This window comes from Streptomyces sp. R11 (genome assembly GCF_041051905.1).
Taxonomy (GTDB): Bacteria; Actinomycetota; Actinomycetes; order Streptomycetales; family Streptomycetaceae; genus Streptomyces.
In genome coordinates, this window is the sequence record NZ_CP163432.1 from 3,819,356 (window position 1) to 3,934,066 (window position 114,711).

A 114,711-nucleotide genomic window follows, 5' to 3' on the forward strand; every position below is an offset into this window, starting at 1 on the left:
GAGCTCTGCATGGGCATCTTCGACAAGTTCAAGAACCGTCACGCGCAGGACAAGACCAGGGACATGTCCGACACCGCGGAACGGAAGGCGAACGAGAAGACGGGCAACAAGTACGAGAGCCAGGTCGACGACGCGCAGCAACGGATGGAGCGCGGAACGGGCATGGATCGCGACCGGCCGCCCGAGCAGCCATAGGCAGCCGTAGGGCTTGAGGCCCACGGAGGCCCACGCGACCGTAGGGCAGGGCGCCGACGCCGGGGCACAGGCACACCTCAGCGCACCTGTCGGCGCCCGAGCCACAGGCTCTCAGCGCACCACCTCAGACCCAGAGGCCGTCCGCGGGACCCAACTCCCGCGGGCGGCTTCACGGTTGTCGGGTTGCGTCCAGGCCCCCTGCCCCTCGGCTCCCGCTCCCCCAGCGGGCTCCCCGGAACTCCTCAGACCCTGCCGATCCCCAACGTAGTCTCCGACGGCAGCAGGCCGGAGGACAGCACGGCCACCCAGAACTCCCCCAGCAGCTCCACGAGGCGGTCGATCTCGTCCTGAGTAAGTGACTGCCAAGGTCCGGCGGCAAGTTGGTCGGTGTGCTCCTCGACGGTGCGGCGGAGTTCGCGGCCCGCCTCCGTGGCCGTACCGTCGGCGTCGATCAGACCCCGGGCGGTAAGGCGTTCCCGGGCTGACGTCCATTGCGCCGGGGTCCAGCCGCGACTCTCGAAGCGCTCGACCGACGCGGCACCTATCGCGGCGAAGGACACCAGGGACTCGACCGGGTCGAGGCCGGCCACCATCAGGGCAGCTATGTGGCCGTCACCTCGGTGCTCGCGCAGGATTGTCGCCGCGTGCCAGAGCTGGAGGTGCGGGGCCCGCGGCCACTCCAGGGCGGCATGGGCCGCGGCGAGCGGGCGGCCCGCGATGTCCGCCGCCTCGGCAACCCGGCGGGCGAGGGCTGCGGCTTCCGCCATCTCGGGGCTGTCCGTCCGGTCGCCGAGTATCGCGCGGTAGGCCCGGTCGATCCCCCGCACCCGCGCCTGAAGCAGCGCCTCGGCACTCGCGATCTTCCACGCGGGGTCGATGTGCTCGGCGACCATGCGAGGGCTGAAGCTGTAGAACGCGGACGCGACCCGTTCCGCACCGATCGCCCCCAACGGCGCTGCACGGTAAGGGAAGTAGCTCGGCCAGCGCTCCTCGGTGTCGTAACCGAGCGCCGCGGCCTCCTCGAAGACTGCCGGCGCGTAGTACAGCACCGCGTGAAGAGGCTCCAGCAGGTGCCAGAGCTGACGTACGCGATCCAGCCCCAGCTGCCCCTCGTGCTTGACCATGACGCAATCCCCCGTTCGAAGTTCCGGATCCCCAACCCAGTGCAACTTGACACTGACAAGATTGCCGGACGCGCCAGAACTTGTCAATGCCTAGATTGTGCGTACGCTGCTGCCCATGCCCCCCGCACCGCAGCCACCCCGTTCCCAGCAGCCGCCGCCCCGCGGCGCTCATGCCCCCCGCCGCCCCTACCACCACGGCGACCTGCGCCGCGCCATCCTCACCGCCGCGCTGGATGTCATCGCCGCCGACGGCCCCTCCGCACTGAGCCTGCGTGACCTCGCCCGGCGCGCCGGTGTCTCGCACGCCGCACCGGCCCACCACTTCAAGGACCGCACCGGACTGCTCACGGCGATCGCCGCAGAGGGATTCGGTCTGCTCGCGGGCACGCTCAACGAGGCCGCGGATTTGAAGGACGCCGGCGTGCGCTACGTCCGCTTCGCACGCGAGCACCCCGCACACTTCCAGGTGATGTTCACACCCGAGCTACTGCGCACCGACGACCTGGAACTGACCACGGCGCGCACCCTGGCCGGCGACGCGCTGCGCGGCGCCGTCTCCGCCGTACGGCCCGAGAGCCTCGGCATCGACGCCCGCCTGGCCGGCGTCGCCGCCTGGTCCCTGGCGCACGGCTTCGCCACGCTGCTCCTCGGCCACAACCTGGACGGCCCGGTCGGCGACAAGGACCCCGAGGAGGTGTTCCGGACACTGGCGGCGATGATGTTCCGGACCGGACCCTGAGACATGGCTTGACCTCAAGTCCACTTGAGGTCTCAGAGTGGTCGGCATGACCACTGAAACCGCAGACGACAACTCCCTGCAGCCCGCCGGTAGCGAGGCCGCCCGGATCGGCGAGACCGAGTCCGTCCGGAACGCCGACATCAAGGCTGTCGAAGAGGCGGACCTCAAGGCCATCGCACGGGTCGTCGCCACCGTCGAGCGCACCCAGCGCGCCAAGGACGCCGAAGGCTTCCTCGCGCTCTTCCACTCCGACGCCCTGTGGACGACCGCCCACGGCAAGGTCCTCATCGGCTTCGACGCCATCGCCGAGTTCACCCGCGCCGTGCTGCCCGCTGCCACCTGGGACGGCGAGGTCACCTACGAGGTGGCGCACGCGCAGTTCCTGCGGCCCGACGTGGCGGCCGTCAAGGTCCGCCAGGTGTACCACTCACCGAGCGGCGACACGGAGGGCGCCCCGCTGTACGTCATGACCAAGCAGGGCGACGGCCGGTGGCTGCTGCACGCCTGCCAGAACACCGAGGTGCGGGTCGACTAGGGCCCGCCCGCGCCGGCCGCCCGCCCGCCCGTCCACGGCCCCGGGATCGCCCGCTCGCGATCCCGGCACCGCCCCGCTCACGACCCCAGAATCGACGCCAGGAACTCCCCGACCCACCCCAGCAGCTCCCGTCCGACCAGCGGCTTCCCGCCCACCTTGGCGGTCTTCGGGCGCGGGACCAGCAGTTGGTTCACCGCCGGCTTGATGACGGTGCCGGGGTAAAGGCGCTTGACCCTGAGCTCCTGGGACTCGCGCAACTCCACGGGGGCGAAGCGGATGTTGTTGCCCTGCAGGACGATCTCGCCGACGCCGCACGCGCGGGCCAGCATGCGCAGGCCTGCCACGAGGAGGAGGTTCTCGACGGGCTCGGGCAACTTGCCGTAGCGGTCGACGAGTTCCTCGCGTACGGACTTGACGTCCTCCTCCGTGTTGGCGGAGGCGATGGCGCGGTAGGCCTGCAGGCGGAGGCGTTCGCCGGGTGCGTAGTCGTGGGGGACGTGGGCGTCGACGGGGAGCTCGATCTTGACCTCGAGCGGGGGCTCCTCCTCGATGCCGCCTTCCAGGGACGCCCGGTAGTCCGCGACGGCCTCGCCGACCATGCGGACGTACAGGTCGAAGCCGACTCCGGCGATGTGCCCGGACTGCTCGCCGCCGAGGAGGTTGCCCGCGCCTCGGATCTCCAGGTCCTTCATCGCCACGTACATGCCCGCGCCCATCTCCGTGTGCTGGGCGATGGTGGCGAGGCGCTCGTGGGCGGTCTCGGTCAGCGGCTTCTCCGGCGGGTACAGGAAGTACGCGTACCCGCGTTCGCGCCCGCGTCCGACGCGGCCGCGCAGCTGGTGCAGCTGGGAGAGGCCGAAGTTGTCGCCGCGCTCCACGATCAGGGTGTTGGCGTTGGAGATGTCGATTCCGGACTCGACGATCGTCGTCGAGACGAGCACGTCGAACTTCTTCTCCCAGAAGTCGACGACGACCTGCTCCAGCGCCTGCTCCGACATCTGGCCGTGCGCCGTCGCGATGCGTGCCTCCGGGACGATCTCGCGCAGGCGCGCGGCCGCCCGGTCGATCGACTCGACCCGGTTGTGGATGTAGAAGACCTGGCCCTCGCGCAGCAGTTCACGGCGGATCGCGGCGCCGATCTGCTTCTCCTCGTACGGGCCGACGAAGGTCAGGACCGGGTGCCGCTCCTCGGGCGGGGTCGTGATGGTCGACATCTCCCGGATGCCGGTGACCGCCATCTCCAGGGTCCTCGGAATCGGGGTCGCGGACATCGTCAGGACGTCGACGTTCGCGCGCAGCTTCTTCAGCTGCTCCTTGTGCTCGACGCCGAAGCGCTGCTCCTCGTCGACGATGACCAGGCCCAGGTCCTTGAACTTGGTCTCCGACGAGAACAGCCGGTGCGTGCCGATCACGATGTCCACCGAGCCTTCGCGCAGGCCCTCCAGGACCGCCTTCGCCTCGGTGTCGCTCTGGAAGCGGGACAGGGCCCGGGTGTTCACCGGGAACTGCGAGTAACGCTCGGAGAACGTCCCGAAGTGCTGCTGCACCAGCAGGGTCGTGGGCACCAGTACGGCCACCTGCTTGCCGTCCTGGACCGCCTTGAAGGCGGCGCGGACCGCGATCTCCGTCTTGCCGTAGCCGACGTCGCCGCAGATCAGGCGGTCCATCGGGACCGACTTCTCCATGTCCTCCTTGACCTCTGCGATGGTCGTCAGCTGGTCGGGAGTCTCGGCGTACGGGAAGGCGTCCTCCAGCTCGCGCTGCCAGGGGGTGTCCGAGCCGAAGGCGTGCCCGGGGGCCGCCATGCGCGCGCTGTACAGCTTGATCAGGTCGGCCGCGATCTCCTTGACGGCCTTCTTGGCCCGCGCCTTGGTCTTCGTCCAGTCGGCGCCGCCCAGGCGGTGCAGGGTGGGGGCCTCGCCACCGACGTACTTGGTGATCTGCTCCAGCTGGTCGGTGGGGATGTAGAGCCGGTCGCCGGGCTGGCCGCGCTTGGCGGGGGCGTACTCCACGACGAGGTACTCGCGCGTGGCGCCCTGTACGGTCCGCTGCACCATCTCGATGTAGCGGCCGACGCCGTGCTGCTCGTGGACGATGTAGTCGCCCGCCTCCAGGGTCAGCGGGTCGATCGTCTTGCGGCGGCGGGCGGGCATGCGGGCGCCGTCCTTGCCGGCCGCCTTCTGCCCGGACAGGTCGGTCTCGGTCAGGACGGCCAGCCGGAGCGCCGGGTCCACGAAGCCGTAGTCGATCGAGCCGCAGGCGACATGGACGACCGACGGGGAGATCTCCCCGAGGTCGGACTCCAGGCGGGCCGCCACGCCCTCGCCGCCGAGCACCTCGACCGTGCGGGCCGCGGGGCCGTGCGCCTCGGTCACGAAGACCGTGCGCCAGCCGTCGGCGAGCCAGCCCTTGGTGTCGGCGAGGGCCTTCGCGGTGTCGCCGCGGTACGACTCGGGCGCGTGCATGCCCAGCTTGAGGGTGTCCGCGTCGAGCGTCTCGTCAGCGGCGAACGGCGACACCGACCACCACATCATCTCCAGCTCGCGCGCCCGGTCCCGGACGTCCGCGATGGACCAGAGGGAGGCCGCGCCGACGTCGATGGGCGCCTCGCCGCCGCCGGCCGTGGCGGCCCAGGAGGCATGCAGGAACTCCTGCGAGGTCGCCACGAGATCGGCGGCACGCGTGCGCACCCGCTCCGGGTCGCACACGACGGCCATGGCGCCCTTGGGCAGGACGTCGAGCAGCAGCTCCATGTCGTCGACGAGGACGGGGGCGAGGGACTCCATGCCCTCGACCGCGATGCCCTCGGCGATCTTGCCGAGCAGTTCGCCGAGCTCCGGGTGCTGTTCGGCGAGGGCACGCGCGCGTGCGCGTACGTCGTCGGTGAGGAGGAGCTCGCGGCAGGGCGGGGCCCACAGGCCGTGCTCGGCGACTTCGAGGGAGCGCTGGTCGGCGACCTTGAAGTAGCGGATCTCCTCGATGTCGTCGCCCCAGAACTCGATGCGCAGGGGGTGTTCCTCGGTGGGCGGGAAGACATCCAGGATGCCGCCTCGTACGGCGAACTCGCCCCGCTTCTCGACGAGCTCCACGCGCGCGTACGCGGCGGCCGCGAGGGCCTCCACGACGGCGTTCAGGTCGGCGGTCCGGCCGGTTCTCAGGGCCACCGGTTCCAGGTCGCCGAGGCCCGCGACCTGCGGCTGGAGGACGGAGCGTACGGGCGCCACCACCACGGAGACCGGGCCCGTCTCGGGGTCGTCGGTGCTGGGGTGGGCGAGGCGGCGCAGGACCGCGAGGCGGCGGCCGACGGTGTCGCTGCGGGGGCTGAGGCGCTCGTGCGGGAGGGTCTCCCAGGACGGGTACTCCACGACGCCCTCCTGGGGGAGGAGGGAGCGCAGGGCTGCCGCGAGGTCCTCGGCCTCCCGGCCCGTCGCCGTCACCGCGAGGACCGGGCGGTCCGTCTCACGGGCGAGGGCGGCGATCGCGAACGGACGGGCCGCCGGGGGGCCGACCAGGTCGACGTGCATGCGGTTGCCGTCTGCGGCCGCCGTGATCGCTTCCGCGAGGGCGGTGTCCTTGACTACGGCGTCGAGCAGACCGTGCAGGCTCATGGAGGGGGGCTTTCCGTCCTGGGTGGGCAACACGAAGGGCCCGACACGTGTTGCGGGCCGGGGGCTTCCAGCGTACGTCGCTGCGCGGGCGGGCGCCGGGGCTGTGGATAACGTCCGTTCTCCGGTCGCCGGCGTTGACGTGACGTCGTGAAGGGGCTTCGCCCCTTCGACCCCGCCGGGGCCGCCGCCCCGGACCCCGCTTCGGCCCTGGACGGGCCTCGTCCTCAAACGCCGGACGGGCTGGATCGTGCGGACCGGCGCCTCGCACGTCCGACCGGCCGGAGCGCGCGGACCGGCGCCATGAAGCGACCGACTCGCACGGGTGGGCGAATACCCGAACGCCCGCACCACGTAGGGTCCCTCCATGCCCACCCCCGCCACCTCCCCGACCCGGGACACGTCCTCGGACCCCCACATACCGGCGCCCGGCCCGCGCGAGCCCGGGCACGCGCAGCCCGGTCCCGGGCGGCGTGATCCCTGGGTGCTCGCTGTCGTGCTGTTCGTCGGGTATGCGGTCGTCTCGGTCGGTCGTTACCGGCATCTGGGGCAGCGGTCGTGGGATCTGGGGATATTCGAGCAGGTCATCCGGTCGTACGCGCATCTTCAGGCGCCCGTCGCCGATCTGAAGGGGCCGGGGTTCAACATCCTGGGGGATCACTTCAGCCCGGTGACGGTGCTGCTGGCGCCGGTGTACCGGGTCTTCCCCTCGTCGGTGACGCTGCTCGTCGCGCAGGCGGCGCTGTTCGCGCTGTCCGCCGTGCCCGTCACGCGCGCCGCGGCCCGGCTGCTCGGGCGGCGGCGGGGGCTCGCGATCGGTATCGCGTACGGGCTGTCGTGGGGGCTTCAGCAGGCCGTCGACTTCGACTTCCACGAGATCTGCTTCGCCGTCCCTCTCATCGCCTTCAGCCTCGAGGCGCTTCTCGGGCAGCGCTGGCGCGCCGCTCTGCTGTGGGCGGTTCCGCTCGTCCTCGTGAAGGAGGACCTGGGGTTCACCGTCACCGCCATCGCCCTGGTCGTCGCCTGGCGGACACGCCACCTCTCGCCGCGCGCGTTCCGGTACGCCCTCGGCGTCGCCGTGTTCGGCGTGGTGGCCGTCGCTCTCACGCTGCTCGTGGTCATACCGAGCTTCAACTCCGCCGGCACCTACGACTACTGGAACAAGGTGAGCGAGTCCGGCGGCGGCGGACCCCTCGACGGCCTCGACACCAAGCTCCGCACGCTGTGCTGGCTGCTCATCCCCACCACCGGGCTGCTCGCGCTGCGCTCCCCGATCCTGCTCATCGCCCTGCCCACCATCGGCTGGCGTTTCGTCTCCTCCTACTCGCAGTACTGGGGCACCGACTGGCACTACAGCGCCGTCCTCATGCCCGTCGTCAGCCTCGCGCTCGTCGACGCCCTCGACACCGCCCGGCACAGCACGCGCGCGTGGCTGCGGTCGTACGTCCAGCACCTGCCGGCCGCCGTCGCCGCGGCCTCGGTCGCGCTGACGACCTCGCTGCCGCTGTCCGCGCTGGCCGAGGGGGAGATCTATCGCAAGCCCGCGCGCGTGAGCGCCATCGAGCGGCTGCTGGGCACGGTTCCGGACGGCGCCTCCGTCGAGGCGAACATCGCCCCGATCAGCCGGCTCACCTCACGCTGCCGCGTCTTCTGGGTCACCAACACGCAGGGCATCGAGCCGGACTTCATCGCCCTCGACAACTCCCGCAAGCGCTACCGCGATGTCGAGGCCTACGCCCGCACCCTGCACCCCGACGCCCGGTACACGATCAAGGGCACCGCGTACGGAGTCGTGCTCCTGGAACGCCGGACGGGATAGCGGACGGAGCATCAGGGGGCGCCCCCGCACACGTCCGGGCCCGGTCCGAAGGTGTCGCCCTCGGACCGGGCCCGTCCCCCGCAACCCCCGTGTGCGGTGGCTATTCGGTCGCGATCGCGTTGAGTACGTTCATCCGGCCCGCCCGGAACGCCGGCACCAGGGCCGCGAACAGGCCCACGAAGGCCGAGCCGATGAAGACCCCGATGATCGTCGGCCACGGGATGTCGAGGACGTTCAGGCCCTCCAGGGCGAGCAGCCGCTGGGCCGTCGCGCCCCAGCCCATGCCGAGCCCGAGGCCCAGCAGGGCGCCGAACAGGGCGATCACCACGGATTCCATGCGGATCATGCGGCGCAGCTGGCGGCGGGAGAGGCCGATGGCGCGCATCAGGCCGATCTCGCGGGTGCGTTCCACCACCGACAGGGCCAGGGTGTTCACCACGCCCAGGACCGCGACGATGATCGCCAGGGCGAGCAGGCCGTAGACCATGTTCAGCAGCTGGCCCATCTGGTCCTTCAGCTCCTCCTTGTAGTCGGTCTGGTCGCGGACCTGGTACTGCGGGTAGTCGTGCAGCGACTTCTTCAGGGCCGCGTACGCCGCTTCCTCCTGGCCCTCCTTCGCCTTGCCGAACATGATCTGGCTCTGCGGGATCCGGTCGGCGGGGAGGTACTTCTGCACGGTCTCCATGCTGATGTAGCGCGCGCCCTGGTCGAACGCGGTGTCGTCCTTCGTGATCGCCGCGACCTTCAGCTTCGCCGTCTCGCCGCCCTTGAAGGCGACCGTGATGGTGTCGCCGACCCGCACGCCGTGCTTCTTGGCGTAGTCGGAGCCGACCGACATGGCGTCCTTGCCGTAGGCGGCGGACAGGGTGCCCGCCGTGGTCGCACGGCGCAGGTCCTCGGCGTACGTCGGGTCGGCGGCCGTGAGCCCGGAGTCGTCGGTCTTGCCGTCCGGCGAGGTCAGGGTGGCGTCGATCTCCTTGTTGCGGGTGACGTGGGCGAGGCCCGGCGTCTGCTGCATGGCCTTCTCGGCCTGCGCCACGATCAGCCCCTGCTGCGGCATGACGATGAAGTCCGCGCCCACCGACTTGTCCAACTCGCTCGTGGCCGAGGCGACCATCGAGGAGCCGACCACCGACAGACAGGCGACCAGCGCGAGGCCGATCATCAGGGCGGCGCCCGTGGCACCGGTACGGCGCGGGTTGCGCAGGGCGTTGCGCTCGGCCAGGCGGCCGACGGGGCCGAAGGCGCGCAGCAGCACCGCGCTGATCACGCGGACCACGACGCCCGCGAGGAGCGGGCCGATGACCACGAAGCCGATCAGGGACAGCACCACGCCGCCGCCCAGCATCAGCGCGCCGTCGCCGGCCTTGTCGGCGGTGGCGGCCGCGTAGAGGGCGAAGACACCGGCGCCCGTCAGGACCAGCCCGACCAGGCCGCGGATCCAGCCCGCCTTGCCGTCGGCCGGTGTGCCGGCGTCGCGCAGGGCGGCCATCGGGGAGACCTTGCCGGCGCGGCGGGCCGGGAGGTAGGCGGCCAGCACCGTCACCACGACGCCGAGGATCAGACCGACCAGGGGGGTCGTGACCTTGACCGTGAGGTCGTCGGTGGAGAGGTTCATGCCGGCCATCGACATGAGCTTCATCAGGCCGACCGCGATGCCGACGCCGGCGCCCACGCCGAGGACGGAGCCGACGAAGCCCAGCAGCAGCGCCTCCACCAGGACGGACCGGTTGACCTGCCGGCGGGAGGAGCCGATCGCCCGCATCAGGCCGATCTCGCGGGTGCGCTGGGCGACCAGCATCGAGAAGGTGTTGATGATCAGGAAGATGCCGACGAGGAACGCGATCCCGGCGAAGCCGAGCATGGCGTACTTGATGACGTCCATGAACGCGCTGACGTCCTTGCGGTTCTCGTCGGCGGTCTCCTTGGCCGTCTGGATCTTGTACGTGCCGTCCAGCGACTGTGCGACGTTCTGCTTGAGCTGTGCGTCGCTCACGCCGTCCGCCGCGGTGACGGAGACCTGCGTGAAGCGGCCGGTGGCGCCGAGCAGGGTGCGCTGGGCGGTCTCGGTGTCGAAGTAGACGACGGCCGCGCCCGGGTTGGTGACCTTCCAGGAGGCGATGCCGACGATCCGCGCGCGGATGTCGCCGGTGGCGGCGATGGTGCGCAACTCGTCGCCCAGCTCGAGGTCGTGCTTGTCGGCGGTGTCCGCGTCGACCATGACCTCGGTGGGCCCGCGCGGGGCGTGCCCGGAGGTGATCTCCATGGACTTCTTGTCGTTCTCGGTCCAGTTGCCGGCGAAGGTGGGCGCGCCGGTGGAGGAACCCATGTTCTTGTTCTCGGAGTTGACGACGGTCACGCTCATAGAGGCGACCGCGCCCTCCGCCTTCTTGACGCCGTCGACGGCCGCGACCTGTTCGACGGCCGAGGCGGGCAGCGAGACGGGCTTGCCCGTGCCGCCGCCGTCGTCCTCGTCCTCGGCGTCCTTGGGGCTGACGGTGACGTCGGAGGACGTGACGGCGAAGAGCTTGTCGAAGGTCGTGTTCATCGTGTCGGTGAACACGAGCGTGCCGCACACGAAGGCGACCGACAGGAGCACCGCCACGGCCGAGAGGGCCATGCGCCCCTTGTGCGCGAAGAAGTTGCGCATCGAGGTCTTCAGGACGGTCATGACGTACGTCCCCGGGCGTCGAAGTCCTTCATGCGGTCCAGGACGGCCTCGGCGGTCGGCTTGTGCATCTCGTCGACGATGCGCCCGTCCGCGAGGTACAGCACCCGGTCCGCGTACGAGGCGGCGACGGGGTCGTGCGTGACCATCACGATGGTCTGCCCGAGCTCGGTGACGGACCGCCGCAGGAAGCCGAGCACTTCGGCGCCCGCGCGCGAGTCGAGGTTTCCGGTGGGCTCGTCACCGAAGATGATCTCCGGCCGCGCGGCGAGCGCACGGGCGACGGCGACACGCTGCTGCTGGCCGCCGGAGAGCTGGGTGGGCCGGTGCTTGAGCCGGTCGGAGAGCCCCACGGTGTCGACGACACGCCCCAGCCAGGCCCGGTCGGGCTTGCGGCCGGCGATGTCCATGGGCAGCGTGATGTTCTCGATGGCGTTGAGCGTCGGCAGCAGGTTGAACGCCTGGAAGATGAAGCCGATCCGGTCCCGGCGCAGCTGCGTGAGCTTCTTGTCCTTGAGCCCGGTGATCTCGGTCTCGTCGAGGTAGATCTGGCCGCTGGTGACGGTGTCGAGCCCGGCGAGGCAGTGCATCAGGGTGGACTTGCCGGACCCGGAGGGGCCCATGATCGCGGTGAACTGGCCACGCGCGATGTCCACGTCGACGTGGTCGAGAGCGACGACCCGGGTCTCCCCCGAGCCGTACGCCTTGACGACCTGCCGCGCCCGCGCGGCAACGGCCGTACGCCCTCCAGTACCCCCGTGCCTGGGAATGGTCACAGCCGATGTCACGGTATGTCTCCTATGTCTTGCGACGGTCGGTCATTGCTACGACCGTCAGTCTCGTGGTGGGAGAGGGGCCGGCGCGCTGGTGCCCAGCCCCCTCTTGTGCGGGGGAAAACCCCACCCCCGCCGGTTCGGTGAGCCGCCCCCCAGCGGCGTAAAGCCAGGTTAAGGACGGACACCGGGGCGTCTCGTCCTCCGCCGGTACGAACCCTCCCCGACCCCTGGTACGGAGGTACCCCTAGGGGCACTCCACCCTTCGATGGAGAGCGTCTCGGGGTCGTCTCCTCCCTCGGACCCACTGAGGCTCCACCCTCCCGCCGCGTGAGGGTCAAGTGGGAAGCTGTTCGGCGGCAGATAGGTGCAAGGGGAAAGCAACAGGAGAGGACCCCGGTGGGCAGTACGAGACCCGCTATACGCGAGACCGCACAGCGCACCGGAACAGCGAAGCGGGGAGCCGTGGTCGCGGCCCTGATGCTCGCGATGGCACTGGCGGCACTCGACGCCACCATCGTCTCCACCGCCGTACCGCAGATCGTCGGCGACCTCGGCGGCTTCTCCGTCTTCTCCTGGCTGTTCTCCGGCTATCTCCTGGCCGTGACGGTGACCCTCCCGGTCTACGGCAAGCTCTCCGACACCTTCGGCCGCAAGCCGGTGCTGATCGCGGGCGCGGCGCTGTTCCTGCTGGGGTCGCTGCTGTGCGCGGTGGCCTGGAACATGGGGGCGCTGATCGCGTTCCGGATCGTGCAGGGGCTGGGCGGCGGGGCCCTGCAGGGGACGGTGCAGACGCTGGCCGCCGACCTGTACCCGCTCAAGGAACGCCCGAAGATCCAGTCCAAGCTGTCGACGGTGTGGGCGGTCTCGGCCGTGGCCGGGCCCGGGGTGGGCGGGGTCCTGGCGGCGTACGCGGACTGGCGCTGGATCTTCCTGATCAACCTGCCCATCGGGGCGGTGGCGTTGTGGCTGATCGTGCGGTACCTGCACGAGCCGCAGCGCGCCAAGGACGCGAGTGCGGACACGACGGCCACGCGCGCGCGTGTCGACTGGGCGGGCGCGCTGGCGGTGTTCGCGTGCGGGGGCGTGCTGCTGACGGCGCTGGTGCAGGGCGGGGTGGCGTGGCCGTGGCTGTCGGTACCGTCGATCGCCTTGTTCGCCACGGGACTTGCGCTCGCGGCGGTCGTGGTGATCGTGGAGCGCCGGGCGGCCGACCCGATCATCCCCGGGTGGGTGTGGCGGCGCCGGACGATCGCGGCGGTGAACCTGGCGCTGGGCGCCCTGGGGCTGTTGATGGTGGCGCCGGCGGTGTTCCTGCCGACGTACGCCCAGTCGGTGCTCGGTCTGGCGCCGGTGGCGGCCGGATTCGTGCTGTCCGTGTGGACGTTGAGCTGGCCGGTGTCGGCGGCGCTGAGCCAGCATGTGTATCGCAGGATCGGCTTTCGCAACACGGCGATGCTGGGCATCGGGACGGCGTCGCTGGTCCTGCTGGCGTTTCCGTTCCTGCCGTATCCCGGGCAGGCGTGGCAGCCGACGCTGCTGATGCTGTTGCTGGGGGCGGCGCTGGGGTTGTTCCAACTGCCGCTGATCGTGGGCGTGCAGTCGACGGTGGGCTGGTCGGAGCGGGGTACGGCGACGGCGTCGGTGCTGTTCTGCCGCCAGACAGGGCAGACGCTGGGCGCTGCGATCTTCGGCGCGGTCGCCAACGGGGTGCTGGCGTCGCGGCTCGGCGGGGCGAGCGACCTGGACTCGGTGACACGGGCCCTGGATTCCGGCAGCGCGGCCCCGGAGGCCACCAGGCGGGCCATCGCCGACGCGGTGCACGCCGTGTATCTGGGGGCGTCCGGTGCGGCGGCGCTGGCGTTTTTGGTGCTGTTGCTGCTGGCACCGAGACGGTTCCCGGTCCTCAACGAGGACGACTCACGGAAGACGGACGTGGACCTCGGGGTTGGCCGGTGACGGCCCGTCGAGGACGGGCTGCGGGACGCCCTTCAGGTGCAGGTCGAAGAACGCGGCGACGTACGCGCGCGTGAGGGCCAGTGAACGCCCGTAGGGCAGCGGCGCGGTGTCCGGGATGCCGAGGAGTTCCCCGAGCAGAGGCGCGTCGGTGAACGAGCCGTGGTCGGTTCCGTCGAAGGTGAGCCAGCGCTTCCAGCCGTCGAGCTCGGCCCAGGTCTCGTCCCATGTCGTGTCGCGCGGGGGCCTGTTCGCGGCCCCGATCATCAGGAAGGGCCGGCCGTCGAGTCCGCCGGCGGGCACCGGGGAGAAGAAGGTGCCGTCCATGTTCACGCCGGCCCGCACGCGCGCGTCGGCGGCCATCGTCGCGGCGGCGGCGTTGCCGCCGATGGAGTGCCCGGCCATGCCGATCCGCTTCGCGTCGATCACGCGCGCGTGCCGCCACGCGGGGTGCCGCCCCGTCAGCCGGTCGAGCACGAAGGAGACGTCCTCGGCACGGCTCCGAGCAACGGCCGAACCGCCGATCGAGGAGAACTCGTCGCAGATGGCGCAGGGCAGCGTCCGCCCGTCGGGGAGGGTCGTACCGGCGTTCTCGTACGGGTGGTCGACCAGCGCGACGACGTATCCGCGGCTGGCGAGGTCCTCGGCGAGACCGGTCAGGGTCGCGCGCGGCAACGTGAACCCGGGCGAGAGCACGAGGAGCGGGAACCGGCCGTGCGCCGGACGGGCCTCCATGTGCGCCCAGGTGCGTACGCCGCTGATCTCCTCCGGCGGAACCGTGGTGTCCGGGACCCTCGACTCCAGCAGCAGACGGGCCTCTTCGGTGGTCATGTAGGGGGCCGTCGCTCCGCCCGTGCCGGGGCGGGCGGGGTAGTACATGGACACCATGAGCTGACGGGCACCGGCGGACGGCACCCAGGGGTCCGGTCGGTCGTGGTCGACGAGGTGGAGGGTGTTGCGGCCGACGGCATGCGGGCCGGTCGGACGCGGGAGTCGGGCCGACGCGGCGGGGGTGGCGGAGACCGCGGAGTCGGTGAGGGCAGAGCCAGCGGACACGGGCGCGGCAGAGGCGGGCCCCGCGGCGTCGGCGGACACGGTCAGGGCGGGCCCGAGCGCGAGGACGGCGGACGCGGCGACCGCTAAGAAGCGTGATCGGTTCATGCAAACGACGCTAGGCCGCGGCCCCTGACCGGGCATCGACCCGGAGTCCCCTCCTCCGGACGCCCGGTGGTACCGCGGACGGACACATACCCTGGCCGTCATGCTGACGTTGGAACGCCTGCGAGCCGACCACGCGCCCGCCCTTCTCGCCTTCGAGGCGGAGAACCGGGAGTACTTCGCGCGTACGATCCCGGACCGCGGCGACGCGTACTTCGAAGCCGCCGGGTTCGCCGCCAGACACCAGGCCCTGCTGGCCGAACAGGACGCCGGAATCTGCCACTTCCATGTCGTACTGGACGACGAGGGCCAAATCGTCGGACGGGTCAACCTGATGGACGTCGAGGACGGCTGCGCCGAACTCGGGTACCGCGTCGGTGAGCGGGCGGCCGGCAAGGGCGTCGCCACGGCGGCGGTGGCACAGTTGTGCCGGATGGCCGCGACGACGTACGGACTGAAGTCCCTGGTCGCCATCACCACCCTGGACAACCTCGCCTCCCGGACCGTCCTGGAGAGGAATGCCTTCACCGTGGTGGAGGGCATCACCATCGACGGACGGCCCGGGGTCCGTTACCGGCTCTCGCCCGACGCACTGGTTCACCTGAAGTAGCGCGGCCGTCGCCTGCTGTAGCCCATAGCCGACTCAAAAGTCTGAGTTAACGGCGGTAACACTCCAGGTCAGACACGGTTCGGTGAAGGAAGTGCGTACCGACCACTCAGTTTGACGAAACCCTCGCGTTCGGACGTACTCCGAAGTAACGTGCGTGGCTCGCCCGCCCCCCACACTCCCTGCGGTCCGCCGCACCGGACCCGAGTCACGCAAGGAGCACGGGATGTCCTCCCCGTACGACCCATACGCCGGCTACCCCTGGCAACCCCCCGACCCGCCAGCACCCCCGCCCCCACACCACCGAACCCCCGATCACCCACCCCTCGGGCACCACCGTGACCTGCGGATCCTGCGCACCGCCTACCGCTGGCAGCGGCGCGTGGCGACGCTCACCGCGCTCGGCTACTTCACCCTCTTCCTGATCCTGTCCGCGTTCGCGCCCGGGTTCATGTCGAGCACGGTCACCGACGGCCTGCCCGCGGGCCTGCTGCTCGCACTGCTCCAACTGCCGGTCACCTGGCTGGCGATATGGCTGTACGAGCACACCGCCCGGCGTTACGTCGACCCGCTCGCGGACCGCATCCGCAAGGAGGCCGCGGTGGACGCCAAGCGGGAGGCGGGCAGGCAGGGCACGGGGCAGAGGGAGACGTGGCGATGACGGAGTTCAGCGATAACGCGCAGGCGATGTCGCTGGTCGCCTTCTGTGCGGTGGCCACCGTCACGCTGCTGTTGTGCGTGATGACGGGCCCGGACCGGGACGACCTCGACGAGTTCTACACGGGCTACAGCTCCCTGTCCCCGATGCGCAACGGCCTGGCGATCGGCGGCGACTACATCAGCGCGGCCACCGTGCTCGGGACCACCGGTGTGGTCGCGCTGTGCGGTTACGACGGGATCGTGCTGGCCCTGAGCACCGCCCTGTCGCTGATGCTGCTGATGTTCCTGCTGGCCGAACCCCTGCGCAACGCGGGTCGGTTCACCATGGGCGACGCGCTCGCGCGCCGGATGCCGGGGCGGGGCGTACGGATCGCGGCCTGCGCGGTGACGCTGGCCGCGCTGGTGCCGCTGATGCTCGTGCAGCTGGCCGGGACCGGGCAGCTGCTGGCGTTCATCCTCGGATTCTCGAGCGACACACTGAAGACGGGGTGCATCGTCGGCCTGGGCGTGCTGATGATCAGCTACGCGGCGATCGGCGGGATGAAGGGCACCGCGCTCATCCAGATCCTGAAGCTGGTGATGCTGCTCGGATCGGGCGCCGTGGTCGCCGTACTGGTGCTGGACCGGTTCGACTGGGACCCGGGCGCCCTGTTCAACGCGGCGGCGGACCGCAGCGGGGTCGGCTCGGCGTTCCTGGAGTCGGGTCTGCAGTTCGCGGGTGGTCCGCATCCCCGGCTCGACATGATCAGCTCCCAGCTCGCGGTCGTCCTCGGCGGTGCGGTCCTGCCGCACATCACCATGCGCATGTACACCGCGTCGGGCGCTCGTCAGGTGCGCCGCTCCATGTCGTGGGCGGTGTCGAGCGTGGCGCTGTTCGTGCTGGTGATCACGGTGGTCGGCTTCGGCGCGACGGCACTGATCGGGCGCGAGGTGATCGCCGGGGCGGACCCGCAGGGCAACACGGCGTATCTGCTGGGCTCCAGGGCCGCGTTCGGCGCCGAGGTATCCACCGCGGAGACGCTGCTGTTCACGGCGGTCACCACGGCCATCTTCCTGACCGTGCTCGCCTCGGTCGCCGGCATGATCCTCGCCTGCGCCAACTCCCTCGCCCACGACGTGTTCGCCACCCGGCTGCGGGAGCTGTCCGGCCGCCGCGAGATGATGGTGGCGCGGCTGGCGGCGCTGGCGGTGGGCGTCCCGGCGATCGTGCTGGCGACGATGGTCCAGCACCGCAGCCTTCAGCCGCTGGTGACGCTGTCCTTCACGCTGGGCGCCTCGGCGATCGCCCCGGCCCTGGTCTACAGCCTCTTCTGGCGCCGGTACACGCGGACCGGTCTGCTGTGGACGCTGATCGGCGGCTCGCTGGTCGTGCTGGTGATGATGCCGGGGACCAATCTGGTCTCCGGGTCGCCGGTCTCAGCCTTCCCTGAAGCCGACTTCAACTGGTTCCCGTTCACGACGCCCGGGCTCGTGTCGATTCCGGCCGGGTTCCTCCTCGGCTGGCTGGGGACGGTCGTGTCGGGGCGGAACAAGTCGGAGGAACAGCGACGGCAGTACGAGGCCGTCGAGGGGTGGATTCTGGCGGGGGCGGTACGCAGGGGGAACTGAGCCTGCCTCACGGGGCCGGGGTCGGGGTCCGTTGCGGATCCCGGCCCCCCTTCACTCCAGGGCCGCCTGCCGCTCCAGCGTCGAGAGGCTGTTGCGCATCTGGTCCATCTGCATGCGCACCTCGTCCCACGTCTCCCCGTGCTCGCGCAGCACCTGCTCGGTGTCCCGGGCGATCTCCTCCGCCCGCTTCCGAGCCTGCTCGACCACCTCCTCCGCACGCGCCTGCGCCTCCTCCTGCAGGGTTTTCGCCGTGGTCTCCGCGTCCGCGAGCTCCTGGCGCGCCTCGGCCAACGCGGCCTCGGCCCGCGCCACCCCCTCCGCCTCCGCCGCCTCCACCGCGGCCAGCCCCTTCTCGGCCTCCCGCTCGGCCTCCTCCTCCCGCTCGGCATGTTCCTTGGCCTGCTGGGCGAGCAACACCTTGGTGCGCTGGCGCGCCTCGCGCATCGGGCCGAGCGCCTCCCCGCGCTCCTCCTTCACCTCACGCCGGGCGGCGATACGGATCTCGCCCGCCTCACTGCGCGCGACGAGCAACCGCTGACGGGCGTACTCCTCGGCCTCGGCGCTCACGGCGTCGGCGTGCGCCTGTGCCGCGTCACGCACCTCGTCCGCGTACGTCTGAGCCTCCTCCATCAGCCGCTTCGCCTCCTTGTGCGCGCCCTCCCGCACGGCGGCGGCCTCCTCCTGCACCATCTCGAACAGCCGCCACGCCCGATGCCCGAGTTCCTCGTACGTCTGCGGGTCGAGTTCCTCCACCACCTCGCGCAGCCGCTCCGCCTCCGCCTCCATCTCCCTGGCGAGCACGGTGAGCCGGGCGGCCCGCTCCCAGGCGGCGTCACGGTCGCGAAACAGGTCATCGATGTAGGCGTCGACCTGTTCGGGACGGTAGCCACGCCCTCGTACGACCACGAAGTCGTAGAGCGGGACCGGTGCGCTGCTCATCCTTGACCCCTCTCCGCCGAACGGATGCGAAATGATGATTTAGCGCACATCTTGATGTATCGGACGGAAGCGTTCATAACGCGACACTCCGCGCAGGAGGCACGGCACGGTGGGCACAGAGGCACAAAGGCGCGGCGAGTAGCGCATACGCAAAGGGCCGGCCCCGGTCGCACAACCGGGAGCCGGCCCTTTCACAACCCGCACGCCGCCGTCAGCGGCAGTCGGGTGACATCACCTCACATCGAGCGGACGCACGGCGTCACAACAGCCCGTCCCACATCTGCTCCAGCAGCACCGACCACCAGCTCTCCGGCGACCCGAGCGCAGCCGGGTCGAGCGAGGCGAGCTGGGCCTGGAAGTCGACGGTCCAACGGCCCGCCTGCTCCTGGTTCAGGCCGAAGCGAAGGCGCCACATCCGGCCCAGCAGCGCCAGGCAGCGCTGGAACTCGGGCAGGCCCGTGTTCACGAACTGCGGCGGTACGGGCGCGCCGCCCGGGCCCGCCTCCACGGGCACGGCGACGATGTTCGCCGTCCCGTACTGGACACAGATCGCCTTGCCGAAGTCGCTGCCCATCACCAGGTACGACCCCGCGTCCGACGCCGGCTGCACCCCGCGCTCCTGCGCCAGCTCCGCCAGCGTCGGAACGGGCCGTCCCGGCTGGGCCTGCGCCCAGAAGAACGGACCCATGTCCATCGGCAGACCACCGACCACCAGGCAGTGCGCCACGACCGGCGGCACGCCCTGCCGGGACACGGCGGCCTGCTCGAACCGGAAGAGCCCCGGCCCGAACGCCCCCGCCAGCTCCTGCGCCACACCCTCCGGCGGAATCGGCGGCACCGGCTGCACCGGCTGCACCGGGACACGCACCGGCGCCGGCCGGGCGGGCCCGTCGGCCACCTGGTGCAACTCTCCCTGATGGGCGATCAGCTGCTGCATGCCCTGCTGCCGGCTCGCGTGATCCGTGCCGTACGGCGCGATCGACGTGATCCGCGCCTGCGGCCACTGCTCCCGGATCATCCGCGCGCAGTACGCGCCCGGCAGCTCACACGACTCCAGCTCGGTGTGCAGCTCCAGCACCTGGTCCGGGGGCACGTTCATGCCCCGCAGCTCGTGGAAGATCTGCCACTCCGGATGCGGTGTACCCGGCGCCGAACGCCGGATCAGCTGCTGCTCCGAACCGTCCTGCGCGCGGTAGCGGAGAACGGCCTGGTAGCCGGGGCCCACGGTCGGCTGACCGGCGGGCGGCTGCGGGTAGCCGTACGCAGGGGGCTGACCCGGACCTGACTGGCCGGGCGGGGGGATGGCGCCGGGCGGCATCGGGGGCTGGGGGGCGCCGGGCGGAGTGCCCATGGCGCCGGGCGGCATGCCCGGAGCTCCGGGCGGGGCTCCGGGAGCGCCGGGCGGAGTGCCGAGTGCGCCCGGCGGAACACCAGGAGCTCCGGGTGGCCTACCCGGGGCGCCCGGCGGCATGCCTGGAGCGCCGGGCGGCTGCGGCGCGCCGGGCGCCGACGGCGGAGGCGGCACACCGGGTCCGCCCACCGAGGGTGCGGCGAGCACCGTCTCCGCGTGGTGAACACCATCGCGAGCGCCGCCGGGGGCACCCGGAGCACCGGGCGCGCCAGGGGCACCCGGAGGCTGCGGCGCACCAGGCATACCCGGAGCGCCCGGAGCACCGGGCGGGTTCGGGATGCCGGGCGAGTTCGGCGCACCGGGCATACCCGGAGCGCCGGGAGCACCAGGCGGGTTGGGAAGACCGGACGGATTCGGCGCACCTGGCGCCCCAGGGGGTCCAGGCGGCTGCGAGGCGCCGCCCATCTGGCTCGGGTCGGCCAGCACGGTCGCGGCATGGTGCACACCGCCCGGGGGCGTACCGCCGGGCGTACCGGGCGGGTTGGGGGTGCCCGGAGGCTGCGGCGCGCCGGGTGCCCCGGGCGCACCCGGGGTGCCCGGCGGCTGCGGAATGCCGGGCCCGTCGGGGCCGAGCGACGACACCAGCTGCGTCGGAACGTACCCGCCCCCCGGCGTACCCGGAGCGCCCGGTGTCCCCGGAGCCCCGGGCGGAGGCGGCGGCGTGGCCCCACCCCGCGCACGAGGAGGCGCCGCCTTACTGGTCGCGGCATCGGCGATGTCCCCGGCGTTGGGCGCAAGCGACCGCCCGGGCGCCTCCGGAGCCTGCGGCGCACCCTGCGGGTAGCCGTAGGAAGGGGCAGGCGGCGGCGTGGCACCCGCTCCAGGGACACCCGGCGCGGGCGTACCCGGCGCACCCGGCCCCTGCGGATAGCCGTACGAAGGCGCACCCGGCGGCGGAGGCGGCGTACCCGGCCCGCCCGCACCCTGCGGATACCCGTACGAAGGAGGCGTCCCCGGCGGCGAAGGCGGCGCGCCCGGCGCGTCGGAACCGTCCAGCGCCGGCGAGACCGCGGTCTTCGGAAGCTGGCTGCCGCCCGACATCAGCGCCGTCTTGGCGTCCGGCGGCGTGGCGTCGTCACCGCTCAGCGGCGGCGCGAACACCGTCTCCGGCAACGGCACCGACCGGTCCTCACCGGGATCGGCGTTGGTGTCCGTACCGGCCCAGGGAGTCGCCCCTTCAGGCACCCCGGGCTCCCGCGGCGGAGGAGTCGACGCCGACGCGGCACCCACCGGCACCCCGCCCTGCGTCTCGGGCAGCGACCCGGCACCCGACGTACCAACGCCCGCACCGGTGTCGAAGTCCGAAACCGAGGCCGAGCCCGAACCGGAACCCGAGCCCCCGTCCCGCCGGTCCGGAACCCCTATCCGGTCCGCCGCCTCCTGCAACCACTCCGGCGGAGTCAGCAGGAACGACGTCTGGTTCAGATCCACCCGCGCCGGAGCCGCCGGCGCCGGTTGCGCAGCCGCGTCCCCACGGCCGTACTCCTCCTCGTACCGGCGAATCACCTCACCCACCGGCAGCGCGGGCCACAACGTGGCCTCCCCGCTGTCCCGGGCGATCACCAGCCGCTGCGCGCCCCCGTCAGAACGCGGACCGTCCGCGCGGTCCTCGGCCCACACCACGAACCCGAGCCCGAACTCCCGTACCCGCACCTCACGGTGCTGGTACGCCGGCACCTCACCGTTGATCCACTCTTCCGCACGCTCCTGCGCCTGTGCGAACGTCACCATCGCGAAGCTCACTCCCCCACAGCCGCGGCAGCAACGGGCACCGCACGCGCGAACCCGCCGTCCACCATCAGATTCGCCACCGTCTCCAACTCCGGCGGAGAACCCGCCAGCCGGGACAGAAACGCGTCGAAGTCCTCACCGCAGGGCATCAACAGCCGCTCCACACGCTCCGCCGGCGGCCACGAGGGATCGACGTCCCGCGCGTCGTCGTACGCGCAGAACCACACCGAACCCAGCCGGTCGCCCTTCACCTTCACGGCCAGCAACCCGCCCTGCACGAACCCGACACCCAGGTAGTCCTTGGTCAGATGGTCGCGCAGACACTTGTTGACATAGACCAGGTCATTGACCGCGGCCTCGTCCCGCACCGTGAACAGCGGCTGGTCGACCAGCAGACCCAACTCGGCGTCCAACGCCGTCCCCACCGGCGCACATCCGCCCGCGGCCTTCAGGAACGATCGATACGCCCCCGGCAACCGGTACCCGAGATCCTCCTCGACCCCCAGTGCCTGCGCCTCCGTCACCGCCACACCCGACTTCGGCAGCCGGAAGTGCGCCGGCCGCGTCTCCTGCAACGGCCGTGTCCCCCGCTTGTCGTGGTCCACCGCCGACGTCGCGATACCGCCGTGATGCCGCAGCAACGCCTTCACCTCGACCGGAACCAGCTCCAGCCGCCGCGAACCCACCACGTGATGCCACGTCCAGCCGTGCGGCGTCGCCACCGCCGGCACCGTGTCCCACAACGCGTGCCCCGACGCCGCCAGCGCCGCGTTCGCCGACACATAGTCCGTCAGCCGCAACTCGTCGACCCCGAAGCCCTCCGGCGGCTCCGCGATCTCCACCGCCGCGCGCGCATACGGCGAGAAGTCGGGGTGTCCACGCTCGTCCACCCGTACTCCTCTCGGGTGACGCGACGCGCGAACCGGATCCGGGAAATGCACGACCTGCCCGGCGTAGGCCGCGTTCGGCGGCGCGGCGTGTCCCCCGGCCTGGCGGCCGGGAGGTGCCCCCAGCCCGAGCCGACCTGTCGTCATGGCGGTTGCCCCCTGCGGCGCTCAGATACGGTCCGCCATGACCACTCTCGGTCACAACGCCCCGTATCAACTGTCTCGTCCCCGTCCACGCGTCACTGCATGGAAAGCGGTGCCGACAGCCTATGCGGTACGACGACACCGGTCACCGGCGCCGGTTGTGACCCCCTCCGCTTCCGTGACCAGCCGTCACCCTGCCGTGACAGCCCGCCCAAACCCGGGCGTGTCGCGACGCCCCAGCTTCCGCACCCGCCACGCCATTTGGCACTCTGTGACGTCCGAGAGCATGCCCGGGGGATGCTCGGGAGGGGATGAGAACATGAACGCGACGCAGACAGGCCAACCCGCCGCCAGGTCCGGCGACCCCCGCATCGGCTGGAGCGCCACCGAAAACCCCCACGCGCCCGCCCTCCGCCACCGCCGCGACGGCATACTCCCCACCGTCGCCGCCGCCCTCTCCGTCCGCGGCGAAACCCTCACCGGCACCGCGGCCCGCGGCGACCAGCCCCCCGCACTGCACCACCTCGTCCAGGACTTCCTCGACACCCTCACCAGCGGCCAACGCGACCGCTTCACGGGCCGCTGCGCCGAGACGATCCTGATCTCACGCCACATCGCCGCGGCCGACGCCACCCGCAGCAAACGCGCCGCCCGCAAACCCATGACCAACGGCGAAGCACGCAAAGCCCTCAAACAGGCCAAACTCACCGCCCGCCGCATCCGCGAGGACGGCGACCCCCTGCACGGCAGCTTCGCCACCCCCTGCCGCGCCTGCACCGCCCTCAGCGCCCACTTCGGCGTCCGCATCGTCGATCCGGCAGCGGCAGACGGCTGACCTCACCCCGCCACAGACTGCCGACCCACCCCCCACCACACTCACCCCGCACGTCCCATAGGCACCGACGAACGAAGGGCAGATGCACACCGACCGCACCTCCACCACCCGCTTCCCCGTCCCCGTCGACGCCGCGCTACGCGCCGCCGGCTGGCAACCCGGACGCTGGGACATCAAGCAAGCGGAGATCTGGGCCGACACCCTGCGCGAACACGCCTCACCCGCAGGCCACCGCCACGCCGTCTTTCCCGCCGCGGTGGAAGCCTGGGCCGAATTCGGCGGCCTGCACCTCGCGCCCACCGGCCCCGGCCGCCAGGTCGCCCCCGCAACCCTGCACTTCGACCCGCTCCACGGCCTCCACATGGCCCGAACCCTCGGCGACCTCGGCCGCGCCCTCGACACCGAGGTCTGCCCCCTCGGCGCCGAAACCGACACCGATGCCCTCCTCGCCATCGACACCGAAGGCCGCATCTACGCCCTCGACCACACCGGCGACTGGTACCTCGGCCCCGACATCGACCAGGCCCTCGCCGGCCTCGTCGCCGGCATAGAACCGGCACGGCTCACAGCGGGCTGACACACGGCCGCACCGGCACCACCGGCCCAGCGACCGTGGACCGCGGCTACGCCGCCGGAATCACCGCCGACACCCGGAAACCCCCGGCATCCGTCGGCCCCGACACAAACACCCCGCCGAGCGCCACGACCCGCTCCTTCATCCCCACCAGGCCGTTACCCCCCGACGGCAGCCGCGCCAGCGACGCCGACGACAGCTCCGGCGGCGGCTCGTTCTCCACCTGCATCGCGATCTCCGACACCCGATGCGCGAGCCGTACATGCGTCTTCGCGCCCGCCGCGTGCTTGTGGACGTTCGTCAACGCCTCCTGCACCACCCGGAACGCCGTCTGCTCGATCTCCGGCGCATACGGCCGCGAGTCCCCCTCCACGGACAGATCCACCACCATCCCCGCCGCGGCCGACTGCCCGATCAGCTCGTCCAACTCCGACAGGCAGGGCCCCTCGGCGCCGACGTCGTCCCCGCCGACACCACGCCCCCGATCGGCCGCCGCAGCGGCAGCGGCCCCCACAGCCGCAAGCGGTACGGCAGCCCCCCGAGGCCGCTCCGCATCCGACGGCTGCCGCACGGCACCCCCACTGCGCAGCACCCCGAGCATCTCCCGCAACTCGGTCAACGCCTGCCGCCCCATGTCTCCCACGAGTGCGGCGTTCTTCACGGCCTTCTCGGGATCCTTCCGCGCCACGGCCTGGAGCGCCGCCGCGTGCACCACCATCAGGCTCACCCGATGCGCGACCACGTCATGCATCTCCCGCGCGATCCGCGTCCGCTCCTCGTTCCGCGCCCACTCGGCACGCTCCTCCGCGCGCTCAGCGAGCAACTGAAGCTCCCGCTCGAGACTGTCCGCCCGCTCCCGCAAGCTCTCCATCAGCCGCCGCCGGGCGCCCACATACAGCCCGAGCAGCAGCGGAGGCGCCGTCACACCGAGAGCCGTGGTGACCGACGCGAACGGAATCACCCAGTCCCCGAAGGTCAGATTCCCCCGCGCCACGTCCTGCCGCACCCACACGAACGTCACGATCAACATCCCGACGAACGACATCCCCGCGAGCGACGCGATGATCCGCCGCGGCAGCTCGGACGCGGCGAGGGTATAGAGGCCTACGACGCCCAGCAGGATGCCCATCTGGGCGGGCATGACGGCGATCGACACGAGCACGACTGCTATCGGCCACCGGCGCCGCACCAGGAGCACCGACCCGGCCAGAACCCCGAACACCACCCCCGCGGCCACCGGAATCCCGGCATCCCGCGCGAACCGAACCCCCTCCGCTCCGCACTCCAGCGCGGACACGACGGCCAGACTCACGTCCAGCACGGCACTGCGCAACCTGCCCCACCACCACGGCCCCGCCCCCGGTGGCGGTTCCCCGGCCTGCTCTTCCCCCGTCGTGGTCATGCCTCCAGCCTACGGGCGGGCAACCGTGGTTTTCCGGCGACTTTTGGGGACTGGGCCACACCACACTCCGTGACCGGGCGTAAGCGAAACAACCCGATATCCCTCGAACTGCGAAGCCGGCCGCAGACGCCGCCCCGACAGCGCCGGCGATCGCCGTGCCGACCTGTACCGTCGCGTGGAAGGCGCCCGGTACGGCATAGTGTTGGGTGCCGACTCGGCGACCTGACCAAGCGTCCGGTCCAGTCGAGTCAATTCCCCCGTGGTGTAATTGGCAGCACTGTGGCTTTTGGTGCCATCTGTCCGGGTTCGAGTCCTGGCGGGGGAGCACATGCTCGGTTCGGGCCCTGACTGTGACAGCTCAGTCAGGGCCCGCTCCCATGTCCCCCACGAAACACCCCGGTATCCTGCGGATGTCACCCCACCCCCTCCACAGCCGAAGGGCATCCCGTGAGCGCCATTCGCCCGGCAGCCGTCGTCGTTCTCGCAGCGGGTGAGGGCACCCGTATGAAGTCGGCCACACCGAAGGTCCTGCACGAGCTCTGCGGACGCAGCCTCGTGGGTCATGTGCTCGCCGCCGCGCGTGAGTTGCAGCCCGAGAACCTGGTCGTGGTCGTGGGGCACGCCCGCGAGAAGGTCTCCGCGCACCTCGGTGAGATCGACCCCGGCGTACGCACCGCCGTGCAGGCGGAGCAGAACGGCACCGGGCACGCCGTACGGATGGCCCTGGAGGAGCTCGGCGGGGCCGTCGACGGGACCGTGGTGGTCGTCTGCGGCGACACTCCCTTGCTGACCGGCGAGACCCTGACCCACCTCGCCGCAACCCACTCCGCCGACAGCAACGCCGTGACGGTGCTGACCGCCGAGGTCCCGGACGCGACCGGGTACGGGCGGATCGTGCGCGACGGCGCCTCGGGTGCCGTGACGGCCATCGTGGAGCACAAGGACGCGAGTGAGTCGCAGCGGGCGATCCGGGAGATCAACTCGGGTGTGTTCGCCTTCGACGGGCAGCTGCTGGCCGACGCCCTCGGGAAGGTCCGCACGGACAACTCGCAGGGCGAGGAGTACCTGACCGACGTGCTCGGGATTCTGCGCGAGGCCGGTCACCGGGTCGGCGCCTCCGTGGCCGGCGATCACCGCGAGATCGCCGGGATCAACAACCGGGTGCAGCTGTCCGAGGCCCGCCGGATCCTCAACGACCGGCTGCTGGCCGACGCGATGCTCGCCGGCGTCACCGTGGTCGACCCTGCGACGACCTGGGTCGATGTGACCGTCACGTTCGAGCAGGATGCCGTCGTCCTGCCGGGTACGCAGCTGCAGGGCTCCACCCATCTCGGCGAGGGCGCGGAGGTCGGCCCCAACAGCCGGCTGAAGGACACGCGTGTCGATGCGGGTGCCCGTGTGGACAACACGGTGGCCGAGGGTGCGCATGTGGGCGCGAACGCGACGGTGGGGCCGTTTGCGTACTTGCGGCCGGGGACGCGGCTGGGCGCGAAGGGCAAGATCGGCACGTACGTCGAGACGAAGAACGCCTCGATCGGTGAGGGGACGAAGGTGCCTCACCTCTCTTACGTCGGTGACGCGACCATCGGCGAGTACACGAACATCGGTGCCGCGAGTGTCTTCGTGAACTACGACGGACAGGACAAACACCACACGACGGTCGGCTCGCACTGCCGTACCGGCTCGGACAACATGTTTGTGGCGCCTGTCACGGTCGGGGACGGTGCCTATACGGCGGCCGGGTCCGTGATCACGAAGGACGTGCCGCCCGGTTCGCTGGCTGTGGCCCGCGGTCAGCAGCGGAATATCGAGGGTTGGGTGGCCCGCAAGCGTCCGGGCAGTGCGGCCGCGAAGGCGGCTGAGGCGGCGTCTCGCCAGGAGGACGGAGAGGGCTGACCGGAAACGGCTGCGTCAAACACGGCGTACCGTGATAAGTGCACACCCGCACCCCACCAGCTGAGACGGCCTCCACCATGCCCAGCCGAGGTCGCTCTACAGGCAGCTGAGACACCTCTGAGGAGACAGTGCTGTGACCGGGATCAAGACGACCGGCGAGAAGAAGTTGATGTTCTTCTCCGGCCGCGCCCACCCCGAGCTTGCCGAGGAGGTCGCCCAGCAGCTGGGTGTCGGGGTTGTCCCGACGAAGGCCTTCGACTTCGCGAACGGTGAGATCTACGTTCGCTATCAGGAGTCGGCGCGTGGTGCGGACTGCTTTGTGATCCAGAGCCACACGGCTCCGATCAATCAGTGGATCATGGAGCAGCTGATCATGATCGACGCACTGAAGCGTGCGTCGGCGCGCTCCATCACCGTGATTGTGCCGTTCTACGGTTATGCACGTCAGGACAAGAAGCACCGTGGGCGTGAACCGATTTCGGCGCGTCTGATCGCGGATCTGATGAAGACGGCGGGTGCGGACCGCCTCCTGACCGTGGATCTGCACACGGACCAGATCCAGGGCTTCTTCGACGGCCCTGTCGACCACCTCTTCGCCCTGCCGCTTCTCGCGGACTACGTGGGCCGGAAGGTGGACCGGGAGAAGCTGACGGTCGTGTCTCCCGACGCGGGGCGTGTGCGGGTGGCCGACCGGTGGTGCGACCGGCTGGGTGCGCCGCTCGCGATCGTGCACAAGCGTCGCGACAAGGACGTGGCGAACCAGGTGACCGTCCACGAGGTCGTGGGTGAGGTCAAGGGCCGGGTGTGCGTGCTGGTCGACGACATGATCGACACCGGTGGGACGATCTGTGCCGCGGCCGACGCGCTGTTCGCGCACGGCGCCGAGGACGTCATCGTGACGGCGACGCACGGTGTGCTGTCGGGTCCGGCGGCGGACCGGCTGAAGAACTCCCGGGTGAGCGAGTTCGTGTTCACGAACACGCTGCCGACGCCGGGTGAGCTGAGCCGTGATCTGGACAAGCTGACGGTGCTGTCGATCGCGCCGACGATTGCCAGTGCGGTGCGTGAGGTGTTCGAGGACGGCTCGGTGACGAGTCTGTTCGACGAGCAGTAAAGATCCTTTTGGGAACGGCCTCCCGGTCCGAGTAGACTGCTTCAGTTGCTCGGCGAGGGAGGCCGTACCTGTTCGCGCAGGTGTCGGCGATCCGTTATCGACGCGCTCTTCGTAGCAGGCCGTTCGTGGCCGGGTGACCACGTCCGTCTCTAGTTCTACGAGGAGTGATCATGTCCGAGGTCAAGATCTCTGCCGCGACCCGCACCGAGTTCGGTAAGGGTGCCGCCCGTCGTATCCGTCGTGACGCGAAGGTTCCGGGTGTCCTGTACGGCCACGGCACCGACCCGCTGCACCTGACCCTCCCGGGTCACGACCTGCTGCTCGCCCTGCGTACGCCGAACGTCCTGATCGCTCTGGACATCGACGGCAAGACCAACGAGCTGGCGATCCCGAAGGCTGTTCAGCGTGACCCGCTGAAGGGCTTCCTGGAGCACGTCGACCTGCTGCTGGTGAAGCGCGGCGAGAAGGTCACCGTCGAGGTCCCCGTCCACGCCGAGGGCGAGCTGGCCCCGGGTGGCAACCTGCTGGAGCACGTGCTGAACGCGCTGCCGGTCGAGGCCGAGGCCACGCACATCCCCGAGGCCGTCACCGTGTCCGTGGAGGGCCTGGAGGCCGGCGCCTCCATCCTGGCGAAGGACATCAAGCTGCCCAAGGGCACCACGCTGGCCGTCGAGGAGGACGCTGTCGTCCTTCAGGTCCTGGCCGCACAGGCCGAGGAGGCCCCGGAGGGCGAAGAGGCCGCCGAGGGCGAGGAAGTCGCCGAGGCCTGATCCTCAGCTCTGGCAGAGGCGTGATCCTCGGCTCTGTCATCGGTTCGTCAGCCGCTGTTCCCGATGGGGGCAGCGGCTGGCGCGTATCAAGGAGACATGGACGTGACGACCGACCCGAGCGCCCCTTGGCTGATCGCCGGCCTCGGCAATCCCGGACCGGAGTACGCCAGGAACCGGCACAACGTCGGGTTCATGGTGGTGGATCTGCTGGCCGAGCGGATCGGCGGGAAGTTCAAGCGGGCCGGCCGGGCTCAGGCACAGGTCGTCGAGGGACGGATCGGGCCGCCGGGGCCGTTGAACCGGCGGGTGATCGTGGCGAAGCCGATGTCGTACATGAATCTCTCCGGCGGTCCGCTGAACGCTCTTCGGGATTTCTACAAGGTGCCGGTGGGCAATATCGTCGCGGTTCATGACGAGTTGGACATCGACTTCGGCACGCTGCGGTTGAAGCTGGGCGGCGGGGACAACGGGCACAACGGGCTCAAGTCGATGACCAAGGCGATGGGTTCGGAGTACCACCGGGTGCGGTTCGGTATCGGGCGGCCGCCGGGGCGCATGCCGGTCGCGGACTTCGTGCTGAAGGATTTCTCGGCGGCGGAGCGCAAGGAGCTGGACTACTTCGTGGACCGGGCGTCGGATGCGGTGGAGGCTCTGGTGATCGAGGGGCTGGAGCGAGCGCAAAGCACGTACAACTCCTGACTTGTCCGCCCACCCGAACGGGCCCAGGTTGACCGGCAGTAGGGGCATGGCCAAGGATCGCGGCCATGCCTTCTGCCGTTGTCTCCAGTCAGGGCGCTTTCACCGCGCTGCGGTTCGGACGGCTCGCGGCGATGGGTACGGTCGCGGTGCTGATCCTGATCGCGGGTGTGTGGGCGTCGTGGGGCAGCGCGCAGCATGTGATGCTCACGAAGGGCCGGGAGAGCGGCACGATCGAGGTGACCCGGTGTGGTGCGGACTCCTGCACCGGGCCGTACACGCCGATCTCGGCGGGGTCGCAGCCGCGCAGGTCGGTCGTCATCGAGAAGAACGTGGCCGTGCGCAAGGGGCAGACGTACACGGTCGTGATCAAGCCGAGTGGTGACACCGTCGTGCGGTCCGGGCCCGCGGGGATCCTGTACTCCTGGGTGCCGCTGGGCGGCGCGCTGCTGCTGGCCTCGGTCGTCGTCGCGGGCGGGCTGCGGCGCACGCGCCTGGCGTGGGCGATGGCGGGGTCGGGGGTCGCGCTGCTTACGGCGGCGTTCGTGACGGTCTGAGGTGTGTGCCGTTCTCCATGTCTGTGGAGGATCTGAGTGTTGTCTGTCCGTGATTGACCAGAGGTCAGCGCGGGCTGGATGCTGAGCCGCCCCCTCCACATCTTCCCGTTCCTTCTCGAAGATGGACTACTGCCTCATGCGTACCCTCAACCGCGTCGGTGCCCTGTCCGCCGTCGCCGCGGCCGCCTTGCTGTCCGCTCCGGCCGCCGCCCACGCCACAGCTCCCGGCGACAACGGGACCGTCAAGATCCATGACGCCTCCACTGGCGAGGAACTGCGCAAGAACGAGCCGCACGTGTGCGAGTTCTACGTGGACGCCTTCGGTTTCGACAGCGTCCAGCAGGTCTCCTGGCACATCGAGGCCTGGGCCCCGACGGCCGCCGTCAAGGGCGAGACCGTGAAGTCAGGTGCGATCACCCTGGACGGCGAGGGTCATGGCCGGACCGGCGACATGACGCTGCCCGACGGGCACTACAAGCTGTTCTGGAACTTCGAGGGCGAGAAGGGGTCCGCCAAGCACAAGGTGTTCTGGACGGACTGCGAGGACGAGGAGCAGGGCGGCGGCAGCACGCCCACGCCGTCCGCCCCGTCGTCCACCGCACCGTCCGGCACCGAGTCCGATCCCGGCACCCCGGGCGACTCGACCGAACCGGCTGCCGCCCCGTCGTCGTCCCCGTCTCCGCAGGGCGGCGCCGAGGGCGACCTCGCCGAGACCGGGAACGGCGCGCCGGTGGGCCTGCTGTCCGCGGCCGCCGCGGCGCTGCTGGGTGCGGGCGGGTACATGGTGTTCCGGCGTCGCAGGGCCTGACCGCCACGGCGGTGAAACGAACGGTGCCCCCGTGCTCGTACGAAGCACGGGGGCACTGTCATGTGCGGGGGCGCTCAGCCGGTGTTGCGCAGGCCTGCCGCCACGCCGTTGACGGTGAGCAGCAGGGCGCGGGCGAGGAGCGGGTCGGGCTCGGCGCCGGCGGCCGCCGCGTCGCGCTGGCGCTTGAGCAGGGTGACCTGGAGGTAGGAGATCGGGTCCAGGTAGGCGTCGCGGATGGTGAAGGTCTGCTTGAGGACCGGGGCGGCGTCGAGGAGTTCCTTCTCGCCGGTGATCTTCAGGACCTCGGCGACGGTGAGTTCGTGCTCGGCGCGGATGGTGTCGAAGACGTGCTTGAGGTCGTCCGGCACGAGGGTGTCGACGTAGTGGGCGGCGATCCGCAGGTCGGTCTTGGCGAGGGTCATCTCCACGTTGGAGATGAAGTTGCGGAAGAAGTGCCACTGCTCGTGCATCTCGTCGAGCACGGTGTCCAGGCCCGCCTCGCGCAGCGCCTTCAGGCCGGAGCCGACACCGAACCAGCCGGGCACGATCTGCCGGGACTGGGTCCAGCCGAAGACCCACGGGATGGCGCGCAGTCCGTCGAGCGAGACGCCCGAGCCGGGGCGGCGGGAGGGCCGCGAGCCGAGGTGCAGGTCGGCGAGCTGGTCCACCGGCGTCGACGCGAGGAAGTAGGACGGCAGGTCCGGGTCCTCGACGAGCTTGCGGTAGGCGGCGTGGGCCGCGTCGCTCGCCACGTCCATGGCGGCGTCCCAGCGGGCGAGAGCCTCGTCGGACTGGCGCGGCGCGGTGTGCAGGGCGGAGGCCTGCAGGGTGGCCGCGACGGTCAGTTCCAGGTTCTCCCGGGCCAGTGACGGCACCAGGTACTTGTCGCTGATCACCTCGCCCTGCTCGGTGACCTTGATCTCGCCTTCGAGGGTGCCCCAGGGCTGGGCGAGGATCGCGTCGTGGGAAGGGCCGCCGCCGCGGCCGACGGTGCCGCCGCGGCCGTGGAAGAGGCGCAGGCGGACGCCGTAGCGGTGGGCGACGTCACGCAGGCGGCGCTGGGCGCGGTGGATCTCCCACTGCGAGGTGGTGATGCCGCCGAACTTGGAGGAGTCGGAGTAGCCGAGCATGACCTCCTGGACGTCGCCGCGCAGGGCGACGAGGCGCCGGTACGACGGGTCGGAGAGCATGTCCTCCAGGATCGTGTCGGCCGCCTTGAGCTCGTCCGTGGTCTCCAGGAGCGGCACGATGCCGATCTTGGCCCAGCCCGCGTGCAGGTCGATCAGGCCGGCCTCGCGGGCGAGCACGCTCGCCGCGAAGACGTCGTCGGCGCCCTGGCACATGGAGATGATGTACGACTCGATGACCTCGGGTCCGAAGACCTCGAGGGCCCGCTTGACGGTCTGGAACACGCCGAGGGTCTTCTCGCCCGCCGCGTCCACGGGTGCCGGGGTGGGGGCGAGGGGGCGGCGCGAGCGCAGTTCCTTGGCCAGCAGCTTGGCGCGGTAGTCGCGGGGCATGTCGGCGTAGCGCCAGGACTCCTCGCCGAGGCGGTCGAAGAGCTGGCCGAGGGCGTGGTGGTGGGCGTCGGCGTGTTCGCGTACGTCCATGGTGGCGAGCTGGAGGCCGAACGCGGACAGGGTGCGGATGGTCCGGTTCATGCGGCCCTCGGCGAAGAGGCCGCCGCGGTTCTCCCTGAGCGAGGTCTGGATCAGCTTCAGGTCGTGCAGGAGCTCGCCGGTGCCGAGGTAGTCGCGGCCGGCCTCGTGCGGGATGCCCTTGGCGAGGCGCTGCTTGGTGTTCTCCAGCTTCTGCCGGATGCAGGTGGCCTTGAGCCGGTAGGGCTCCTCGGCGTTGAGGCGCTTGTAGCGGGGGCTGATCTCGGGGAGGTTCTCCAGGTCGGTCTGGAGGGAGGTCAGCAGGTCCTCGGTGGCGCCGGTGTAGCGGATGGAGTTCGACAGGAAGCCGCGCAGCTCGTCGATCATCTCCAGGGCGTCGTTGATGCCGTGCTCGTGCTGGAGGATGAGGACGTCCCAGGTCACCTGGGGGGTGACGTTGGGGTTGCCGTCGCGGTCGCCGCCGATCCAGGTGCCGAAGGTGAGGGGGCGCGTGGCGTCGGGGAGCTTGTGGCCGACGCGCTCCAGCTCCGCGGTGAGGTCCTCCAGGACATCGCCGACGGCGCCGGCGTGCAGCTCGTCGAGGTAGTAGATGGCGTTGCGGGCCTCGTCGGCGGGCTCGGGGCGCACGACGCGCAGCTCGTCCGTCTGCCAAACGAGGTCGATGTTCTCGGCCAGTCGGGTGTCGTGCCGGCGCCGGTCCCCTTCGAGCACGGGGGTCTCCAGGAGCGCGGCGACACGCCGGAGCTTGTTGAGGACGGAGCGGCGGGCGGCCTCGGTGGGGTGCGCGGTGAAGACGGGGCGCACGTTGAGGTGCTGGATGGTCTGGCGCAGGTGCTCGGGGTCGGCGTCCTTGAGGCGGTCGGCCGTACGGGCGAGGAGGCCGCCCTCGGCGGCGCGGCGGGCACGCAGCTCACGGCCGCGGTGGACCTGCTCGGTGACGTTGGCCAGGTGGAAGTAGGTGGAGAAGGCGCGGACCAGCTTGGCCGCGGTGTCCAGCTCCGTGCCACGCAGCAGTTCGGCGGCGGCCTCGCCGTCCTCGCGGGTGAGGCGGCGGACCTTTTCGACGAGGTCGAGGAGCTCGGGGCCTTCCTGCCGGACGAGGCTCTCCCCCAGGAGGTCACCCAGTCGGCGGATGTCGGCACGCAGCTCACTGCTGGTCGTCGTGGTCTGGTCGTCGGCACTGCTCACAGGTGCGGCTCCTTGCAGTGTTGAAGCTCGTCCGGGAGGGAACTCGGCGCCCGGGGGCCGCGCGGCGGGGGCCGCATACGGCTCCTGGCATCCGGGAAGAATTCAGAGCGGACCGCGCTGTCCGACCGACTCCAAGGATAGGTGTCCATGAGGACGCGCAGACTGTCGGGCTCTTGCCGCCGGGCGACGCACTGCCATACTTACGACGCCGTAGGTTACGTAGCCGTAGGGACCGATGTAACGGAACCTGGGAACAGTTCCTGCGACCCCGGCACCTGCCACAACCCTCGACCCCACAGGGGACGCCCATGACCACGAGCTCCGATGTGATCGAAGACGCCCCGAAGGCGAACGACGACACCACTCCCTCTGCCACGCTCGGCGGTGAGAAGAAGGGATCGCTCGAGCAGTTCGCGCTCCTCCTCTTCATCGTCGTCCCGTTCCTGGCGCTCGCCGCCGCGGTGCCGCTGGCCTGGGGCTGGGGCGTGAGCTGGCTCGACCTCGGTCTGCTGGTCTTCTTCTACTTCTTCGCCTGCCACGGCGTCACGATCGGCTACCACCGCTACTTCACCCACGGCTCCTTCAAGGCGAAGCGCCCACTGCGCATCGCTCTCGCCATCGCCGGCTCGATGGCGGTGGAGGGCCCGCTGGTCCGCTGGGTCGCGGACCACCGCAAGCACCACAAGTTCTCCGACGCGGAGGGTGACCCGCACTCCCCGTGGCGTTACGGCGAGACCGTCCCGGCTCTGATGAAGGGCCTGTGGTGGGCGCACATCGGCTGGATGTTCGACGAGGAGCGCACATCTCAGGAGAAGTACGCGCCGGATCTGATCAAGGACACGGCGATCCGGACGATCTCCCGTCAGTTCATCTACTGGACGATTCTGTCGCTGGCACTGCCCGCCCTGATCGGCGGTCTGGTGACGATGTCCTGGTGGGGCGCGTTCACGGGCTTCTTCTGGGGCTCGCTCGTGCGGGTGGCGCTGCTGCACCACGTGACGTGGTCGATCAACTCGATCTGCCACGCGGTGGGCAAGCGCCCGTTCAAGTCGCGTGACATGTCCGGCAACGTGTGGTGGCTGGCGGTCCTGTCCTGCGGTGAGTCCTGGCACAACCTGCACCACGCGGACCCGACGTCGGCGCGGCACGGTGTGGAGCGCGGGCAGATCGACTCCTCGGCGCGAATCATCCGCTGGTGCGAGCAGCTCGGCCTGGCCTACGACGTGCGCTGGCCGTCACGCTCGCGTATCGATTCGCGCCGGAACACCGGGGAAGGCGGCTCCCGGCGCCGGAAGGAACCCGTAAAGGCGGCATGATTGACGCCGTGGCGACCGACTCCGGCAATAACCCCGGCAATGAGAAGCAGCGGCGGACGCGCCGTACCCGGATGACCGGTGCGGAGCGCCGCCAGCAGCTGCTGGAGATCGGTCGGACCCTGTTCGCCGCGAAGGGCTTCGAGGGCACGTCGGTGGAGGAGATCGCGGCGAAGGCCGGGGTGTCCAAGCCGGTGGTGTACGAGCACTTCGGCGGCAAGGAGGGGCTGTACGCGGTGGTGGTGGACCGCGAGATGCGGCGGCTGCTGGACATGGTGACCAGCTCGCTGACGGCCGGGCACCCGCGTGAGCTGTGCGAGCAGGCGGCGTTCGCTCTCCTGGACTACATCGAGGAGTACACGGACGGCTTCCGCATCCTGGTCCGTGACTCGCCCATCCCCCAGTCGACGGGTTCGTTCGCGTCGCTGATCTCTGACATCGCGACCCAGGTGGAGGACATCCTGGGCCGCGAGTTCAAGAACCGCGGCTTCGACTCCAAGCTGGCCCCGCTGTATGCGCAGGCCCTGGTCGGGATGGTCGCCCTGACCGGCCAGTGGTGGCTGGACGTCCGCCGCCCGAAGAAGGCGGAGGTGGCCGCCCACCTGGTGAATCTGGCGTGGCACGGACTGGACGGGCTGGAGCCGAAGCCGCGGCTGATTGGGCACCGCAAGAGCTGACAGCTCCACGGAGCCGGCGCGCTGAGCGCTCGGACGCGCTCAGTGCCTGACGTGCTCAGTACCTGACGTGCCTGACATGCTCAGTGCTTGAAGGTGTCCTTCCCCTTCTCCTTCGCCTGGCGCGCGTCGCCCTTCATCTGGTCGGCCTTGCCTTCGGCGGTCATCCGCTCGTTGCCGGCCATGCGACCCATCGCTTCCTTGGCCTTGCCCTTGAGCTGTTCCTTCTTGGCACGGGTCTTCTCTTCCTTCGCCACGTTTCTCACTCCCGCAAGGTCGACGTCTGTTGCACCCCGGGTGACCCGCCCCACGGCCCTCAAACAGGGGCCCCCGGCCTCGCGGCGATCGGCTCCAGGAACTCCAGCCGGTTCCCCACCGGGTCGTACGAGTAGAACCGGCGGTGCCCCGGCAGGTCCTCGTCCCAGGTCACGGCCGCTCCCCGGGCCGCCAGCCGGGCGGCGTACGCCTCGATGCCGGTGACCCGCAGCCCGGGGTGGGCCTTCCTGGCCGGCCGGAAGTCCGTCTCGATACCGAGGTGCAGCTGTACGGGTCCCGTCTGGAACCAGCAGCCTCCGCGCGCGGCGAGCACGGGCGGCTTGGGGATCTCGGTCATCCCGAGGACGCCCGCGTAGTACGCCCGCAGCCGCTCCTCCGAGCCGGGCGGCGCCGCGAGCTGGACATGGTCGACGGCGGCGATCATCACGCTCCCCTGCGTGCCACGGCGAAGATCCGCCGGAACGGGAAGGGTGTGCCGTGGGCGCCGGGCGGATAGGCCTCGCGCAGGGCCGCCCGGTAGTCGTGCAGGAAGGCTTCCCGCTGGTCGGGGGCGTCGGCGAGGGCTGTCAGGACGGGACGCAGTCCGGTGCCCTTCACCCAGTCGAGGACGGGGTCGTCGCCGGTGAGGAGATGGATGTACGTCGTCTCCCACACGTCGGCCGTGCAGCCCAGGCCGGTCAGGCGGGCGAGGTAGTCCTGCGGGGTGAGGACGGCGTCGGTGTGGCGCAGGGTGTCGGTGAGGCCGTGACGGCGGGCGAGGTCGCGCATCAGGCGGTGGCTCGGGGCGTCGAAGTTGCCGGGGACCTGGAACGCGAAGGTGCCCCCGGGGCGCAGGCCCCGCACCCACTCGCCGAAGCGGTCCGCGTGCCCCGGCACCCACTGCAGTGTGGCGTTGCTGATGATCAGGTCGTACGGCTCTTCGGGCGTCCACGTCCGCACGTCGGCGTGGGCGAAGTCGAGGCGGCCTCCACCGGCTGTCGGCCCTTCGTGGTCGACGTGGGCCTTGTCGAGCATCTCGTCGGAGTTGTCGTGGCCGGTGATGTGCGCGGTGGGCCAGCGCTCGGCGAGCACAGCGGTGACGTTGCCGGGGCCGCAGCCGAGGTCGGCGATGCGCGGCCGGTCGCCCGGGAGGTCGGGGATGCGGGCGAGGAGGTCGGTGAAGGGGCGGGCGCGGTGGTCGGCGTGGCGCAGATACTGGCCGGGATCCCAGGTGGGGGTGACGGCAGCGGACATCGCGGCGTCTCCTGTCTGTCGCTTCTGTCGCTCTCCAGCCTGCCCCTCAAGTATCTTGACGTCAAGAGACTTCACGTCGACACAACCACTACACTGATCGTCATGGAGGACGAGGTCGATCGGCTGGTCGCAGCATGGCGCCGGGAGCGCCCGGACCTCGACGTGGAACCGCTCGAGGTGCTCAGCCGGGTGAGCAGACTGGCCCGGCATCTGGACCGCGCACGCCGGCTGGCCTTCTCCGAGCACAGCCTGGAGCCCTGGGAGTTCGACGTGCTGACCGCGCTCAGGCGCGCGGGGACGCCGTATCAGCTCTCCCCGGGGCAGTTGCTGACGCAGACCCTGGTCACCTCGGGCACGATGACGAACCGCATCGACCGGCTCGCCAAGAAGGGCCTGGTGGAGCGCCTCCCCGACCCCAGCGACCGGCGCGGAGTGCTGGTCCGCCTCACGGACGAGGGCCGCGACCGGGCGGACCAGGCGCTCGCCGGGCTGCTGGACCAGGAGCGGGCGATCCTTGCGGAGCTGTCGCGGGCACAGCGGGGTGAACTGGCCGGGTTGCTGCGGCAGCTGACGGCGCCGTTCGACAACATCCCTGGCTAGGCGCTGGGCGCTCCGCTGGGAGAGCCGGATGGGTAGTGCAGGGTTGTGTCGTTGGTTGTCTTTGGTTGTCTGCGGCGCCGTCGTGGCTGGTCGCGCGCACGCGGCGGTAGCCGCACATAGGCACAGCCCCGCGCCCCTTGAGGGTGTCGCCGCTCGGCGGCGTTGATCAGGCGCTGCTGCTTTCCTCCGGCAGGATTCGGGCGGCTGGTCCCAAGTCGACCGGACCGACCCCCGCCCGTCGCGCGAGCGCCACCGCGGCCAGTGTGGAGTGGACGCCCAGCTTGCCCAGGACGTTCTGCATATGGGTGCGGACGGTGTGCGGCGAGAGATACAGGCGCTCGGCGACGGCCTTGCGCCCCAGCCCTGCCACCATGCACCGAAGCACTTCCCGCTCGCGCGGGGTCAGCGACTCCACCAGCCGTTCGCTCTCGGTGCGGTGCTTGCGCGCGGCCGTCAGCTCCCGCAGAACCCCTGTGAGCAGGGCGGGCGGCAGATGTGTCTCGTCGCGCAGCACCCCGCGGATGACGGTGAGCAGCCGGGACAGCGAGCAGTCCTTGGCGACCCACCCGGAGGCGCCGGCCTGCAGGGCGAGCGCGGCCCGGCGCGGATCGTCCTTCTCGGCGAGGACGACGATCCGTACGGCCGGCTGCGCGGAACGGACGCCGACGACCAGCGAGATGCCGTCGACGAGCCCGTCCTCGCCCACCTCCTGAACGGGTACGGCCGGCCGTATGCCCGGCGCGTTGCCGCCCAGGTCGGCGTCGACGAGCAGCACGTCGTACCGGCGCCCCTCGGCGGCCGCGCGCTCCAGGCTGCGCAGCGCGGCCGGACCGCTGCCGGCGGCGGAGACGTCGACATCGGGCTCGGCCGCCAGCGCGGCGGCGAGTGACTCGGCGAAGATGCGATGGTCGTCGACGACCAGGACTCGGATGCGAACCACGAAACCCCCTTCCCCAAGCTCCCGAAGAGCAGGGGATACCCCATCGTCATGAGGACGACACCGGGAGACGAACACCGTCGCGGGCACGGCGCCCGAAGCGTGGATGGCCGCACGGCCGCCGCCGTGCAAGAACTGCTACCCCCACTTCGGGCGTCGTACCCGACCTGTCTCGCCCCCTGATCAGCACCGGCCCCCACCGGTGCTGCTCATCAGAGTACGGGCGGGGGGCAGGAGCGGAAGGTAATTTGCAGAACTGGTTGGCCGACGCGTTTATGGTGAGCCGCATGTTTCGTCTGGAGACAGAAGTCGACAAGTCTCGCCAGGATCTGCTCCGCCGGCGGCTGCGGGACACCAACACCGCGGCCTCCCCGATCCTGCGCGCCCTGCGCGGAACCCCAGGTGAACGCGAACATCCGCTCCAGGTCTGGGCGTTGGACGACTCAGGTGCCGTGGCCGGCGGGCTCGTGGGTCACACCTGGACCACCTGGCTCCATGTCACGTACCTCTGGGTCGACGAACGCCACCGCGGTGCCCGCCTGGGTTCGCAGTTGCTCGCAACTGCAGAGCGCATGGCCCGCGACGAACGGGCCTGCACGGCCGTACGCCTGGAGACATGGGACTTCCAGGCGCCGGAGTTCTATCGCAAGCGCGGGTACGACGTGGTGTGCGTGATCCCCGACTATCCGCCGGGGATCACGGAGTACACGCTCACCAAGCGACTGGGGTGAGCGTGTCAGCGCACCCGCCGCGCACCCGCCGCCGGCACCGCCTCGAACACCCGCGGCGCCGTGAACCCGGCGGCGGCGAAGGCCTCCTCGACGGACTTGGTGACGGTCTCGACGTCGGCCGCCTCCGCCAGGACGATCGCCGAGCCGCCGAAGCCGCCGCCGGTCATGCGGGCCCCCAGGGCGCCGTTCGCCAGGGCGGTGTCCACGACCAGGTCCAGTTCCGGGCAGGAGATGCGGAAGTCGTCGCGCAGTGAGGCGTGGCCGGCCGTCAGGACCGGGCCGATCGCGCGCGTGTCGCCCGACTCCAGCAGCGCGACGACCTGCTCGACGCGCTGGTCCTCGGTGACGACGTGGCGCACCAGCCGGCGCACCTCCTCGTCGTCGCCGAGCCGGTCGAGCGCCGCGTCCAGCTCGTCGTACGCCACGTCTCTGAGCGCGTCCACACCCAGCAGCGCCGCGCCCTTCTCGCAGCCCGCGCGCCGCTTGCCGTACTCCCCCTCGCTGTGGGAGTGCTTGACCTGGGTGTCGACGACGAGCAGGCGCATGCCCTCGGCAGCCAGGTCGAAGGGGATCTGCTTCTGGGAGAGGTCCCGGGTGTCGAGGAACAGGGCGTGCCCGGCCTCGCAGCAGGCGGACGCCGTCTGGTCCATGATGCCGACGGGGGCGCCGACGTAGACGTTCTCCGCGCGCTGGCACAGGCGGGCCAGCTGCCAGCCCTTCAGGCCGAGGTCATAGAGGTCGTTCAGGGCGAGCGCCACGACGACCTCCAGCGCCGCCGACGACGACAGGCCCGCGCCCGCCGGGACCGTCGAGGCCAGGTGGATGTCGGCGCCCGTCACCGCGTGGCCGGCCTGGCGCAGCGCCCAGACCACACCCGACGGGTACGCCGTCCAGTTCCGGTCCGACTCGGGCTCCAGCTTCTCGACACGCAGTTCCACGACGCCGCCCTCGACGTCCGCCGAGTGCAGCCGCAGGGCGCCGTCCGTGCGCCGTGAGACCGCGGCGACCGCGGTGTGCGGCAGAGCGAACGGCATGACGAAGCCGTCGTTGTAGTCGGTGTGCTCGCCGATCAGGTTGACCCGGCCCGGCGCGGCCCACACCCCCTCCGGCTCCGCCCCGTACAGCTCCCTGAACCGCTCGGTGACCGCGGCTGCCGTGTCGACGCTCATCCCCTGACCCTGACCTTCCCTGCTGAACCGGCCGAAGCGGCCGGTGAGTTGACCGGCCGAACAGCCGTAGAACGTACGGCCGTGCTGACCGGCCGTAGAACTTAGCTTTCGCGCCGCTGGGCGAACTCCCACGCGTCGGCGACGATCCCCGCGAGATCCGCGCGGGACGGGTTCCAGCCGAGCCGCTCGCGGGCGGTGTCGGCGGAGGCGACCAGGACCGCCGGGTCGCCGCCCCGGCGCGGGGCCACGACCTCGGGGATCGGGTGCCCGGTGACCTGGCGGACGGTCTCGACGACCTCGCGGACGGAGAAGCCGTTGCCGTTGCCGAGGTTGCAGATGAGGTGCTCGCCCGGCTCGGCGGCCTTGAGCGCCAGCAGGTGGGCGTCGGCGAGGTCGGCGACGTGGATGTAGTCGCGCACGCAGGTGCCGTCCGGCGTCGGGTAGTCGTCGCCGAAGACGGAGATCGCGTCGCGCCGGCCCTGGGCGACCTGCAGGACGAGCGGGATGAGGTGCGACTCGGGGTCGTGGCGCTCGCCGCAGTCGCCGTAGGCACCCGCCACGTTGAAGTACCTGAGGGACACGGCACCGAGGCCGTGCGCCGCCGCCTCGCCGGAGATCATGTGGTCGACGGCGAGCTTGGAGGCGCCGTACGGATTCGTGGGCTGCGTCGGGGCCGACTCGACGATCGGCACCTCCTCGGGCTCGCCGTAGGTGGCGGCGGTGGAGGAGAAGACGAGCTTGCGCACACCGGCGTCACGCATCGCGCCGAGCAGCGCCATGGTGCCGCCGACGTTGTTGTCCCAGTACTTCTCCGGCTTCACGACCGACTCGCCGACCTGCGAGAACGCGGCGAAGTGCAGCACGGCGTCGAAGGAGGAGTCCAGCCACTTGGCGGCGTCGCGGATGTCGCCCTCGATGAAGGAAGCCCCGGCCGGCACGCCCTCGCGGAATCCGGTCGAGAGGTTGTCGAGGACGACGACCTCGTCTCCCGCCTCCAGCAGATGCTGGGCGACCACGCTGCCCACATAGCCGGCGCCACCGGTGACCAGGTACTTCCCACTCATGAACTCGCTACCTCTCGCAGTCGCTCGGCCGCGCGCTCCGGCGGCACGTCGTTGATGAACACGTTCATGCCGGACTCGGAACCCGCGAGAAACTTAAGCTTGCCGGAAGTGCGTCGGATGGTGAAAAGCTCGAGGTGAAGAGCGAAGTCCTCACGCACCACGCCCTCGAATTCCTCCAGTGTGCCGAACGGCGCCTGGTGCCAGGCGGCGATGTACGGCGTCGGAGGCTCACCCGCGGAGTTCTCCCCTCCGTCCCGTCCGTCGAAGATCCGGTCGAAGCGCCTCAAGAGTTCCAGATAAACCTTGGGGAACTCTGAGCGCGCCTCTTCGTCGAGCGCGAGCAGATCGGGCACCCGGCGCTTCGGGTACAGGTGGACCTCGTAGGGCCAGTGCGCGGCGTACGGCACGAAGGCCGCCCAGTGTTCACTCTCCAGGACGACCCGCCGGTCGGCGAGTTCACGCTCCAGGACGGCGTCGAAGAGGTTCCCCCCGCCGGTGGCGTCCTTGTGGGCGGCCAGCGAGCGCAGCATCAGGGCGGTACGCGGGGTGGTGAAGGGGTAGGCGTAGATCTGCCCGTGGGGGTGGCCGAGGGTGACACCGATCTCGGCGCCGCGGTTCTCGAAGCAGAAGACCTGCTCCACGGAGGGCAGGGACGACAGTTCGGAGGTCCGGTCGGTCCACGCGTCCAGGACCAGCCGGGCCTGCTCCTCGGTGAGGTCGGCGAAGGAGGCGTTGTGGTCGGAGGTGAAGCAGACGACCTCGCAGCGCCCGGAGTCACCGGCGAGCGAGGGGAATCGGTTCTCGAAGACCACGACGTCGTACGACGAGTCGGGGATCTCGCTCAGTCGCTCACCCTCCGAAGGGCACAGCGGGCACTCGTCGGCCGGCGGGTGATAGGTCCGCCCCTGCCGATGCGAGGCGATGGCGACCGCGTCCCCGAGCAGCACGTCCCGGCGGACCTCGGACGTGGTGACGGTCCGGTCCAGCGGCCGCCGGTCGACGGCGTCCCGCACGGTGTCGTCGCGCAGGTCGTAATAGACGAGCTCACGACCGTCGGCCAGCCGGGTCGAGGTCTTCTTCACGCTGGACTCCTCCATCAAACATAACTAAACACAGAGAAACACAACTCACCACCTCAGTCAACATCACAATCAAACAAAGACCATCATCTGACGTGTTCAGTTACTGAAACACGGCGGCGTAGGTTCCGCTCTGTATCGGTTCGCGCAACGAAGCGAGTACTTATGCAAACCCCCACACATTCCCCCACCTACCTCGCCGCCGAGCTACGGCTCCCCACGAACTGGCTCGACTACACGCTGCTGGGTATCTACTTCGTCGTCGTGCTGGGCATCGGCTTCGCCGCCCGCCGCTCGGTGAAGACCAGCCTCGACTTCTTCCTCTCCGGCCGCTCCCTGCCCGCCTGGGTCACCGGCCTCGCCTTCATCTCCGCCAACCTGGCCGCCACCGAGATCCTCGGCATGGCCGCCAACAGCGCGCAGTACGGCGCCTACACCGTCCACTGGTACTGGATCGGCGCCATCCCGGCCATGGTCTTCCTCGGCCTGGTGATGATGCCCTTCTACTACGGCAGCAAAGTCCGCTCGGTCCCGGAGTTCCTGCTCATGCGCTTCGACAGGGGGGCGCACCTGCTCAGTTCGATCCTGTTCGCCTTCGCCGCGATCCTGATCGCCGGGGTGAACCTCTACGCCCTGGCGATCGTGGTCGAGGCACTCCTCGGCTGGCCCCAATGGGTCGCGATCGTCGTGGCGGGCTTCTTCGTCCTCGCCTACATCACCCTCGGCGGCCTGTCGTCGGCGATCTACAACGAGGTCCTGCAGTTCTTCGTGATCCTGGCCGCGCTGATCCCGATCACCGTGCTGGCGCTGAAGAAGGCGGGCGGCTGGGACGGCCTGACGGACACCCTGACCAAGTCCCACGGCGACGACTTCGTCACCGCCTGGGGCGGCACCGGCATCGGCGACGCGAACCCGCTGGGCGCGAACTGGCTGACGATCGTCCTGGGCCTGGGTTTCGTGCTGTCCTTCGGCTACTGGACGACGAACTTCGCCGAGGTCCAGCGGGCGCTGTCGGCCAAGAACCTCTCAGCGGCCCAGCGCACTCCGCTCATCGCGGCGTTCCCGAAGATCTTCATCGTGTTCCTGGTGATGATCCCGGGTCTCGCGGCGGCGGCCCTGGTCCCCGGCTTCGGCACCGAGGAGTCGGGCTATCAGTACAACGACGCCATCCCGTACCTGATGGAGGGCCTGCTGCCGAACGGCGTCCTCGGCATCGCGGTCACCGGCCTCCTCGCCGCCTTCATGGCGGGCATGGCGGCGAACGTGTCCTCCTTCAACACGGTGTTCACGACCGACATCTGGGCGCGGTACGTGGTCACGGACCGCGAGGACGGCTACTACGTCCGCTTCGGCCGCCTCATCACCGCGATCGGGGTGCTGGCGTCGATCGGCACGGCGTTCCTGGCGTCGTCGTTCTCCAACATCATGAGCTACCTCCAGACCCTCTTCTCCTTCTTCAACGTGCCGATGTTCGTGGTCTTCATCGTCGGCATGTTCTGGAAGCGGGCGTCGATGAAGTCGGGCTTCTGGGGCCTGCTGGCAGGTACGACGGCGGCGATGGTCAACTACTTCGTCCTCTACAAGCAGGACATCATCTCGATCCCCTCCGACCAGGGCGCGAACTTCGTCTCCGCGATCGCGGGCTTCGTGGCCGGCGGAGTCGTCATGGTGGCCGTCTCCCTCTTCACGGCCCCCAAGCCGACGGAGGAACTCCAGGGTCTGGTCTACGGCACCCGCTCGCCCGGCATGGCCGAGCCGCCCGCGCCGGGGGACGAGGCGTGGTATCGCAAACCGGCGTTGCTGGGCTGGGGCGCGGTGGTCCTCGCTGCGGCCTGCTACATCCCGTTCTCCTTCTGACGACGGAGCTCTGAGAACTCATGACCGACCACCACTCCGAACGCCCGGGCTCCTCCGAGAAGGATCTGCTGCGGCAAGTCACGGACCTGGAGGGCAAGTCCGCGACGGCCGCCCGGCTCTTCGACATCCGGCGCATCATCGGCGGGCTCTTCGTGCTCTACGGCGTCATCGTCACGATCACGGGCCTCACCGACGACGACGCCGCGATCGACAAGGCCCAGGGCATCAACATCAACCTCTGGACCGGCCTCGGCATGCTGCTCCTGGGCCTGTTCTTCCTGACCTGGCTGAAGCTACGGCCTGCGGCACCGCCTCCTCCGGAGACCTCACCGGAAGACGAGCCGGCCCCGTAACGCCGCCCCCGGCGGGGTCAACCCCCAACTCCTCGCCCCCGCCGCCCCTACCCGTCCCGTACCTGGGGGCCTGCGGCCCCCAGACCCCCGCTTCGGCCCTGAACGGGCCTCGTCCTCAAACGCCGGACAGGCTGAACGATGCCCACCGGCGCTGAAAGTGACCGGCGCAGTGGCCGTGGTGGTGGCGTACCTCCGCGGCGCCGCAGTCGCCCGCGGCGGCAAGGGGACGTGCCAGGGGGTGTCCGTCCGCCCGCAGTGGCCGACGTCAACACGCGGTTCCTCCTGGCCCAAGGGACCGCCGGTCCGAGGACGGACACCCTCCGGCACGGCCCCGACCCACCCAACGCACTGCAGGCGCTACGCGCACCCCCACCGAAACAGCCACAGGCCGCCGCGGGCAGCGCACCCGTCACGCACCGCCCTCCCCCGCCCGATCCAGCAATCCCGTCCGCGCCGCCAAGGCAGCCGCCTCCAGCCGCGACCCCACACCCAGCTTCATCAGCACCCGTTGGACATGGGTACGCGCAGTCGACGGTGCGATGCCCATGCCCGCCGCGATCAGGCGGGTGTCCTCGCCGTCGGCCACGCGCACCAGGACCTCGACCTCCCGGGGCGTGAGCATCTGCAGCAACCGCTGCCCCTCGTCGTCCGGTTGGGCGGCAGGGTTGAGCAACTCGCTGAACGCCCCCTGCAGCAGCTGCGGCGCCACCGCCGCCTCCCCCGCCCTGGCCTTCATGATCGCCCGTTCGACACCCTCTATCCGCTCGTCGTGCCGCACATAGCCGGAGGCCCCCGCCGCAAACGCCGCCGCAATCCCCCGCGGACTCGGCACCGGCCCCAGCACCAGCACAGCCACCTGCGGCCGCTCCCGCTTGATCCTCACCACCGGATCGAACATCCCCGGCTCCGCGGGCGTCGCCGTCCCCAACAGGCACACCTCAGGCGCCCGCGTGATCACCAGCTCCGCCGCCCCCGCGGCCGGCGCCGCCGCGGCCAGCACCCGGTGCCCCCTCAGCTTCAGCGCCGAGGCCAACGCCTCCGCGAGCAATCGGTGGTCGTCGACCACCATGAGCCGCACTCCCATCGAGCAACCCCCCAAGTCCCCCCAGTCCCCCCAATGGAATCCGGCCAGCGCCCACTACGGAGCCCCACCACGGATACCCACTGGCCGCGCGGACAGAAGCCCCCTCCTGGCTCCCCCGCCCTTCATGCCCCCGGAAGCTACACGCTTGTTCGACGTTCCGCTCCCCCTACTGGTGAGAAGTGCCCCGGAACGGCGGATTTTCTGGCTTTCCCCGCATTCGAGGACGATGAGACGGTACGACGGTACGCACATGGCCCCGCTCCTGAACAGGAACGGGGCCATGGTCGTCGGCGGGGTCAGCTCACTCGACCGTCGTACCGAACGCGATCACATGAGCCTTCGGGTCGGCCGAACTCGTCAACTCGCTCGCGTATACGGCGGACATGTACAGATGCCCCTGCGAGTAGATGAACTCGGAGTACTCCGGAGACATCCGCGTCTCCACATCCCGCACCGCCCGCGCCGCCGGATTCTCCAGCAGCTTCGTCTCCTTGAAGCTGCCACCGTCCACACTGACGATCTGCCCGCCCTTGTCGTACGGCGGCCGCTTGTACGCGATCACGTTGCCGCCGTCCATCCGCAGCGGCGTGATCGTGTACCCGTCCCCCGCGTCCGCCCGCTGCCCGGTCTGCTTGCCGGTGGTCAGGTCGAAGGCGACGATCTCGTTGGTCCGGCCGCGCTCCCCGCCGCTGCTGTGCTGCTCGGTCTCCACGTAGAGCCGGTCGTTGCCCACCACGACGCCCTTGCACTGCTCGATCGTGGTGACGCCGGAGCACTTGGCCGCGAACTGGTCGGCCGGCACGGAGATACGGATGCGCAGCTTGCCGGTCTTGTTGTCGATGGAGAAGACGTCCGAGATGCCGATGGCGTCCGACTGCCCGGCCTCGGCGGCCACGACGAGCGGCTCGGTGGACACCACACTCGCGTACTCGACGCCCTCGGCCATCTTGTACTCGGAGATCACCTTCCCGGACTTCGGGTCGATGGTCTGGATGTGCAGCTGAGGCTGGTCGTAGGAACCGCACTTGCGCACGGCGACCAGCTTCGCGCCACCGGCGTACCCGAGGTCGTAGCAGCCGTCCTCGGCCTTCGGCACCCACAACTGCTTGCCGGTCTCGAGGTCGAACGCGGTCCCGCCACTCGTACCGCCGGCGGCGACCGTGCCGCCGCTGACGGTGAGGTTGTCGAAGCGCAGCGGCCTGCCGTCCACCTCGGTGCTCTTCGTCCACAGCTTCTTGCCGGCGTCGAGGTCGATCGCCGCGACCTCGCTGCAGCCGTGCGAGGGCCGTTCCTTGGTCGGCATGTCGGGCTGGAAGGCGACGGCCGTCAGCCCGTCCTCGTTGACGTGCTTACTGGCCTGGCAGACCGGCCCCGGCAGCTTGACGGTCCACAGCTTGGTGCCCTTGTCGCGGTCGTAGCCGACGATCTCGGCGACGCCGCTCTTGACGTACGCGTCGTCGGTCAGCCAGGAGCCGGACACCACGACGCTGGTGTCGTCCTCCACGTCGGGCGCCTTGACCTGGAAGAGGACATCGGAGTTGGTGTCGGCGGGCACCTTCTCTGTGCCGTCGGGGGCGTCGACGCCGCCGCCCCCGTCGCCGTTGTCCCCGCCACCGGTGCCGCCGCTGGAGCTGGCGGTCTCGTCCTTGCCGCCCTCGTCACCGGACTTGGCGTACAGCACGCCACCGATGATCAGCGAGATCACCACGACGGCCGCCGCCACGATGACGGCGAGCTGCCCGCTGGACCGCTGCCCGCCACCGCCCGGCCCGGTGGCCTGGGGGTGCATCGGCACGGTCTGCTGCGGATAGCCGTAGCCGCCCGGCTGACCGTAGGGGTTCTGCTGCTGGCCGTACGGGTTCTGCGGCTGCCCGTACGGAGCGGGCTGCTGGCCGGGGTAGCCGTACCCGGCAGGCGGAGTCGGAGGTTGACCCCCCTGGCCCCCCTGGGGTGCCTGCGGATAGCCGTACCCCGGCTGCTGGGCCCCGGACGGCGGACCCTGCGGGGGCGGCGGCGTCTGCGCAGGCGGCGGCGGTGTCGGCGGGCCGAAGCCGCCGCCCCCCTGCTGCTGGGGCGGCTGGTCCTGCGGCGGGCCGAACCCGCCCTGCGGGGGCTGGTTGGGCGGCGGAGGCGGCGGCTGGGTCATGGCGTGGGTACCTCAGGGGAGGGGGACGACGGGCACGGCGGGGACTTGGGGGACGACGGCGAAGGGAAGGTCTGCCGCTCGCCTCACTTGCCGAAGGCGAGAATCAGCTTCTCCTTGGATTCGTCGTTGCCGCTCAGCCGGGTGCTCGAGAGGTAGAAGCGCCCGTCGGCCCAGTCGAACGCCTTCGAGAAGAAGCCGTTCTCGACGTCCGCGGCGCCGGCCGGGTTCCGCAGCAGCGTCGTCGGCTTGGGGTTGCTGCCGCTGACCGGGATGGACACGACCTGGCCGCCCGCGTCGTACGACGGGTCGACGTACGCGATGAGCTTGCCGTCCTCGACCTTGATCGGCAGCATCGGCTCCTCGGCGGGGGACTTGACGCGCCACTTCTCCTTGCCGTTGGCCAGGTTGATCGCGACGATCTCGTTGGCCCCGGTGGTCGCCTTGGTCGGCATGTAGAGGGTGTCGGCGTCGGAGGCCACACCGGAGCAGCCCTGGAGGTCACGCTGCAGGATGGCCCAGCCGCACTGGGCGCCGATCTCCAGAGCGACCTCGACCTGCGAGCGGCGCTTGCCGTCGTCGCCGAGCGTGGAGATGTTCCACTGCTTCTTGTCCTCGTTGGTGCTGTAGAGGACCAGCGGGTCGAGGGAGAAGACGCGCGCGACCTTCCACCCCTTGTCGAACTGCCAGGTCCACTTGGCCTTGCCGGTCGCCGGGTCGAGCTCCTGCACCTCGTCGTGCTCGTTGCTGCCGGTGGCGTCGCAGCCCGCCACGGCGATCAGCTTGTCGCCGCCCGCGAAGGCGTCCGGGAAGCACTTGTCGCCGAACCTCGTCTTGTCCCACAGCTTCTTGCCGCTGTTGACGTCGTACGCCGTGCCGGACTGCGAGCGGCCCACCATCAGCGTCTTGCCGGTGATGGACAGTTCGACGTCGAGGGTGCTGTCGAACAGCGCGCCGTTGGCGACCGAGGCCTTCCAGCCCTTGGCGCCGGTGTTGAGGTCGACCTGCTGGAGCTGGTTGCACTTGGCGCGGTCGCTGCTGCCGCTCATGTAGGCGACGACGATCTTGTCGTCGGACGACTTCTGCGGGGTGACCGCGCAGATTTTCTGCGGGAAGGTGATCGGGTCCCAAGTGGCCTCGCCGTCGCCGACGTTGTAGGCGAAGAGCTGCTTGTACGCCGCCTTCACCGCGGCCTTGTCGGTGATCCACATGCCGGGGGCGTCGGCGCCGGAGGCGGGCGCGTCGGGCGCGGGCTTGTACCAGAGCACCTTCGCGTCGCCGGACTGGCGGCCGCCGTTGAGGTTCTCCGGGTCGGCGCCGCCGCCACTGCCACCGCCGCCCTCGGGGTCGTCGGACGGGGACTCGGTGTTCTTCGAGTCGCCGCTCTCCTGGGCGACCGGCTTCTTCGGGTCGTCGTCGCCGCTGGTCACCGCGTACACGCCGCCGCCGATGACGAGCAGCGCCGCCACCGCGGCACCGATGGCGAGGGCGGGCTTGCCCTTGAAGGGGTTGCGCGAGCCGGGCTGCGGGGCGCCGGGCGCGCCCGGGTACTGCGGCTGCCCCGGGTAGCCGTAACCCTGGGCGGGCTGCTGGCCGTAGGGGCCGGGCTGCTGCTGATAGCCGTACGGCCCCGGCTGCTGCTGCGGCTGTGCGTACGGGCCGGACTGGTACGGGCCCGGCTGTGCCGGCTGCTGCTGCGGGTAGCCGTAGCCGGGCTGCGGGGCGCCGGGCGGCGGGCCCTGCGGGGGCGGCGGCGTCTGCGGCGGGCCCTGCGGCGGGGGCGGGGTCTGCGGCGCGTCCTGCGGAGGCTGCGGGGCGCCGAAGCCGCCCTGCCGCGGGTCCTGCGGTGCGCCGAAACCACCCTGGGGCGGCTGGTTGGGCGGCTGGCTCATGAGCGGTTCCCCCTCGTGACCGGTGTGGTGCCACGTCATGTGCCGTCGCGTTTCCGCCACACCGACGGTTCTCAGACTGTTCTCAGACGGCTCTTTCTATCACCCGCCGACGACAGTGCACCGGGCCGTCTCGCCCCCTGTTCCCAAGGGAGGACCGGCCTGTGATGCCCCCGTTATGCGCCTTCACGCGCCCTTCACGCGGGCGCGGAAGGGCGCCAAAGGGCGCGGACGCGCCCTGAAGGGGCGCGGGACTGCATCGATATGCGGCTACCGCCGCGCGAGCGCGACCAGCCACAACGGCGCCGCAGACGACAGCCGACACACAGCGGCACCTCGGTAGTCGCGCCCTTCCCGGCGAAACGCTACGCGTCCTCCGCAAGTTCCAGCCAGCGCAGCTCCAGCTCGTCCCGCTGGCCGGCCAAGTCGCGCAGTTCCGCGTCGAGTTCGGCGACCTTTCCGAAGTCGGTGGCGTGCTCGGCGATCTGCGCATGCAGCTTGGTCTCCTTCTCGGAGACCTTGTCGAGCTGGCGCTCGATCTTCTGCAACTCCTTCTTGGCGGCGCGCACATCGGCGGCGCTCTTCTCCGGTACGGCCTTCTCGGCGGCCGGAGCGGACACCGCCCCGGCGGCGACCTGGGCCTCCATGCGGTGGCGGCGCTCCAGGTACTCGTCGATTCCGCGCGGCAGCATCCGCAGGGTGGCGTCGCCGAGGAGGGCGAACACCCGGTCCGTGGTGCGCTCGACGAAGAACCGGTCGTGGGAGATGACGATCATCGAGCCCGGCCAGCCGTCGAGGACGTCCTCCAGCTGAGTGAGGGTCTCGATGTCGAGGTCGTTGGTGGGCTCGTCGAGGAAGAGGACGTTCGGCTCGTCCATCAGCAGGCGCAGCAGCTGGAGCCGGCGCCGCTCACCACCGGAGAGGTCCCCGACCGGCGTCCACTGCTTCTCCTTGCCGAAGCCGAACGTCTCGCACAGCTGCCCGGCGGTCATCTCCCGCCCCTTGCCGAGGTCGACGCGCTCGCGCACCTGCTGAACGGCTTCCAGCACCCGCACGTGCGGGGCGAGTTCGGCGACCTCCTGGGACAGATAGGCGAGCTTGACGGTCTTTCCGACGGAGATCCGCCCGGCGGCCGGCTGCGCCTCGCCCTCCGTCCGTGCCGCCTCGGCCATGGCCCGCAGGAGAGACGTCTTGCCGGCGCCGTTGACACCGACGAGGCCGATCCGGTCCCCGGGACCGAGCTGCCATGTCACATGCTTGAGCAGCACCTTGGGGCCGGCCTGGACGGTGATGTCCTCCAGGTCGAAGACGGTCTTCCCGAGCCGGGACGAGGCGAACTTCATCAGCTCGCTGCTGTCCCGGGGCGCGGGTACGTCCTTGATGAGCTCGTTGGCGGCCTCGACACGGAAGCGAGGCTTGGACGTGCGCGCGGGGGCGCCGCGGCGCAGCCAGGCCAGCTCCTTGCGGACCAGGTTCTGCCGCTTGACCTCTTCGGTGGCGGCGATGCGCTCGCGCTCGGCGCGGGCGAAGACGTAGTCGGAGTAGCCGCCCTCGTACTCGTAGACGTCGCCCTTCTGCACGTCCCACATGCGCGTGCAGACCTGGTCGAGGAACCACCGGTCGTGGGTGACGCACACGAGCGCGGAGCGGCGCTCGCGCAGGTGCTGGGCCAGCCAGGCGATGCCCTCGACGTCGAGGTGGTTGGTGGGCTCGTCCAGGACGATGAGGTCCTGCTCCTCGATGAGCAGCTTGGCGAGCGCGATCCGTCGCCGTTCGCCGCCGGAGAGGGGGCCGATGACGGTGTCGAGGCCCTGCGGGAAGCCGGGCAGGTCGAGGCCGCCGAAGAGGCCCGTGAGCACGTCCCGGACCTTGGCGTTGCCCGCCCACTCGTGGTCGGCCATGTCCCGGATGACCTCGTGCCGGACGGTCGCCTCGGGGTCCAGCGAGTCGTGCTGGGTGAGCACCCCGAGCCGCAGCCCGCCGGAGTGCGTGACCCGGCCGGTGTCGGCCTCCTCCAGCTTGGCCAGCATCCGGATCAGGGTCGTCTTGCCGTCGCCGTTGCGACCGACGACGCCGATGCGGTCCCCCTCGGAGACGCCGAGCGACACACCGTCGAGCAGGGCACGGGTGCCGTACACCTTGCTGACGTTCTCGACATTGACCAGATTGACGGCCATTACTCTCCTGCCCAGGGGGTCGGTCAGCCTCCCAGCCTAGTCGGCCCGTACGACAGCCTCGTGCGCCCCGGGGATCGGCAGCCCCGGGGCGCTTCGCCGTGGAGGCCGGCGTCAGCGGCGGGCGGCCGCCGCGCGGACCTCGGCGAGGAGGTCGTACATGACCTGGCCGGGGCACTCGGTGTCGAAGTAGTCGCGGTGACCGCCGACCGTGTTCGTGTCCTTCTTGGTGCCGTTGACGGGGTTGGTGTACGTCACCCTCGCCCGCGGGTCCAGGCCCTCGAACCGGGATATGACCTTGATCAGCCGGATCAGGGAGGCCTTGGCCTCAGCCGCCCCACGGGTACTGCGATCGCAGTACTTCCGTGTGGAGATCGGGCGAAGAACGCGTACTTGTGAGTACGTCGTCACGCTCCGGCGGACCGCACCACCGTGGCCCCCTGCGCGGGCCCGGACGTCGTGCGCACCGCCCGGCAGGTGCCCGACGACCGCAGGGTGTCGGCCACCTTCTCCGCCGACTCGGCGTCCCGGGCGAGGAACGCCGTCGTCGGACCCGAGCCGGAGACCAGCGCCGCGAGCGCACCGGCGGCGCGGCCTGCGGCGAGGGTGTCGGCGAGCTCCGGGAAGAGGGAGAGGGCCGCTGGCTGGAGGTCGTTGGAGACGGCCGCGGCGAGCGCGTCGGGGTCACCCTTCGCGAGGGCGGCGAGGAGCGGCTCGGAGGCGATGGGCTCGGGGATGTCGGTGCCCTCGCCGAGCCGGTCGAACTCACGGAACACGGCCGGCGTCGACAGCCCTCGGTCGGCCATCGCGAACACCCAGTGGAAGGTGCCGCCCACGTCGAGCGTACGCAGCCGCTCGCCCCGCCCGGTGCCCAGAGCCGCCCCGCCGACCAGGCTGAACGGCACGTCACTGCCCAACTCGGCGCAGATGTCGAGCAGTTCCTCGCGGGAGGCGTGCGTACCCCACAGCGCGTCGCAGGCCAGCAGCGCGCCCGCGCCGTCCGCACTGCCGCCCGCCATGCCGCCGGCGACCGGGATGTCCTTGGCGATGTGGAGGTGGACGTCGGCGTCGAGGCCACGGCGTTCCGCCAGGGCGAGCGCCGCGCGGGCGGCGAGGTTCGTACGGTCGAGCGGGACCTGGTCGGCGTCGGGCCCGTCACAGGTGACGCGCAGCCCGTCGGGCGAGGGGGTCACGGTGACCTCGTCGTACAGCCCGACCGCCAGGAAGACGTTGGCCAGGTCGTGAAAGCCGTCGGGCCGCGCGGCGCCGACCGCGAGCTGGACGTTGACCTTGGCGGGGACACGTACGGTGACGCTCGCGCTCACTTACTCGGACTCCTTGTGCTGGGCGCCGGCCGCCTTGTGCTCGGCGATCCGGACGAACTCCTCGACCGTCAGCGCCTCTCCGCGGGCCTGCGGTGAGACGCCGGCGGCGACGAGGGCCTCCTCGGCCGCGGCCGCCGAGCCCGCCCAGCCGGCGAGTGCGGCCCGCAGGGTCTTGCGGCGCTGGGCGAACGCGCCGTCGATGACGGCGAAGACCTCGCGCCGGGAGGCGGTGGTCTTGAGCGGCTCGGCGCGCCGGGTCAGGGAGACCAGCCCGCTGTCGACGTTCGGGGCGGGCCAGAAGACGTTGCGTCCGATGGCGCCGGCCCGCTTGACCTCGGCGTACCAGTTGGCCTTGACCGAGGGGACGCCGTACACCTTCGAACCGGGCGACGCCGCCAGTCGGTCGGCGACCTCCGACTGCACCATGACGAGGGTGCGTTCGATGGTCGGGAAGGTTTCGAGCATGTGCAGGAGGACGGGGACGGCCACGTTGTAGGGGAGGTTGGCGACCAGCGCGGTGGGCGGCGGGCCCGGCAGTTCGGCGACCTGCATCGCGTCGGAGTGCACCAGCGCGAACCGGTCGGCGCGGTCCGGCATGCGGGCCGCGATGGTCGCGGGCAGCGCGGCGGCGAGGACGTCGTCGATCTCGACGGCGGTGACGCGGTCGGCCACCTCCAGCAGCGCCAGGGTGAGCGAGCCGAGTCCCGGTCCCACCTCGACCACCACGTCGTCGGGGCGGACGTCCGCGGTGCGGACGATACGGCGGACCGTGTTCGCGTCGATCACGAAGTTCTGGCCGCGCTGTTTGGTGGGGCGCACACCGAGGGCGGCCGCCAGTTCACGGATGTCGGCGGGGCCCAGGAGGGCGTCGGGGGTGGGGCTGCTCACCCGACAAGGGTACGGGGCCGTACAGCCGGCACCGGCCGCCCGTCACCACAGGTGGCTCACCCGTGCAGCCGCTCCCCGCAGTGCGGCCAGGGACTCGCTCCCTGCCGCACATACAGCTTCTTCGCCCGTGCCGTCTGCTCCGCCGCCGGCGCGTCCTGCGGACGGCCCTTCCCGCCGAGGCTGCGCCAGGTGTGCGTGTCGAACTGGTACAGCCCGCCGTACGTCCCCGACGAGTCCACCGCGTCCGCCCGGCCCCCGGACTCGCACGCCGCGAGGCCCTGCCAGTCCAGACCTCCCGCGCCGCGCACCGACGTCGGCAGCGGCTTGGTGCCGACCTTCACCACCTGCGTCTGCGGCTCGCGCACCACCTCGGACCCGGTCCGCCGCGGCTTCTGCCGGACGCCGTTGACGGTACGCAGCGAGTACGTGACCCGCCGCAGCCCCAGCTGCCCCGCCCGCTCGACGACCTCCGTGCCCTTGAACACCGAGGGGTCCTCGATCCGCTGCACGGCGAACTGGATCGCCTCGTCGCGGATCTCCTTGCGGCCGGTGATCCGCAGGACCGTGACCGTCTGCCCGTCGCGCGGGAAGCTGTCGAGCGGGACGGACGTCGCGTCCTGGCCGCGCAGGGTGATGCCGGCCTGCTCCACGACCTCGCTCACGGTCGCCGCGTTCGTACGAATCGTGCGCGCCCGCCCGTCCGCCATGACCGTCACCGCGCGCTCGGTGCGCACATCCAGCGCGAGTCCTTCACGCCCGATGCTTTGGGAGCGCGACGCCGAGACGTACGCCCCCTCCGCGCGCACCCCGATCTGCCTGAGCGCCGCCTCCACCGTGCGCTCCGTCGTCCACACCTCGCGCCGCTGGCCGTCGAGCGTGAGCCGCACGGGGCGGCCGTAGCGCACCGCGACCTCGTCACCGCTGGTGAGCGCCGCATCGGGTGCGGGCGCCACCACGTCGTGCGCGCCGACGTCGACACCCTCCTCGGTGAGCAGCTCGGTGACGTCGTCCGCGAAGGTGTGCAGCGTGCGCGGCTTGCCGTCGACGCTCAGCTCGATCGCCTTGTCCTCGGCGACGAAGGCGCTGGTGCCGCCCGCGAGGAACGCCACGACCAGCGCCTGCGGGACGAGCCGGCGCATGGGCCCGTCCCCCCGCTCGGCGACCTTCCCCCTGCGCCGGTGCGCGGCCCGACGTCCGCTCCTGGGGCGCACCACCGGCTCGTACGCCGCCTCGTGCGCCGTCTCGGACGCCTCGTAGGCAGGCCGGTAGGTGTCCTCGTACGTGGCGTAGGCGGTGCCGTATGTGCTGTATGTGCCGTACGCGTCGTGCGTCTCGTACGGCCCCGGCACCCCGTACCCCAGCGTCTGCGCGCTGTGCGGGTCGAAGCCGCCGTACGCCGGGGGCTCGTGGGCCGGGCTCGGGCCATACGTCTCGAACTGCGCGTTGCTCACGACGACACGCTCCAGCGGAGGGGTCCGTTTAGGGCCCCCAGAACCTAGCGGAGCGCCGATTACTCTCCAAGGCGACGCGACTACGCACAGTGGCGACCACGTCGAGGTGGACCCGGGCGAGCGTTATCGAGCGGTTATCCGTCAGTAGCCGAAGGCATGTGCAGTGTTCGAGCCCAGGGCCTCCGCCAGCGCGTCCTCGTCGATCCCCCGTACGGCAGCCATGGCACGCACCGTGATCGGAATGAGATACGGAGCGTTGGGCCGTCCGCGGTACGGGGCAGGCGTGAGGAACGGCGCGTCCGTCTCCACGAGGAGCAGCTCCAGCGGGGCCACCGCCACCGCGTCCCGCAGATTCTGGGCGTTCTTGAAGGTGACGTTGCCGGCGAAGGACATGAAGTACCCGGCGCGGGCGCACACCTGGGCCATCTCGGCGTCCCCGGAGTAGCAGTGGAAGACGGTCCGCTCCGGGGCGCCCTCCTCCTTCAGCACCCGCAGCACATCCGCGTGGGCCTCGCGGTCGTGGATGACCAGCGCCTTGCCGTGCCGCTTGGCGATCTCGATGTGGGCGCGGAAGGACGCCTCCTGCGCCTCCTTGCCCTCGGGCCCGGTGCGGAAGTAGTCGAGGCCGGTCTCGCCGACGCCCTTGACCTGCGGGAGCGCGGCCAGGCGGTCGATCTCGGCGAGCGCCTCGTCGAGCGCCCGCGCACCACCCGGCTCACGCGCCCCCTGCCGCGACCAGCCGTCGGGGTCCCCGTGCACGATGCGCGGCGCCTCGTTCGGGTGCAGGGCGACGGTCGCGTGCACGGCGTCGTACTGCGCCGCCGTCTCGGCCGCCCACTGCGAGCCGCGTACGTCACAGCCGACCTGCACGACCGTCGTCACGCCCACCGACGCCGCCTTGGCGAGCCCCTCCTCCACCGTGCCGGACTGCATGTCGAGGTGGGTGTGCGAGTCGGCGACCGGCACCCGCAGCGGTTCCGGGAGCGGCGGGGCGGCGTGCTTGTCGGCGGCGTTCGAAGGCATGCCCCGATCCTACGAAAGGGGTCTGCCCGAGCGGCCGGGTGATCGGCTCAGCTCGCCTTGCGGTGGAAGACGTGCAGCAGATCGGACAGCTGCCAGTGGTGGTGCGGCTCGGCCGGCGCCGACTCCGACGCCGACTCGGGCTCGGCCTTCGGCTGGGTGGGGATCGGGCCGGCGCGGTGCAGGGAGTTCTGCACGGAGGACACCTGGCCGGGCCGCATGATCCGCACGACGTGGCCGTCGCAGTTCTGGCACGTGGGCCGGCTCAACGGGGACGGCACCACCTGGCCGTTCGCGACGTACATGACGAACTCGCGCCCGTCACCGTCCAGGTGGTGCTCTATCTCGTACGACTGCTCCCAGCCGTGCCCGCAGCGCATGCAGGCGAACGAATACGACTCGTGGACGACGGCGGTCGCGGCGCTGCGAAGGCCCGTGGTCTGCTGTGCGATCTCACTCATGCCAGCTCCTGTGGTCCGCTGGGTGGGACGGGTCGCGTCCCTCAACCCAGTGGACTCCTCCGCAGGAGTGAACGCACGGAATCTGTCCAGTGTTGGCGCCGACTTGGACGTTCCTTGCCGAAAGGGCCGGGTCCCTTTACCCCGGCATGGGGCGCCCGCTCATGCGATATACGCCCTGCTCACACGGCACTTCACGCCCCCGCCTTCTTCGCCGCCACCACGGCGTCGAAGACCTCCCTCTTGGGCACCCCGGCCTCCGCCGCCACCGCCGCGATGGCCTCCTTGCGCCGCTCTCCCGCCTCTTCGCGGATGCGAACCCGCCGTACGAACTCGGTGGCGTCGACCTCCTCGGCCCCCTTCTCGGGCGCCCCCTCGACGACGACGGTGATCTCCCCGCGCACGCCCTCGGCCGCCCACTCGGCCAGCTCCCCCAGCCCGCCGCGCCTGACCTCCTCGTACGTCTTGGTCAGCTCCCGGCACACGGCGGCCCGCCGCTCGGCGCCGAACACCTCGGCCATCGCGGCGAGCGTGTCGTCGAGCCGGTGCGGCGCCTCGAAGTAGACGAGGGTGCGCCGCTCCTCGGCCACCTCCTTCAGGCGCGAGCGCCGCTCCCCCGCCTTGCGCGGCAGGAACCCCTCGAAGCAGAACCGGTCGACGGGCAGCCCGGACAGGGCGAGCGCGGTCAGCACCGCGGACGGCCCCGGCACCGCGGTGACCTTGATGTCCTTCTCGACCGCCGCCGCGACCAGCCGGTACCCGGGGTCGGACACGGACGGCATCCCGGCGTCGGTCACCAGCAGCACCCGCGAGCCCTCGAGCAGCGCCTCGACCAGTTCGGGCGTACGGGCCGACTCGTTGCCCTCGAAGTACGACACGACCCGCCCGGCCGGCTGCACGCCCAGCGCCTGGGTGAGGCGCCGCAGCCGCCGGGTGTCCTCGGCGGCGACCACGTCCGCGCCGGCCAGCTCCTCGGCCAGCCGGGGCGGGGCGTCCTTGACGTCGCCGATGGGAGTGCCTGCCAAAACAAGGGTTCCTGTCACGTTTCCATCCTCGCAGGGCGCATCCACGCGACTGTCACAGACGTGTTCCCTACGATGGCGCGGTGACCAGTACCGCGTCCTCCACGGACACCCGGCAGGGCCAGGCGATCCACGAGCAGCGGCCGTCGTGGCAGCAGCGGCTGCGCCGTTTCGGCTACACGGCGACGCCCGTCAGCGACGTCCGCGACCGGCTCGTGCCGCCTTACGTCCAGCCCAGCCCGCGGATGTGGCAGTTCCTCGGCGTCCCGCGCCCGCTCGCCGAGCGGATCGCGCGCTGGTCGGGCTGGATCGGCCCGCTGCTGGTGACGCTGCTGGCGGGAGTGACGCGGTTCTGGAACCTGGGCAACCCGAAGGCGGTGATATTCGACGAGACGTACTACGCCAAGGACGCCTGGGCGCTCGTTCACCGCGGTTTCGAGGTCAACTGGGACAAGAACGCCAACGACCTGATCCTCAAGGTCGGCGACCAGGTCCAGATCCCGGCGGACGCGGCGTACGTGGTGCATCCGCCGGTCGGCAAGTACGTCATCGGGCTCGGCGAGCTGATGTTCGGGTTCAACCCGTTCGGCTGGCGGTTCATGACGGCGCTGCTGGGGACGCTGGCCGTGCTGATGCTGTGCCGCATCGGGCGCCGAATCTTCCGCTCCACCTTCCTCGGCTGCCTCGCGGGCACGCTGATGGCGGTGGACGGGCTGGCCTTCGTGATGGCCCGCACCTCGCTGCTCGACGGGGTGCTGATGTTCTTCGTGCTGGCGGCGTTCGGCTGTCTCGTCATCGACCGGGACCGGGCGCGCGCGAAACTCGCGGCCGCGCTCCCGGCCGACCCCGACGGCAGGTTCCGCCCCGACGCGCACATCGCCGAGACCCTGCGCCTCGGCTGGCGCCCCTGGCGCTGGACGGCGGGCCTGATGCTGGGCCTGGCCATCGGCACCAAGTGGAACGGCCTGTACTTCCTGGTGGCGTTCGGCCTGCTGACGGTCCTGTGGGACGTCGGCGCCCGCAAGGTCGCCGGTGCCCGTCACTCCTACATGGCGGTGCTCAAGCACGACCTGGGCTTCGCCTTCCTGGCGACCGTGCCGGTGGCGATCGTCACCTACATCGCCTCCTGGACCGGCTGGATCCTCTCCCCCACGAACGGCAGCGGCGGCTACTACCGCGACTGGGCGAGCGCCGACGGCCGCAGCAGCAGCTGGTCCTGGCTGTTCCCCGACTGGTGGCTGAGCCTGTGGCACTACGAGCACCAGGTGTACGACTTCCACGTCGGCCTGTCGTCGCCGCACACCTACCAGTCCAACCCGTGGAGCTGGCTGGTCGTCGGCCGTCCGGTGTCGTACTTCTACGAGTCCCCCGCACCCGGCAAGGACGGCTGCCCCGTCGACGCGGGTGAGAAGTGCGCCCGCGAGGTGCTGGCCCTCGGCACGCCGCTGCTGTGGTGGGTGGCCGCCTTCGCGGTCCTGTACGTCCTGTGGCGCTGGGCCTTCCGCCGTGACTGGCGCGCCGGCGCCATCGCCTGCGGTGTCGTGGCCGGCTACCTCCCCTGGTTCCTCTACCAGGAACGCACCATCTTCTTCTTCTACGCCATCGTCTTCCTGCCCTTCCTCTGCCTCGCCGTGGCCATGCTCCTGGGCGCCATCATCGGCCCGCCACGCGCCGGAGACACCCGCCGGGTGGCGGGCGCCACGGGCGCGGGCGTGCTGGTGCTGCTGATCGCCTGGAACTTCATCTACTTCTGGCCGATCTACACGGGCACGGCGATCCCGGTCGACGACTGGCGGTCGCGGATGTGGCTGGACACCTGGGTCTGATCGGCCAAACGGCCACTCTTCGGTCAATAGTTCGGCCAACAAAAGAAAACACCTCTCACACCTTTCCCTCATGCCACTTACAGTGCGGTGGACGAAAACGGGGAGGGGACCATGTCCAAGGGGGTCAAAGTCGCCGTCATAGGCGGCGTGTTCGCCGCGATGGTGGGCGGTGCCGGATACGGCGCGTACAACATCATGTCGGCGTTGAACGGCGGTGGGGCGACGGGGGCGAGCGGGCCCGCGCCGGTACGGTCCGGGCCGCCGAGCGCGGACGAGGTCGAGGAGACCACCGAGAAGTTCTTCGCGGCCTGGGAGAAGGGGCAGGCCGCGCAGGCGGCAGAGCTGACGAACAACGACGCGGCGGCCGCCCCGGTGCTCAGGTCCTACGGCCAGGACGCCCACATAACCGGCGTGAAGATCACACCCGGCAAGGCGAACGGCGACACCGTGCCCTACACGGTGAAGGCGAAGGTGTCGTACGACGGCGAGTCCGAGCCGCTGTCCTACAGGAGCGAGCTCACCGTCGTCCGCGGCCGCACCACCGGGCGGGCCCTCGTCGACTGGCAGCCCACCGTGATCCATCCGAAGCTGAAGAGGAACGATCGCCTCGTCACCGGCGAGGCGGCCGCCCCGCCCATCGAGGCCGTCGACCGCGACGGCACCGTGCTGACGAAGGACAAGTACCCCTCACTCGGCCCGGTCCTGGACACCCTGCGCGACAGGTACGGCAGCAAGGCGGGCGGCTCGCCCGGCGTCGAGCTGGCGATCCGGCACGCCGACGAGTCGCCGGACACCTCGCTGCTGACCCTCGCGAAGGGGAAGCCCGGCAAGCTGCGAACGACGCTCAGCGCGAGCGTGCAGGCGGCGGCCGAGAAGGCGGTGCAGCGGTACGCCCAGTCCTCCGTCGTGGCCCTCAAGCCGAGCACCGGCGAGGTGCTGGCGGTGGCGAACCACCGTGAGGACGCCTTCAACGCGGCCTTCGAGGGACGCGTCCCGCCCGGCTCCACGATGAAGATCATCACCGCGGCGATGCTCATCGACAACGGCGTGACCACGATGAACGGCCCCGCGCCCTGCCCGGACACGGCGACCTGGAAGAGCCAGACCTTCAAGAACCTCACGGGCCTCGAGCCCGACGAGACCGCCAACGCCACGCTCGCCAACGGCTTCGCGCGCTCCTGCAACACGGCCTTCATCAAGCTCGTCGACGAGGAGCCGCTGACCGACGCCTCGCTGACGACAGAGGCCCAGGAGCGGTTCGGGCTCGGCGGTGACTGGAAGACCGGTATCAGCTCCTTCGACGGCAGCGTCCCCGCGGCCACCGGCCCGGACCGCGCCGCGGGCGCCATCGGCCAGGGCCAGGTCCAGATGAACCCGCTGAACATGGCGTCGGTCACCGCCACCGCGATCACCGGCGAGTTCCGGCAGCCGTATCTGGTCTCACCCGACCTCGACGACCGTCAACTCGCCACCGCCAGGGGGCTGCCGGCGAGCACCGCCTCCCAGCTGAAGCAGATGATGCGGCTGACCGCGACCGCACCCCAGGGCACCGCAGTGCAGGTCATGTCCGGGCTCGGCGGCGACATCGGAGCCAAGACCGGGTCCGCCGAGGTCGACGGGGAGGCCACCTCCGACAGCTGGTTCACCGGATTCCGCGATGATGTGGCGGCCGCGGCCATGTCCCAGCAGGGCGGCCACGGCAGCGACGCGGCCGGGCCGATTGTCGCAGCCGTGCTACGAGCGTCCGGGTGAACTTATCCCTCGCGGCACGGGACTCTAGGGTGGTCGTCGTCGTTGGTATGCGTGAGGCTGGCGGGGCGGCGGGGGCCCCCGGAATACGCGAGGGAACGGAAAGCAGTGGGCAACAGAAGGCGCGTCGCCGAGCGACGGAAGACCAACCCCGCCGTGCTCGGCGGGATGATCGCCGTGGTCCTCGGCGGCGCCGGGATCGGTGTCTACGCGCTGCTCGGCAGCGGAGCCGCCGCCGAGAACGGTGCGCAGTCGTCGAGCTCGGAGAAGGCCAAGGCCGTCAAGACTGGCCCGCTGTCGGCGACGGAGGTCAAGACCGCGGCCCGGGAGTTCCTCACCGCCTGGCAGCAGGGCAAGGTGACCGAGGCGGCCGCCTCCACGGACGACACGACGGCCGCCAAGGCCCTGCTGACCGGCTACACCAAGGAAGCCCACATCAAGGACGTCACCCTCACCGCCGGCACCCGCACCGGCGCCAAGGTCCCCTTCTCCGTGAAGGGCACGGTGACGTACAAGGGGACCAGCAAGCCGCTGACGTACGACAGTTCGCTGACGGTCGTGCGGCGGGCCGAGGACGGCAAGCCGCTCGTCGAGTGGCATTCCGGGGTCGTCCACCCCGACCTGAAGGACGGCGACACCCTCGTCACCGGCGAGTCCGGCACCCCGCCGGTCAAGGCCCTCGACCGGGACGGCGGTGAGCTCACCGAGGACGAGTACCCGTCGCTGGGCTCGGTCCTGGACGGGCTGCGCGAGAAGTACGGCGAGAAGGCGGGCGGCAAGGCGGGCATCGAGCTCCAGGTGGTCCGGGGCAAGGAGTCCAAGAAGGCCGAGCTGTCCGACAAGACCCTGGTGGAGCTGAGCAAGGGCACGCCGGGCACGGTGGAGACGACGCTGAGCCCGACGCTGCAGGCCGCCGCGGAGAAGCAGGTGGCCACGAAGTCGAAGGCGTCGGTGGTCGTGCTGCGCCCCTCGACCGGCGAGATCCTGGCGGTCGCGAACTCCTCGCACGGCTTCAACATCGCCTTCCAGGGCTCCCTCGCGCCCGGCTCCACGATGAAGGTCATCACCTCGTCGCTGCTGATCGAGAAGGGCCTGGCCGGGGCGGACAAGGAGCACCCCTGCCCGAAGTACTTCACGTACGGCCACTGGAAGTTCCAGAACGACGACAAGTTCGAGATCAAGGGCGGCACCTTCAAGGCGAGCTTCGCCCGCTCCTGCAACACCGCCTTCATCAGCCAGGCGCCCGAGCTGGAGAACGACAGCCTGACCAAGCAGGCCCAGCAGGTCTTCGGCCTCTCCCTGAACAACTGGTCCGTCGGCGTGCCCACCTTCGACGGCTCCGTCCCCGTCCAGTCGCAGGCCCAGATGGCGGCCTCGCTGATCGGCCAGGGCGGGGTGCGGATGAACCCGCTGAACATGGCTTCGGTCTCCGCGACCATCAAGACGGGCACCTTCAAGCAGCCGTACCTGGTGGCTCCGAGCGTCGACGGCCGCACGCTCGCCACGGCCTCCCGCACGATGTCCGCGTCCGCGCTGTCGCAGTTGCGCGAGCTGATGTCCTACACGGCGGCCTACGGCACGGCGGCCGAGGCGATGTCCGGGGTGACCGGCGACGTCGGCGCGAAGACCGGTTCGGCTGAGGTCGACAACCAGAAGAAGCCGAACGGCTGGTTCACCGCGTACCGGGGCGACCTCGCCGCGGCGGGCGTCGTCCAGGCGGGCGGCCACGGCGGCGAGACGGCCGGCCCGATCGTGGCGGAACTGCTGAAGCTGGGCGACTGAGCCTCAGCTTCTCAGCTGGGCCTCACGCTCGACGGGTGCGGCGGGTGCAGCCGGTGCGGCGGCCAGGTATGTCCGCCGCAGGAACCTCATCAGGGCCTTCGTCTCGAACTGCACCACCGAGACACCCTGCGCGGAGTGGAACTCCACCACGGCCTGCACCCGGCCGCACGGCCACACCCGTATCTCCCCGCTGCCCGCGGGGGCGCGCAGCCCCTGTTCCAGCAGGGAGCGCGAGAAGGTCCACTCGTGTGCCTGGCGGCCGGGCAACCGGACGCGTACCGAGCGCGGGTCGATCTCGGGGTCGTACTTCAGGACGACCGGCACGGCGTCCTGTTCCTCCACCAAGAGGTCCGCGTCCGTGACGATATGAGCTCGTGCGTACTGTTCGACCACAGACATCGGCCGACCCCTTACACTGCGTCACCTATGCGAAAGCTGTGCTTCCGCTCCCCCTCCAATGTCGCATATCTTCCGGGAAGCGCCCGCCGAGACCGGCGTATATCACATGTGCGATACACGAGCGCCTCGCTCTTGCAAGGCGTTCGCATTAAGCCACTATCATCGAACGGTGCATGTACCTGACGGATTCATAGACGCCCCCACCTCCGCCGTCACCGGAGTGGTCGCCGCGGCCGCGGTCGCCGTGAGCCTGCGCGGCGCGCGCCGCGAGCTCGACGAGCGCACTGCTCCGCTGGCCGGCCTGGTGGCCGCGTTCATCTTCGCGGTGCAGATGCTGAACTTCCCCGTCGCGGCCGGGACCAGCGGTCATCTGCTCGGCGGCGCCCTGGCCGCGATCCTCGTCGGCCCCTTCACCGGCGCGCTGTGCATCTCCGTTGTCCTGCTGATGCAGGGCATCCTCTTCGCGGACGGCGGCCTCACCGCGCTCGGCGTGAACATCACCAACATGGCGATCGTCGGCGTCGTCGTCGCCTACGTCGTCTTCCGGGGCCTGGTGAAGGTCCTGCCGAAGACCCGGCGCTCCATCACCGCCGCCTCCTTCGTCTCCGCGCTGGTGTCGGTGCCGGCCGCGGCGCTCGCGTTCACGCTGCTGTTCTGGATCGGCGGCACCACCGACGTCCCGATCGGCAAGGTCGCCACCGCCATGGGCGGCGTCCACCTCCTGATCGGCATCGGCGAGGCCGCAATCACCGCGCTGACGATCGGCGCCGTCATCGCCGTACGACCCGACCTCGTGTACGGCGCCCGTGATCTGCGGCAGCCGCTGAAGCTGCGGGTCGGCGGCGAGCTCGTCGACGCCCCCGGGGCCGGGGCCGAGCAGCCGGTCGCGGCCCGGACCTCGCGCCGCACCCTGTGGATCAGCGGTCTGGCCACCTCCCTCGTCCTCGCCGGCGTCGTCAGCTTCTACGCCTCCGCCAGCCCCGACGGTCTGGAGAAGGTCGCCGAGGACAAGGGCTTCGCCAAGTCCGCGCAGGAGCACGCCAACGCCGACTCGCCGCTCGCCGACTACGGCGTCAAGGACATCGACAACGTCCGGCTGTCCGGCGGCCTCGCCGGCACGATCGGCGTCGGTGCCACGCTCGTCGCGGGCAGCGCGGTCTTCTGGGCGGTGCGCCGGCGTCGTGGCAGCGAGGCGGCCGACGTGTCGCCCACGAGCACGAACGTCTGAGACCCGACATGGGCGCCGGGCACGCACACAGGCTCTACCGGCACGGGCACTCGCCCGTGCACGGTCTGCCGCCGCACACCAAACTCGCCGCGACGTTCGCGTTCGTGGTGGTCGTGGTGTCGACACCGCGGGAGGCGATGTGGGCGTTCGGCCTGTACGCCGCACTGCTCGCCATCGTCGCCGGTGTCGCACGCGTGCCCGCCGGGTTTCTCCTCAAGCGGCTGCTGATCGAGGTGCCGTTCGTCGCGTTCGCCGTGCTGCTGCCGTTCGTGGCGGAGGGCGAGCAGGTCGAGGTGCTGGGCATGTCGCTGAGCGTCAGCGGACTGTGGGGCGCCTGGAACGTGCTCGCGAAGGGCACCCTGGGCGTCGCCGCCTCCGTGATCCTCGCCTCCACCACCGAGCTGCGCGAACTCCTGCTGGGCCTGCAGCGGCTGAGGCTCCCGCCCCTTCTCGTGCAGATCGCGTCCTTCATGATCCGGTACGGCGATGTCATCGCCGACGAGATGCGGCGGATGCGCATCGCACGGGAGTCGCGCGGCTTCGAGGCGAAGGGCGTGCGGCACTGGGGTGTGCTCGCGAAGTCGGCGGGCGCACTGTTCATCCGCTCCTACGAACGTGGCGAGCGCGTACATCTGGCCATGATCAGCCGGGGGTACGCCGGTTCGATGCCGGTGATCGACGAGGTGACCGCGTCCAGGGCGCAGTGGTCGTACGCCCTCGCGCTGCCCTTCGCCGCCCTTGTCGTCTGCGTGTTGGGATGGGCCCTGTGAGTACTGCTTCCCTGGAGGTCTCCGGCCTCGCCTTCGCCTACCCCGACGGCCACCAGGCCCTGTTCGGCGTGGACTTCACCATCGCCCGCGGCGAGCGGGTCGCGCTGCTCGGCCCGAACGGCGCCGGCAAGACGACCCTCGTCCTGCACCTCAACGGCATCCTGACCGGCGGCACCGGCAGCGTGAAGGTCGCCGGACTGCCCGTCGGCAAGCAGCACATGGCCGAGATCCGGCGCCGGGTCGGGATCGTCTTCCAGGACCCGGACGACCAGCTCTTCATGCCGACGGTCCGTGAGGACGTCGCGTTCGGGCCCGCGGCGGCCGGGCTGAAGGGGCCGGAGCTGGAGGAGCGCGTCGACCGGGCGCTGGAGCGGGTCGGCATGGCGGAGTTCAAGGACCGTCCGCCGCACCACCTCTCCTTCGGCCAGCGGCGCCGGGTCGCGGTGGCCACCGTCCTGGCGATGGAGCCGGAGATCCTCGTCCTGGACGAGCCCTCCTCCAACCTCGACCCCGCCTCCCGCCGCGAACTGGCCGACATCCTGCGCTCGCTGGACGTCACCGTCCTGATGGTCACGCACGACCTGCCGTACGCCCTGGAGCTGTGCCCGCGCTCGCTGATCCTGAGTGAGGGCGTGATCGCGGCCGACGGGAAGACGGCCGAACTCCTCGCGGACGACGAGCTGATGCGCGCCCATCGCCTCGAGCTGCCGTTCGGATTCGACCCGCGGTCCGTGACAATGGGCGCGTGACGCATCAAGAGGACGCGGGGTCGCTGTCCCTGGACGACCAGCTCTGCTTCGCGCTGTACGCCGCCCAGCGGGCGGTGACGGCCGCCTACCGCCCGCTCCTCGACGAACTCGGCCTCACCTACCCGCAGTACCTCGTGCTGCTGGTCCTGTGGGAGCGGGGCGAGACGACGGTGAAGGAGCTGGCCGCCGCGCTGCGGCTCGACTACGGCACCGTCTCCCCACTGTTGAAGCGGCTGGAGGCGGCCGGCCTGGTACGGCGTGAGCGGTCGGCGCGCGACGAGCGGTCCGTGCTCGTGGCCGTCACCGGGCGCGGTCAGGAGCTGCGGGAGCGCGCGAAGTGCGTGCCAGGCTCACTGCTCACCGCGACGGGGCTCGACGCGGCGGGAGTCGCGCGACTGCGCGAGGAGTTGTGGCAGCTCGCGCACCGAGCACACCCCACCGCGGACCCCACCCCCTGAACTCGGGTTACCCCCGGTTCCCACCCCCTGGTAACGGCAACCGACCTACCGGCCAGTACCTTGTGCGCAATGTACTTGTGCGCGCCCTTTCGATGCGCGCTGTCTGGGGGGAGGGCCAACCATGACCGACGAGGGCACCGTCGTCGACACCCGTCCGACGAAGATCATGTACGTCGCCGAGGCCACCGCGCACGGCGGCCGGGACGGCTATGTCACCAGCCAGGACGGCCAGATCGAGCTCAAGGTCGCGATGCCCCCGGAACTGGGCGGCGACGGCAACGGCACCAACCCCGAGCAGCTGTTCGCCGCCGGCTACAGCACCTGCTTCCACAACGCGCTGATCCTCGTCGGCAACCGCGAGGGCTACGACCTCACCGGCTCCACGGTCGCCGCGAAGGTCGGCATCGGCCCCAACAAGCAGCGCGGCTACGGCCTCGCGGTCGCCCTCAGCGTCTCCCTGCCGGTGCTGGACGCGGATATCGCCGCCAAGCTGGTGGACGCGGCGCACGAGATCTGCCCGTACTCCAACGCCACCCGCGGCAACATCGACGTCACGATCCTGCTCGGCTGAGGTCCCGCTCTCAGCACCTGGAATTCGTTCGTGACACACGTATCCGGCAGCTAGCCTGCCGGGCATGACGTCCTCGGAAGCATCGGAATCACCTGCCCACCCCCGTTTCGCCGAGGCTCTGCACGAGCTCGGGCTGAGCGACCTGAACGCCCGGATGCGCCGGTTCCCGGACGCGACCCGTACCGCGGCCGAGGCCGCCGCCGCGATCGGGTGCGAGCTCAGTGAGATCTGCAAGTCGCTGATCTTCGCGGCGGACGGGATCCCCGTGCTCGTGCTGATGGACGGAGCGTCCCGGGTCGACCTGGACCTCGTGCGGAAGGAACTCGGCGCCGAGAAGGTCACCCGGGCCAAGGCCGACGTCGTACGGGAGACCACCGGGTACGCCATCGGGGGCGTACCGCCCTTCGGGCACCGTACGAAGACGCGCGTGCTCGCCGATCGTTCGCTGCTCGGGCACGACGTCGTCTGGGCCGCCGCCGGGAACCCGCACGTGGTCTTCCCCATGGCGCCCCTGGACCTGGTCGCCCATGCGGGTGCCACTCTGGTGGACGTGCGCGAGCAGACTTCGTGACTCCGCTGGTCACGGCCGCCGTCCTGCTCGCGGCCGTGACGCACGCCGGCTGGAACGCCATCGCCCACAAGATCACCGACAAGCTGGTGGGGTTCACGCTCATCGCCGGCGGCGGGGTGGTGATCGGGCTGGCCCTCATGCCCTTCGGGGAGTTCCCGGCGGCCGAGGCGTGGCCGTATCTGCTCGCCTCCGCCCTCGTCCACATCGTCTACTTCGCGCTGCTCATGAAGTCCTTCCGGCTGGGCGACTTCGGGCAGGCCTACCCCATCGCACGCGGCACCGCGCCGCTCGTGGTCGCCGTACTGGCGGCCGTGTTCGCACACGAGGTGCCGAACGGCTGGGGGGCCGCCGGCATCGCTCTGTCCTGCGCGGGACTGACCGGCGTCGCCCTGTGGGGGCTGCGCGGGCGCCGGCCCAACTGGGCCGCGATCGGGGCCGCGCTGGCGACGGGGCTGAGCATCGCGGCGTACACCGTCATCGACGGTCTGGGCGTACGGGCCTCCGGGTCGTCCCTCGGTTACATCGCCTGGCTGATGGTGGTCGAGGGGCTCGTCATCCCGGCGTACGCGGTCTGGCGCTGGCGCGGACAGACGGTCGCCGTACTGCGGCCGTTCGCCGCGCTGGGACTGCTCGGTGCCGCGCTGTCCGTCACCGCGTACGCACTGGTCCTGTGGGCACAGACGAAGGCCGAACTGGCGCCGATCGCCGCCCTGCGGGAGTCCTCCATCATCGTGGGGGCCGCGATAGGGGCGGTGTTCTTCAAGGAGCGCTTCGGGGCGCCGCGGATCGCGGCGGCCGCGCTGCTGGTCGTGGGCATCGGGCTGATGCTGCACACGGGTTAGGCGAAAGCCCCGGCCGTGGGCCGGGGCTTTCACCAGTCAGGAGGTCAGCCGCCGAAGGCGCTGTTGTTGCAGCCCATCGTCGAGCCGAGGTGCGTGCTCTGGCTGCCCGAGTCGCCCTCGCCGTTGAGGCCGTTGCCCAGCACGCCGTTGAGCAGACCGACGACGCCGAGGATGTCGATGTTCAGGTCGTGGGACTTGCACTGGGTGCTCTGCTGGACCTTGTACTGGTCCCCGCCGTCGGCGTGGGCCGCGCCGGCACCCAGGAACCCGACGGTGCTCAGGGCGGCGACCAGGACGGCGGCCTTGCGAAGCTTCTGCATGTCATCTCCGGTGGAGTGAGGTGGATGCAATGCGTGAAGGGGTGACCCCTTACGATTAAGGGAGATTAAGTAAGAAATGCCCCAAATAATCCTGCGGCGCGCCGAGTTTCGAGATCTTGCGCCAGAAGTGCGGCGCCCTAGGCGAGCGCCGGCTTGCCCACCCGGAACGCGAACTGGCCGCAGTAGGTGAGCTTCCGCAGGTTCACCAGGGCCGTCCTGCGGCGACCGTGCCGCGCCCACTCGTCGATCTCGGAGTTGAGCGGGGACTGCTCGTCCCAGTAACGGCTGTACTCCGGCGGCCTGCCGAGGTAGCTCCGCATGATCAGCGCCACCCCGTCGAGCGAGGGCCGGATCTCCTGCAGCACGAGCCCCGCCTCCTCGACCAGCCTCCGGAAGCCGTACGGCGTGTAGTTCCACAGGCTGAAGGAGTGGTACGGCTCGAACTGGGACGTCGATCCGATGAAGCAGCCGCCGGGCGCCAGCACCCGGGCGATCTCCGCGAGCAGTTCGCGCGGGCGGGCGACGTGTTCGAAGACCTGGTGCGAGTAGATCAGCGGCAGTGAGTCGCAGGCGAGCGGGAGACGGACTCCGTCGTAGTGCACCACCGGGTCGCCACCGGGCGTGCGCTGGCCCGCCTCCGGTGAGTCCCGGATGTCGATCCCGACCCACCGCACCTCGGGGTCGTGCTTGCGGAAGAGCGCGGCCGACGTGCCGCGTCCGCATCCCAGGTCGACGACCAGCCCGGGCGCACCGGGGGCGCCCATCACCTCGTCGACGTAGTACCGAGAGGTGACCTGACGGGCATGGTCGTCGGGGATGCAGTCCCGCATGAGGTCCCAGAGGGTCGCCATGCTCCGATGCTACGGACACTCACCGTTGCTCGCGATTCACGCTCCGTGAGAGTCGTGAGAGCGGTGTGACGCCCGAGAGGTCGTGGGCCGCGACGCTGTTGCGGTCGGTGACCGAGCGGCCCAGCGCGTGGTGCGGCCACAGGCCCGCGGCCACCCGGCGGCTGCGCTCGCTCCACTGCCGGGCCGCCAGGCCGCCGGCCTTGTAGTGGTTGAGCGCGTAGCCGCCGGAGTGGATGCGCAGCAGGGTGAAGCCGCCGGGGTACTCCTTGGCGGCGGCGACCTCCTGCTGGGTGACGTGCGGGGCGCGGACCAGCACGGTGCGCTTGTTGCGGTGGGTGTGGCCCGCGTGGTGGAGGAAGACGCCGGGCGCGGACGCGTAGGCGTCGACGACGGTGCGGGCCTGGCGCCGCTCCAGGCACTGGCCGCGGGTCACCGGGAAGACGGAGTCCCGCACGGTCAGCGGATGGTGGCCGAACACCACCGTCGGCTGATCAGGAGCCGCCCTCAACCCGGCCTGGAACCAGGCGAGTTGCTCGGGTCCGAGGCCGCCCGCGTCGGCGCCGTTGCCGGTCTTGACGTACGTGTCGAGGCCGATGATCCGCAGCCCGCCGAGGTCACGGGCGAAGTATCCGGGTCCGGCGCCGCCCGGGAGGCCCGGGAAGGCGGTGCGGAAGGTGGAGTTGTCGGCGGAGCGGTCGTGGTTGCCGCGTACGACGAAGTAGTCCTGCCCGTGGGTGCCGAAGCCGTCCAGGATCCGCCGTGCCTCGCCCAGGTCGTGCGCCGCGCCGCCGGCCGAGATGTCGCCCCCGGCCAGCAGCAGGTCCGCCCCGCGTCGCCGGGCCTCCTCGACCAGGGCGCGGCTCATCAGCTCCGGGTACGGCGCGCGTCCCGGCTGCTGCGGCACCCCGCGCAGCAGGGGCAGGCCGCCGACGAGGCCGGCGGTGGTCTCGCCGAGGTGCAGGTCGTTGCAGAGCGCCACCGACAGCAGGTGCCGGCCGGGCGGGGGCTGCGGGGTGGTGAAGGAGTACGGTCCGCCGCTCGCGCCGAACCCGAATGTCGACGTACCCACCGCGTTGCCGCGCACCAGATGCAGCGGCGTGGGTGTGGCGGTCACGCCCCGTGAGCGGGCCTGGTAGTAGTACGTCTGCCCCGGCTCCAGGTCCGTGAGCTCGACCTGGTGATGGGCGGTCGGCAGGTCGACGGACGCGGTGCGGTTGAGCCGGGAGGGGTGGGTGCCGTAGACGACCTCGCCCTCGGTGATCGCGGGGAGCGGGTGGCCCAGGCCGTCATCGGTGCCGGGGATGCCGGTGTACCAGGTGATGACGGCACTGTCCTCGGTGAGGGTGACCAGTTCGAGGTTGACGGCGGTCAGGGCGTCGGGGTGGTGCGAGCGGGCCCGCTGCACGGCGGCGGAGGCCGAGCGCAGCAGGGCGGGGGCGAGGCGGGCACCGGAGCGCAGCACCTCGCAGGGGCCGGGGAAGGCCGACAGTGCTGCGAGAGCGGGGATGTGGGCGGAGAAGCAGCAGCGCATGTCCTCGATATGGCCCTGTGCGGTTAACGGGGGAGGTGGCGGTGACGGCGGGGCCAGGTCCGGCGCACGACATCTCCATGGAACGCGACATCTCCATGGAAGCAGCGCGAAGCCGGTCCTCGAAACGGATGTGCCGAGTCTCACTGATCCCGAGTTGCGCTCTTTGCACCCAGGCATCCCCTCCGGCACCAGGCGCCCCATTACCGGCCGTGCGGCGTGAGGAGTTCGCAGACCTCGGCTATGCGGCGGCACCCTCCGAGGCGCACCCTGGAAGCAGAGATTCCGGAGGTGATCGTCATGATGCACACCACTGTGGGATGGCACGTCGAGATGGAGTTCCAGGAGGACGAGACCCACACCAGGGCGGTCGCGCTGGTGCGGCTCCCCGACGGCAGCGAGGTACGCGCCCACGGCCACGCCACACGGCACCACACGGACTCGAATCAGCCACGTGTCGGCGAGGAGATCGCCGCCGCCCGTGCGCTGAACGAGCTCGCGATGCAGATGCTCACCAAAGCGCACAGTGAGATCGACCAGGCGTCGGGGCGAACGTCCCACCCCATCCACGTCTGACCTCACGCCGCGCGAACACTGCGCGCGACGCGACCACCGCACGCTAGGCGAGCGCCGCCCGCACCGCCCGTATCAACGCCTGCGCCCTCGGATCCGCCGTCACCGTCTTGCGGAAGCCGTTCGTCACATAGCCGAAGGCGATCCCCGTCTCCGGGTCGGCGAAGCCGAGGGCGCCGCCGCGGCCGGGGTGGCCGAAGGAGCCCGGACCCAGCAGCGGGGACGCGCTGCCGTGCAGCATGTAGCCCAGACCGAAACGGGTGTTGACCACCAGGACGCGGTCCGGACCGGCTGACTCCTGCGCCCGCGCCAGTTCCATCGTCGCCGGGTCGAAGAGCCGCACCTCGTCGACCTCGCCGATGAGCGCGGCGTAGAAGCGGGCGAGACCGTCGGCCGTCGCGATTCCGTTCGTCGCGGGTAGGGCGGCGGCGAGGTAGGCGGGGTCGTTCTGGTCGGGGAAGGGGGTGATCGCGGCGAAGGCGCGGCGCGTGAGGGAGGTCGGGTCCTGATAGGCCTCGGTGACCGAGCGCTTCGGACGTGCGCGGAGCCCGCCCGCCGGATCGGGTCCCTCGACCCGGCCCGTACGGCCCACCCGGCCCGCCTCGGACTCCGGCAGCCCGAGCCACAGGTCGAGGCCGAGCGGACCGGCGATCTCCGCCGCGAGCCACTCGCCGGCCCACCGCCCGGTCACCCGGCGCACCAGCCCGTCCAGCAGCCAGCCGTACGTCAGCGCGTGATAGCCGTGGTCGGTGCCCGGCACCCACGCGGGCGCCTGAGCGGCCACCGCCTCGGGGCCGCGGTGCGGGTCGAGCGCTTCCTCGGGCGTGAGCGGGCGGTCGAGCACCGGGAGCCCGGCGCGGTGGTTCAGCACGTGCCGGACCAGCAGCCGCTCCTTGCCGCGCGCCTTGAACTCCGGCCAGTACTCACCCACCGGCGCGTCCAGGTCCAGTTCTCCACGCTGCCGCAGGATCAGGGGTACGGCGGCGGCGACGCCCTTGGTCGCCGAGCGCACGACCTGCGCGGTGCCGTGCTGCCACGGCTGCGTGCCGTCGACGTCCTTCGTGCCGGCCCACAGGTCGACGACCTTGCGCCCGTCCCGGTACACGGCGACGGCCGCGCCGCGCTCCCCGAGCGTGCCGAAGTTCCGTATGAACGCCTCCCGGACCGGCTCGAAGCCCTCGGCCACTGTGCCGTTCACGTCCACGCCCGTGCTCCCCTGCGACTGTCTCGTTCCGCGGCCGGCCGGCTCTGCCCCGCGACCGGCTCGTGCGCCTTCGACAGTCATCCCAACACGTGTTCGCGGTCTTCGATTCCATTGTGTGGCCGACGTCTCGGCCGCTCGGGCCGGTCGAGAAAACGCAGTTGGACACATGAAGAAGCCGGTGAGGGCAACCCGTCCCCACGGAGCCCTCACCGGCCGGCCTGTCACTTCAAGGGTGGTACTTCAGAGGCGGCCCGTCAGGCGCGCACCAGCGCCCGGTCCTCGTCGGGGTCCTCGGACCCCTTCGCCTCGGCGTCCGTGCGCAGGCCCTCGCCCTCCACGTCCACGTTCGGCAGGGCACGGTCCAGCCACTTCGGGAGCCACCAGGCCTTCTTGCCGAGCAGGGCCAGGACCGCCGGGACGATGGCCATCCGGACGATGAAGGCGTCGAAGAACACCGCGATCGCCAGGCCGAAGCCGATCATCTTGACCATGGACTCGCTGGAGCCGATGAAGCCCGCGAACACCGCAATCATGATCACCGCGGCCGCCGAGACCACCCGGGCGCCGTACTTGAACCCGGTCACCACCGCCTGGCTCGGCTTCTCGCCGTGGACGTACGCCTCGCGCATCCGCGTCACGAGGAACACCTCGTAGTCCATCGCCAGGCCGAAGACGACGCCCACCATGAAGATCGGCATCATGGACATCACCGGGCCGGTCTCCTCCACGCCCATGAGGCCCGCGAACCAGCCCCACTGGAAGACCGCGACCACCGCGCCCAGCGCCGCCATCACGCTCAGCAGGAAGCCGAGCGCCGCCTTCAGCGGGACCAGGATCGAACGGAAGACCACGATCAGGAGCAGGAAGGCGAGGCCGACCACCAGCGCCAGGTACGGCAGCAGCGCGTCGTTCAGCTTCTCCGAGACGTCGATGTTCATCGCCGTGCTGCCGGTGACCAGCACGGTCGCGTCGGTGTCGGCCTTCACCTCCGCGCCCTTGTCGCGGATGGCGTGGACCAGGTCCTCGGTCGTGACGGAAGACGGCTTGGCGTCCGGGATCACCGTGATCGTCGCCGTGTCGCCCGCCTTGTTGGGCGCCGCCGGCGTCACCGCCACGACGTTCTTGATGCCCTTGATGTCGTCGCCGACCTGCTTGAAGGCGGCGTCCGGGTCCCCGCTGCCCTTGGCGTCGACCACCACCATCAGCGGGCCGTTGAAGCCGGGCCCGAAGCCGTCGGACAGGAGGTCGTACGCCCGGCGCTGCGTGGTGGACGTCGGCTGCGAGCCGTCGTCGCCGAGACCCAGTTCGAGGGAGCTCGCGGGGATGGCCGCGGCGCCGAGGCCCACGACACCCAGCAGGAGGATGGCGATCGGGCGGCGTACGACGAAGCTGGCCCAGCGGGTGCCCAGGTTCGGCTTGGCCGGCCTGCCCGCCTCGCTGCCGGAGGCCGCCTTCTTGTCGGCCCGCTTGCCGCCCATCCACCGGCTCTTCTTCCCGGCGGGCTGCACCTTCTTGCCGGCGTACCCGAGCAGGGCCGGGATCATCGTCAGCGCGATCAGTACCGCGATCACGACCGTGCCGGCCGCCGCGATGCCCATCTTCGTCAGCATCGGGATGTTGACGACCGACAGGCCGACCAGCGCGATCACCACCGTCAGACCGGCGAAGACCACCGCCGAGCCGGCGGTGCCGACGGCCCGGCCGGCCGCCTCCTCGCGCTCGCGGCCCTCGGCCAGCTCGGCGCGGTAGCGGGAGACGATGAACAGGGCGTAGTCGATGCCGACCGCCAGGCCGATCATCATCGCCAGCGTCGAGGTCGTGGAACCCAGCTCCAGCGTGCTCGCCAGGGCCGTGATCGTCGAGATGCCGATGCCGACACCGATCAGGGCGGTCAGCAGCGGGAGCCCGGCCGCGATGAGCGAGCCGAAGGTGATGACGAGGACGACCGCGGCGACGCCGATGCCGATGATCTCCGTGGCGCCGGTGTGCGGCACCGTCTGCAGCGCGTCACCGCCGATCTCCACGGTCAGCCCGGCGTCCCGCGCGTCCTGCGCGGCGTCCTCCAGGGCGTCGCGCGAGGAGTCCTGCAGTTCCATGCCGGAGACGTCGTACTTCACCGACGCGTAGGCGACCGTGCCGTCCTTGCTGACGGCCTGCGCGGTGTACGGGTCGGCGACGGAGGCCACCTCGGAGCCGTCGGACAGCTCCTTGACGGTGTCCTCGACGGTCGCCTTGTTGCCGGCGTCCGTCATCTTCTGCCCGTCCGGCGCCTTGAAGACGACCCGGGCGGTGGCGCCGTCGGCGCTCATGCCGGGGAAGCGCTGTTCCAGCAGGTCGAAGGCCTTCTGCGCCTCGGTGCCGGGGATCGAGAAGGACGTCGTGCCCGCGGCGGGCGCGCTGGCCGCGCCCACACCGGCGAGGGTGAGCAGCGCGACCCATATGAGGGCGACGAAATGCCGTCGCCTGAAGGCGAGCCGGCCGAGTTTGTAGAGGAACGTGGCCACGAGGGCGTCTCCCGGTCAGGTCGTGGATGGTGCGTGGGCAGGGGTCATCAGCCCGACGACGTGAGCGGTTACGTCAGGTGGAGGGCTTGCTCAGGGGACTGTCAGGGGGTGGGCGCGCCGAGGGCGGGGAGGACCACGGCGTCGATGTACGACATGAGGAACGCCTGTGTCGGCGGCTGGTCGTCGATCAGGGTGCGGGTGGCGAACGCGCCGACGAGCATGTGCACCACGTACTCCAGCGCGGGGCAGTCGGCGCGGATCTCGCCGCGGTCGACGGCCCGCTGGACCACCCGGTTGAACTCCTCCATCTCCGGCTCGATGAGCAGTTCCTTGAAGGCCCGGAGAAGGTCGGGGTTGGCGTGCACCGCCATGAACAGACCCCGCATCAGCGCGGCGTTCTGCTGCATGTGGCAGTCGTCCTCGCGTGCCGTGAGGGCGTGGAGGTCGCCCCGCAGGGACCCGGTGTCGACGTCGGCGATGCTCCCCGGCTTGTTGTGCCGGATCGCCTTCGCCACCAGCTCCGGCTTGCCGCCCCACTGGCGGTAGAGCGTCGCCTTGCTGGACCGGGTGCGGGCCGCCACGGCGTCCATCGTGAGGGCGTCGTAGCCGACCTCCCGGAGCAGGTCGAGCACGGCCTCGTACAACTCGGCCTCGCGCTCAGGGGTGATCCGACTGCGACGCGCGGTTGCCGCCTCGGTCACGGTCCTTCACCTCCCACTCCGAACGACACGGTTTCGTACACCTAGAAGGTACCCCATTCCGCGAGCGAAACGAAACGGTTTCGTTCGTGTCCTGGGTCACGCGCACCCTTATGCCGGGCATGTCACGAGTTGCTGAGGTCCGTCCCCGGGAAAAGCATGGGTAGGTGAGCTATCTGCGCCTGCCGCACCTCCATGACGACCTGCTGTGCTTCGTGGCCGAGGACGACCTGTGGCTGGCTCCCCTCGACGGCCCGGCCCGCGCCTGGCGGCTCACCGTGGACCGCACCAAGAGCGGCCACCCCCGCTTCTCCCCCGACGGCCGCCACATCGCGTACACGAGCTGGCGCAGCCTGGTCCCCGAGATCCACCTCGTCCCGGTGGACGGCGGCCCCGGCCGCCAGCTCACCCACTGGGGCTCGGCCGACACCCAGGTGTGCGGCTGGACCCCCGACGGCGTGATCCTCGCCGTCGCCTCCCACGGCGAGCCCTTCTCCCACTTCACCTGGGCCTACAAGGTCCGCCCGGACGGCGACCCCGGCCGCAAACTCCCCTGGGGCCCGTGCTCCGACCTCCAGGTCGCCGACCTCGACGGCGAGCGCAAGACCCTGCTCCTGACCGGCACCCCGCCGCACGAACCGGCCGCCTGGAAGCGCTACCGGGGCGGTGCCACGGGCAGGCTCTGGCTGCACGGCGAACGCCTGCTCGCGGACATCGGCGGCCACCTCGCCTCCCCCATGTTCGTCGGCGGCCGGATCGCCTTCCTCTCCGACCACGAGGGCGTCGGAAACCTCTACTCGTGCGCGTACGACGGCTCCGACCTGCGCCGGCACACCGACCACGACGCCTTCTACGCCCGGCACGCCGCGAGCGACGGCACCCGCGTGGTGTACCAGTGCGCGGGCGACCTGTGGATCGTGGAGGACCTCGCCGCGGGCTCCGAGCCGCGCCGGCTCGACGTGCGCCTGAGCGGGCCGCGCGCGGGCCGGCGTCCGTACCAGGTGCCGGCCGCCCAGCACGTCGACGGCATCTCCGTGGACGAGACGGGCCGCGCGAGCGCCGTGGTCGTGCGCGGCAGCCTGTACTGGCTCACCCACCGGGACGGCCCCGCCCGCACGATCATCGACACCCCGGGCGTACGAGTCCGGCTCCCGGAGATGCTCGGCTCGGTCGGCCAGGTCGCCTATGTGACGGACGCGGAGGGCGAGGACGCCATCGAGATCGCCTACCTGCCCAGGGCGACCGGCGACCGCGAACCCCGCCGACTCGCCTCGGGCGAACTGGGCCGGGTCCTGGAGATGGTCGCCGACCCGCAGGGCGAGCGCCTCGCCATCGCCGCGCACGACGGACGCCTCCTGCTCCTGGACGTGACGGAGGACTCCAACGGCGAGGTCACCGAGCTGATCCGGTCCGACAACGGCCCGGTGCGGGACCTGGCCTTCTCCCCGGACGGCAGCTGGCTGACGTGGTCGCACCCCGGCATCGGCCGCACCCTCCGCCAGATCAAGCTGGCCCGCATAAAGGACCGGATGATCGTCGACGTCACCAACGGCCGCTTCGAGGACGAGAATCCGGTGTTCACGCGGGACGGCCGCTACCTCGCCTTCCTCTCCTGGCGCGGCTTCGACCCCGTCTACGACGTCCACACCGGCGACCTGTCCTTCCCGCTGGGCTGCCGCCCCTACCTGGTCCCCCTGTCCTCCGCGACCCCCTCCCCCTTCGCCCTCAACCCGGAGGGCCGCCCCGCGGCCGGCGGCCTGGACCCGGTGGAGGACGAGGAGGGCGGGGACGGCGGCGCGCCGACCGTCGAGATCGAGGGCCTGGAGAGCCGGGTCACCCCCTTCCCGGTCACCGCCTCCAAGTACTCGGCGCTGTACCCCGTCGCGGGCGGCGGACTGGTCTGGCTGCGCTGGCCCATCTCGGGCGCGCTGGGCGAGACGTTCGCCAACCCCGACGACATGACCGGCCGGCCGACCCTCGAACACTTCAACATCAGCAAGGCGAAGAAGTCCGAACTCGTCGACCACCTCGACTGGTTCGCGGTCAGCGGCGACGGCACCCGGCTCGTCCTGGTCGACGAGAACGACCTGCGCGGTGTCCCGGCCTCCGAGTCCGGCGACAGTGACACAACGGTGTGGATCGACCTGCGCCGCATCCTGCACCAGGTCGACCCGACGGCCGAGTGGAGGCAGTCCTACGCGGAGGCGGGCCGGCTGATCCGGGCGTACTTCTGGGAGCCGGAGATGTGCGGCATCGACTGGGACGCGGTCCTCGCCCAGTACCGCCCGCTCGTCGAACGGGTCGCCTCCCCCGACGAGTTCGCGGACCTGCTCCGCGAGGTCCTGGGCGAACTCGGCACCTCACACGCCTACGTCTCCGCAGCCCGCCGCAACGAGGGCCCGGCCCACTACCAGCGCTGGCAGGGCCTGCTCGGCGCCAACTTCGTACGCCGCGACGAGGGCTGGATGGTCAAGCGCATCCTCCCCGGCGAGTCCTCCGACTCCAAGGCCCGCTCCCCCCTGGCAGGCACCGGAATCCGGGAGGGCGCGGTCCTCACCCACGTCGACGGCCGCCCCGTGGACCCGATCACCGGGCCCTACCCCCTCCTGGCCGGCGCCGGCGGCACGACGGTGGAGCTGACGTTCACGCCGGCGGAGGGCGAGGCCGGCCGGGCGCGCCGCGTGGCCGTGGTCCCCCTCATCGACGAACGCCCCCTGCGCTACCAGGACTGGGTCGCCAAACGCCGCGCCGTCGTACGGGACTTGAGCGACGGCCGCTGCGGCTACCTCCACATCCCGGACATGGGCGGCTCGGGCTGGGCCCAGTTCAACCGGGACCTGCGCATGGAGATGTCACGCCCCGCACTGATCGTCGACGTACGAGGCAACGCCGGCGGCCACATCAGCGAGCTGGTCGTGGAGAAACTCACCCGCACGATCCTCGGCTGGGACCTCACCCGCAACGCCCAGCCGGTGTCGTACGCCTCGAACGCCCCGCGCGGCCCGGTCGTCGCCCTCGCCGACGAGGCGACCTCCTCCGACGGCGACATGATCACGGCCGCCTTCAAACTCCTCAAACTGGGCCCGGTCGTCGGCCAGCGCACCTGGGGCGGAGTCGTCGGCATGACCGGCCGCCACCGCCTCGGCGACGGCACGGTGATCACGGTCCCGATGAACGCGGCCTGGTTCGACGCGTACGGCTGGAGCATCGAGAACAAGGGGGTGAGCCCCGACGTCGAGGTCCTGCGGACACCGCTGGACTGGGCGGAGGGCCGCCACGCCCAGCTGACGGACGCGGTGGAACTCGCCCTGGAACTCCTGGAGACGAACCCCCCGGCAACGCCCCCGGGCTACGCGCACGTACCGGACCGGTCAAGACCAAAATTGCCGCGGCGTTCTTGAGAGGCGGCGGCACCAACCCCCTGGAGGCGCGGGGAACTGCGCGACCAGCCCCCACCGGACCCGCACCCGACAACACAAACGCGGGGCACCCACCAATGAGGGGGCACCCCGCGTCGTGTTCAGCGAACCGACTGACTACCGGTCGTAGTCCTCGTCGAACCGCTCCTCGTCCTCACGCTCACGCATGCGCTCGGGCTCCCCGTCACGCTGCGGCCGCTGACGCTCACGCTCACCGTGCTGGCGCGGACGCTCCTGCTGACCGTGCTGGCGCGCACGCTCCTGCAGCTGCTCGGACTTCTCCTTGAACTGGTCCTTCATGCCCATGTGGGTTCACTCCCGTAGTGAGTGGGGGGTTGGCCCCTCGGTGGGGCCTCGACCAGATTCACACGGGCGATAACCCTGCGCATGTCGATCAGTCACGCCGCGTAATGCGCTCCTGCTCATCGGCGGCGCCGCCCGCTCCGACCAGCCCCGTCCGCACCCCCACCAGCCGGTCCCCGAAGCGCCGCATCTCCCGTTGCCCCACGGTCCCGATGATCCCCGGCAGATACCCGCGGACCCCCTGCATCCCGCGCAGCCACCACTGCGCGTAGACATGGCTGGAGCGCCGCTCGATACCCGCCACGATCCGGTCGACCGCCGGCCCCAGCGGATACGTCTTGTTGGACGGCCACGGCAGCCGCTTCCTCAACTCCCGCATGACGTCGTCCTGATCGGCGCCGCGCACCATGTCGGTGTCGGTCCACGACAGATACCCGACCCCCACCCGCACGCCCTTGTAACCGACTTCGGCCCGCAGGCTGTGCGCGTACGCCTCCACACCCGACTTGGACGCGCAGTACGCGGTCATCATCGGCGCCGGGGTGATGGCCGCGAGCGAGGCTATCTGGAGCAGATAGCCCCGGCTCTCCATCAGCACCGGCAGGAACGCGCGAGCCGTCACCGCCGACCCGATGAGGTTGACCTCGATGACCCGCCGCCATGCCTCCGGGTCGGAGTCCACGAACGGTCCCCCGCTGGCGACACCCGCGTTGGCGACGACGATGTCGACCTTCCCGAACCGTTCCTTCACCTCCCGCGCCACCCGCGCCATCGCCTCGTGGTCCGTCACGTCGGCGTACCAGTGGTCGCTGTCGCTGTGCAGCCGTGCGGAGACCTGCTTGAGGGCGTCCGCCTCCAGCCCCACGAGCGCCACCTTCGCGCCGCGCGCCGAGAGCTTGCGGGCGAGCAGCTCCCCGACGCCCCGCGCCGCCCCCGTGACGACGGCGACCTGTCCTTCGAGGCTCACCCTGCTCATGCGCCCTCCTTGACCTGCGTGTACGTCTTGGCCTGCGGGTATGTCATTGCCAGTTCGCGTATCTTCCCGGTCACCAGCTCGGGCGCCTCGACCGGTGTCATGTGCCCGAGGCCGGGCAGTTCGGTGACGCCGAGGCAGTGCGGCAGCGCGGCGGCCAGCGAGCGGGCGTGCACCGGCGGAGTCAGGCGGTCGGCCGTGCCCACGACCACCGCGGTCGGCACCGTCAACTGCCGTACGCCATGGTCGAGATCGAGCAGATCCAGCACGTTCGACCAGGCGTGTCGCACCCTGCGCGGGCACGCGTGCACGATCCGCGCGCACGCCTCGACCATGTGCGGGGCCGAACCGGGGCCCATCGTCGCGTACTTGAGGATCGACCTGGCGACCGGCGTGACCGGCCCGAGCGGCGCCCGGGAGCCGAGGATGTGCTTGGTCAGCCAGGTCCGCAGCCGCCCCGGCCGCATCGGTACGACCGTGGACTCGGCGACCAGCCGCGAGGCGCCCGTGCTGCACAGCAGGACCGCGGCGGCGTGCGCGCGGAGCCCCGGGCGGCCGGCGGCGGCCATCACCGTCATGCCGCCCATGGAGTGCCCGACGATCACGGCCTTCTCGCCGGGTGCGAGCGTGGCCTCCAGTACGGCTTCGAGGTCGTCGGCGAGAGCGTCGCTGCTGCACGCCGGGCTCGCCGGACTGCGTCCGTGGCCGCGCTGGTCGTAGGCGATGACCCGGTGGTCGACGGCCAGCTCCCGGATCTGCGCCGCCCAGAAGGCGGTCGAACAGGTCCAGCCGTGCGCGAGCACGACGGCGGGCGCGGCCGTGTCGTCGACGGGGCCGTGCACCTCCACGTGCAGGCGGGCGCCGTCGGCGGATATCGCCGTCAGCTCGCGGGCGGGGGCGGGCGGGGCGTACGGCCCGGTCGCGACGTGCATCAGCCGGCTCACGCGGTCACCCCAGACTTGGCGTCCTTGGACTTGCCGCTCTTCGCGTTGCCATCCTGCGACTTGCCATCCTGCGACTTGCTGTCCTTGGACTTGGCGTCCTCTGACGTGGCGATCTTCTCGGCCGGCGCTCGCAGGAGCTCGTACTCCGCCAGATCAACCCGCCGCGTGGCCCGCCGGAACTCGGTCGTCGTACCGGGCCAGACGGTCGTGTTGCGGCCGCTGGCGTCCAGGTACCAGCTGGTGCAGCCGCCCGTGTTCCACACCGTCCGCTTCATGCGCTCCTGAACGCGCCGGTTCCAGGCGTGCACGGCGCTGGGCCGGGCGTCCAGAGCCGCGCGTCCGCCGAGGACGTTCAACTGCTTCACGAAGTCGGCCATGTAGTTCAGCTGGGACTCGATCATGAGGATCATGGACGAGTTCCCGAGCCCCGTGTTGGGCCCGATGATCGTCATCCAGTTCGGGAACCCGGCGGCGGACGCGCCGCGCAGCGCCTCCATCCCGCCCTTCCACGACTCGGCGAGGGTCTGCCCCTCCGGGCCCACCACCCGGTCCGCGATCGGCATGTCGGTGACGTGGAACCCGGTACCGAAGACGATCGCGTCGACCTCGGCCTCGCTGCCGTCGGCGGCGACGAGGGTCGAGCCGCGAATCTCGCTCAGACCGCTGGCGACGAGGTCCACGTTGGGCTGGGCGAGCGCCGGGTAGTACTCACTGCTCAGCAGGATCCGCTTGCAGCCGATGCGGTAGTCGGGGGTCAGCTTGGCGCGCAGGGCCGGGTCCTTGATGGAGCGGGCCATGTTGCGCTTGGCCAACTGCTCGATCAGGCCGAGCTCGTTGGGGCGCTTGGTGAACGCCTGGACCTGCAGCTCCCGGATGCCCCACAGCAGTCCACGGCGCAGTTGCGCGGTGAGGGGCAGGGCCCGGTGCAGGGAACGCTCGACGCCGCTGATGGCACGGTCGACGCGGGGCAGGACCCACGGCGGGGTGCGCTGGAAGAGCGTGAGCCGCTCGACCTGCGGCTGGATGGACGGCACGATCTGGATGGCGGAGGCGCCGGTGCCGACCATCGCGACCCGCTTGCCCCGCAGGTCGAAGTCGTGGTCCCAGCGGGCGGAGTGGAAGACCTTGCCCGGGAAGGAGTCGAGCCCCGGGATGTCCGGCGTCTTCGGGTCGGACAGCGGCCCGGTGGCGGAGACGACGAGGTCGGCCGACAGATTCCCCGCGCTGGTCTCGATGTCCCAGCACAGCCGCTCGGCGTTCCAGGTCATCCGCTGCACCTCCGAGTTGAAGCGGATGTGCGGCCGCAGCCGGAAGACGTCGGTGACGTGCTCCAGGTAGGCGCGGATGTGCTGCTGGCCGGAGAAGGTACGCGGCCAGTCGGGATTGGGCGCGAAGGAGAAGGAGTACAGATGGGACGGCACGTCACACGCACACCCCGGATAACTGTTGTCCCGCCAGGTGCCGCCCACGCTGTCGGCCCGCTCCAGGACGACGAAGTCGGTGACGCCCTCGCGCCGCAGCCGTACGGCGGCCCCCAGCCCGCCGAACCCGGACCCGACCACCGCGACCCGCACATGTTCGCGTTCGGCCATGCCTGTGCCTCCCTGCTTCCACCCGGAACCCGGAACCATGCCAGTGAACACTGGCACAATGGGGAGAGTAGAGGAGGTCCGTACCGACCGGTAGGGGTCGGATCGAGGAAAGTTACCGCCGGTACGAATTAAGGTTCCCGGGTGACCCAGAAGCGTGAATACCGCATGGAGGAACTGGCCCGCCTGGCCGGCATCACGGTGCGCACCCTGCGCTTCTACCGCGAACGCAAGCTGATCCCGCCACCCCGCCGCGAGGGCCGCATCGCCTGGTACGACGACCAGCACCTGGCCCGCCTGCGCACGATCTCGGCCCTGCTGGAACGCGGCCACACCCTGAACGGCATCGCGGAACTGGCCGACGCCCTCGACCACGGCCGCGACGTCGCCGACCTCCTCGGCGCCGCACCCACGGAGGAGGAGCCGGTCCGCCTCACCCCCGAGGAACTCGCCGCCCGCTTCGAGGGCCAGGTCACCCCGGAGAACCTCGCCGCCGCCCTGGACCTCGGCTACCTCGGCACCGACGGCGGCGAGATCGTCCACATCAGCCGCCGCCTCCTGGACGTCTCCTCGGCCCTGGTCCGCGAGGGCATCCCCCTCGCGGAGGTCCTGGCGGCGGGCAAGCAGGTCCGCGAACACGTCGACGACCTCGCGGAGATGTTCGCCGAACTGGTACTACGCCACGCCCGCGAGGACGACCTCCACCGCCTGCGCCCGCTTGCGCGGAGCGTGGTGGAGGCGGAGCTGTCGTTGGCTTTGGACCGGCGGCTGCGCAAGCAGAGCGAGCGGGACTGACGGCGAGGGCCGGGCTAGCGGCCGTAGACCACCGTCACCGGCGCGTGGTCCGACCATCGCTCGGCATGCGTCGCCGCGCGCTCGACGTACCCCTTGAGCGCCCTGTCGGCAAGCCCCGGCGTCGCCACCTGGTAGTCGATGCGCCAACCCGTGTCGTTGTCGAAGGCCCGCCCCCGGTACGACCACCACGAGTACGGCCCCTCCACGTCCGGGTGCAGTGACCGTACGACGTCGACGTAGCCGCCGGCGGCCGGGGCGAACACCTCGGTCAGCCACTCCCGCTCCTCGGGCAGGAAGCCGGAGTTCTTGGTGTTGCCGCGCCAGTTCCTCAGGTCGGCCTGCTGGTGGGCGATGTTCCAGTCGCCGCAGACCAGGACCTCGCGGCCGTCGGCGGCGGCGCGCTCGCGCAGGGCCTTCAGGTAGGCGAGGAACTCGCCCATGAAGCGGACCTTCTCGTCCTGCCGCTCCGTGCCCACCTCGCCGGACGGGAGGTAGAGCGAGGCGACCGTCACACCCGGCAGGTCGGCCTCGACGTAACGCCCGCTGTCGTCGAACTCACTCGACCCGAAGCCGACCTGGATCCGGTCGGGCTCGCGGCGGGTGTAGAGGGAGACGCCTGCGCGGCCCTTGGCGGCGGCGGGCGCGTGCACGACGTGCCAGCCGTCGGGCGTGCGGACGGGCTCGGGGAGCTGCTGCGGCTCCGCGCGCACCTCCTGAAGGCACAGCACATCGGCCTCGGTGCCGGCGAGCCACTCCACGAAGCCCTTCTTCGCGGCGGCCCGCAGCCCGTTCACATTCACAGAGGTCACAGTGAGCACTCGGGCACCTTACCGGCACACTGGACGGTGTCCGATTCTGGAACCTCTTGATCTTGAACCGATATACGGAACCTAGCATGCATATACATCCTGTCCCGTTCGACCACCCCGACGCCGTCAAGCTCAACGACCAGGTGCAGGCCGAGTACGGCGTCCGCTACGGCGACGCCGGCGACGCCACACTCCTGGACACGGCGGACTTCAGGCCGCCGAACGGTCTCTACCTGATCGCGTACGACGCGCTCGGCACCCCCGTCGCGTCCGGCGGCTGGCGGTCACAGGACGAGAACGGCGAGGGCAACGAGGACGGGGACGCCGAGCTCAAGCGGATGTATGTCATCGAGCAGATGCGCGGGCGAGGCCTGGCGCGACGCATCCTGGCCGCGCTGGAGGAGGACGCGCGGGCGGCGGGCCGTACGCGCATGGTGCTGGAGACCGGGACGAAGCAGCCGGAGGCGGTGGCACTGTACACGTCCAGCGGCTACGAGCCGTGCAGGAAGTTCGGCTATTACCGCTTCCACGAGCTGAGCCTGTGTTACGCGAAGGCGCTGTGAGCGCTCAGTTCCGTGTGGCGTTGACGCGGTAGAGGTCCCGCACACAGAGGTTGAGGACGGTGGCGGCGACGACGAGCCCGGCGCACGCCAGCAGCACCGTCCGGTTGCCCCAGCTGCCGGCGGCGAGCGCGGTGAGCAGGTAGCCGAGCGGAATGGCCAGCCGCTCCCCGACGCTGTTGAACGCGCTCATGCGCCCCAACTCGCCCTGCGGAACGTGCTGCTGGAAGGCGGTCGTCCAGGCGACGATCGCCACGTCCAACGCGACTCCCGCGAGCAGGGTGGCCAACAGCAGCCAGACCAGCGGCAGTCCCCACGCCATGACCAGCAACGGCCCCGCGAGCGGCGCGCCTGCCACGACCGCCACGGCCATCAGCCGGTACGGCCGCCAGCGCAGGCACACCACGGTTCCGACCAGCAGCCCCGCGGAGAACGCGGCCGCGACGAGCCCCCAGTCACGGGCCCCCGCGTACTGTTCCGCCGCCACGACCGGCCCCAGCAACTGGAAGCCGGCCAGCCAGGCGGCGACCAGGACGGCCCCGGCGACCGTGTAGGTCCACAGCCACGTCCGCGACCAGAAGCCGGTCCAGCCCTCCCGCAGGTCACTCAGCGCACTGGTGGCGGTGACGGGCGCGTCCAGGCGCAGCCCGAGCAGCAGGACGGCGGCCACGGCGAAGGTGAGCGCGTCCCAGGCCAGCGCCCAGGCCGGGCCGCTGGCCGCGACGACGACTCCGCCGATGGCCGGCCCGAGCACTTTGACGGCGTTGCTCGGCAGCCTGAGCAGGGCGTTGGCCTGCTGCAGCTGCTCCGCCGGCACGATCTGGGGCACGGCGCCCTGGGTGGCGGGCACGGTGAAGGCCATGGCCGTGCCCGAGACAAAGCCGCAGACCGCGATGGAGGTGGTCGTCGCCTGGCCGATGGCGACGGTCACGGCCAGCGCTCCCTGAGCGGCGGCGGCCAGCAGATTGCCGAGGAAGAGCAGCCTGCTTCGGGAGACCCGGTCCGCGAGCACTCCGCCCACGAGAAGGAAGACGACGGTCGGCACGGTGTTCGTGGCGAGCACCACACCGAGGTCGCCTGCTCCACCGCCCTGCTCGATCACGGAGTAGGCGAGCGCGAGGGGCGCCATCGCGGATCCGGTGGCCGAGATGAGACTGGCGGTCACGAACCGCCGGAAGCGTGTGTTCCGCAAGGGCGCCACTCGCCTGGCCGGTAACTCCGCGGTGGCCTTCTGCACAGTCCCCCTCAAGACGTGACCCCTTGGGAACAACAAAGATCCCGCCCGATCAACCGATCGGACGGGATCTTTCAACTGCCCAGGTTTCCCTGGAAAGTTGTTGCGGTGGACCTGAGGGGATTTGAACCCCTGGCCCCCTCGATGCGAACGAGGTGCGCTACCGGACTGCGCCACAGGCCCTTGCAACGAGTGAAACTTTAGCACCCCGATCGGCCTGCTTGGAAATCCGTTCCCTGGCCGGACGGGGGCGGCTACTCGTTCGCGGCTCGTGGCCTCTCGCCGTCCTCGAACTGGTCGAACAGTGGCGTACGGCCCCGCTCACGCGCCCGGCGAGCGGAGGCGGCCCGGCGTGCGTCGCTACGACCGCCCCCCTCGGCCTTCTCCTCCTCGTGACCCGCGTCGCCCGGCTCGGCGCCCCGCGCGGACCCGTCCGCGGCCTCGGCGCCCGCCTCCCGGTCCCGGCCGACGGGGCTCGACCGTGCCGAGCTCCAGGCGTCCGGCGCGCCGAGGTCCACGTCGGAGGTGGCGCGTGGCGCGACCGGCGCGGTCACGTACGTCGGCAGGGGCACCGGCACCGGGTCCCAGCTGTCGCCGTGGCCGGGCCTGCGCTGCCGCTCGCGCTGCTGGTCGACCCATTCGGCGTGGTCGGTCTGCTCGACGAGGGCGCGCCGGTCCGCGGCGAGGGCCGAGAGCCCGGGGTCGGTACCTGGTTCGGGCCCCTCGTCGGACTCGTCGAGGCCGGCGTCGGCGGGGCCGCGCCGGCGCGACTGGCGCGCATGCTCGCGGAGCCGCTGCGCGGCGACCTCGGCGCGGCGCCGGTCCATCTGGTAGGCGAAGCGGCGGCGCTCCTGGGAGCGCAGATAGGCGATGTACCCGCTGAGCGTCACGGCGGGAACGCCGGGCGCCCAAAGGAACGCGAGCCCGCCGACCGCGGCGACGATCGCGCCGAGGGTGAAGGCGAGGAAGAGGACGACGGTGGTACGCCGACGGCGCGCGAGCACCTTCAAGCGCCGGGCACGCGCTGCTGCCGCCTCCTCCGAGGCCGAGGGCGCCCGGCGAGGGGCGGGTACCCGCTTGCGCGCCTTGGGGCCGGGGCCGGCTTCGGCCGCGGGCGCGCCCGCGCGTTCGGGGGCCTGCCTGGACCCGTGTTCGGGTGCCGGTTTGCCGCCCGGTTCTCGCGAGGATTCCCGGGCCGGCTCCGGGCGCCCCGGTGCCTGCTCCTGTACCGCAGCCTGGGTCTGCGGACGGGTCGGAGGCACGGCGAAGGCCCGGACGTCCACCGACTCGGTGACGTCGCCCGGGTCATCGGCGCTGGGCTCCCCCTCCTCGGTGGAGCGCGCGCGCAGGTCCTTGGCGTACCGGCGCTCCATCCCCGCCCGTCCGGACAGCAACCGGATGGCTGTGCTGAAGCGTTCCGTCGGACGGGCCTCGTTCAGCTCGTCCTGCCTACGGAGCCACATCGGCACCAAGTAGGCGGCCCAGGCCCCGACAATGACTGCGTAGATGAGGCCGCTGCTGCTCACGTCTCACACGGTAGAGGGGTTTGCGTGAGGCCATCCGCCAATTGAGCCGGTGTGTCGCACGATCTGGCTGATATTTCGAACTTTTTTTGTGACCGATGCGATCAGCAGCCCGCCGAGGCGCGAATTTAATGCCCTGAGCCGGTCATCCGGCGATCAATTTCGAACACTTATTCAATTTCCGGGCCAGGCGGGATTCCCCTGGCTGTTCTGGCGGGTGTCCTGCGGGTTCGACTGCGATGTCTGCTGCGAGCGCGCCCGTCGCCAGCGGGCGACCAACCCTTCCGGCACCTCTTCGGCCGTGAGCGCGAAGACGAGATGGTCGCGCCAGGCTCCGTCGATGTGGAGATATCGCGGACGCAGCCCCTCCTCGCGGAATCCGAGTTTCTCCACGACCCGCCGGCTGGGCGCGTTCTCGGGGCGAATGCAGACCTCGATGCGGTGCAGACCGACGGTGCGGAAACAGTGGTCCACCACGAGTGCCACCGCGGTCGGCATCACGCCGCGGCCCGCCACCGCCTCGTCCACCCAGTAGCCGACGTGTCCCGAGCACATCGAGCCCCAGGTGATCCCGGCGACGGTCAACTGCCCGACCAGCCGCCCCTGGTACTCGATGACGAACGGCAGCATCCGGCCCGAGTGCGCCTCGGACCGCAGATGCCGGACCATCTGGCGGTAGGTCGGCCGGTGCGTGATCGGTCCGCTGGGCGTGGGCGGCGGAATGGTCGCCTCCCAGGGCCGCAGCCAGTCCCGGTTGCGCCGGTTGACCTCGCGCCAGGCCCGTTGGTCGCGCATCTTTATCGGCCTCAGAACGACATCGCCGTCCCTCAGCACGACGGGCCAGGATGGGCTGTTCAGCTCGCACCCCCACTGCCGGGTCTGGGGTGGTCGCCGCCGCGGATCTGGTCGACGGCGTGGATCAGGAGGGGTTCGAGGACGGTTAGCCCGTCCTTCACCCCGCCGCTGGAGCCGGGCAGGTTGATGATCAGCGTGCGCCCGGCGACTCCGGTGAGTCCTCGGGACAGTGCCGCCGTGGGCACCTTGTCCCGCCCGAACGCCCGGATCGCCTCGGCGACGCCCGGTACCTCGAAGTCGAGGAGGGCACGGGTCGCCTCGGGTGTGCGGTCGGTCGGCGAGATGCCGGTGCCGCCGGTGGTCACGATGACGTCGTACCCGGCGTCGACTCCGGCGCGCAGGGCGGCGGCCACGGGGTCGCCGTCCGGGACGACCTGCGGTCCGTCGACCGCGAAACCGAAGCCCTTGAGGCCGTCGGCGATCAGCGGGCCGCCCTTGTCCTCGTAGACCCCGGCGGCGGCCCGGTTGGAGGCGGTGACCACCAGGGCGCTGTACGGCGCGAGCAGTGCACCGCCGATCGACGCGTCCAGTGTCATGCCCGGCTCCAGTCGCCCGACTTGCCGCCCGTCTTCTCCTCCACCCGTACGTCCGTGATCACCGCTCCCTTGTCGACCGCCTTCACCATGTCGATCACGGTGAGCGCGGCGACGGAGACCGCGGTGAGGGCCTCCATCTCGACGCCCGTGCGGTCCGTCGTCTTCACGGTGGCCAGGATCTCCACCGCGTCGTCCGCGACCGACAGGTCCAGTCTCACACCGGACACCGACAACGGGTGGCACAGCGGGATCAGGTCCGGTGTGCGCTTGGCGCCCATGATGCCCGCGATACGCGCGGTGGCGAGGGCGTCGCCCTTGGGTACCCCCTCGCCGCGCAGCAGCTCGACCACGCGGGGCGAGACGAGGACGCGTCCGCTGGCGCGGGCGGTGCGCGCGGTCACGTCCTTCTCGGAGACGTCGACCATGCGGGCCGCGCCCGCGTCGTCGATGTGCGTCAGCCGCTCCTGCGTGGGTCGGTCGTGCTCATGGGGTCCGGGGGTCTCCCCCCGGGAAGGCACAGTCATGATCGTGTGGCGCTCCCGGTCCGGGCCCGTCGCGGTGCGGCGCACGGGCCTGCTGTGCGCGACACGGTATCGCGGGCCAGGGCCCCTCAGCGGAGCAGGACCACCTCGACCTCCGCGCCGGGCTCGACGCTCTCCACGTCCTCCGGGACGACGATCAGCGCGTCGGCGTGTGCGAGGGCGGCGATCAGATGGGAACCGGCGCCGCCGACCGGCCGCACCTCGCCGTCGGCGTACGTCCCGCGCAGGAACTGTCTGCGTCCCTTGGGCGAGCTCAGCGCCTTGTCCGCAGCAAGGGTCGCCGTCATCCGCGGCCGGTGGACGTCCTCCAGGCCCATCAGGGTACGGATCGCGGGGCGCACGAAGAGCTCGAAGGAGACGTACGACGACACAGGGTTGCCCGGGAGCGCGAGCAGCGGGGTGTGGTCGGGGCCGATGGAGCCGAAGCCCTGGGGCTTGCCGGGCTGCATGGCGAGCTTGCGGAAGTCGATGCCGCTACCGGCCTCGTCCTCGTCACCGACGTGCGACAGCGCCTCCTTGACGACGTCGTACGCCCCGACGCTCACGCCGCCTGTGGTGACCATGAGGTCGGCGCGCACGAGCTGGTCCTCGACGGTGGACCTCAAGGTCTCGGCGTCGTCGGCGACGGCGCCCACGCGGTAGGCGATGGCGCCGGCGTCACGGGCCGCGGCGGTGAGGGCGAAGCTGTTGGAGTCGTAGATCTGGCCGTGGGCCAGGTCCTCGTCGGGCTGGACGAGTTCGCTGCCGGTGGACATGACGACCACACGCGGGCGTGGGCGCACGCGCACCGTGCCGCGTCCGATCGCGGCGAGCAGGGCGATCTGGGGCGGCCCGAGGATCGTGCCCGCCTCGAGGGCCCGGTCGCCCGCCTTGACGTCGCTGCCCTTCGCGCGCACATGCGCGCGTGCCTCGGCCGGCCGGTGGATGTGCACCTGGCCACGGGCACCGTCGGGGGCCAGGCTGCGGGCGCGCATCCCGGTCACCGGGCCCTCGCCGAGGCCGCCGTCGGTCCACTCCACGGGAACGACCGTCTCGGCGCCGGGCGGCAGCGGGGCGCCGGTCATGATGCGGGCGGCCTGGCCGGGGCCCACGTGGAGCAGGTCGGCCTGGCCCGCCGCGACGTCCCCGACGACCTCCAGGACCGCCGGGAACTCCTCGCTCGCGCCCGCGACATCCGCGACCCGCACCGCATACCCGTCCATGGAGCTGTTGTCGAACGGTGGCAGGGAGACCGGCACCGCGACGTCGTCGACCAGGACACAGCCCTGGGCGTCGAGCAGTTGCAGCTCGATGGGTTCGAGGGGGCGGACGGTCGCGAGGATGTCCTCCAGGTGTTCGTCCACCGACCAGAGGTGGTCCTGGCCGGCGGGGCGGGGCGCGGCGGCGGTGCTCAACTCGCTACATCTCCTCGGCTACGTAACTGCGAAGCCAGGTCCGGAAGTCCGGGCCCAGGTCTTCACGTTCGCACGCGAGTCTGACAATGGCACGGAGGTAGTCGCCACGGTCTCCGGTGTCATAGCGACGGCCCTTGAAGACGACGCCGTGCACCGGGCCGCCGACCTTCTCGTCCTGCGAGAGCTGCTGCAGGGCGTCGGTGAGCTGGATCTCACCGCCGCGACCGGGCTCGGTCTTGCGCAGTATGTCGAAGACGGCCGGGTCGAGGACGTAGCGGCCGATGATCGCGTAGTTCGACGGGGCGTCCGCGGCGGCCGGCTTCTCGACGAGGTCGTGCACCTTGACCACGTCGCCGTCCTCGGTGGGGTCCACGGCCGCACAGCCGTAGAGGTGGATCTGCTCGGGCGCGACCTCCATCAGCGCGATGACGCTGCCGCCGTGCTGCTCCTGCACCTCGACCATCCGCTTGAGCAGCGGGTCGCGCGGGTCGATCAGGTCGTCGCCGAGGAGGACGGCGAAGGGTTCGTGGCCGACGTGCGGGGCGGCGCACAGGACGGCGTGGCCGAGGCCCTTGGGGTCGCCCTGGCGGACGTAGTGCATGGTCGCGAGGTCGCTGGACTCCTGCACCTTGGCGAGCCGGCCGGCGTCACCCTTCTTCTGAAGGGCGGATTCCAGCTCGTAGTTGCGGTCGAAGTGGTCCTCCAGCGGGCGCTTGTTGCGGCCCGTGATCATGAGGACGTCGTCGAGACCGGCCGATACGGCCTCTTCGACCACGTACTGGATCGCCGGCTTGTCGACGACCGGCAGCATCTCCTTGGGAGTGGCTTTGGTGGCCGGCAGGAAGCGGGTACCGAGGCCCGCTGCGGGGATGACAGCCTTGCTGATCCGAGGGTGCGACTGAGTCATGCCCGACACCATATCCGGTGCCTTTGCAGTGAATCTGAGGCTCCGGTTAATTCACTCTCATATGAGCGCATTAGGAAGGGTACGGGTGCGACCAGTGACTCACTCCGGACGTCCGGCCGACACTGACAAGCGCAGGTTGCGGCGAGAGTTCATCTCGGTGAGAAGCAGGTTGACGGCCGATGACCTGCGGGAAACGGCGACGGCGTTGGCGGGTCGGGCGCTGGAACTGCCCGAGCTCGCGCACTCGCGCGTGGTGGCGGCGTACGTCTCCGTGGGGAGTGAACCCGGCACGCTCGCGCTGCTGGACGCGCTGCGCGCCCGGGGCGTGCGCGTCCTGCTCCCCGCCCTCCTGCCCGACAACGACCTCGACTGGGGTGCCTACTTGGGGGAGGACTCCCTCGCCCGCGTCCAACACGGCGGAAAGATGGCCCTCTTCGAGCCCGTCGGCGAGCGCCTCGGCCCGGACGCCGTGACCGGCGCCGACGTCGTGCTGCTGCCGGGCCTCGCGGTCGACGCGCGCGGGATGCGTCTGGGGCGCGGGGGTGGGTCGTACGACCGCGTCCTGGCCCGCCTCGAGGGCGCGGGGGCGCATCCCGCGCGCGTGGTGCTGCTGTACGACTCCGAGGTCGTCGAGCACGTCCCCGAAGAGCCGCACGACCGTCCGGTGGATGCGGTGGTGACGCCGTCGGGGGTGCGCAGGTTCCGCGAGGTCTGAGTCCCCCGACCCGCACAGGCGAAGGGCCCTCCACGCGTGCGTGGAGGGCCCTTTCGGCGTTCGCGTCAGCTGTGCGCCGTCAGCGGCTCACGGCTTGAGCACCAGGGTGTCGCTCGTGCTCTCGTCGACGGCTCCGTTCGAGAAGGACCAGTCGAGCAGTTCGCCGTCGGCCCACTTGTCCGTCTGGTCGGTGTAGTGAGCGTTGTAGGCGTGCCCAGAGGCGCCGGTGAGGTTGATCCACTTCGACTTGTCGAGGTCACCGAGGTTGACCACCATCCGCATCGACGGCACCCAGACCACGCCGTAGCCACCGGCCGCGTTCCAGCCGCTGGCGTTGACCGTGGCCTCGCCGCCGCTGAGCTTCCAGGGGCCGCGGTTGAGGGCGTACTGGAGGAACCCGGGGCCGTCGGTGCCGAGGGTCTGGTTCTTGAGGAACAGGCGGTGCAGCCGGCCCCAGCTCCAGGTGTCGATGTCCTTGCCGAGCTTGGCGGTCAGCTCCCAGCGGGCGTCGATCATGGCGCGCTTGAACAGGCCGTCACGGTCGGTGGCCGCGGGGCGGGTGCCGTTCTTCGGCGTCGTCCACCAGTCGCTCTTCTCGTCGTCCAGGAGACTGCGCACGACCTCGAACCAGCGGTCGCCACCGTCCGGCTGCGCCTGGTCGGCGTCGCGCTCACCGCACTCGCGGACCTTCTCCGTGTCGTCCGCGGGGCCGGTGGTGTTGACCGGGTCGATCCACAGGCACTGGCCCTTGACCCGCAGCTCCTTGGGCAGCTTGTTGCCGAAGGCGAGCTTGAGGATGTTGCGCCAGACCGAGTTGAAGTAGGCGGCGGCCGCCGAGTCGGCGTCCTGGGTGTAGTCCCAGCCCTCCAGGAGCTCCTGCGCCTCCCGGACGTCGTCCGCGTCCCGGACCGTCTTGTCGTCGATGTCGATCTTCAGCAGCTTGGGCACCAGCAGCTTGGCGATCTCGCTGCTGTTGTCCAGCTGCATCTGACGCATGTCCTCGGTGGAGATCTTGCCGCCGTCGTCGATCTTCGACTGGATCAGATCGGTGATGCGCTGACTGCGGGCGCCGTAGCCCCAGTTCGTGGTGAGCGTGTAGGGGTACTTGGCCTTGTCGACCACCGCCTGGTTGGCGGTGACGATGTAGCCGCGGGACGGGTTGTACTCGTACGGCAGCTCGTCGTCGTCGATGTAGCCGGTCCAGCGGGACTTGGAGTCCCAGCCGGGCGCCGGGACGGAACCGTCGTAGCCCTGCGCGCGCGTGGGGATCCTGCCGGGCAGCGTGTAGCCGATGTTGCCGTCGGTGTCGGCGTAGATCAGGTTCTGCGAGGGCACGTCGAACAGGGCGCCCGCGGCGCGGAAGTCGGTCCAGTTCTTCGCCTTGTCCATGGCGAAGACGGCGTCCATGGTGGTGCCCGCCTGGAGCGCGGTCCAGCGCAGCGAGATGCCGTAGCCGTCGCCGCGGTCGGGGGCGGCGGTGTCGACGGTGGCCTTCTTGCCGACCTTCACCAGCTCGCTGCTGCGGTCGGACAGCAGCGGTCCGTTGCCGGTCTCGCGGACGACGATCTTCTTGGGGGAACCGCCGGCGACCTTGATGGTCTCCTCGCGCGTGGTGAAGGGGCGCGTCTTGCCGTCGTACAGGTAACCGTCGCCGGAGAGCTTCTCCAGGTAGAGGTCGGTGACGTCGACGCCGGAGTTCGTCATGCCCCAGGCGATGCTCTTGTTGTGGCCGATGATCACGCCGGGCATGCCCGCGAAGGTGTAGCCGCTGACGTCGTACTGGCACTTGCTGGAGACCGAGCGGCAGTGCAGGCCCATCTGGTACCAGACGGACGGCAGCGCGGCCGACAGGTGCGGGTCGTTGGCCAGCAGCGGCTTGCCGGTGATGGTGTGCTTCCCGCCGACCACCCAGGAGTTGGAGCCGATGCCGTTGCCGTTCACGCCGACGGCGGTCGGCAGGTCGTCCAGGACGTCCTGGAGGCCCGACAGCTGACTCTGCAGGCCGGTGCCGTCCGAGCCGGCGGCCGTTCCCGTGCCGCTCGTGGAGCTGTCGGCGGAGGAACCCGCGGTGGACGCGGAGCCCTGCTCGAAGGTCCTGGTGACCTCGTCGTACTGGCCGGCCTGGACGATCGTCTTGTTCCGGCCGTAGGGGTAGTCCGGGTACAGGTCCTGGATCTCCTTGGGGCCCAGGCGGCTAGTCATCAGGGCGCGGTCGATCTCGTCCTGCATGTTGCCGCGCAGGTCCCAGGCCATCGCCTTTAGCCAGGCGATCGAGTCGACCGGGGTCCACTTCTGCGGCTTGTAGTCGTTGGCGAACCCGAGGGCCGCGTACTCCAGGGAGATGTCCTTGTTGCCCTTGCCGTCCAGGTAGGCGTTGACTCCCTTGGCGTACGCCTGGAGGTACTTCTTGGTGGAGTCGGACAGCGTCTTCTCGTACTCCTGCTCGGCCACGCGGTTCCAGCCCAGGGTGCGCAGGAACTCGTCGTTGTCGACCTGGCTCTTGCCGAACATCTCCGACAGACGCCCGGAGGTCATGTGGCGGCGCACGTCCATCTCGTAGAACCGGTCCTGCGCCTGGACGAAGCCCTGCGCCATGAACAGGTCCTCGTCGGAGGAGGCGTAGATCTGCGGGATGCCGTAGCCGTCGCGCTTCACGTCGACGGGCCCGGACAGCCCGTCGAGCGTTATCGACCCCTTGGTCTGCGGGAAGGAGGCGCGCACGGTGCTGATGGACCAGTACGCCCCGCCGGTGACGCCCGCCACGACGGCCAGGACCAGCACGATGACGATCAGGCGGCCTCTGCGCCCCTTCTTCCTGCCGGACTTGCCGGGCTGCTGACCCGTGGAGGCGGTGGTGTTGGGGGGCATCGCTGTCCTTGCTGTCCTAACGCGAGCGGCAGGCGGTCCTGGAGTGCTGGAGCAACCATAGGCGCAGGGCCCGCTCCACCTTGACGCGGAGTGGGGAACCAGCGCGGACGGACGTTCGATCACGCCTGCCCGAGTGTCAAGAAATCGTCAAGAGTTAGGTAAGGTAACGAAGTAGTTGGGTGCGGAGACCCGCCACTTCGTGTCCTATGTACGTGAGCCCGCGCGCGCGTGCGTGCCGGCCAGGGAAGGGAACGGCCGCTGACTGTCCACGACCTCAACCAGCTCCTGCTCGTCTGCTCGCTCGTCCTGCTCGTCGCCGTCGCCGCGGTCCGGATCTCCTCGCGCAGCGGGCTCCCCAGCCTGCTCGTGTACCTGGGGATCGGCGTCCTCATGGGCCAGGACGGGATCGGCGGCATCAGCTTCAACGACGCCGAGCTGACCCAGGTCATCGGGTACGCGGCGCTGGTCGTGATCCTGGCCGAAGGCGGTCTGGGCACGAAGTGGAAAGAGATCAAGCCGGCCCTTCCGGCGGCCACCGCGCTGGCACTGGCCGGGGTCACGGTGAGCGTCGGGGTCACGGCGGCGGCAGCGCACTATCTGGTCGGGCTGGAGTGGCGGCAGGCGCTCATCATCGGGGCGGTCGTCTCCTCGACCGACGCCGCCGCGGTGTTCTCGGTGCTCCGGCGGATTCCCCTGCCCTCGCGCGTGACCGGCACCCTGGAGGCCGAGTCCGGCTTCAACGACGCCCCCGTGGTCATCCTGGTGGTCGCCTTCTCCACGCACGGTCCGATCGAGCCCTCGTACGTGCTGCTGGGCGAGATATTGCTGGAGCTGGCCATCGGCGCAGCCATCGGCCTCGCGGTGGGCTGGCTGGGCTCGTGGGGCCTGCGGCACGTGGCCCTGCCCGCCTCCGGTCTCTACCCGATCGCCGTCATGGCCATCGCCGTCGCCGCGTACGCCGCGGGCGCGATGGCGCACGGCAGCGGCTTCCTGGCCGTGTACCTCGCCTCGATGGTGATGGGCAACGCCAAGCTGCCGCACTGGCCCGCCACGCGCGGGTTCGCCGACGGGGTCGGCTGGATCGCGCAGATCGGCATGTTCGTCCTGCTCGGGCTCCTGGTCACCCCGCACGAGCTGGGCGACGACATCCTGCCCGCGCTCGTCATCGGGCTGGCGCTGACCATGGTGGCCCGCCCGCTGAGCGTCGTCCTGTGCCTGACGCCGTTCGGCGTCGCCTGGCGGGAGCAGGCCCTGATGTCCTGGGCCGGGCTGCGCGGCGCCGTGCCCATCATCCTGGCGACGATCCCCATGGTCGGCGGCGTCGAGGACAGCCGCCGCATCTTCAACATCGTCTTCGTCCTGGTCGTCGTCTACACCCTGGTCCAGGGCCCGACCCTGCCCTGGCTGGCCCGCAAGTTGCACCTGAGCCAGGGCCCCGGGGCCGACGACCTGGGCATCGAGTCGGCGCCGCTGGAGCGGCTGCGCGGGCACCTGCTGTCCTTCGTGATCCCCGACGGCTCGAAGATGCACGGTGTCGAGATCAACGAGCTGCGGCTGCCCGCCGGGGCCGCCGTCACCCTCGTCGTCCGCGACGGAAAATCGTTCGTTCCGCTGCCGACCACGGTGCTGCGGCACGGGGACGAACTGCTCGTCGTCGCCACGGACCCGGTACGGGACGCCGCCGAGCGCCGACTGCGCGCCGTGGGCGCCGGGGGCAAGCTGGCCGGGTGGCTGGGGACGAACGGGCCGGCCTGATGGGGCGGCCCGAGGGGCGACCTGAGGCACGGCCGGAGAGGGCCTACCCAATCGCAGGTGGAGCGCTACGTAGTGCTCATTTTCACAGGATCAACAGCCGCTTTCCCCTGTACTATGCAGGAGCACCCAGATCGAACCAACTCTGCCTGACGCAGAGCTGGCGCGACCGTATGGCGGCCGGGACGTCCCTCCTCAATCGGGCGCCGGTATCTACCGCAGTTCCGCGCAAGAGGACAGCTCTCGGCGCCGCCCCCCACCCGTAGGGGCCGCGCTACCAGGCGGCAGAAAGGCACGGGCCGTGGCATCCACGGTCACCACCGAGCCGTCGAAGGACGCGCCGGCCTCCTCCCGCCCGGGATACGGACAGCTGCTGCGCACCCGCGGCGCCTGGACGTTCCTGCTCCCCGGCTTCGCGGCCCGCCAGCCGTTCGCGATGCTGACCATCTCCATCGTGCTGCTCGTGCAGCACACCACGGGTTCCTACGGTGCGGCGGGCGCCGCCGCTGCCGTCACCGGCGTCTCCATGGCGCTGTTCGCGCCCTACAGCGGCCGCCTCGCCGACCGCTACGGCCAGCGCGCCGTCCTGATCCCCGGCGTCCTGCTGCACACCCTGTCCGGTCTGACCCTGACGACGCTCGCCCTGACCGACGCGCCCCTGTGGGCCCTGTTCGTCGCCGCCGTGCCCACCGGCGCCTCGGTGCCGCAGGTCGGGCCCATGGTGCGGGCCCGCTGGGGCGTGAAGCTCCAGGGCTCCCCCCTGATGACGACGGCCGCCGCCTTCGAGTCGGTCACCGACGAGCTGACCTTCGTCGTCGGCCCGCTGCTGGCCACCGCCCTGTGCACCGCCGTCGACCCGGCCGCGGGCCTGGTCACGGAGGCCGCGCTCACGCTGCTCGGCGGTCTGCTGTTCGCCGCGCAGAAGAGCACGCAGCCCTCGGTCACGGCCGTCGGCCACACGCGCGTGGAGCACACGCCCGCGCTGCGCATCCCCGGCGTGCGCGTGCTGATCGTGACCTTCCTCGGCATCGGCTCCGTCTTCGGCGGCATGCAGGTCTCGCTGACCGCCTTCTCCGAGTCGATCGGCGAGCCCGGCCTGAACGGCGTCCTGTACGGCACCTTCGCCGCGGGCAACATGCTCTCCGGCATCGCCTGTGGAGCCATCGCATGGAAGATGGCCCCGCAGCGCCGCCTCCTCGTCGGATACGCCGCCCTCGCCCTGACCGCGTCCGGCCTGTGGGCCGCGCACTCGGTGCTCGTCCTGGCAGGCCTCGGTCTGCTCGTCGGCATGTGCATCGCGCCCGCGCTGATCACCGGCTACACGCTGGTCGAGAGCCTGGTCCCGGCCGGCGCCCGCACCGAGGCCTTCACCTGGCTCACGGGTGCGGTCGCGCTCGGCCAGGCCGCCGCCGTCACCGTCGCCGGTCAGCTGGAGGACCGCTTCTGGGGCGGCGCCGGGTTCCTGGTGCCGATGGGCGGTACGCTCCTCGCCCTCGCGACCCTGGTGGCGCTGCGCTCGCGACTGGAGACACGGTCCGGCAGCCGCACGGTCGCACGTGGCGTGGGTCACCGCGTGCCGGTGGCAGTGGACTGAGCGGCTGGAATACGTCACTATGGACCGTCGTTAGCACTCATCGAGTGAGAGTGCCAGGAGGAAGACAGTGCCCACCTATCAGTACCAGTGCACCGAGTGCGGCGAGGGTCTCGAAGCGGTGCAGAAGTTCACCGACGACGCCCTGACCGAGTGCCCCAACTGCCAGGGCCGCCTCAAGAAGGTGTTCTCCGCGGTCGGCATCGTCTTCAAGGGCTCCGGCTTCTACCGGAACGACAGCCGCGGCTCCTCGTCGAGCAGCTCGCCGGCGTCGTCGAAGTCGTCGACGACCTCCTCGTCCGACTCGTCCTCGTCCTCGTCGTCGTCCTCCTCGGACTCGAAGTCGTCGAGCGCCGGCACCTCCTCCAGCAGCTCCGCCGCGTAGGACTCATTCCTTACGGGACCCTGTCGTCATCCGACGACGGGGTCCTCGGCGTTTCCGGGTGCGGTTAGGGTGCGGGCATGGCGAACAAGGCGAACGTGGAACTCGGCGTGATCGGCGGCTCCGGCTTCTACTCGTTCCTCGACGACGTGACCGAGATACAGGTGGACACCCCGTACGGGCCGCCGAGCGACTCCCTCTTCCTCGGCGAGATCGCCGGCCGGCGGGTGGCCTTCCTGCCCCGGCACGGACGCGGCCACCATCTGCCACCGCACCGGATCAACTACCGGGCCAACCTGTGGGCGCTGCGCTCGCTCGGCGCGCGCCAGGTGCTCGGCCCGTGCGCGGTGGGCGGGCTGCGGCCCGAGTACGGACCGGGCACGCTGCTGGTGCCGGACCAACTGGTCGACCGTACGAAGTCCCGCGTGGGGACGTACTTCGACGGACTGCCGCTGCCCGACGGCGCCGTGCCGAACGTCGTACACGTCTCCCTGGCCGACCCCTACTGCCCCACCGGTCGCGCGACCGCGCTGAAGGCGGCGCGGGGGCGGGACTGGGAGCCGGTGGACGGCGGCACGCTGGTCGTGGTCGAGGGGCCCCGCTTCTCGACCCGTGCCGAGTCGCTGTGGCACCAGGCTCAGGGCTGGTCGGTGGTGGGCATGACCGGCCACCCCGAGGCGGCTCTCGCCCGTGAACTGGAGCTCTGCTACACCTCGTTGACGCTGGTCACCGACCTGGACGCGGGTGCTGAGACCGGCGAGGGGGTCTCGCACGACGAGGTGCTGCAGGTGTTCGCGGCGAACGTGGACCGGCTGCGGGGCGTGCTGTTCGACGCGGTGGCCGCGCTGCCGGCGAACGAGGAGCGGGACTGCCTGTGCACCAAGGCGCTGGGCGGGATGGATCCGGGGTTCCAGCTTCCGTAGGGAATCTCAGTTCCGCGGGAGGGCGGAACTCCTCGTTCGGGCGAGGGAGTTCTCCACAACCGGCCGGTAGTCCACGGGCTCCGACGGGCAGCGGCGCGATGACTCATCGTGGCTTCGCAAGCCGTTCCGTCGTCGCAGGTGGTGGTCCACGTGTCCGTTGCTCCCTCGTCCCCTTCCCCTTCCCCTTCCTCCTTCCCCGTTGCCCCGCTCCCGCCGGGCACGGATGCCCCCGCCGTCTGCGAGGTGCCGCACTTCGCCCCCGTGCGGGTGCGCGGCGGGCGGTACCGGCTGCGCCGACTGGTACGGCAGCGCAGGCGGGCCGTGGCGGCAGGGCTGGCGGTTACCGCGGCGGCGCTCGTGGCGGCGGGCCCGGGTGAGGCCGACCGGGCCCGCGGGCATCCGGTGGCTGAGCCGATCCGCCCGCACCGGACCGTCGAGAGGGCGCGTGCCGTCGAGACGGTGTCCGCGCCGGTGCGGATCTCCGACGGGGCCACCGTGCGGCTGCTGCGGCCCGGCGACCGGATCGACGTGATCGCCGCGGAGGAGAACGGGGTGGGCGAGGCCCGGGTGGTCGCACGCGGGGCGCGGGTGACGAAGGTGCCCGAGCCGCTGGACACCGCCGGCGAGAGCGGGGCGCTGGTCGTGCTGTCGGTACCGCGCTCCACCGCGGCACGCCTCGCGGGCGCGAGCGCTACGGCACGGCTGGCGGTGACGCTGTGCTGAGCCGGATCACGCATGTCGTGCACATGGCACTGGATGCCCTGTCAAGTCCCTCGTTCAAGTGGCCTGATTGGACAGGATGGCGTAGCCCTGACGTAGGTTGCGGAGCTGTTCGTTCCATGACCTGCGTACGCGAGGAGAGGCTCCGCGGTGAGCGAGAAGAAGGATCCGGGCATCTGGGACGGCTTCAAGGCCTTCCTGATGCGCGGGAACGTCGTCGATCTGGCGGTCGCGGTGGTCATCGGCGCCGCGTTCACCAACATCGTCAACGCGGTGGTGAAGGGGATCATCAACCCGCTGGTCGGAGCGATCGGCACCAAGAACCTCGATCACTACAGCTCGTGCCTGAGCTCGACGTGCGAGGGCGAGCAGGGCATCCAGATCCTGTGGGGGACCGTCCTCGGCGCGACCCTCAGCTTCGTGATCACCGCGGCCGTCGTCTACTTCCTGATGGTGATGCCCATGGCGAAGTACCTGGCCCGCGCGGAGGCTCGCCGCAAGGCCAAGGAGGGTGCGCAGGAGGTCATGGAGGTGACCGAGCTGGAGGTACTCAAGGAGATCCGCGACGCGCTGGCCGCCCAGCGCGGCTCGGGGCACAACCAGCAGTAGGGGCTCAGAGGTGGTGGGGCGGCTTCTCGTCGAGGAAGCGCTTCAGGTCGGCCGCGCTGTCGCCGCCGGTACCGGGCCGCTCGCCCCAGCCACGGTCCGTGTCGTCCGAGGACTGCTGGTCCAGCGGGTCGTCGAAGACCAGCGCGGGCTTCGGCTCGCGCGGTTCGGGGGCGGCGGGGGCGGTGCTCATGCGTCCAGGGTACGGCCCGCGCGACGCTGACCCCCGCCCTGGCACACGGGTGATCCCTTACAGGAGAAATTCCCCGCTCCATCTGCTGTGCTTGTCCCCATGACGTCCAGTTCCACTCCCGCGTCGGGCTCCCCCCGCCCACCCGGACAGCGCCGCCCGCTGCGCAGGCTCACCGCCCGTGGCCGGGGTGAGGAGCACCGGGTCGCCACTCCACTGGAGCTCTTCTTCGACCTGTGCTTCGTCGTGGCCATCGCCCAGGCGGGCATCCAGTTGGTGCACGCGGTCGCCGAGAGCCACGCGGGCCAGGGGATCCTCGACTACGCGATGGTCTTCTTCGCCATCTGGTGGGCCTGGATGAACTTCACCTGGTTCGCCTCCGCCTACGACAACGACGACATCCTCTACCGGGTCGTCACCCTGCTCCAGATCGCCGGTGTGCTGGTCCTGGCGGCCGGGATCTCCCGCGCGTTCGAGGAGCACGAGTACCTCGCGGTGCTGCTGGGCTATGTGATCATGCGGCTGGCCCTGGTCGGGCAGTGGCTGCGGGTGGCCAGGTCGAGTGAGGGCCCGGAGCGGACAATGGCCCTGCGGTACGCCGGCGGCGTGCTGCTGTGCCAGATCGGCTGGGTGGGACTGGTGCTCCTGCCCGAGGACGCCAGACCCTGGCTGTTCCTGGTGATGGCGATCCTGGAGATGTGCGTGCCTCCGTTCGCGGAGCGGGACCACCCCACGTCCTGGCACCCTCATCACATCGCCGAGCGGTACGGGCTGTTCACGATCATCGTGCTCGGCGAGACCATCGCGGCGGCCACGGTGGCGGTGAAGACCGGCATCGACGAGAACGACGCGCTGGGCGATGTGCTGCCGATCGCCGCGGGTGGGCTGCTGATCATCTTCGCCGCCTGGTGGATCTACTTCGTGGTGCCGATCCACGGCCATCTGCGCTCCAACAGACAGGCGTTCCTGTGGGGCTACGGCCATTACGTGGTGTTCGCGTCGGCGGCCGCGATCGGCGCGGGTCTGGAGGTGGCGGTGGAGCAGACCGTGGGCAAGGCGCACATCTCGACGCTGGCCGCGTCGGCCGCGGTGACCCTGCCGACGGCGCTCTATCTCCTCACGGTCTGGCTGCTCCACTCGCGCTACTTCAAGGTGGGCATCGCCCAGCAGTTGGTGCTGCCGACCACGGCACTGCTGGTGATCTGCTGCACGTTCCTGGGCGACTGGGCGGTACTCGTGGCCGGCATCGTCACGGCGCTGGCGGTGGTGACCGGGGAGACACTGACGGCCAGAAGGTCCGCCCGCGGGCGCGGGACGACGGCGGAGACGCCGCTCACCTGACACGTGGGGCCGGTCGGGCGCCGGTATCGCCCCGGCGGCCCCGTCCGGCCGGACTTCGCGGGACCGCACCGGTGGCTGGACGAGACTGGGCCCATGACAGTTGACGCACTGACAGATGTCGCCGGGCTGCGGGTGGGCCATGCGACGCGCACCGGCGACGGTTGGCTGACCGGCACCACGGTCGTCCTGGCGCCCGAGGGCGGGGCCGTCGCCGCCGTGGACGTACGCGGCGGCGGCCCCGGCACCAAGGAGACGGACGCACTCGATCCGCGCAACCTCGTGCAGAAGGTCGAGGCGATCGTGCTGACCGGGGGCAGCGCGTACGGGCTGGACGCGGCGTCCGGGGTGATGGCCTGGTTGGAGGAGCAACGGCGCGGGGTGCGGGTCGGGGTGGATCCGGCTCATATCGTGCCGGTGGTGCCCGCCGCGTGTGTCTTCGATCTCGGCCGGGGCGGCGACTTCCGGGCGAGGCCGGACGCGGCCACCGGGCGGGCTGCGGTCGAGGCGGCCGCGGCGAGCGAACCGGGCGCCCCGGTGCGGGAGGGCTGCGTGGGCGCCGGTACGGGTGCGACGGTGGGTCCGGTGAAGGGCGGGATCGGCACCGCGAGCGTCGTCCTCGACTCGGGGATCACGGTGGCCGCGCTGGTGGTGGCCAACGCGGCGGGGTCGGCCGTGGATCCCGAAACCGGGGTTCTGTACGGGGAGTTGTTCCAGGGGCGCGTGGACTACCCGGAGGAGAGCGTCCACGAGGCCGCGCGGCGGCGCCTCGCCGAGAGCGCGGCGAAGAACGCGCCACCCCCGCTCAACACCACGCTCGCGGTGGTCGCCACCGACGCGGAACTGACGAAGGCGCAGGCGCAGAAGCTGGCCGGGACGGCGCACGACGGCATCGCGCGGGCCGTACGGCCGGTGCATCTGCTCAACGACGGGGACACCGTGTTCGCGCTGGCCACCGGGGACCGCCGGCTCGACGCCGGGCAGCCTCTCGCGCTGAACGAGCTTCTCGCGGCGGGCGCGGACGCGTTGACGCGCGCGATCGTGCGGGCCGTGCGGGCGGCGGTGTCGGTGGACGGTCCGGGTGGATTGTGGCCGTCGTACGGGGAGTTGTACGGGGAAGGGTGACGGGGACCGTTGTCGGGAAGCGGTAGCGAGGGGCTCCCGGGCGGGCGCCGCGGGCGATTGTCCCGGTTGTGTCACGTGATGGCGTTCACGGCGCACGTTGGGAACCCGGTCCCGTGGCGGTGGCCTCTTCCACCGTGGAACGGAACGGATCCCGCAGATCGCATGAAGATGGAGTAAATCGTGACAACGCCGAACATAGCAGCGCGGCGCGCAGTGGGGGCCTGTGCCGCCCTGATGATCGGCGCTCTGACGCTCACCGCCTGCGGTGGGAGCGCCAACGCCGATCACGAGGACGGAAAGGGCGGCAATGGCTCGTCCAAGACTTCCGCAGCGCAGATCGCGATCTCGGCGAAGGACGGCTCGACGGGGGCGTCGATCAACTCGACCGGTGTGAAGGTCAGTGACGGCAAGCTGACCGAGGTGAAGATGACGGTGGCCGGGACGGGGCAGGCCGTGCCGGGCTCCCTGACCGCCGACGGGGTCAGCTGGAAGCCGAAGGAGCAGCTGGAGCGGGGGACGAAGTACCAGATCTCGGCCACCGCGAAGGACGCCGACGGGCGCGGTGCCGCGGCCGACTCGACCTTCACGACGGTGTCCAAGGCCAACAGCTTCATCGGGACGTACACGCCCGACGACGGCACCACGGTCGGCGTGGGCATGCCGGTGTCGTTCAACTTCGACAAGGCGATCACCAACAAGAAGGACGTCCAGTCGCACATCACCGTCACCTCCAGCAGCGGCCAGAAGGTGGTCGGGCACTGGTTCAACGGGCAGCGGCTCGACTTCCGGCCCGAGGAGTACTGGAAGGCCGGCTCCAAGGTCACGATGAAGGTCGACCTGGACGGGGTCGAGGGCGCGAACGGTGTCCAGGGGGTGCAGAAGAAGACGGTCACCTTCACCGTCGGGCGCTCGCAGGTCTCCACGGTCGACGTCAGCACGCAGACGATGACGGTCGTGCGTGACGGCAAGACGGTCAAGTCGGTGCCGATCTCGGCGGGCAGCTCGGAGTTCTCCACCTACAACGGGCAGATGGTGATCTCCGAGAAGTACAAGAAGGTCCGTATGGACAGCCGCACGGTCGATCTCGCCAACGCGTACGACATCAAGGACGTGCCGAACGCGATGCGGCTGACGCAGTCGGGGACCTTCCTGCACGGCAACTACTGGTACAACCAGGGCAACCCGCCCTTCGGCCGCCAGGGCACCAGCCATGGCTGCGTCGGTCTGCAGGACATGAAGGGCGGGCAGGGGGACACCCCCGCCAAGTGGTTCTACGACAGCTCGATCCTCGGTGACGTGGTGATCGTCAAGAACTCCCCCGACAAGACCGTGACGCCGGACAACGGGCTCAACGGCTGGAACATGTCGTGGAACGAGTGGGTCGCCGGCAGCGCCGCGTGACCCACTGAAGTACCGTCCGAGCAGGGATTCTTGACAGTTCGTCGGGCCGCGCGGGAACTTCTCGCGCGGCCCGCGCGTTTTGCCGGACGTACGTTTTCTCGGTTCCCGGACATGATGTCCGACCGAGGGGCTACGGTATGCACCCACAAGGTGACATGCAGCAACGCCGGGAGAAACCTTGAGCGTTCCGTACGAGACGGCAGCGTACGAACCCCCCGAGTCGCCGGAGTCTCCGGAGGAGCACCTCGCGCGACTCCTGGGCCGTGCCCTGAACTCGTTCGAGCTGCCCGACGAGACGATACGGCGGCTCGACTGCGCGCTGGCTCACGACAGCTCGCTGCACTCCGCGCACCACAGCGCGGGGCTGCATCGGGAGACCTACCGGCATACCTGGCTGCTCGCCGACGGGTCGGCGCTCACGCTGTGGGAGCTCGTCCACAACACCGCGCGGGGCCGGGCCCCGCAGCACGAGGTGTACGTCGACGAGGAGGAGCTGCGCGCGGCGACCGGGCGGCTGCCGCTGCCGCCGGACGCGCCGGACTTCGAACTGCCGGTGACGGTGCAGCTGTCGCCGATCCCCGCGCCCCGGCACGCCTATGTGCCGGACGACTCGGCGGACCACGCGCGCCGGCTGCTGCGCCGCGCGGAGAACCCGGACCGGCCGGACGCGGCCACGGCCGCCCTGCTGACCAAGGCGTTCGCCCACCAGATCACCCAGGCCTTCGGCCGCCCGAGCCGCGCAGGCCGCCCCGGGCTCTGCTTCTCCCTCTACGAGCACGCCTTCCTGCTCGGCGACGGCAAGGAGATCTCCCTGTGGGAGGTCGAGCACACGGCCACGCCCGACGGCCGGCACATGTGCGAGGTGTACACCAGCGAGGACGCGGCCCGCGACGCGATGGAACGGCGGGCTGCGCAGGTGCCGTAGGGGTGGGGCGGGGGCCGTGGGGGCGGCGCAGGTGCCGGAGGCGGCAGCGTGGTGCCGCAGGCGGTGGGCGCAGATGCCGGAGGTGGCGAGCACAGGCCCCGATGGTGGCGAGCGCAGGTGGCCGAACCAGGCGCCGACGGAGCCGCCGGCCCGTCCCAGCGGCGCAGCCGTTCAGGCGGCGCCGGCCCTTCAGCGGCTGTCGTCCAGTTGGCGCACCAGGCCGGCGAACGCGTCCCGTTCTGCCGGGGTCAGTTCCACGGCTTCCAGGGCGGGGGCGGTCTGCCGTTGGGGAGGGAGGCCGGGGAGTGCCCAGGGGGTGGTCTCGGGGCGGGTGCGGCGCAGGAGGCGGGCCAGCCCCATCACCCACAGCACGGCCGCCAGGGCGAGGACGACGGGGCCCAGCAGCTGGATGATCGAGACGTTCTCAGGCATACGCTCCAGTAGACAACACGGTCCGGGCCATTGGGCCCGGACCGTGACGTATCTCGCAGGTGCCGTGAACAACTCACAGCGCCCCAAAGGGACAAGCCGGAGGCCTGCCCGGCGGACGGCTTATGCCGCCACCGGCTGCTTCGCCGCCGGGGTCGCCGCCGACGGGGGCTCGGCGGCTGCGGTGCCCCCGGGGGTCGTCCCGCGCATGCCCTTCAGGACGATGACCAGGCCCGCTGTGACCGCCGTACCGGCCGCGATGGCCAGCAGGTAGAGGAACGGCTTGCCGATCAGGAAGGTGACCCAGATGCCGCCGTGCGGGGCGCGCAGGGTCGACCCGAAGGCCATGGTGAGCGCACCGGTGACCGCGCCGCCCGCCATGGAGGCGGGGATCACGCGCAGCGGGTCGGCCGCCGCGAAGGGGATCGCGCCCTCGGAGATGAAGGAGGCTCCCAGGACCCAGGCGGCCTTGCCGTTCTCACGCTCGGCTGTGGTGAACAGCTTCTTGCGGATCGTGGTGGCGAGGGCCATGCCGAGCGGCGGGACCATGCCGGCGGCCATCACGGCGGCCATGATCTTCATCGCGGAGTCGCTCGGCGCCGCGACCGAGATCCCGGCCGTCGCGAAGGTGTAGGCCACCTTGTTGACCGGGCCGCCGAGGTCGAAGCACATCATCAGGCCGAGCAGGACGCCGAGCAGGATGGCGTTGGTGCCGGAGAGGCTGTTCAGCCAGTCGGTCAGGCCCTTCTGCGCCTCGGAGATCGGCTTGCCGATCACCACGAACATCAGGAAGCCGACGACCGCCGAGGAGACCAGCGGGATCACCACCACCGGCATGATGCCGCGCAGCACCGGTGGGATGTTGATCCGCTGGATGCCGAGGACGACCCCACCCGCGATGAGACCGGCGACCAGACCGCCGAGGAAGCCCGCGCCGATCGTCACGGAGATCGCACCGCCGACGAAGCCGGGCACGAGTCCGGGGCGGTCCGCCATGCCGTACGCGATGTATCCGGCGAGGACCGGGACGAGGAAGCCGAAGGCCGCCGCGCCGATCTGGAACAGCAGCGCGCCCCAGCTGTCGACCTGCCCCCAGTCGAAGTGCTCGGTGACCGACTTGGCCTCGTTGATCTGGTAGCCGCCGATCGCGAAGCCGAGGGCGATCAGCAGACCGCCCGCCGCGACGAACGGGACCATGTAGCTCACGCCGGACATCAGCCACTTGCGCAGCTTGGTGCCGTAGCCCTCGCCGGGCTCGCCCGCGCGCTCGACCGGGGTGCCGCCGCCGGGCCGGGCGGCGCCGGTGACCTCGCCGCGCTCTGCTTTGGCGCGGACCTCGGAGATGAGTGCGGCGGGGCGGTTGATGCCCGCCTTCACGCCGACGTCGACGGTCGGCTTCCCGGCGAACCGGTCCTTCTCCCGTACGGCCACGTCGTGCGCGAAGATCACGCCGTCCGCCGCGGCGATCACGGCCGGGTCGAGCCGGGTGAAGCCGGCCGAGCCCTGCGTCTCGACGACCAGTTCGACGCCCGCCTCGCGGCCCGCGTTCTCCAGGGACTCGGCCGCCATGTAGGTGTGGGCGATGCCGGTCGGGCACGAGGTGACGGCGACGATACGGAAGGGGCGGTCGCCGGGGGCCTCGGCGGGGCCTTCGGATGAAGCGCCCTCGGCGGGGGTGGTGGTGCCCGTGGCGTCGTCGGCGGAGGCCGCCACCGACGACGCCACGGAGTCTTGGGAACCTCCGGAGACTCCGGAGCCTGCGGAACCGGCGGTGTCGCCCGTCCCTCCCGCCGTGGCCGCCGCTTCCGCCGTGGCCGCCGCTTCCGCCTCAGGCTCGTCCCCCCGAATCAGCGCCGCCGCCGACGCCGCATCCCCCGCCGACCGCAGCGCGCCCGTGAACTCGGGGTTCATCAGTTGCCGTGCCAGCGACGACAGGATCGTCAGGTGGGCGTCGTCCGCGCCCGCCGGAGCCGCGATCAGGAAGATCAGGTCGGCAGGGCCGTCCGTGGCGCCGAAGTCGATGCCGGCGGCACTGCGCCCGAAGGCGAGCGTCGGCTCGGTGACGTGCTCGCTGCGGCAGTGCGGGATGCCGATGCCGCCGTCGAGGCCGGTCGGCATCTGTGCCTCGCGGGCGGCCACGTCGGCGAGGAAGCCCTCCAGGTCGGTCACCCGGCCCAGGGCCACCATGCGCTCGGCGAGGGCGCGCGCCGCCGCGTCCTTGGTGTCGGCGGACAGGTCGAGATCGACCAGGTCCGCGGTGATCATGTCGCTCATCGCGGGCTCCTTCGCTCGCGTATCGCCCGGGGAGTCTGGTGGGCGGTGAAGGGGACGGGGGTGCCGTGGGGGGCGGCATGAATGCGGTGGGGGGAGGCGGGGACAGGGGAGGCGAGGCCGGGGAGAACCCGCCTCCCCCGGGCGGCAGAGCGGCTCAGGTTGCCCTGCCGTCCGTCGGTGGCCGTGAGTAACGCTGAGCTTCGCCGGTCACGGTCCGGATCGGCAAGAACTGTGACAACCGCGACATTCGTCATGACGCCGGCTCCTTCAGTACGCGGTCCACCGGCACCTCGGCCGTGACCGTCACTGCGGACGGGTCCAGATCGGCAGGCGAGGGCATCACGCTGCCGGGCAGCTGTACGGCTGCCGCGCCGTGCGCGACGGCGGAGGCGAGCGCCTCGGGCCCCGCTCCCCCGGCGATCAGAAAGCCGGCGAGGGATGAGTCACCGGCGCCGACATTGCTGCGTACGACGTCCACGCGCGCGCTGCCGAACCAGGCGCCCGAGCCGTCCACGAGCAGTTGCCCGTCGGCGCCCAGGCTCGCCAGTACGGCGCCGGCGCCCATCTCGCGCAGCTCCTCGGCGGCCTTCAACGCGTCGCCCACGGTGGTCAGGGGGCGTCCGACGGCCTCCGAGAGCTCCTCGGCGTTCGGCTTCACCACGTCGGGCCGGGCACGCAGCGCTTCGAGGAGGGCGCGTCCGGAGGTGTCCAGCGCGATCCGCGCGCCGCCCGCGTGCGCCCGGGTGACGACATCGGCGTACCAGGACGCGGCGAGCCCTCGCGGCAGGCTGCCGCAGCAGGCGATCCAGTCGGCGTCGGGCGACTGCTCGCGGACCGTCTCCAGCAGGAGTTCCTGCTCGGCGGCCGACAGCTGCGGCCCGGGCGCGTTGATCTTCGTGAGCACGCCGTCCGACTCCGCGAGCGCGATGTTGGACCGGGTGGCACCGGCGACCGGCACCGGTGCGACCTCGATGCCCTGCGCGTCGAGCAGGTCGGCGACGAGCGCGCCGGGCGCACCGCCCAGGGGCAGAACCGCGACCGTGCGCTGCCCGGCGGCCGTCACGGCGCGCGAGACGTTCACGCCCTTGCCGCCCGGGTCCATGCGCTCGCCCGTGGCGCGTATGACCTCGCCGCGGTCGAGGGCCGGGACCTCGTAGGTGCGGTCCAGGGACGGGTTCGGGGTGACGGTGAGGATCATGCGCGCACTACTTCCGTGCCGCCGCGCTCGATCGCGGCGGCGTCTTCGGGGCTCAGCCCGCTGTCGGTGATCAGCAGGTCCACATCGCTCAGGTCACCGAAGCGGGCGAAGTGCTCCTGGCCGTGCTTGGAGGAGTCGGCGAGCAGCACCACGCGGCGGGCCGCGGCCACCGCGGCCCGCTTCACCGCCGCCTCGGCGAGATCCGGGGTGGTCAGACCGTGCTCGGCGGAGAAGCCGTTGGCCGCGACGAACAGGACGTCGGCGCGGATCTCGCCGTACGCGCGCAGCGCCCAGGCGTCCACGGCGGCGCGCGTACGGTGCCGTACCCGCCCCCCGACCAGGTGCAGCTGGATGCCGGGGTGGTCCGCGAGGCGGGCCGCGATCGGCAGGCTGTGCGTGACGACGGTGAGGGATGCCTCCAGCGGCAGCGCGGCGGCCAGGCGGGCCACCGTCGTACCGGCGTCGAGGATCATCGTGCCCTCGGTCGGCAGCTCGGCGACGGCCGCCTTCGCGACCCGGTCCTTCTCGTCGGCCGCCGTCGACTCGCGCTCGGCGAGATCCGGCTCGAAGTCCAGGCGCCCGGCCGGGATCGCGCCACCGTGCACTCGACGCAGGAGCCCGGCGCGGTCGAGGGCCTTCAGATCACGGCGGATCGTCTCCGCCGTGACCTGGAACTCCTCGGCCAGCGACAGGACGTCCACTCGGCCGCCGTCACGGGCGAGGCGGAGGATCTCCTGCTGCCGCTCCGGTGCGTACATGTCCGTTCGCCTCCGAACTGTGCCCGAACTTGTGGTTTCAGCGGGAGGCTACGCCTGGATTTCCGGAAAGTAAACAGGTTCGGGCTCAATCGGGCATGAACGGGAATGCCGAGGGGCCCGGCACCGAAGTGCCGGGCCCCTCCCCCGCTCTCGGGATCTGCTCCGAGGTTCTACCGGCCGGTCCCGCTCTCAGGGCACCAGCACGGGCTCCTTCTCCGGTGCCGACGACGGCTCCTGAGCCGCTCCCTCGACATGCTGCCCGGGCCGCTTCGGCAGCGCGAACATCAGCAGGAAGATGACGGCCATCACCGCGGCCACCCAGCCCAGCGCGTGCTGGAAGCCGTCGGCGAAGGCCGCGCCCACCGCCGGACCCTGCGCCGACTCGGTCAGCTGATCGTCGATGACGCCGAAGAAGACCACGGACACCAGGCCGAGGCCGAGCGCGTTGCCCATCTGCTGCACGGTGTTGATCAGGCCCGACGCCGAACCGGAGTGCTCGCGCGGCACCTCCGACAGGATCGCGTCCGTCAGCGGGGCCACGATCAGGCCCATGCCGACACCCATGACGATCAGGGGCAGGGCCATCTGCCAGGGCGCGATGGAAAGGCCGTAGTGGTCGGACTCCCAGATGTAGAGCAGGACGCCGAGCGCCATCACCAGCGCGCCCGCCTGCAGCACCTTGCGGCCGAAGCGCGGCACCAGCGCCTGCACGGACATGCCGGCCGCCACCGAGACCGCGATCGAGAACGGGATCCCGGTCAGGCCCGCCTTGAGCGGGCTCCAGCCCAGCCCGAACTGCATGTACATCGTCCAGACCAGGAAGAAGATGCCGAGCGCCACACCGAACACGGTCTGCACCGCGATGCCCGCCGCGAAGCTCTTCACCTTGAACAGCGACAGTTCGACGAGCGGGGAGCCGTCGCGGCCGGCCTTGCGCCTCTCGTACGCCACCAGCACCGCGAGGACGACGAGCGCGCCCGCCATCGACACGTACCCCCACAGCGGCCAGCCCAGCTCACGGCCACGGGTCAGCGGGTACAGCAGCATCAGCAGGCCGAGCGTGACGAGGGCGACGCCGACCAGGTCCAGCTTCAGTGCCTTCGGCGCCTTGGACTCGGTGATGTAGCGGCTGCCGAGGATCAGGCCCGCGATGCCGACCGGGAGGTTGATGAGGAAGATCGGGCGCCATTCGAGGCCGAACAGGTTCCACTCCGTCAGCAGGGCGCCGAGCAGCGGGCCGGTGACCGCGCCGAGTCCCACGACCGCTCCGAACAGGCCGAAGACCTTGCCGCGTTCGTGCGCCGGGAACGTGGCGTGCACGATCGACAGGACCTGCGGGACCATCAGCGCCGCCATCGCGCCCTGCAGGATGCGGGAGGCGACCAGCATCTCCGGGTTCGCCGCGAAGCCGCACAGCGCCGAGGCGACCGTGAAGCCGCCGATGCCGATGAGGAACAGCCGCTTGCGGCCGTGGATGTCGCCGAGACGGCCACCCGTGATCAGACCCGCGGCGAAGGCGAGAGCATAACCGGCGGTGATCCACTGGATCTGGCTGAAGCTCGCGCCGGCCTCCCGCTGGATCGAGGGGATGGCGATGTTGACGATCGTGACGTCGACGAGGTCCATGAAGGCCGCGGTCATCACGATCGCCAGGGCGAACCATCGGCGGCGATCGCCCGGGGCGGGCTGAGGTGTGGGTGACGTTTCGGAGGAGGTCATGCATCGAAGATAGGACCCCATTAGGTCAGGTCG

The 114,711-nt window shown here is 70.8% G+C and carries 101 protein-coding genes and 2 tRNA genes; 48 read left to right on the top strand and 55 right to left on the bottom strand.

What is annotated here, in order from left to right; all coding sequences use genetic code 11:
* Positions 1-9 precede the first annotated feature (9 nt).
* Positions 10-195, top strand: a complete 186-nt coding sequence (locus AB5J55_RS17300; RefSeq protein ID WP_369271543.1) for an Rv0909 family putative TA system antitoxin — start codon at positions 10-12, stop codon at positions 193-195.
* Positions 196-437: 242 nt separating this feature from the next.
* Here the strand turns inward: AB5J55_RS17300 and AB5J55_RS17305 are convergent, their stop codons facing one another.
* Complete coding sequence (locus tag AB5J55_RS17305) at positions 438-1,319, bottom strand: hypothetical protein (protein ID WP_369271544.1); 882 nt, start codon at positions 1,317-1,319, stop codon at positions 438-440.
* Positions 1,320-1,434: 115 nt separating this feature from the next.
* Between AB5J55_RS17305 and AB5J55_RS17310 the strand changes: the two genes are divergently transcribed.
* Positions 1,435-2,058, top strand: coding sequence for a TetR/AcrR family transcriptional regulator (locus tag AB5J55_RS17310; protein ID WP_369271545.1), 624 nt, complete (start codon positions 1,435-1,437; stop codon positions 2,056-2,058).
* A 46-nt stretch (positions 2,059-2,104) separates the two neighbouring features.
* Positions 2,105-2,593, top strand: coding sequence for an SgcJ/EcaC family oxidoreductase (locus AB5J55_RS17315; protein ID WP_369271546.1), 489 nt, complete (start codon positions 2,105-2,107; stop codon positions 2,591-2,593).
* Between the two features lie 77 nt (positions 2,594-2,670).
* Here the strand turns inward: AB5J55_RS17315 and mfd are convergent, their stop codons facing one another.
* Complete coding sequence (mfd, locus tag AB5J55_RS17320) at positions 2,671-6,201, bottom strand: transcription-repair coupling factor (protein WP_369271547.1); 3,531 nt, start codon at positions 6,199-6,201, stop codon at positions 2,671-2,673.
* Positions 6,202-6,565: 364 nt separating this feature from the next.
* Between mfd and AB5J55_RS17325 the strand changes: the two genes are divergently transcribed.
* Positions 6,566-8,017, top strand: coding sequence for a DUF2079 domain-containing protein (locus AB5J55_RS17325; protein ID WP_369271548.1), 1,452 nt, complete (start codon positions 6,566-6,568; stop codon positions 8,015-8,017).
* A 100-nt stretch (positions 8,018-8,117) separates the two neighbouring features.
* Here AB5J55_RS17325 and AB5J55_RS17330 read toward each other — a convergent pair whose 3' ends face one another.
* Positions 8,118-10,688, bottom strand: coding sequence for an ABC transporter permease (locus tag AB5J55_RS17330; protein WP_369271549.1), 2,571 nt, complete (start codon positions 10,686-10,688; stop codon positions 8,118-8,120).
* On the bottom strand, positions 10,685-11,473 hold the full coding sequence (locus AB5J55_RS17335) for an ABC transporter ATP-binding protein (protein WP_369271550.1): 789 nt from the start codon (positions 11,471-11,473) through the stop codon (positions 10,685-10,687). Before AB5J55_RS17335 ends, AB5J55_RS17330 begins: the two co-directional genes overlap by 4 nt.
* 384 nt (positions 11,474-11,857) lie before the next feature.
* Between AB5J55_RS17335 and AB5J55_RS17340 the strand changes: the two genes are divergently transcribed.
* Positions 11,858-13,417, top strand: a complete 1,560-nt coding sequence (locus AB5J55_RS17340; protein ID WP_369271551.1) for an MFS transporter — start codon at positions 11,858-11,860, stop codon at positions 13,415-13,417.
* On the opposite strand, the gene AB5J55_RS17345 is transcribed toward AB5J55_RS17340, so the two are convergent.
* The gene (locus AB5J55_RS17345; RefSeq protein WP_369271552.1) at positions 13,379-14,575 is read right to left on the bottom strand and encodes an alpha/beta hydrolase family protein; all 1,197 of its coding nucleotides are present in this window, start codon (positions 14,573-14,575) and stop codon (positions 13,379-13,381) included. The genes AB5J55_RS17340 and AB5J55_RS17345 overlap by 39 nt on opposite strands.
* A gap of 100 nt (positions 14,576-14,675) precedes the next feature.
* On the opposite strand from AB5J55_RS17345, the gene AB5J55_RS17350 reads away from it, so the two are divergent.
* From AB5J55_RS17350 to AB5J55_RS17360, 3 genes are all read left to right on the top strand, one after another.
* Entirely contained in the window at positions 14,676-15,182 is a 507-nt protein-coding gene (locus AB5J55_RS17350; RefSeq protein WP_369271553.1) for a GNAT family N-acetyltransferase, read from the top strand.
* Between the two features lie 223 nt (positions 15,183-15,405).
* Complete coding sequence (locus tag AB5J55_RS17355; protein ID WP_369271554.1) at positions 15,406-15,840, top strand: DUF485 domain-containing protein; 435 nt, start codon at positions 15,406-15,408, stop codon at positions 15,838-15,840.
* Positions 15,837-17,447: a cation acetate symporter gene (locus AB5J55_RS17360; protein ID WP_369271555.1), complete on the top strand. Its 1,611-nt coding sequence runs from the start codon at positions 15,837-15,839 to the stop codon at positions 17,445-17,447. Before AB5J55_RS17355 ends, AB5J55_RS17360 begins: the two co-directional genes overlap by 4 nt.
* Before the next feature lie 51 nt (positions 17,448-17,498).
* Here the strand turns inward: AB5J55_RS17360 and AB5J55_RS17365 are convergent, their stop codons facing one another.
* The 3 genes from AB5J55_RS17365 to AB5J55_RS17375 form a co-directional block, all read right to left on the bottom strand.
* Entirely contained in the window at positions 17,499-18,386 is an 888-nt protein-coding gene (locus tag AB5J55_RS17365) for a cellulose-binding protein (protein WP_369271556.1), read from the bottom strand.
* 259 nt (positions 18,387-18,645) lie between these two features.
* On the bottom strand, positions 18,646-21,528 hold the full coding sequence (locus tag AB5J55_RS17370; RefSeq protein ID WP_369271557.1) for an SUKH-4 family immunity protein: 2,883 nt from the start codon (positions 21,526-21,528) through the stop codon (positions 18,646-18,648).
* An 8-nt stretch (positions 21,529-21,536) separates the two neighbouring features.
* Positions 21,537-22,562 (bottom strand): SMI1/KNR4 family protein, encoded by a 1,026-nt coding sequence (locus tag AB5J55_RS17375; RefSeq protein WP_369271558.1) that lies wholly within the window; start codon positions 22,560-22,562, stop codon positions 21,537-21,539.
* 316 nt (positions 22,563-22,878) lie between these two features.
* Between AB5J55_RS17375 and AB5J55_RS17380 the strand changes: the two genes are divergently transcribed.
* Positions 22,879-23,394, top strand: coding sequence for a YwqJ-related putative deaminase (locus AB5J55_RS17380; protein ID WP_369271559.1), 516 nt, complete (start codon positions 22,879-22,881; stop codon positions 23,392-23,394).
* An 82-nt stretch (positions 23,395-23,476) separates the two neighbouring features.
* A complete protein-coding gene (locus tag AB5J55_RS17385; protein ID WP_369271560.1) occupies positions 23,477-23,971 on the top strand; it encodes an SUKH-3 domain-containing protein in 495 nt (164 codons plus the stop codon).
* Positions 23,972-24,017: 46 nt separating this feature from the next.
* Here AB5J55_RS17385 and AB5J55_RS17390 read toward each other — a convergent pair whose 3' ends face one another.
* Positions 24,018-25,370, bottom strand: a complete 1,353-nt coding sequence (locus AB5J55_RS17390; RefSeq protein ID WP_369271561.1) for a sensor histidine kinase — start codon at positions 25,368-25,370, stop codon at positions 24,018-24,020.
* A gap of 253 nt (positions 25,371-25,623) precedes the next feature.
* Here AB5J55_RS17390 and AB5J55_RS17395 point away from each other — a divergent pair.
* From AB5J55_RS17395 to AB5J55_RS17425, 7 genes are all read left to right on the top strand, one after another.
* Positions 25,624-25,695: transfer RNA gene (locus AB5J55_RS17395), tRNA-Gln, on the top strand.
* A 122-nt stretch (positions 25,696-25,817) separates the two neighbouring features.
* Positions 25,818-27,266 carry a bifunctional UDP-N-acetylglucosamine diphosphorylase/glucosamine-1-phosphate N-acetyltransferase GlmU gene (gene glmU, locus AB5J55_RS17400; RefSeq protein WP_369271562.1) on the top strand — a complete coding sequence of 483 codons (1,449 nt, stop codon included), beginning with the start codon at positions 25,818-25,820 and terminating at the stop codon, positions 27,264-27,266.
* A 133-nt stretch (positions 27,267-27,399) separates the two neighbouring features.
* Positions 27,400-28,380, top strand: a complete 981-nt coding sequence (locus tag AB5J55_RS17405) for a ribose-phosphate diphosphokinase (RefSeq protein WP_369271563.1) — start codon at positions 27,400-27,402, stop codon at positions 28,378-28,380.
* 170 nt (positions 28,381-28,550) lie between these two features.
* A complete protein-coding gene (locus AB5J55_RS17410; RefSeq protein ID WP_369271564.1) occupies positions 28,551-29,150 on the top strand; it encodes a 50S ribosomal protein L25/general stress protein Ctc in 600 nt (199 codons plus the stop codon).
* Positions 29,151-29,246: 96 nt separating this feature from the next.
* Positions 29,247-29,849, top strand: coding sequence for an aminoacyl-tRNA hydrolase (gene pth / locus AB5J55_RS17415; RefSeq protein ID WP_328427139.1), 603 nt, complete (start codon positions 29,247-29,249; stop codon positions 29,847-29,849).
* Between the two features lie 65 nt (positions 29,850-29,914).
* A complete protein-coding gene (locus AB5J55_RS17420; protein ID WP_369271565.1) occupies positions 29,915-30,403 on the top strand; it encodes a hypothetical protein in 489 nt (162 codons plus the stop codon).
* Between the two features lie 136 nt (positions 30,404-30,539).
* Positions 30,540-31,211, top strand: coding sequence for an LPXTG cell wall anchor domain-containing protein (locus AB5J55_RS17425; protein ID WP_369271566.1), 672 nt, complete (start codon positions 30,540-30,542; stop codon positions 31,209-31,211).
* 74 nt (positions 31,212-31,285) lie between these two features.
* Here the strand turns inward: AB5J55_RS17425 and ppc are convergent, their stop codons facing one another.
* Positions 31,286-34,018, bottom strand: coding sequence for a phosphoenolpyruvate carboxylase (gene ppc, locus AB5J55_RS17430; protein ID WP_369271567.1), 2,733 nt, complete (start codon positions 34,016-34,018; stop codon positions 31,286-31,288).
* A gap of 308 nt (positions 34,019-34,326) precedes the next feature.
* Between ppc and AB5J55_RS17435 the strand changes: the two genes are divergently transcribed.
* A complete protein-coding gene (locus tag AB5J55_RS17435) occupies positions 34,327-35,334 on the top strand; it encodes an acyl-CoA desaturase (protein ID WP_369271568.1) in 1,008 nt (335 codons plus the stop codon).
* Entirely contained in the window at positions 35,331-36,008 is a 678-nt protein-coding gene (locus AB5J55_RS17440) for a TetR family transcriptional regulator (RefSeq protein ID WP_369271569.1), read from the top strand. The genes AB5J55_RS17435 and AB5J55_RS17440 overlap by 4 nt, the downstream gene beginning before the upstream one ends.
* An 80-nt stretch (positions 36,009-36,088) precedes the next feature.
* Here the strand turns inward: AB5J55_RS17440 and AB5J55_RS17445 are convergent, their stop codons facing one another.
* Genes AB5J55_RS17445 through AB5J55_RS17455 form a run of 3 tightly spaced genes read right to left on the bottom strand, consistent with a single transcriptional unit; the run spans position 36,089 to position 37,514 of the window.
* The gene (locus tag AB5J55_RS17445; protein WP_363039606.1) at positions 36,089-36,262 is read right to left on the bottom strand and encodes a CsbD family protein; all 174 of its coding nucleotides are present in this window, start codon (positions 36,260-36,262) and stop codon (positions 36,089-36,091) included.
* Between the two features lie 59 nt (positions 36,263-36,321).
* Positions 36,322-36,705: a VOC family protein gene (locus AB5J55_RS17450; RefSeq protein WP_369271570.1), complete on the bottom strand. Its 384-nt coding sequence runs from the start codon at positions 36,703-36,705 to the stop codon at positions 36,322-36,324.
* The gene (locus AB5J55_RS17455; protein ID WP_369271571.1) at positions 36,705-37,514 is read right to left on the bottom strand and encodes a trans-aconitate 2-methyltransferase; all 810 of its coding nucleotides are present in this window, start codon (positions 37,512-37,514) and stop codon (positions 36,705-36,707) included. The genes AB5J55_RS17450 and AB5J55_RS17455 overlap by 1 nt, the downstream gene beginning before the upstream one ends.
* A 102-nt stretch (positions 37,515-37,616) precedes the next feature.
* Here AB5J55_RS17455 and tamR point away from each other — a divergent pair, with 102 nt between their 5' ends.
* Positions 37,617-38,114, top strand: coding sequence for a MarR family transcriptional regulator TamR (tamR, locus tag AB5J55_RS17460; protein ID WP_059196100.1), 498 nt, complete (start codon positions 37,617-37,619; stop codon positions 38,112-38,114).
* A 166-nt stretch (positions 38,115-38,280) separates the two neighbouring features.
* On the opposite strand, the gene AB5J55_RS17465 is transcribed toward tamR, so the two are convergent.
* Positions 38,281-39,054 (bottom strand): LuxR C-terminal-related transcriptional regulator, encoded by a 774-nt coding sequence (locus AB5J55_RS17465; protein WP_369271572.1) that lies wholly within the window; start codon positions 39,052-39,054, stop codon positions 38,281-38,283.
* Between the two features lie 272 nt (positions 39,055-39,326).
* On the opposite strand from AB5J55_RS17465, the gene AB5J55_RS17470 reads away from it, so the two are divergent.
* Positions 39,327-39,782, top strand: coding sequence for a GNAT family N-acetyltransferase (locus tag AB5J55_RS17470; protein ID WP_369276217.1), 456 nt, complete (start codon positions 39,327-39,329; stop codon positions 39,780-39,782).
* A 5-nt stretch (positions 39,783-39,787) separates the two neighbouring features.
* On the opposite strand, the gene galK is transcribed toward AB5J55_RS17470, so the two are convergent.
* The 3 genes from galK to galT all read right to left on the bottom strand — a co-directional run bounded on the left by galK (position 39,788) and on the right by galT (position 43,097).
* Positions 39,788-40,951 (bottom strand): galactokinase, encoded by a 1,164-nt coding sequence (gene galK / locus AB5J55_RS17475; RefSeq protein ID WP_369271573.1) that lies wholly within the window; start codon positions 40,949-40,951, stop codon positions 39,788-39,790.
* A 101-nt stretch (positions 40,952-41,052) separates the two neighbouring features.
* Positions 41,053-42,015, bottom strand: a complete 963-nt coding sequence (gene galE, locus AB5J55_RS17480) for a UDP-glucose 4-epimerase GalE (RefSeq protein WP_369271574.1) — start codon at positions 42,013-42,015, stop codon at positions 41,053-41,055.
* The gene (gene galT / locus AB5J55_RS17485) at positions 42,012-43,097 is read right to left on the bottom strand and encodes a galactose-1-phosphate uridylyltransferase (RefSeq protein WP_369271575.1); all 1,086 of its coding nucleotides are present in this window, start codon (positions 43,095-43,097) and stop codon (positions 42,012-42,014) included. Before galT ends, galE begins: the two co-directional genes overlap by 4 nt.
* Before the next feature lie 162 nt (positions 43,098-43,259).
* Here galT and AB5J55_RS17490 point away from each other — a divergent pair, with 162 nt between their 5' ends.
* Together AB5J55_RS17490 and AB5J55_RS17495 are read left to right on the top strand one after the other, a co-directional pair.
* Entirely contained in the window at positions 43,260-44,951 is a 1,692-nt protein-coding gene (locus tag AB5J55_RS17490) for a sodium:solute symporter family protein (RefSeq protein ID WP_369271576.1), read from the top strand.
* 20 nt (positions 44,952-44,971) lie between these two features.
* Positions 44,972-45,304, top strand: a complete 333-nt coding sequence (locus tag AB5J55_RS17495; protein ID WP_369271577.1) for a hypothetical protein — start codon at positions 44,972-44,974, stop codon at positions 45,302-45,304.
* Between the two features lie 409 nt (positions 45,305-45,713).
* Here the strand turns inward: AB5J55_RS17495 and AB5J55_RS17500 are convergent, their stop codons facing one another.
* The 11 genes from AB5J55_RS17500 to rsmI all read right to left on the bottom strand — a co-directional run bounded on the left by AB5J55_RS17500 (position 45,714) and on the right by rsmI (position 58,779).
* Positions 45,714-46,388 carry a LuxR C-terminal-related transcriptional regulator gene (locus AB5J55_RS17500; RefSeq protein ID WP_369271578.1) on the bottom strand — a complete coding sequence of 225 codons (675 nt, stop codon included), beginning with the start codon at positions 46,386-46,388 and terminating at the stop codon, positions 45,714-45,716.
* A gap of 301 nt (positions 46,389-46,689) precedes the next feature.
* A complete protein-coding gene (locus AB5J55_RS17505; protein ID WP_369271579.1) occupies positions 46,690-48,534 on the bottom strand; it encodes a PQQ-binding-like beta-propeller repeat protein in 1,845 nt (614 codons plus the stop codon).
* Positions 48,535-48,617: 83 nt separating this feature from the next.
* Positions 48,618-50,423: a PQQ-binding-like beta-propeller repeat protein gene (locus tag AB5J55_RS17510; RefSeq protein WP_369271580.1), complete on the bottom strand. Its 1,806-nt coding sequence runs from the start codon at positions 50,421-50,423 to the stop codon at positions 48,618-48,620.
* A 362-nt stretch (positions 50,424-50,785) separates the two neighbouring features.
* On the bottom strand, positions 50,786-52,597 hold the full coding sequence (locus tag AB5J55_RS17515; protein ID WP_369271581.1) for an ABC-F family ATP-binding cassette domain-containing protein: 1,812 nt from the start codon (positions 52,595-52,597) through the stop codon (positions 50,786-50,788).
* 111 nt (positions 52,598-52,708) lie between these two features.
* On the bottom strand, positions 52,709-53,005 hold the full coding sequence (locus AB5J55_RS17520; protein WP_369271582.1) for a hypothetical protein: 297 nt from the start codon (positions 53,003-53,005) through the stop codon (positions 52,709-52,711).
* A complete protein-coding gene (locus tag AB5J55_RS17525) occupies positions 53,002-53,919 on the bottom strand; it encodes a 4-(cytidine 5'-diphospho)-2-C-methyl-D-erythritol kinase (RefSeq protein ID WP_369271583.1) in 918 nt (305 codons plus the stop codon). The genes AB5J55_RS17520 and AB5J55_RS17525 overlap by 4 nt, the downstream gene beginning before the upstream one ends.
* Positions 53,920-54,807 carry a 16S rRNA (adenine(1518)-N(6)/adenine(1519)-N(6))-dimethyltransferase RsmA gene (rsmA, locus tag AB5J55_RS17530; protein WP_369271584.1) on the bottom strand — a complete coding sequence of 296 codons (888 nt, stop codon included), beginning with the start codon at positions 54,805-54,807 and terminating at the stop codon, positions 53,920-53,922. It abuts the gene before it with no gap.
* A gap of 56 nt (positions 54,808-54,863) precedes the next feature.
* A complete protein-coding gene (locus AB5J55_RS17535) occupies positions 54,864-56,258 on the bottom strand; it encodes a ubiquitin-like domain-containing protein (RefSeq protein ID WP_369271585.1) in 1,395 nt (464 codons plus the stop codon).
* Positions 56,259-56,399: 141 nt separating this feature from the next.
* The gene (locus AB5J55_RS17540; RefSeq protein ID WP_369271586.1) at positions 56,400-57,281 is read right to left on the bottom strand and encodes a TatD family hydrolase; all 882 of its coding nucleotides are present in this window, start codon (positions 57,279-57,281) and stop codon (positions 56,400-56,402) included.
* 47 nt (positions 57,282-57,328) lie between these two features.
* Positions 57,329-57,739, bottom strand: coding sequence for a hypothetical protein (locus AB5J55_RS17545; RefSeq protein WP_369271587.1), 411 nt, complete (start codon positions 57,737-57,739; stop codon positions 57,329-57,331).
* A 191-nt stretch (positions 57,740-57,930) separates the two neighbouring features.
* Positions 57,931-58,779 (bottom strand): 16S rRNA (cytidine(1402)-2'-O)-methyltransferase, encoded by an 849-nt coding sequence (gene rsmI, locus AB5J55_RS17550; RefSeq protein WP_369271588.1) that lies wholly within the window; start codon positions 58,777-58,779, stop codon positions 57,931-57,933.
* 62 nt (positions 58,780-58,841) lie between these two features.
* On the opposite strand from rsmI, the gene AB5J55_RS17555 reads away from it, so the two are divergent.
* The 3 genes from AB5J55_RS17555 (at position 58,842) to AB5J55_RS17565 (ending at position 64,115) form a co-directional block, all read left to right on the top strand.
* A complete protein-coding gene (locus AB5J55_RS17555) occupies positions 58,842-60,584 on the top strand; it encodes a dolichyl-phosphate-mannose--protein mannosyltransferase (RefSeq protein WP_369271589.1) in 1,743 nt (580 codons plus the stop codon).
* Positions 60,585-60,695: 111 nt separating this feature from the next.
* Positions 60,696-62,336 carry a penicillin-binding transpeptidase domain-containing protein gene (locus AB5J55_RS17560; protein ID WP_369271590.1) on the top strand — a complete coding sequence of 547 codons (1,641 nt, stop codon included), beginning with the start codon at positions 60,696-60,698 and terminating at the stop codon, positions 62,334-62,336.
* Positions 62,337-62,441: 105 nt separating this feature from the next.
* On the top strand, positions 62,442-64,115 hold the full coding sequence (locus AB5J55_RS17565) for a penicillin-binding transpeptidase domain-containing protein (protein WP_369271591.1): 1,674 nt from the start codon (positions 62,442-62,444) through the stop codon (positions 64,113-64,115).
* Positions 64,116-64,118: 3 nt separating this feature from the next.
* On the opposite strand, the gene AB5J55_RS17570 is transcribed toward AB5J55_RS17565, so the two are convergent.
* The gene (locus AB5J55_RS17570) at positions 64,119-64,514 is read right to left on the bottom strand and encodes an SsgA family sporulation/cell division regulator (RefSeq protein ID WP_369271592.1); all 396 of its coding nucleotides are present in this window, start codon (positions 64,512-64,514) and stop codon (positions 64,119-64,121) included.
* 169 nt (positions 64,515-64,683) lie between these two features.
* Here AB5J55_RS17570 and AB5J55_RS17575 point away from each other — a divergent pair, with 169 nt between their 5' ends.
* The 7 genes from AB5J55_RS17575 to AB5J55_RS17605 all read left to right on the top strand — a co-directional run bounded on the left by AB5J55_RS17575 (position 64,684) and on the right by AB5J55_RS17605 (position 69,703).
* Positions 64,684-65,742 carry an energy-coupling factor ABC transporter permease gene (locus AB5J55_RS17575; protein WP_369271593.1) on the top strand — a complete coding sequence of 353 codons (1,059 nt, stop codon included), beginning with the start codon at positions 64,684-64,686 and terminating at the stop codon, positions 65,740-65,742.
* A gap of 8 nt (positions 65,743-65,750) precedes the next feature.
* Positions 65,751-66,512 (top strand): cobalt ECF transporter T component CbiQ, encoded by a 762-nt coding sequence (cbiQ, locus tag AB5J55_RS17580; RefSeq protein ID WP_369271594.1) that lies wholly within the window; start codon positions 65,751-65,753, stop codon positions 66,510-66,512.
* Entirely contained in the window at positions 66,500-67,261 is a 762-nt protein-coding gene (locus AB5J55_RS17585) for an energy-coupling factor ABC transporter ATP-binding protein (protein WP_369271595.1), read from the top strand. The genes cbiQ and AB5J55_RS17585 overlap by 13 nt, the downstream gene beginning before the upstream one ends.
* Positions 67,258-67,719: a MarR family winged helix-turn-helix transcriptional regulator gene (locus tag AB5J55_RS17590; RefSeq protein ID WP_369271596.1), complete on the top strand. Its 462-nt coding sequence runs from the start codon at positions 67,258-67,260 to the stop codon at positions 67,717-67,719. Before AB5J55_RS17585 ends, AB5J55_RS17590 begins: the two co-directional genes overlap by 4 nt.
* Before the next feature lie 121 nt (positions 67,720-67,840).
* Positions 67,841-68,290, top strand: a complete 450-nt coding sequence (locus tag AB5J55_RS17595) for an organic hydroperoxide resistance protein (protein ID WP_369271597.1) — start codon at positions 67,841-67,843, stop codon at positions 68,288-68,290.
* A 64-nt stretch (positions 68,291-68,354) separates the two neighbouring features.
* Positions 68,355-68,861, top strand: a complete 507-nt coding sequence (locus AB5J55_RS17600) for a YbaK/EbsC family protein (RefSeq protein WP_369271598.1) — start codon at positions 68,355-68,357, stop codon at positions 68,859-68,861.
* Entirely contained in the window at positions 68,858-69,703 is an 846-nt protein-coding gene (locus AB5J55_RS17605; protein WP_369271599.1) for an EamA family transporter, read from the top strand. Before AB5J55_RS17600 ends, AB5J55_RS17605 begins: the two co-directional genes overlap by 4 nt.
* Positions 69,704-69,747: 44 nt before the next feature.
* Here AB5J55_RS17605 and AB5J55_RS17610 read toward each other — a convergent pair whose 3' ends face one another.
* From AB5J55_RS17610 to AB5J55_RS17620, 3 genes are all read right to left on the bottom strand, one after another.
* Complete coding sequence (locus AB5J55_RS17610; RefSeq protein ID WP_369271600.1) at positions 69,748-70,023, bottom strand: hypothetical protein; 276 nt, start codon at positions 70,021-70,023, stop codon at positions 69,748-69,750.
* A gap of 137 nt (positions 70,024-70,160) precedes the next feature.
* The gene (locus AB5J55_RS17615) at positions 70,161-70,874 is read right to left on the bottom strand and encodes a class I SAM-dependent methyltransferase (RefSeq protein ID WP_369271601.1); all 714 of its coding nucleotides are present in this window, start codon (positions 70,872-70,874) and stop codon (positions 70,161-70,163) included.
* 19 nt (positions 70,875-70,893) lie between these two features.
* Positions 70,894-72,405 carry a metallophosphoesterase gene (locus AB5J55_RS17620; RefSeq protein WP_369271602.1) on the bottom strand — a complete coding sequence of 504 codons (1,512 nt, stop codon included), beginning with the start codon at positions 72,403-72,405 and terminating at the stop codon, positions 70,894-70,896.
* Positions 72,406-72,702: 297 nt separating this feature from the next.
* Between AB5J55_RS17620 and AB5J55_RS17625 the strand changes: the two genes are divergently transcribed.
* Positions 72,703-72,978 (top strand): DUF1876 domain-containing protein, encoded by a 276-nt coding sequence (locus AB5J55_RS17625; RefSeq protein ID WP_369271603.1) that lies wholly within the window; start codon positions 72,703-72,705, stop codon positions 72,976-72,978.
* 43 nt (positions 72,979-73,021) lie between these two features.
* On the opposite strand, the gene AB5J55_RS17630 is transcribed toward AB5J55_RS17625, so the two are convergent.
* The 3 genes from AB5J55_RS17630 to AB5J55_RS17640 form a co-directional block, all read right to left on the bottom strand.
* Entirely contained in the window at positions 73,022-74,179 is a 1,158-nt protein-coding gene (locus AB5J55_RS17630; protein WP_369271604.1) for a serine hydrolase domain-containing protein, read from the bottom strand.
* Between the two features lie 254 nt (positions 74,180-74,433).
* Positions 74,434-76,683, bottom strand: coding sequence for an MMPL family transporter (locus AB5J55_RS17635; protein WP_369271605.1), 2,250 nt, complete (start codon positions 76,681-76,683; stop codon positions 74,434-74,436).
* A 101-nt stretch (positions 76,684-76,784) separates the two neighbouring features.
* Positions 76,785-77,384: a TetR/AcrR family transcriptional regulator gene (locus AB5J55_RS17640; RefSeq protein ID WP_369271606.1), complete on the bottom strand. Its 600-nt coding sequence runs from the start codon at positions 77,382-77,384 to the stop codon at positions 76,785-76,787.
* Between the two features lie 164 nt (positions 77,385-77,548).
* Here AB5J55_RS17640 and AB5J55_RS17645 point away from each other — a divergent pair, with 164 nt between their 5' ends.
* A complete protein-coding gene (locus AB5J55_RS17645; RefSeq protein ID WP_369271607.1) occupies positions 77,549-80,782 on the top strand; it encodes a S41 family peptidase in 3,234 nt (1,077 codons plus the stop codon).
* Positions 80,783-80,917: 135 nt separating this feature from the next.
* On the opposite strand, the gene AB5J55_RS17650 is transcribed toward AB5J55_RS17645, so the two are convergent.
* The 4 genes from AB5J55_RS17650 to AB5J55_RS17665 form a co-directional block, all read right to left on the bottom strand.
* A complete protein-coding gene (locus tag AB5J55_RS17650; RefSeq protein WP_369271608.1) occupies positions 80,918-81,106 on the bottom strand; it encodes a hypothetical protein in 189 nt (62 codons plus the stop codon).
* A gap of 88 nt (positions 81,107-81,194) precedes the next feature.
* Positions 81,195-82,079, bottom strand: coding sequence for an SDR family oxidoreductase (locus AB5J55_RS17655; RefSeq protein WP_369271609.1), 885 nt, complete (start codon positions 82,077-82,079; stop codon positions 81,195-81,197).
* Positions 82,076-83,020: an alpha/beta fold hydrolase gene (locus AB5J55_RS17660; RefSeq protein ID WP_369271610.1), complete on the bottom strand. Its 945-nt coding sequence runs from the start codon at positions 83,018-83,020 to the stop codon at positions 82,076-82,078. Before AB5J55_RS17660 ends, AB5J55_RS17655 begins: the two co-directional genes overlap by 4 nt.
* A complete protein-coding gene (locus tag AB5J55_RS17665; protein WP_369271611.1) occupies positions 83,017-84,612 on the bottom strand; it encodes a flavin-containing monooxygenase in 1,596 nt (531 codons plus the stop codon). The genes AB5J55_RS17660 and AB5J55_RS17665 overlap by 4 nt, the downstream gene beginning before the upstream one ends.
* Positions 84,613-84,753: 141 nt before the next feature.
* Between AB5J55_RS17665 and AB5J55_RS17670 the strand changes: the two genes are divergently transcribed.
* Positions 84,754-85,404, top strand: a complete 651-nt coding sequence (locus tag AB5J55_RS17670; RefSeq protein ID WP_369271612.1) for a MerR family transcriptional regulator — start codon at positions 84,754-84,756, stop codon at positions 85,402-85,404.
* 14 nt (positions 85,405-85,418) lie between these two features.
* On the opposite strand, the gene AB5J55_RS17675 is transcribed toward AB5J55_RS17670, so the two are convergent.
* Entirely contained in the window at positions 85,419-86,222 is an 804-nt protein-coding gene (locus tag AB5J55_RS17675; RefSeq protein WP_369271613.1) for an exodeoxyribonuclease III, read from the bottom strand.
* A 77-nt stretch (positions 86,223-86,299) separates the two neighbouring features.
* Between AB5J55_RS17675 and AB5J55_RS17680 the strand changes: the two genes are divergently transcribed.
* Positions 86,300-86,776 (top strand): GNAT family N-acetyltransferase, encoded by a 477-nt coding sequence (locus tag AB5J55_RS17680; protein ID WP_369271614.1) that lies wholly within the window; start codon positions 86,300-86,302, stop codon positions 86,774-86,776.
* A gap of 4 nt (positions 86,777-86,780) precedes the next feature.
* Here the strand turns inward: AB5J55_RS17680 and AB5J55_RS17685 are convergent, their stop codons facing one another.
* The 8 genes from AB5J55_RS17685 to galU form a co-directional block, all read right to left on the bottom strand.
* A complete protein-coding gene (locus tag AB5J55_RS17685; RefSeq protein ID WP_369276218.1) occupies positions 86,781-88,010 on the bottom strand; it encodes an MFS transporter in 1,230 nt (409 codons plus the stop codon).
* 106 nt (positions 88,011-88,116) lie between these two features.
* Positions 88,117-88,190: transfer RNA gene (locus AB5J55_RS17690), tRNA-Ala, on the bottom strand.
* 71 nt (positions 88,191-88,261) lie between these two features.
* On the bottom strand, positions 88,262-89,533 hold the full coding sequence (gene glpR / locus AB5J55_RS17695; RefSeq protein ID WP_369271615.1) for a gephyrin-like molybdotransferase receptor GlpR: 1,272 nt from the start codon (positions 89,531-89,533) through the stop codon (positions 88,262-88,264).
* 171 nt (positions 89,534-89,704) lie between these two features.
* Complete coding sequence (locus AB5J55_RS17700; protein WP_369271616.1) at positions 89,705-90,364, bottom strand: GNAT family N-acetyltransferase; 660 nt, start codon at positions 90,362-90,364, stop codon at positions 89,705-89,707.
* A gap of 20 nt (positions 90,365-90,384) precedes the next feature.
* Positions 90,385-90,921: a molybdenum cofactor biosynthesis protein B gene (locus AB5J55_RS17705; protein ID WP_369271617.1), complete on the bottom strand. Its 537-nt coding sequence runs from the start codon at positions 90,919-90,921 to the stop codon at positions 90,385-90,387.
* The gene (gene moaC / locus AB5J55_RS17710; protein WP_369271618.1) at positions 90,918-91,445 is read right to left on the bottom strand and encodes a cyclic pyranopterin monophosphate synthase MoaC; all 528 of its coding nucleotides are present in this window, start codon (positions 91,443-91,445) and stop codon (positions 90,918-90,920) included. The genes AB5J55_RS17705 and moaC overlap by 4 nt, the downstream gene beginning before the upstream one ends.
* An 86-nt stretch (positions 91,446-91,531) precedes the next feature.
* A complete protein-coding gene (glp, locus tag AB5J55_RS17715) occupies positions 91,532-92,857 on the bottom strand; it encodes a gephyrin-like molybdotransferase Glp (protein WP_369271619.1) in 1,326 nt (441 codons plus the stop codon).
* Positions 92,858-92,861: 4 nt separating this feature from the next.
* The gene (gene galU / locus AB5J55_RS17720) at positions 92,862-93,764 is read right to left on the bottom strand and encodes a UTP--glucose-1-phosphate uridylyltransferase GalU (RefSeq protein ID WP_369271620.1); all 903 of its coding nucleotides are present in this window, start codon (positions 93,762-93,764) and stop codon (positions 92,862-92,864) included.
* 94 nt (positions 93,765-93,858) lie between these two features.
* On the opposite strand from galU, the gene AB5J55_RS17725 reads away from it, so the two are divergent.
* A complete protein-coding gene (locus tag AB5J55_RS17725; RefSeq protein WP_369271621.1) occupies positions 93,859-94,479 on the top strand; it encodes a 5-formyltetrahydrofolate cyclo-ligase in 621 nt (206 codons plus the stop codon).
* Positions 94,480-94,566: 87 nt separating this feature from the next.
* On the opposite strand, the gene AB5J55_RS17730 is transcribed toward AB5J55_RS17725, so the two are convergent.
* The gene (locus AB5J55_RS17730; RefSeq protein ID WP_369271622.1) at positions 94,567-97,347 is read right to left on the bottom strand and encodes a penicillin acylase family protein; all 2,781 of its coding nucleotides are present in this window, start codon (positions 97,345-97,347) and stop codon (positions 94,567-94,569) included.
* Between the two features lie 228 nt (positions 97,348-97,575).
* Here AB5J55_RS17730 and AB5J55_RS17735 point away from each other — a divergent pair, with 228 nt between their 5' ends.
* The 6 genes from AB5J55_RS17735 to mscL all read left to right on the top strand — a co-directional run bounded on the left by AB5J55_RS17735 (position 97,576) and on the right by mscL (position 103,324).
* Positions 97,576-99,102 carry a potassium/proton antiporter gene (locus AB5J55_RS17735; RefSeq protein ID WP_369271623.1) on the top strand — a complete coding sequence of 509 codons (1,527 nt, stop codon included), beginning with the start codon at positions 97,576-97,578 and terminating at the stop codon, positions 99,100-99,102.
* A gap of 298 nt (positions 99,103-99,400) precedes the next feature.
* On the top strand, positions 99,401-100,693 hold the full coding sequence (locus AB5J55_RS17740) for an MFS transporter (RefSeq protein WP_369271624.1): 1,293 nt from the start codon (positions 99,401-99,403) through the stop codon (positions 100,691-100,693).
* A gap of 67 nt (positions 100,694-100,760) precedes the next feature.
* Complete coding sequence (locus AB5J55_RS17745) at positions 100,761-101,075, top strand: FmdB family zinc ribbon protein (RefSeq protein ID WP_369271625.1); 315 nt, start codon at positions 100,761-100,763, stop codon at positions 101,073-101,075.
* A 77-nt stretch (positions 101,076-101,152) separates the two neighbouring features.
* Positions 101,153-101,995 carry an S-methyl-5'-thioadenosine phosphorylase gene (locus AB5J55_RS17750; protein ID WP_369271626.1) on the top strand — a complete coding sequence of 281 codons (843 nt, stop codon included), beginning with the start codon at positions 101,153-101,155 and terminating at the stop codon, positions 101,993-101,995.
* 150 nt (positions 101,996-102,145) lie between these two features.
* A complete protein-coding gene (locus AB5J55_RS17755; RefSeq protein WP_369271627.1) occupies positions 102,146-102,718 on the top strand; it encodes a hypothetical protein in 573 nt (190 codons plus the stop codon).
* A gap of 147 nt (positions 102,719-102,865) precedes the next feature.
* Positions 102,866-103,324: a large conductance mechanosensitive channel protein MscL gene (gene mscL, locus AB5J55_RS17760; RefSeq protein ID WP_369271628.1), complete on the top strand. Its 459-nt coding sequence runs from the start codon at positions 102,866-102,868 to the stop codon at positions 103,322-103,324.
* 4 nt (positions 103,325-103,328) lie between these two features.
* On the opposite strand, the gene AB5J55_RS17765 is transcribed toward mscL, so the two are convergent.
* Entirely contained in the window at positions 103,329-103,514 is a 186-nt protein-coding gene (locus tag AB5J55_RS17765) for a hypothetical protein (RefSeq protein ID WP_362384496.1), read from the bottom strand.
* Between the two features lie 99 nt (positions 103,515-103,613).
* Here AB5J55_RS17765 and AB5J55_RS17770 point away from each other — a divergent pair, with 99 nt between their 5' ends.
* The 4 genes from AB5J55_RS17770 (at position 103,614) to AB5J55_RS17785 (ending at position 108,300) form a co-directional block, all read left to right on the top strand.
* A complete protein-coding gene (locus AB5J55_RS17770; protein ID WP_369271629.1) occupies positions 103,614-104,852 on the top strand; it encodes a low temperature requirement protein A in 1,239 nt (412 codons plus the stop codon).
* Positions 104,853-104,945: 93 nt separating this feature from the next.
* Positions 104,946-105,974, top strand: a complete 1,029-nt coding sequence (locus tag AB5J55_RS17775; protein WP_369271630.1) for a P1 family peptidase — start codon at positions 104,946-104,948, stop codon at positions 105,972-105,974.
* 180 nt (positions 105,975-106,154) lie between these two features.
* Positions 106,155-107,375 (top strand): Ig-like domain-containing protein, encoded by a 1,221-nt coding sequence (locus AB5J55_RS17780; protein ID WP_369271631.1) that lies wholly within the window; start codon positions 106,155-106,157, stop codon positions 107,373-107,375.
* A gap of 178 nt (positions 107,376-107,553) precedes the next feature.
* The gene (locus AB5J55_RS17785; protein WP_369271632.1) at positions 107,554-108,300 is read left to right on the top strand and encodes a DUF6227 family protein; all 747 of its coding nucleotides are present in this window, start codon (positions 107,554-107,556) and stop codon (positions 108,298-108,300) included.
* A gap of 189 nt (positions 108,301-108,489) precedes the next feature.
* Here the strand turns inward: AB5J55_RS17785 and AB5J55_RS17790 are convergent, their stop codons facing one another.
* The 5 genes from AB5J55_RS17790 to AB5J55_RS17810 form a co-directional block, all read right to left on the bottom strand.
* Positions 108,490-108,732: a hypothetical protein gene (locus tag AB5J55_RS17790; protein ID WP_369271633.1), complete on the bottom strand. Its 243-nt coding sequence runs from the start codon at positions 108,730-108,732 to the stop codon at positions 108,490-108,492.
* Positions 108,733-108,852: 120 nt separating this feature from the next.
* The gene (locus tag AB5J55_RS17795; RefSeq protein ID WP_369271634.1) at positions 108,853-111,003 is read right to left on the bottom strand and encodes a fructose-specific PTS transporter subunit EIIC; all 2,151 of its coding nucleotides are present in this window, start codon (positions 111,001-111,003) and stop codon (positions 108,853-108,855) included.
* Positions 111,004-111,253: 250 nt separating this feature from the next.
* Positions 111,254-112,201, bottom strand: a complete 948-nt coding sequence (gene pfkB / locus AB5J55_RS17800; RefSeq protein WP_369271635.1) for a 1-phosphofructokinase — start codon at positions 112,199-112,201, stop codon at positions 111,254-111,256.
* On the bottom strand, positions 112,198-112,959 hold the full coding sequence (locus AB5J55_RS17805) for a DeoR/GlpR family DNA-binding transcription regulator (protein WP_369271636.1): 762 nt from the start codon (positions 112,957-112,959) through the stop codon (positions 112,198-112,200). The genes pfkB and AB5J55_RS17805 overlap by 4 nt, the downstream gene beginning before the upstream one ends.
* Before the next feature lie 189 nt (positions 112,960-113,148).
* A complete protein-coding gene (locus AB5J55_RS17810; RefSeq protein WP_369271637.1) occupies positions 113,149-114,678 on the bottom strand; it encodes an MFS transporter in 1,530 nt (509 codons plus the stop codon).
* Between the last annotated feature and the right edge of the window lie 33 nt (positions 114,679-114,711).

Coding starts and splice junctions, on each gene's coding strand:
- AB5J55_RS17300 (WP_369271543.1), top strand. CDS start 10: ATGGGCATCTTCGACAAGTTCAAGAACCGTCACGCGCAGGACAAGACC.
- AB5J55_RS17305 (WP_369271544.1), bottom strand. CDS start 1,319: ATGGTCAAGCACGAGGGGCAGCTGGGGCTGGATCGCGTACGTCAGCTC.
- AB5J55_RS17310 (WP_369271545.1), top strand. CDS start 1,435: ATGCCCCCCGCACCGCAGCCACCCCGTTCCCAGCAGCCGCCGCCCCGC.
- AB5J55_RS17315 (WP_369271546.1), top strand. CDS start 2,105: ATGACCACTGAAACCGCAGACGACAACTCCCTGCAGCCCGCCGGTAGC.
- mfd (WP_369271547.1), bottom strand. CDS start 6,201: ATGAGCCTGCACGGTCTGCTCGACGCCGTAGTCAAGGACACCGCCCTC.
- AB5J55_RS17325 (WP_369271548.1), top strand. CDS start 6,566: ATGCCCACCCCCGCCACCTCCCCGACCCGGGACACGTCCTCGGACCCC.
- AB5J55_RS17330 (WP_369271549.1), bottom strand. CDS start 10,688: ATGACCGTCCTGAAGACCTCGATGCGCAACTTCTTCGCGCACAAGGGG.
- AB5J55_RS17345 (WP_369271552.1), bottom strand. CDS start 14,575: ATGAACCGATCACGCTTCTTAGCGGTCGCCGCGTCCGCCGTCCTCGCG.
- AB5J55_RS17350 (WP_369271553.1), top strand. CDS start 14,676: ATGCTGACGTTGGAACGCCTGCGAGCCGACCACGCGCCCGCCCTTCTC.
- AB5J55_RS17355 (WP_369271554.1), top strand. CDS start 15,406: ATGTCCTCCCCGTACGACCCATACGCCGGCTACCCCTGGCAACCCCCC.
- AB5J55_RS17360 (WP_369271555.1), top strand. CDS start 15,837: ATGACGGAGTTCAGCGATAACGCGCAGGCGATGTCGCTGGTCGCCTTC.
- AB5J55_RS17365 (WP_369271556.1), bottom strand. CDS start 18,386: ATGAGCAGCGCACCGGTCCCGCTCTACGACTTCGTGGTCGTACGAGGG.
- AB5J55_RS17370 (WP_369271557.1), bottom strand. CDS start 21,528: ATGGTGACGTTCGCACAGGCGCAGGAGCGTGCGGAAGAGTGGATCAAC.
- AB5J55_RS17375 (WP_369271558.1), bottom strand. CDS start 22,562: ATGACGACAGGTCGGCTCGGGCTGGGGGCACCTCCCGGCCGCCAGGCC.
- AB5J55_RS17380 (WP_369271559.1), top strand. CDS start 22,879: ATGAACGCGACGCAGACAGGCCAACCCGCCGCCAGGTCCGGCGACCCC.
- AB5J55_RS17385 (WP_369271560.1), top strand. CDS start 23,477: ATGCACACCGACCGCACCTCCACCACCCGCTTCCCCGTCCCCGTCGAC.
- AB5J55_RS17390 (WP_369271561.1), bottom strand. CDS start 25,370: ATGACCACGACGGGGGAAGAGCAGGCCGGGGAACCGCCACCGGGGGCG.
- AB5J55_RS17410 (WP_369271564.1), top strand. CDS start 28,551: ATGTCCGAGGTCAAGATCTCTGCCGCGACCCGCACCGAGTTCGGTAAG.
- pth (WP_328427139.1), top strand. CDS start 29,247: ATGGACGTGACGACCGACCCGAGCGCCCCTTGGCTGATCGCCGGCCTC.
- AB5J55_RS17420 (WP_369271565.1), top strand. CDS start 29,915: ATGCCTTCTGCCGTTGTCTCCAGTCAGGGCGCTTTCACCGCGCTGCGG.
- AB5J55_RS17425 (WP_369271566.1), top strand. CDS start 30,540: ATGCGTACCCTCAACCGCGTCGGTGCCCTGTCCGCCGTCGCCGCGGCC.
- AB5J55_RS17435 (WP_369271568.1), top strand. CDS start 34,327: ATGACCACGAGCTCCGATGTGATCGAAGACGCCCCGAAGGCGAACGAC.
- AB5J55_RS17440 (WP_369271569.1), top strand. CDS start 35,331: ATGATTGACGCCGTGGCGACCGACTCCGGCAATAACCCCGGCAATGAG.
- AB5J55_RS17450 (WP_369271570.1), bottom strand. CDS start 36,705: ATGATCGCCGCCGTCGACCATGTCCAGCTCGCGGCGCCGCCCGGCTCG.
- AB5J55_RS17455 (WP_369271571.1), bottom strand. CDS start 37,514: ATGTCCGCTGCCGTCACCCCCACCTGGGATCCCGGCCAGTATCTGCGC.
- tamR (WP_059196100.1), top strand. CDS start 37,617: ATGGAGGACGAGGTCGATCGGCTGGTCGCAGCATGGCGCCGGGAGCGC.
- AB5J55_RS17470 (WP_369276217.1), top strand. CDS start 39,327: ATGGTGAGCCGCATGTTTCGTCTGGAGACAGAAGTCGACAAGTCTCGC.
- galK (WP_369271573.1), bottom strand. CDS start 40,951: ATGAGCGTCGACACGGCAGCCGCGGTCACCGAGCGGTTCAGGGAGCTG.
- galE (WP_369271574.1), bottom strand. CDS start 42,015: ATGAGTGGGAAGTACCTGGTCACCGGTGGCGCCGGCTATGTGGGCAGC.
- AB5J55_RS17490 (WP_369271576.1), top strand. CDS start 43,260: ATGCAAACCCCCACACATTCCCCCACCTACCTCGCCGCCGAGCTACGG.
- AB5J55_RS17495 (WP_369271577.1), top strand. CDS start 44,972: ATGACCGACCACCACTCCGAACGCCCGGGCTCCTCCGAGAAGGATCTG.
- AB5J55_RS17500 (WP_369271578.1), bottom strand. CDS start 46,388: ATGGGAGTGCGGCTCATGGTGGTCGACGACCACCGATTGCTCGCGGAG.
- AB5J55_RS17505 (WP_369271579.1), bottom strand. CDS start 48,534: ATGACCCAGCCGCCGCCTCCGCCGCCCAACCAGCCCCCGCAGGGCGGG.
- AB5J55_RS17510 (WP_369271580.1), bottom strand. CDS start 50,423: ATGAGCCAGCCGCCCAACCAGCCGCCCCAGGGTGGTTTCGGCGCACCG.
- AB5J55_RS17515 (WP_369271581.1), bottom strand. CDS start 52,597: ATGGCCGTCAATCTGGTCAATGTCGAGAACGTCAGCAAGGTGTACGGC.
- AB5J55_RS17540 (WP_369271586.1), bottom strand. CDS start 57,281: ATGCCTTCGAACGCCGCCGACAAGCACGCCGCCCCGCCGCTCCCGGAA.
- AB5J55_RS17545 (WP_369271587.1), bottom strand. CDS start 57,739: ATGAGTGAGATCGCACAGCAGACCACGGGCCTTCGCAGCGCCGCGACC.
- AB5J55_RS17560 (WP_369271590.1), top strand. CDS start 60,696: ATGTCCAAGGGGGTCAAAGTCGCCGTCATAGGCGGCGTGTTCGCCGCG.
- AB5J55_RS17570 (WP_369271592.1), bottom strand. CDS start 64,514: ATGTCTGTGGTCGAACAGTACGCACGAGCTCATATCGTCACGGACGCG.
- cbiQ (WP_369271594.1), top strand. CDS start 65,751: ATGGGCGCCGGGCACGCACACAGGCTCTACCGGCACGGGCACTCGCCC.
- AB5J55_RS17585 (WP_369271595.1), top strand. CDS start 66,500: ATGGGCCCTGTGAGTACTGCTTCCCTGGAGGTCTCCGGCCTCGCCTTC.
- AB5J55_RS17595 (WP_369271597.1), top strand. CDS start 67,841: ATGACCGACGAGGGCACCGTCGTCGACACCCGTCCGACGAAGATCATG.
- AB5J55_RS17600 (WP_369271598.1), top strand. CDS start 68,355: ATGACGTCCTCGGAAGCATCGGAATCACCTGCCCACCCCCGTTTCGCC.
- AB5J55_RS17610 (WP_369271600.1), bottom strand. CDS start 70,023: ATGCAGAAGCTTCGCAAGGCCGCCGTCCTGGTCGCCGCCCTGAGCACC.
- AB5J55_RS17615 (WP_369271601.1), bottom strand. CDS start 70,874: ATGGCGACCCTCTGGGACCTCATGCGGGACTGCATCCCCGACGACCAT.
- AB5J55_RS17620 (WP_369271602.1), bottom strand. CDS start 72,405: ATGCGCTGCTGCTTCTCCGCCCACATCCCCGCTCTCGCAGCACTGTCG.
- AB5J55_RS17625 (WP_369271603.1), top strand. CDS start 72,703: ATGATGCACACCACTGTGGGATGGCACGTCGAGATGGAGTTCCAGGAG.
- AB5J55_RS17650 (WP_369271608.1), bottom strand. CDS start 81,106: ATGGGCATGAAGGACCAGTTCAAGGAGAAGTCCGAGCAGCTGCAGGAG.
- AB5J55_RS17655 (WP_369271609.1), bottom strand. CDS start 82,079: ATGAGCAGGGTGAGCCTCGAAGGACAGGTCGCCGTCGTCACGGGGGCG.
- AB5J55_RS17665 (WP_369271611.1), bottom strand. CDS start 84,612: ATGGCCGAACGCGAACATGTGCGGGTCGCGGTGGTCGGGTCCGGGTTC.
- AB5J55_RS17680 (WP_369271614.1), top strand. CDS start 86,300: ATGCATATACATCCTGTCCCGTTCGACCACCCCGACGCCGTCAAGCTC.
- AB5J55_RS17705 (WP_369271617.1), bottom strand. CDS start 90,921: ATGACACTGGACGCGTCGATCGGCGGTGCACTGCTCGCGCCGTACAGC.
- moaC (WP_369271618.1), bottom strand. CDS start 91,445: ATGACTGTGCCTTCCCGGGGGGAGACCCCCGGACCCCATGAGCACGAC.
- galU (WP_369271620.1), bottom strand. CDS start 93,764: ATGACTCAGTCGCACCCTCGGATCAGCAAGGCTGTCATCCCCGCAGCG.
- AB5J55_RS17730 (WP_369271622.1), bottom strand. CDS start 97,347: ATGCCCCCCAACACCACCGCCTCCACGGGTCAGCAGCCCGGCAAGTCC.
- AB5J55_RS17750 (WP_369271626.1), top strand. CDS start 101,153: ATGGCGAACAAGGCGAACGTGGAACTCGGCGTGATCGGCGGCTCCGGC.
- AB5J55_RS17765 (WP_362384496.1), bottom strand. CDS start 103,514: ATGAGCACCGCCCCCGCCGCCCCCGAACCGCGCGAGCCGAAGCCCGCG.
- AB5J55_RS17770 (WP_369271629.1), top strand. CDS start 103,614: ATGACGTCCAGTTCCACTCCCGCGTCGGGCTCCCCCCGCCCACCCGGA.
- AB5J55_RS17775 (WP_369271630.1), top strand. CDS start 104,946: ATGACAGTTGACGCACTGACAGATGTCGCCGGGCTGCGGGTGGGCCAT.
- AB5J55_RS17790 (WP_369271633.1), bottom strand. CDS start 108,732: ATGCCTGAGAACGTCTCGATCATCCAGCTGCTGGGCCCCGTCGTCCTC.
- AB5J55_RS17795 (WP_369271634.1), bottom strand. CDS start 111,003: ATGAGCGACATGATCACCGCGGACCTGGTCGATCTCGACCTGTCCGCC.
- pfkB (WP_369271635.1), bottom strand. CDS start 112,201: ATGATCCTCACCGTCACCCCGAACCCGTCCCTGGACCGCACCTACGAG.
- AB5J55_RS17805 (WP_369271636.1), bottom strand. CDS start 112,959: ATGTACGCACCGGAGCGGCAGCAGGAGATCCTCCGCCTCGCCCGTGAC.
- AB5J55_RS17810 (WP_369271637.1), bottom strand. CDS start 114,678: ATGACCTCCTCCGAAACGTCACCCACACCTCAGCCCGCCCCGGGCGAT.